The sequence below is a fragment of the Arthrobacter sp. D1-29 genome (assembly GCF_054130585.1).
The window spans coordinates 1998195-2113537 of record NZ_CP096383.1; the positions used below are offsets into that span (position 1 = coordinate 1998195).

The 115343-nt window shown below is 60.5% G+C and carries 84 protein-coding genes and 5 pseudogenes (1 of these 89 only partly in view); 58 read left to right on the plus strand and 31 right to left on the minus strand.

What is annotated here, in order from left to right; genetic code table 11:
• The 3 genes in view from pglX to brxL are tightly spaced (at most 15 nt apart) and all read left to right on the plus strand, a layout consistent with a single transcriptional unit that may run on beyond the window.
• On the plus strand, positions 1-3256 hold the 3' portion of the coding sequence (pglX, locus tag M1E17_RS09285; protein WP_457966858.1) for a BREX-1 system adenine-specific DNA-methyltransferase PglX. It extends 194 nt beyond the left edge of the window; only the last 3256 of its 3450 coding nucleotides appear in the window; the start codon falls outside the window, past its left edge; its stop codon occupies positions 3254-3256.
• On the plus strand, positions 3249-5744 hold the full coding sequence (gene pglZ, locus M1E17_RS09290) for a BREX-1 system phosphatase PglZ type A (RefSeq protein WP_457966859.1): 2496 nt from the start codon (positions 3249-3251) through the stop codon (positions 5742-5744). The genes pglX and pglZ overlap by 8 nt, the downstream gene beginning before the upstream one ends.
• 15 nt (positions 5745-5759) lie before the next feature.
• Positions 5760-7904 (plus strand): BREX system Lon protease-like protein BrxL, encoded by a 2145-nt coding sequence (gene brxL, locus M1E17_RS09295; protein ID WP_457966860.1) that lies wholly within the window; start codon positions 5760-5762, stop codon positions 7902-7904.
• Between the two features lie 31 nt (positions 7905-7935).
• On the opposite strand, the gene M1E17_RS09300 is transcribed toward brxL, so the two are convergent.
• Positions 7936-8718, minus strand: coding sequence for a DUF5677 domain-containing protein (locus M1E17_RS09300; protein ID WP_457966861.1), 783 nt, complete (start codon positions 8716-8718; stop codon positions 7936-7938).
• A gap of 269 nt (positions 8719-8987) precedes the next feature.
• Positions 8988-9176: a hypothetical protein gene (locus M1E17_RS09305; RefSeq protein WP_457966862.1), complete on the minus strand. Its 189-nt coding sequence runs from the start codon at positions 9174-9176 to the stop codon at positions 8988-8990.
• A gap of 395 nt (positions 9177-9571) precedes the next feature.
• Between M1E17_RS09305 and M1E17_RS09310 the strand changes: the two genes are divergently transcribed.
• From M1E17_RS09310 to M1E17_RS09345, 8 genes are all read left to right on the plus strand, one after another.
• Complete coding sequence (locus tag M1E17_RS09310) at positions 9572-9865, plus strand: hypothetical protein (protein WP_457966863.1); 294 nt, start codon at positions 9572-9574, stop codon at positions 9863-9865.
• A 175-nt stretch (positions 9866-10040) separates the two neighbouring features.
• The gene (locus M1E17_RS09315) at positions 10041-10238 is read left to right on the plus strand and encodes a hypothetical protein (RefSeq protein WP_457966864.1); all 198 of its coding nucleotides are present in this window, start codon (positions 10041-10043) and stop codon (positions 10236-10238) included.
• Entirely contained in the window at positions 10235-10855 is a 621-nt protein-coding gene (locus M1E17_RS09320; RefSeq protein ID WP_457966865.1) for a hypothetical protein, read from the plus strand. The genes M1E17_RS09315 and M1E17_RS09320 overlap by 4 nt, the downstream gene beginning before the upstream one ends.
• Before the next feature lie 450 nt (positions 10856-11305).
• Positions 11306-13138 carry a DUF262 domain-containing protein gene (locus tag M1E17_RS09325; RefSeq protein WP_457966866.1) on the plus strand — a complete coding sequence of 611 codons (1833 nt, stop codon included), beginning with the start codon at positions 11306-11308 and terminating at the stop codon, positions 13136-13138.
• A gap of 374 nt (positions 13139-13512) precedes the next feature.
• The gene (locus M1E17_RS09330; RefSeq protein ID WP_457966867.1) at positions 13513-13881 is read left to right on the plus strand and encodes a hypothetical protein; all 369 of its coding nucleotides are present in this window, start codon (positions 13513-13515) and stop codon (positions 13879-13881) included.
• A gap of 468 nt (positions 13882-14349) precedes the next feature.
• Positions 14350-14598 (plus strand): hypothetical protein, encoded by a 249-nt coding sequence (locus M1E17_RS09335; RefSeq protein WP_457966868.1) that lies wholly within the window; start codon positions 14350-14352, stop codon positions 14596-14598.
• A gap of 87 nt (positions 14599-14685) precedes the next feature.
• Positions 14686-14937, plus strand: a complete 252-nt coding sequence (locus tag M1E17_RS09340; RefSeq protein ID WP_457966869.1) for a helix-turn-helix domain-containing protein — start codon at positions 14686-14688, stop codon at positions 14935-14937.
• A gap of 273 nt (positions 14938-15210) precedes the next feature.
• Complete coding sequence (locus M1E17_RS09345) at positions 15211-15495, plus strand: hypothetical protein (RefSeq protein ID WP_457966870.1); 285 nt, start codon at positions 15211-15213, stop codon at positions 15493-15495.
• Positions 15496-15536: 41 nt separating this feature from the next.
• Here M1E17_RS09345 and M1E17_RS09350 read toward each other — a convergent pair whose 3' ends face one another.
• The 3 genes from M1E17_RS09350 to M1E17_RS09360 all read right to left on the minus strand — a co-directional run bounded on the left by M1E17_RS09350 (position 15537) and on the right by M1E17_RS09360 (position 18562).
• Positions 15537-16184 (minus strand): helicase associated domain-containing protein, encoded by a 648-nt coding sequence (locus tag M1E17_RS09350; RefSeq protein ID WP_457966871.1) that lies wholly within the window; start codon positions 16182-16184, stop codon positions 15537-15539.
• A 16-nt stretch (positions 16185-16200) separates the two neighbouring features.
• On the minus strand, positions 16201-16368 hold the full coding sequence (locus tag M1E17_RS09355; RefSeq protein ID WP_457966872.1) for a hypothetical protein: 168 nt from the start codon (positions 16366-16368) through the stop codon (positions 16201-16203).
• Between the two features lie 73 nt (positions 16369-16441).
• Complete coding sequence (locus tag M1E17_RS09360) at positions 16442-18562, minus strand: GmrSD restriction endonuclease domain-containing protein (protein WP_457966873.1); 2121 nt, start codon at positions 18560-18562, stop codon at positions 16442-16444.
• A 2035-nt stretch (positions 18563-20597) separates the two neighbouring features.
• On the opposite strand from M1E17_RS09360, the gene M1E17_RS09365 reads away from it, so the two are divergent.
• The 8 genes from M1E17_RS09365 to M1E17_RS09400 all read left to right on the plus strand — a co-directional run bounded on the left by M1E17_RS09365 (position 20598) and on the right by M1E17_RS09400 (position 29404).
• Positions 20598-20885: a hypothetical protein gene (locus M1E17_RS09365; RefSeq protein WP_457966874.1), complete on the plus strand. Its 288-nt coding sequence runs from the start codon at positions 20598-20600 to the stop codon at positions 20883-20885.
• A gap of 261 nt (positions 20886-21146) precedes the next feature.
• A complete protein-coding gene (locus M1E17_RS09370; RefSeq protein WP_457967668.1) occupies positions 21147-22316 on the plus strand; it encodes a type IV secretion system protein in 1170 nt (389 codons plus the stop codon).
• A gap of 58 nt (positions 22317-22374) precedes the next feature.
• Complete coding sequence (locus M1E17_RS09375) at positions 22375-23820, plus strand: SCO6880 family protein (RefSeq protein ID WP_457966875.1); 1446 nt, start codon at positions 22375-22377, stop codon at positions 23818-23820.
• Between the two features lie 239 nt (positions 23821-24059).
• Positions 24060-25274: an ATP-binding protein gene (locus M1E17_RS09380; RefSeq protein WP_457966876.1), complete on the plus strand. Its 1215-nt coding sequence runs from the start codon at positions 24060-24062 to the stop codon at positions 25272-25274.
• 39 nt (positions 25275-25313) lie between these two features.
• Positions 25314-27092, plus strand: a complete 1779-nt coding sequence (locus M1E17_RS09385; RefSeq protein WP_457967670.1) for a type IV secretory system conjugative DNA transfer family protein — start codon at positions 25314-25316, stop codon at positions 27090-27092.
• The gene (locus tag M1E17_RS09390; protein ID WP_457966877.1) at positions 27076-27588 is read left to right on the plus strand and encodes a hypothetical protein; all 513 of its coding nucleotides are present in this window, start codon (positions 27076-27078) and stop codon (positions 27586-27588) included. Before M1E17_RS09385 ends, M1E17_RS09390 begins: the two co-directional genes overlap by 17 nt.
• A 91-nt stretch (positions 27589-27679) precedes the next feature.
• Positions 27680-28837: an ArdC-like ssDNA-binding domain-containing protein gene (locus tag M1E17_RS09395; protein WP_457967672.1), complete on the plus strand. Its 1158-nt coding sequence runs from the start codon at positions 27680-27682 to the stop codon at positions 28835-28837.
• A gap of 54 nt (positions 28838-28891) precedes the next feature.
• Positions 28892-29404, plus strand: coding sequence for a single-stranded DNA-binding protein (locus tag M1E17_RS09400; protein WP_457966878.1), 513 nt, complete (start codon positions 28892-28894; stop codon positions 29402-29404).
• A 429-nt stretch (positions 29405-29833) separates the two neighbouring features.
• On the opposite strand, the gene M1E17_RS09405 is transcribed toward M1E17_RS09400, so the two are convergent.
• From M1E17_RS09405 to M1E17_RS09430, 6 genes are all read right to left on the minus strand, one after another.
• Complete coding sequence (locus M1E17_RS09405) at positions 29834-33496, minus strand: NACHT domain-containing protein (RefSeq protein WP_457966879.1); 3663 nt, start codon at positions 33494-33496, stop codon at positions 29834-29836.
• Positions 33497-33984: 488 nt separating this feature from the next.
• The gene (locus M1E17_RS09410) at positions 33985-34164 is read right to left on the minus strand and encodes a hypothetical protein (RefSeq protein ID WP_457966880.1); all 180 of its coding nucleotides are present in this window, start codon (positions 34162-34164) and stop codon (positions 33985-33987) included.
• 168 nt (positions 34165-34332) lie between these two features.
• Positions 34333-35370, minus strand: coding sequence for a hypothetical protein (locus tag M1E17_RS09415; RefSeq protein ID WP_457966881.1), 1038 nt, complete (start codon positions 35368-35370; stop codon positions 34333-34335).
• A gap of 2 nt (positions 35371-35372) precedes the next feature.
• Complete coding sequence (locus tag M1E17_RS09420; protein ID WP_457966882.1) at positions 35373-36488, minus strand: hypothetical protein; 1116 nt, start codon at positions 36486-36488, stop codon at positions 35373-35375.
• A gap of 859 nt (positions 36489-37347) precedes the next feature.
• Entirely contained in the window at positions 37348-40923 is a 3576-nt protein-coding gene (gene mobF, locus M1E17_RS09425) for a MobF family relaxase (RefSeq protein WP_457966883.1), read from the minus strand.
• 834 nt (positions 40924-41757) lie between these two features.
• Complete coding sequence (locus M1E17_RS09430; RefSeq protein ID WP_457966884.1) at positions 41758-42792, minus strand: DUF4192 domain-containing protein; 1035 nt, start codon at positions 42790-42792, stop codon at positions 41758-41760.
• A 1616-nt stretch (positions 42793-44408) separates the two neighbouring features.
• Between M1E17_RS09430 and M1E17_RS09435 the strand changes: the two genes are divergently transcribed.
• The 3 genes and pseudogenes from M1E17_RS09435 (at position 44409) to M1E17_RS09445 (ending at position 47963) form a co-directional block, all read left to right on the plus strand.
• The gene (locus tag M1E17_RS09435) at positions 44409-47081 is read left to right on the plus strand and encodes a trehalase-like domain-containing protein (RefSeq protein WP_457966885.1); all 2673 of its coding nucleotides are present in this window, start codon (positions 44409-44411) and stop codon (positions 47079-47081) included.
• A 283-nt stretch (positions 47082-47364) separates the two neighbouring features.
• Positions 47365-47526, plus strand: a pseudogene (locus M1E17_RS09440) (DUF488 family protein); the annotation flags it as partial.
• 266 nt (positions 47527-47792) lie between these two features.
• Positions 47793-47963, plus strand: a complete 171-nt coding sequence (locus M1E17_RS09445) for a hypothetical protein (protein ID WP_457967980.1) — start codon at positions 47793-47795, stop codon at positions 47961-47963.
• A 687-nt stretch (positions 47964-48650) separates the two neighbouring features.
• Here the strand turns inward: M1E17_RS09445 and M1E17_RS09450 are convergent.
• The 7 genes and pseudogenes from M1E17_RS09450 to M1E17_RS09480 form a co-directional block, all read right to left on the minus strand.
• Positions 48651-48874 (minus strand): annotated as a pseudogene (locus tag M1E17_RS09450) (recombinase family protein); the annotation flags it as partial.
• Between the two features lie 134 nt (positions 48875-49008).
• Positions 49009-50058 carry a LacI family DNA-binding transcriptional regulator gene (locus M1E17_RS09455; RefSeq protein WP_457966886.1) on the minus strand — a complete coding sequence of 350 codons (1050 nt, stop codon included), beginning with the start codon at positions 50056-50058 and terminating at the stop codon, positions 49009-49011.
• A gap of 637 nt (positions 50059-50695) precedes the next feature.
• Positions 50696-51211 (minus strand): gluconokinase, encoded by a 516-nt coding sequence (locus tag M1E17_RS09460; protein ID WP_457966887.1) that lies wholly within the window; start codon positions 51209-51211, stop codon positions 50696-50698.
• The gene (gene manD / locus M1E17_RS09465) at positions 51208-52437 is read right to left on the minus strand and encodes a D-mannonate dehydratase ManD (protein ID WP_457966888.1); all 1230 of its coding nucleotides are present in this window, start codon (positions 52435-52437) and stop codon (positions 51208-51210) included. The genes M1E17_RS09460 and manD overlap by 4 nt, the downstream gene beginning before the upstream one ends.
• A 62-nt stretch (positions 52438-52499) precedes the next feature.
• Positions 52500-53924 (minus strand): mannitol dehydrogenase family protein, encoded by a 1425-nt coding sequence (locus M1E17_RS09470; RefSeq protein ID WP_457966889.1) that lies wholly within the window; start codon positions 53922-53924, stop codon positions 52500-52502.
• Positions 53921-55336 carry a glucuronate isomerase gene (gene uxaC / locus M1E17_RS09475; RefSeq protein ID WP_457966890.1) on the minus strand — a complete coding sequence of 472 codons (1416 nt, stop codon included), beginning with the start codon at positions 55334-55336 and terminating at the stop codon, positions 53921-53923. The genes M1E17_RS09470 and uxaC overlap by 4 nt, the downstream gene beginning before the upstream one ends.
• A gap of 66 nt (positions 55337-55402) precedes the next feature.
• Positions 55403-56410, minus strand: a complete 1008-nt coding sequence (locus M1E17_RS09480; RefSeq protein ID WP_457966891.1) for a LacI family DNA-binding transcriptional regulator — start codon at positions 56408-56410, stop codon at positions 55403-55405.
• Between the two features lie 353 nt (positions 56411-56763).
• On the opposite strand from M1E17_RS09480, the gene M1E17_RS09485 reads away from it, so the two are divergent.
• From M1E17_RS09485 to M1E17_RS09505, 5 genes are all read left to right on the plus strand, one after another.
• Positions 56764-57786 carry a TRAP transporter substrate-binding protein gene (locus M1E17_RS09485; RefSeq protein WP_457966892.1) on the plus strand — a complete coding sequence of 341 codons (1023 nt, stop codon included), beginning with the start codon at positions 56764-56766 and terminating at the stop codon, positions 57784-57786.
• Between the two features lie 109 nt (positions 57787-57895).
• The gene (locus M1E17_RS09490; protein WP_457966893.1) at positions 57896-58543 is read left to right on the plus strand and encodes a TRAP transporter small permease; all 648 of its coding nucleotides are present in this window, start codon (positions 57896-57898) and stop codon (positions 58541-58543) included.
• A gap of 6 nt (positions 58544-58549) precedes the next feature.
• Positions 58550-59860 carry a TRAP transporter large permease gene (locus M1E17_RS09495; protein WP_457966894.1) on the plus strand — a complete coding sequence of 437 codons (1311 nt, stop codon included), beginning with the start codon at positions 58550-58552 and terminating at the stop codon, positions 59858-59860.
• Between the two features lie 524 nt (positions 59861-60384).
• Entirely contained in the window at positions 60385-62145 is a 1761-nt protein-coding gene (locus M1E17_RS09500; protein ID WP_457967674.1) for a peptidoglycan DD-metalloendopeptidase family protein, read from the plus strand.
• Between the two features lie 13 nt (positions 62146-62158).
• Entirely contained in the window at positions 62159-62305 is a 147-nt protein-coding gene (locus M1E17_RS09505) for a hypothetical protein (protein WP_457967676.1), read from the plus strand.
• 657 nt (positions 62306-62962) lie between these two features.
• On the opposite strand, the gene M1E17_RS09510 is transcribed toward M1E17_RS09505, so the two are convergent.
• The gene (locus M1E17_RS09510; RefSeq protein WP_457966895.1) at positions 62963-63295 is read right to left on the minus strand and encodes a hypothetical protein; all 333 of its coding nucleotides are present in this window, start codon (positions 63293-63295) and stop codon (positions 62963-62965) included.
• Positions 63296-63626: 331 nt separating this feature from the next.
• Here M1E17_RS09510 and M1E17_RS09515 point away from each other — a divergent pair, with 331 nt between their 5' ends.
• The 4 genes from M1E17_RS09515 (at position 63627) to M1E17_RS09530 (ending at position 69595) form a co-directional block, all read left to right on the plus strand.
• Positions 63627-66050, plus strand: a complete 2424-nt coding sequence (locus tag M1E17_RS09515; RefSeq protein ID WP_457966896.1) for a beta-glucosidase — start codon at positions 63627-63629, stop codon at positions 66048-66050.
• A gap of 629 nt (positions 66051-66679) precedes the next feature.
• Entirely contained in the window at positions 66680-68857 is a 2178-nt protein-coding gene (locus M1E17_RS09520; RefSeq protein ID WP_457966897.1) for an amylo-alpha-1,6-glucosidase, read from the plus strand.
• A 206-nt stretch (positions 68858-69063) separates the two neighbouring features.
• Positions 69064-69249 (plus strand): ribbon-helix-helix protein, CopG family, encoded by a 186-nt coding sequence (locus M1E17_RS09525; RefSeq protein WP_457966898.1) that lies wholly within the window; start codon positions 69064-69066, stop codon positions 69247-69249.
• A gap of 70 nt (positions 69250-69319) precedes the next feature.
• Positions 69320-69595, plus strand: a complete 276-nt coding sequence (locus tag M1E17_RS09530; protein WP_457966899.1) for a Fic family protein — start codon at positions 69320-69322, stop codon at positions 69593-69595.
• A 302-nt stretch (positions 69596-69897) separates the two neighbouring features.
• Here M1E17_RS09530 and M1E17_RS09535 read toward each other — a convergent pair whose 3' ends face one another.
• Complete coding sequence (locus tag M1E17_RS09535; protein ID WP_457966900.1) at positions 69898-70029, minus strand: hypothetical protein; 132 nt, start codon at positions 70027-70029, stop codon at positions 69898-69900.
• 130 nt (positions 70030-70159) lie between these two features.
• Here M1E17_RS09535 and M1E17_RS09540 point away from each other — a divergent pair, with 130 nt between their 5' ends.
• Together M1E17_RS09540 and M1E17_RS09545 are read left to right on the plus strand one after the other, a co-directional pair.
• Positions 70160-71155: an SDR family NAD(P)-dependent oxidoreductase gene (locus tag M1E17_RS09540; RefSeq protein WP_457966901.1), complete on the plus strand. Its 996-nt coding sequence runs from the start codon at positions 70160-70162 to the stop codon at positions 71153-71155.
• Positions 71156-71548: 393 nt separating this feature from the next.
• Entirely contained in the window at positions 71549-71788 is a 240-nt protein-coding gene (locus tag M1E17_RS09545; protein ID WP_457966903.1) for an aldehyde dehydrogenase family protein, read from the plus strand.
• Positions 71789-72061: 273 nt separating this feature from the next.
• Here the strand turns inward: M1E17_RS09545 and M1E17_RS09550 are convergent.
• Positions 72062-72206: pseudogene (locus tag M1E17_RS09550) on the minus strand (IS3-like element ISAar4 family transposase); the annotation flags it as partial.
• A 77-nt stretch (positions 72207-72283) separates the two neighbouring features.
• Between M1E17_RS09550 and M1E17_RS09555 the strand changes: the two are divergent.
• The 3 genes and pseudogenes from M1E17_RS09555 to istB all read left to right on the plus strand — a co-directional run bounded on the left by M1E17_RS09555 (position 72284) and on the right by istB (position 74692).
• Complete coding sequence (locus M1E17_RS09555) at positions 72284-72652, plus strand: helix-turn-helix domain-containing protein (RefSeq protein ID WP_457966905.1); 369 nt, start codon at positions 72284-72286, stop codon at positions 72650-72652.
• Between the two features lie 33 nt (positions 72653-72685).
• A pseudogene (gene istA, locus M1E17_RS09560) lies at positions 72686-73904 on the plus strand (IS21 family transposase).
• The gene (istB, locus tag M1E17_RS09565) at positions 73904-74692 is read left to right on the plus strand and encodes an IS21-like element helper ATPase IstB (RefSeq protein ID WP_457966907.1); all 789 of its coding nucleotides are present in this window, start codon (positions 73904-73906) and stop codon (positions 74690-74692) included. Before istA ends, istB begins: the two are co-directional and overlap by 1 nt.
• A 623-nt stretch (positions 74693-75315) precedes the next feature.
• Here the strand turns inward: istB and M1E17_RS09570 are convergent.
• From M1E17_RS09570 to M1E17_RS09605, 8 genes and pseudogenes are all read right to left on the minus strand, one after another.
• Positions 75316-75612: pseudogene (locus M1E17_RS09570) on the minus strand (IS3 family transposase); the annotation flags it as partial.
• Positions 75613-75844: 232 nt separating this feature from the next.
• Entirely contained in the window at positions 75845-76081 is a 237-nt protein-coding gene (locus M1E17_RS09575; protein ID WP_457966909.1) for a hypothetical protein, read from the minus strand.
• Between the two features lie 315 nt (positions 76082-76396).
• The gene (locus tag M1E17_RS09580) at positions 76397-77533 is read right to left on the minus strand and encodes a bifunctional 2-methylcitrate synthase/citrate synthase (protein ID WP_457966911.1); all 1137 of its coding nucleotides are present in this window, start codon (positions 77531-77533) and stop codon (positions 76397-76399) included.
• A gap of 27 nt (positions 77534-77560) precedes the next feature.
• Positions 77561-78466, minus strand: a complete 906-nt coding sequence (gene prpB / locus M1E17_RS09585) for a methylisocitrate lyase (protein WP_457966913.1) — start codon at positions 78464-78466, stop codon at positions 77561-77563.
• Positions 78467-79987 carry an MmgE/PrpD family protein gene (locus tag M1E17_RS09590; RefSeq protein ID WP_457966915.1) on the minus strand — a complete coding sequence of 507 codons (1521 nt, stop codon included), beginning with the start codon at positions 79985-79987 and terminating at the stop codon, positions 78467-78469.
• Positions 79988-79995: 8 nt separating this feature from the next.
• On the minus strand, positions 79996-80637 hold the full coding sequence (locus M1E17_RS09595) for a GntR family transcriptional regulator (protein ID WP_457967678.1): 642 nt from the start codon (positions 80635-80637) through the stop codon (positions 79996-79998).
• A gap of 499 nt (positions 80638-81136) precedes the next feature.
• The gene (locus M1E17_RS09600) at positions 81137-81847 is read right to left on the minus strand and encodes an IclR family transcriptional regulator (RefSeq protein ID WP_457966917.1); all 711 of its coding nucleotides are present in this window, start codon (positions 81845-81847) and stop codon (positions 81137-81139) included.
• 703 nt (positions 81848-82550) lie between these two features.
• On the minus strand, positions 82551-84167 hold the full coding sequence (locus tag M1E17_RS09605; protein ID WP_457966918.1) for a flavin-containing monooxygenase: 1617 nt from the start codon (positions 84165-84167) through the stop codon (positions 82551-82553).
• 728 nt (positions 84168-84895) lie between these two features.
• Between M1E17_RS09605 and M1E17_RS09610 the strand changes: the two genes are divergently transcribed.
• From M1E17_RS09610 to accC, 18 genes are all read left to right on the plus strand, one after another.
• Positions 84896-85111: a hypothetical protein gene (locus tag M1E17_RS09610; protein ID WP_457966920.1), complete on the plus strand. Its 216-nt coding sequence runs from the start codon at positions 84896-84898 to the stop codon at positions 85109-85111.
• 230 nt (positions 85112-85341) lie between these two features.
• Complete coding sequence (locus tag M1E17_RS09615; protein ID WP_457966922.1) at positions 85342-86775, plus strand: ABC transporter substrate-binding protein; 1434 nt, start codon at positions 85342-85344, stop codon at positions 86773-86775.
• A 139-nt stretch (positions 86776-86914) separates the two neighbouring features.
• A complete protein-coding gene (locus tag M1E17_RS09620; protein ID WP_457966924.1) occupies positions 86915-88117 on the plus strand; it encodes an ABC transporter substrate-binding protein in 1203 nt (400 codons plus the stop codon).
• 124 nt (positions 88118-88241) lie between these two features.
• Positions 88242-89891, plus strand: a complete 1650-nt coding sequence (locus M1E17_RS09625; RefSeq protein WP_457966926.1) for an FAD-dependent oxidoreductase — start codon at positions 88242-88244, stop codon at positions 89889-89891.
• Positions 89888-90745 (plus strand): branched-chain amino acid ABC transporter permease, encoded by an 858-nt coding sequence (locus M1E17_RS09630; protein WP_457966928.1) that lies wholly within the window; start codon positions 89888-89890, stop codon positions 90743-90745. Before M1E17_RS09625 ends, M1E17_RS09630 begins: the two co-directional genes overlap by 4 nt.
• Positions 90745-92607, plus strand: a complete 1863-nt coding sequence (locus M1E17_RS09635; RefSeq protein ID WP_457966930.1) for a branched-chain amino acid ABC transporter ATP-binding protein/permease — start codon at positions 90745-90747, stop codon at positions 92605-92607. The genes M1E17_RS09630 and M1E17_RS09635 overlap by 1 nt, the downstream gene beginning before the upstream one ends.
• Entirely contained in the window at positions 92604-93353 is a 750-nt protein-coding gene (locus M1E17_RS09640) for an ABC transporter ATP-binding protein (RefSeq protein WP_457966932.1), read from the plus strand. The genes M1E17_RS09635 and M1E17_RS09640 overlap by 4 nt, the downstream gene beginning before the upstream one ends.
• A gap of 164 nt (positions 93354-93517) precedes the next feature.
• Positions 93518-95278, plus strand: coding sequence for a flavin-containing monooxygenase (locus M1E17_RS09645; protein WP_457966934.1), 1761 nt, complete (start codon positions 93518-93520; stop codon positions 95276-95278).
• Positions 95279-95473: 195 nt separating this feature from the next.
• Positions 95474-97459 (plus strand): alpha/beta hydrolase fold domain-containing protein, encoded by a 1986-nt coding sequence (locus M1E17_RS09650; protein ID WP_457966936.1) that lies wholly within the window; start codon positions 95474-95476, stop codon positions 97457-97459.
• Positions 97460-98083: 624 nt separating this feature from the next.
• On the plus strand, positions 98084-99745 hold the full coding sequence (locus M1E17_RS09655; RefSeq protein ID WP_457966938.1) for a bifunctional 3-(3-hydroxy-phenyl)propionate/3-hydroxycinnamic acid hydroxylase: 1662 nt from the start codon (positions 98084-98086) through the stop codon (positions 99743-99745).
• The gene (locus M1E17_RS09660; protein WP_457966940.1) at positions 99746-100597 is read left to right on the plus strand and encodes an alpha/beta fold hydrolase; all 852 of its coding nucleotides are present in this window, start codon (positions 99746-99748) and stop codon (positions 100595-100597) included.
• Between the two features lie 131 nt (positions 100598-100728).
• The gene (locus tag M1E17_RS09665) at positions 100729-101397 is read left to right on the plus strand and encodes a 2-keto-4-pentenoate hydratase (protein ID WP_457966941.1); all 669 of its coding nucleotides are present in this window, start codon (positions 100729-100731) and stop codon (positions 101395-101397) included.
• Positions 101394-102332: an acetaldehyde dehydrogenase (acetylating) gene (locus tag M1E17_RS09670; RefSeq protein ID WP_457966943.1), complete on the plus strand. Its 939-nt coding sequence runs from the start codon at positions 101394-101396 to the stop codon at positions 102330-102332. The genes M1E17_RS09665 and M1E17_RS09670 overlap by 4 nt, the downstream gene beginning before the upstream one ends.
• The gene (gene dmpG, locus M1E17_RS09675) at positions 102332-103345 is read left to right on the plus strand and encodes a 4-hydroxy-2-oxovalerate aldolase (RefSeq protein WP_457967680.1); all 1014 of its coding nucleotides are present in this window, start codon (positions 102332-102334) and stop codon (positions 103343-103345) included. The genes M1E17_RS09670 and dmpG overlap by 1 nt, the downstream gene beginning before the upstream one ends.
• Positions 103346-103391: 46 nt before the next feature.
• Positions 103392-104396, plus strand: coding sequence for a VOC family protein (locus M1E17_RS09680; RefSeq protein WP_457966945.1), 1005 nt, complete (start codon positions 103392-103394; stop codon positions 104394-104396).
• A gap of 100 nt (positions 104397-104496) precedes the next feature.
• Positions 104497-106026 carry a pyruvate carboxylase subunit B gene (locus tag M1E17_RS09685; RefSeq protein WP_457966947.1) on the plus strand — a complete coding sequence of 510 codons (1530 nt, stop codon included), beginning with the start codon at positions 104497-104499 and terminating at the stop codon, positions 106024-106026.
• A gap of 1 nt (position 106027) precedes the next feature.
• Positions 106028-106546 carry an acetyl-CoA carboxylase biotin carboxyl carrier protein gene (accB, locus tag M1E17_RS09690; protein ID WP_457966949.1) on the plus strand — a complete coding sequence of 173 codons (519 nt, stop codon included), beginning with the start codon at positions 106028-106030 and terminating at the stop codon, positions 106544-106546.
• Positions 106539-107906, plus strand: coding sequence for an acetyl-CoA carboxylase biotin carboxylase subunit (gene accC / locus M1E17_RS09695; RefSeq protein WP_457966951.1), 1368 nt, complete (start codon positions 106539-106541; stop codon positions 107904-107906). The genes accB and accC overlap by 8 nt, the downstream gene beginning before the upstream one ends.
• A 196-nt stretch (positions 107907-108102) precedes the next feature.
• Here the strand turns inward: accC and M1E17_RS09700 are convergent, their stop codons facing one another.
• Together M1E17_RS09700 and M1E17_RS09705 are read right to left on the minus strand one after the other, a co-directional pair.
• Positions 108103-108390 (minus strand): hypothetical protein, encoded by a 288-nt coding sequence (locus M1E17_RS09700; RefSeq protein WP_457966953.1) that lies wholly within the window; start codon positions 108388-108390, stop codon positions 108103-108105.
• 652 nt (positions 108391-109042) lie between these two features.
• Positions 109043-110263, minus strand: coding sequence for an acetyl-CoA C-acyltransferase (locus M1E17_RS09705; RefSeq protein ID WP_457966955.1), 1221 nt, complete (start codon positions 110261-110263; stop codon positions 109043-109045).
• Between the two features lie 319 nt (positions 110264-110582).
• On the opposite strand from M1E17_RS09705, the gene M1E17_RS09710 reads away from it, so the two are divergent.
• From M1E17_RS09710 to mmsB, 4 genes are read left to right on the plus strand one after another with little or no spacing between them, the layout of a single operon-like run.
• The gene (locus M1E17_RS09710; RefSeq protein WP_457966956.1) at positions 110583-112082 is read left to right on the plus strand and encodes a CoA-acylating methylmalonate-semialdehyde dehydrogenase; all 1500 of its coding nucleotides are present in this window, start codon (positions 110583-110585) and stop codon (positions 112080-112082) included.
• Between the two features lie 4 nt (positions 112083-112086).
• A complete protein-coding gene (locus M1E17_RS09715; RefSeq protein ID WP_457966958.1) occupies positions 112087-113229 on the plus strand; it encodes an acyl-CoA dehydrogenase family protein in 1143 nt (380 codons plus the stop codon).
• Positions 113226-114320 carry an enoyl-CoA hydratase/isomerase family protein gene (locus M1E17_RS09720; protein WP_457966960.1) on the plus strand — a complete coding sequence of 365 codons (1095 nt, stop codon included), beginning with the start codon at positions 113226-113228 and terminating at the stop codon, positions 114318-114320. Before M1E17_RS09715 ends, M1E17_RS09720 begins: the two co-directional genes overlap by 4 nt.
• Before the next feature lie 18 nt (positions 114321-114338).
• Complete coding sequence (gene mmsB / locus M1E17_RS09725) at positions 114339-115262, plus strand: 3-hydroxyisobutyrate dehydrogenase (protein WP_457966962.1); 924 nt, start codon at positions 114339-114341, stop codon at positions 115260-115262.
• Positions 115263-115343: the final 81 nt, after the last annotated feature.

Here is a 115343-nt window from a genome sequence, read left to right on the forward strand (position 1 = left end):
GGTTGCCTACACATGGTTCAACCGCATCATAGCGCTGCGGTTCATGGACGCCAATGGCTACACAGGCATCGGTGTCGTCTCGCCCGAACGGGGCCGCGAAGGAGGGCAGCCCGAGGTTCTTGCCGAAGCCAAGCGCGGGAACATCGACAGCGCGGTGGTTACGAACAAGCGCACGGCGGAGACCGTCACTAGTTTGCTCAACGGCATGCGCCGCAGTGACGACCCGCAGGGCGAGGCGTATGCGCTGTTGCTCGCGGAGTACTGCCGCCATTGGAACCGCTCAATGCCGTTCATGTTCGAGCGGGAGGGTGATTACACCGAACTGCTCATCCCCGCGAACCTGCTTGCCGACGATTCGGTCATGGCACGCGCCGTCCACGTGCTCACCGAGGATGTCTGCCAGGATGTCGAAGTCATCGGCTGGCTATACCAGTTCTACATCTTGGAACGTAAAGAAGAGGTATTTGCCGGTTTCAAGAAGAGCACGAAGGCCGGCGCGGCTGAGATCCCTGCTGCCACCCAGCTCTTCACGCCGCACTGGATAGTCCGCTACCTCGTCGAGAACTCACTCGGAAACCTCTGGCTGCTCAACCGGCCCACCTCAGGCCTGGCCGACCAAATGGATTACTACATCGCCCCGGTCGAGGAGACGGATTACCTGAAGATCTCCAGCCCCGAAGAGCTGAAGATTATCGACCCCGCATGCGGCTCTGGCCATATGCTCACTTATGCGTTCGACCTGCTCTACGCCATTTACGAGGAGGAAGGCTACGCGCCATCCGACATTCCTGGTCTGATCCTTGCCAACAACCTCTACGGCACCGAGATCGATCCCCGCGCGGGAGCATTGGCCGCTTTTGCACTCACCATGAAGGCCCGCGCCTGCCAGCGGACGTTCTTTAGCAAGCAGGTCCAGCCGAATATCTGCGTGCTTCAAGCCCTCTCATTCACACCAAGTGAGCTGGAAACGCTCGCTATCCCCCGTGAAGGTGAGGAAGTGTTCTGGAACCAGTTCCAGTATGCCGACACATTTGGATCGCTAATCCGACCTCAAGAGGATCTACTCAATCAGATGTGCGCGCACATCGGCATAAAGGATCTTGGTGATCAAGACCTGTGGATGCGCGACCTTATGGAGCGCGCCCAGAGAGTCGTGCATCAGGCGCAATATCTGTCGAAGCGATACCACGTGGTTGTAGCGAATCCACCTTATATGGGATCGAAGAATATGAGCGCTGGATTATCTGACTGGATCAGAGCTGAGTACCCGGACGTTAAGTCAGACTTATTCTCGGCTTTTTTCTACCGGTGCTTAGACTTGGTCCTTGAGCAAGGACAGCTCGGCTTCATGAGCCCCTTTGTTTGGATGTTCATTTCCTCCTACGAGAAGCTTCGACGACGGTTTGTGCAGGACCAGACCATCACTTCGTTGATTCAGCTCGAGTATTCAGGGTTTGAAGGTGCGACGGTTCCTGTCTGTGCCTTCACCCTGGAGAAAGGGAATAAGGAATACCGTGCAGCATTCGTACGACTTAGCGATTTCGTTGGGTCAGCCCAGCAGGCACCTCGGGCACTCGAGATAATCAAAGCTGGCATAGCAAACGAACGGGGCGTGACGAGCGATACGAGCACCATGTCGCGGTACTTTTACCGGGCTACAGCTAAGGACTTCAACTCAAGCCCGGCTTGCTCAATAGTCTATTGGTTGTCGGATGATGCAAAAAAGCTCCTTCAAAGTGCTCGGACGGTCGGAGATGTCTTCGAGGTAAAAGCTGGAATTTCAACAGGGGAGAACGAAAAATCTTTCCGCCACTGGCATGAAGTATCACTTAGCAGGACCTCTCTGTCCGGAACGAAAACTTCGGAATGGTATCCGCACAACAAGGGTGGTGCCTTTCGCAAATGGTACGGGAACCTTCAATACGTTCTCCGATATTCACCTGCTGCAATTGCAGACATGCGAACACGGCCTGGTTTTCGCCATGACGGCCGTGAATATTACTTCCGGCCACATGTTGGTTGGTCACAGATAACTTCCATTGACTCCAGTTTTCGTATGTACCCGGCCGGGATGACGTTCGGCTCTGGTGGACTGGGAATTTTCCATGCGGACGAATCGGCTCTGTTGAAAGTTTTGGCATATCTCAACTCGCCAATAGCCCGGGAACTCATTGGTGCGCTAAACCCGACCCTTAACGTCTCGCCGGGGGCGCTGGCGTCGCTCCCCCTGCCGGAGCTCGGCGAGGTTGACCTCGAGTTAGTCAGTCAATTGGTGGACAGTCAGCGAGCTCTCTGGGACGCAAACGAGTCCTCCTGGAACTTCCAAACGTATGAACTCGTCCGCGCGCGCCGCTCTGATTCCCCGCTGAAAGATGTCGCTGTTGAGGCAGTGGAGGAACGATCCCGTCTACTCCTAAAGGTGTCGAAGCTCGAAAATGATCTGTTCGCATCTAGTGGGTTTGGTTTCGCCGAGCCCGTTGCTAATCCCGGTAGCGGCGTTCGGGAAAGCTCAGATACGACGGTTCTGCAGACCATGCGTGATCTTGTGTCATACGCCGTGGGTTGCATGTTTGGTCGCTACAGCATTGATGAGCCTGGCCTGATTCTCGTGAATCAGGGCGAAACGCTTCAGGACTACCTCGCCAGAGTCCCTGTCTCAACGTTCCTCCCAGATAAGGACAACGTGATCCCGGTCGTCGATGGGGACTGGTTTGAAGACGACATCGTGGAGAGGTTCCGGCACTTCCTGCGCCTTGGGTTCGGGGACGAGCATTTCGAGGACAACCTGCGGTTCGTTGAAGATACGTTGGGGAAGGACATCCGGAAGTACTTTGTGCAGGACTTCTATAAGGATCATGTGCAGCGGTATAAGAAGCGGCCTATTTATTGGATGTTCTCGTCTGCGAAGGGCAGCTTCAGCGCGCTCATCTACATGCACCGATACACGCCTTCGACCGTCTCAACCGTCCTGAACGAGTACTTGAGGGAGTTCAAAGCAAAGCTGGATGCCAGTCGCCAGCACCACGAGCGCCTCGCTGCAGGCACAGGTGCACCACGCCAGCAGGCCGCCGCCCAGAAAGAGGTCGACCGTCTGCGCAAGGTGATGCTCGAACTCGACGAGTACGAGCACGACGTGCTGTACCCGCTGGCGACTCAACAGGTGCAGATCGACCTCGATGACGGTGTGAAGGCGAACTATCCGAAGCTCGGTGCTGCCTTGAAGAAGATCCCCGGACTAGAGGCCAGCGATGAGTGAGACATCCGCCGTCAGGCCCCATCTGGAGCGTCGCTTTGAGGTGCAGCGTGTGGTGTTCTGGCACGACCCCGATGGTGAGTACGCCGCTGACCTCGACACGCTCGGCCTGGAGGACGTGCAGACTTTGCGCGTCAATAACGACGAGTATGCGGTAAAGAACCGGCTGCTCCACCAGGAGCCCAAGTCGAAGTTCCTTGTCTATCGTTCGGGTGCTGTGCCGACGGGGATCGGCAATTGGCTGTTGGACCTGGAGCTTGCGTACGGAGTGTTCACAGCAGACCGGACCTCGCTAGTGCAGCAGGAACTCGGGCTCCCCGCCGACGATATTGGCGAAGTCGTGCTGGCGCATGAGAGCTTCTTTCGCGCGGCCAAGCGCATTCAAGACCTGAAGAAGCTGCTGGACGCCGACGATGACGCCCGGCTGCTGCAAGCCAAGATGTCAGCAATTCTGCTCGGTCAAAGCGAGCACAGCCTACTGGAGATCACCCGCACTCTGCTGATCGAGAACGCCGGCGGTGCGGACGCCAAGTACGGTGCCCTTGCCGAGCACGGCCTCGACGAGTTCTACTGGCAAGGCGTGGAGTCGATCTATGGCTACATGTCACCAAGCCCGAGCATCGCCGATTTCGTTCTGTGGGTTTTCCGGCAGGCCAACGCCGGATTCAAGTCAGAACGACCCGGCGGCTTGCGCAACATCCAGCTCGACTTCGGGAGCTTTCGCTACGACAGGCGTAGCCAGGAGGCATTGACAACGCTCGCGAAACGCGCAGCGCGAGATCTGGACTATGCCAGCACCATCGAGGACGCAAGCTTCCGCGATCTGTTGGGCAACGACCTTTTCGAGGAGACTGACCGCAAGATCATCAGCGATCTGGCACGCGCGGTCGCTGAGCGAACGGTCACAGGCCGCGAGGTTACAGAGGTAATCCGCAGCCGTCAGAGCAGCATCTGGGTCGACGGGTACCGGAAGCTATACACAGCGATCGGCTGCGCCTCGGAACTCCTGACCGTGCTTGGCACGCTTAACCTGTCGATGCAGTCGCTCGATGAGGGATTGGAGCGATACCGGGGTGCCTGGTTCCGCATCGATCAGCTCTACCGACAGTTCACATATGCTGCCCGCACAGCAGAGTTCCCCGGCCCGCTGGAGACCCTGCGTACCCAAGTGGAGAAGTTCTACGCCAACAAGTTTCTCTACGAGCTCGGTAACACCTGGCAACAGCAGGTCGATGGCATCGACCAGTGGCGTTCCACATTGCTCCGGCCCCAAACCTCGTTCTTCACCGACCACGTTGCACCCATCACGCGAGACGGCCGGCGCAAGGCCGTCGTCATCATCTCGGACGCCCTGCGGTACGAGATCGCTGACGAACTTGGCTCACGCATCCGCCAGGAAGACCGCTACGATGCGGACCTGAAAGCCATGCTCGGCGTGCTGCCCAGCTACACCCAACTGGGCATGGCTGCACTGCTGCCACACAGCACGATCGGACACTCCAAGGACGGGGATCCTGTTCTGGCCGATGGTCAGCGCACAGACGGCACCGTGAACCGCAGCAAGCTCCTCGACGCCGTTGACGGGAAAGCGATTCAAGCTGAGAACGTCTTTTCCCTGACCCGGGACGAGCTGCGGGAGTTGTACCAGCAACATCAGGTGCTGTACGTCTATCACAACCGCATCGACGCGACGGGTGACAAGGCCGGCACGGAACGTCAGGTCTTTGAGGCCGCCGAGGACACGCTTCGCGAACTGGTCGATCTTGTTAAGCGATTGACCAACGCGAACGCGACGAACATCCTCATCACGGCGGACCACGGCTTCCTTTTCCAGGACACGGCACTCGATGACGCCTTCTATCTATCGACACTGCCGCAAGGCGACGATATCAAGGTGATCAACCGCCGTTACGTCCTCGGTCACGGCTTGAAGGAAGTCCCCGCGTTCAAGACTTTCACGTCAGGCCAACTCGGCCTCGATGGAGACCTGGATGTGCAGATACCAAAGTCGATTCATCGGCTGAGGCTTCCAGGCGCAGGGTCGCGATTCGTCCACGGCGGTGCGGCCTTGCAGGAGATCGTCGTCCCAGTACTGGCGATCAACAAGAAGCGCAAGAGCGACGTGCGAACGGTCAACGTCAAGATCATGCCCGAGTCGGACAAGATCACGACAGGCCAGCTGGTCATCAAGTTGTTTCAGGCTGAGCCGGTGAGCGAGAAGGTTCGCCCCCTTGTGTTGCGCGCAGGGCTGTATGTCGGCGAGATCCTCATATCGAATCATCTCTCGCTCACGTTCGACCAGGACTCGACAGACCAGCGTGACCGCTACCAGAACGCGCACATGCTGCTGAGCCAGGACGCAAACGACTACAACAACCGCCCGGTCGAGTTCCGGCTTGAAGAACTCATCCCGGGCACCAATCAATGGCGCGGCTACGCCAAGGCGTTCTACACGCTAAAGCGATCGTTCGCCTCGGACTTCGATTTCTAAGGAGAGAGGGCGACTATGAGCGAAGTGAGCGAGGTAGGTCCAGAGATAACCGCTGGGATCAACACATCAGCAGATGCCACCCCACTGCAGAGCGACCTGGACCGAAAGATCAACCAGCTCTTCCCCGGGGTTGTAGTCCGCAAGGACCTGGTGAAGGCGGTCAAGGGCAACGCCATTGTGCCCTCCTACGTGCTGGAGTACCTGCTCGGCCAATACGCGGCATCTGACGACGAAGCCACCATCCAGGCAGGCATCGACACGGTGCGCAAGATCCTCGCCGAACACTATGTGAACCGGAACGAGTCCGAGCTCGTGAAGTCCACGATTCGAGAGCGCGGGCGGCATCGCATCATCGATAAGGTTACGGTCGCGCTCAACGAGAAAGATGACGTCTACCAAGCCGAGTTCGCCAACCTCGGCATCAAGGGCGTACTCGTCGAACCTGCAACGATCAAGGCTCACCCGAAGCTGCTCGTCGGCGGTGTGTGGTGCATCTGCGACATCGAGTATTTCCACAGTGACGATGCCCGCATGGTGCCGTGGATATTGGGGTCGATCAAGCCCATCCAGTTGTCCAGGTTCGACTTTGAGTCCTATCTCGCGGCACGGGGCGAGTTCACAACCGGCGAGTGGATCGACCTGCTCGTGCAGTCAATAGGGTTCAATCCCGAACTTTTCGGGCACCGCGCCAAGCTCATCCAGCTCGTGCGGCTCATCCCGTTCGTCGAGCGCAACTACAACCTCGTTGAACTCGGCCCCAAAGGGACCGGCAAGTCACACATCTTCTCTGAGTTCTCACCCCACGGCATGCTCATCTCCGGTGGCGAGGTCACGGTCCCGAAGCTGTTCGTCAACAACTCCAACGGCCGCATCGGGCTGGTCGGCTACTGGGATGTAGTCGCGTTCGACGAGTTCGCGGGTAAGAAGAAGCGTACCGACAAGGCACTCGTCGACATCATGAAGAACTACATGGCGAACAAATCGTTTTCCCGCGGCGTCGAGACGCTCGGCGCGGAGGCGTCAATGGTGTTCGTCGGCAACACTTCGCACACCGTGCCCTACATGCTCAAACACTCCGACCTGTTCGACGAGCTTCCCGAAAGCTACCACGACTCGGCGTACCTTGACCGCCTGCACCACTACATCCCCGGGTGGGAGGTCGACACCATCCGCGGCGAGATGTTCTCCAACGGGTACGGGTTCGTTGTCGACTACATCGCCGAGGTGCTCAAGTCGATGCGTTCGGCAGACTACTCCGACCGCTACCAGTCGCACTTCACACTCTCATCGGACATTTCGACGCGAGACCGCGACGGCATCCACAAGACCTTCTCCGGCCTGATGAAAATCCTTTACCCGCATGGGGAAGCGACACGCGAAGAGATCGAAGAGATCCTGCAGTTCGCCATCGAGGGCCGCAAGCGGGTCAAAGACCAGATCCTCCGCATCGACTCAACGATGGCAAACGTAAAGTTCGGCTACCTCGACAAGGCCGGTACATGGCATTCAGTCTCTACGCTTGAAGAGGATGAGTACCCGGCGTACTACTACCGTGAGCGCCGCGTAAGCACAGACGCGGAGGAGGCAACGGGCGATCCAACTGGGCACGCCGCGGCTTCTGCGGAAGACGGTCAACCAATTGCGCCCTCGCCAGCCACCATAAAACCGCTGTTTGAGGGTCACCAGGAGTTCCAGGAGAACCAGCGTGGAATCTCCTTCGAGACTCTCTTGGTCCCGTACCTGCGCGGAGCCACGCAGATCACCATAACTGACCCTTACATCCGGCAGTTCCACCAGGCCCGTAATCTCATGGAACTGATCGAGTGCATCGCGGCCACCAAGGACGCGGCCGACGAAGTGAGTGTCCGGCTCGTTACTTCTGAGAACACCGAGGGACAAGACAAGCTCCGCAAGCAGTACGAACTACTGCTGAAGGTCAAGCAGGGAGCCTCTGTCGCCGGCATCAACGTCGACATCGTCTTCGACGGAGCTATCCATGATCGGTCCATCCTCACCGACACCGGATGGAGGATCCTGCTCGGCCGCGGGTTGGACATCTTTCAGTACATCACGGGCGATGCCTTCGAACTTGCCACTAAGCTTCAGGAATATCGGCAAGTCAAGGCCTTTGGCATAACTTACATCCGAGACGACGCGTGAGCTCAGCGCGTTACTAATGTGTCCGGCAGACTTACCCAGGCCCGGTGGCTGAGTTTTGCGCAGTTCCCAATTGCGTTACGCGATCCCGGATGTCAGCAAGCGGTTCCGTCAACTGGTCTGCCATGCCGGCCAGATGCACGAAGGCCTCGGTGCCTAGCAGCATCAAGCTTGGCAGCATCGCGCCGAAGCGATTGTGAGGGGTTGGTTCCATGTGAAGATGCATTCCGGGCTCATCAGGGTCGAACTCGACATAGGCTTCTGAACGGGTCAGCGTTGCGTGGGATTCTTGGGTGTCCGTAAGCCAGATTTGGAAAAGAATCTGGTAATCGGGGATGTCGTTCATCAAGGACTTGAGGTCTTTGAAGGAGACGCTGTCCGATCCGGGATCCGCTTCGGACTTTAGTAATTCGATGATATCCAGCGCGCCATCGGGTAGAGGGGTGCCGGCCTCTGCCGCAAGTGTGATGTTGCCCAAGCTATGTTTGCGCTTGTTCAATGCTGCTTCGACGAATCTGCGGGTGTCGACGGTGGTGGCCCAGTGGAGCCTGATGACGTGTTCAACGACGGAGCGTCGGAGCGGAGCGCACTCGACGCCGAATCCGCGCTGTTCTAAGAGCCTGATGGCCTCGGCAGTGCGTAGGGTTCGCATAAGCCACCCCCACGCGATGCCGACGGCACGGACCGCGGCCTCGTCATCTCGGTTCCAGTCATCAATCGGAGTCGGACGCAGCGGCGGTAACTTTTCGATCATTGTTCTGAAGTCCGCCAGGATTTTGTCTTCTTCGCCGTCACCCGGGCTCTTCGTGGTCGCCATGCTTCAAGACTGACGCCCGATTTGGCCAGCCGCAATTCACGACAGCGGGTGATCCCCACAAGGTCTTGTGCAAAGCGCGGCAGCCTCCAAAGCGCTGCCGGCACCACTGGGACGAGTTGCCGGTCGTCGTGGCATAGAGATGAAGCTGTGCACGCCGTGGTCCGGACACACGAAATTATGTGGATGCCAACCCGTCACCTCTGCTCGGCTCGGGCAGGCAGTCGCCGCCGCACATGTGTCCCATCCGGACACGACCAAGCGACAGGTCACTAAAGCTGTCGCGCCCGGCTCGTGACGTAAGGTGTTGCAGTGTCTGATTTTGCTCTCGACTTAGCTGCGGAGACAACAGTTTCCCTGGTGCCGGCTTCGCGTGCTTCCCTCTCGGCCATGAGCTGATCGGCATGGGCGCGGACCGTGACCCGGCGGTCCGGCTGGACGATGTTTTGCTGATCCGCCATGCCTTCTTACCCGGTGACCCCACCGCGCTGCGTGGCCCCGAAGACTTGACCGAGGAACGGGTCATCGCCTACACCAGGGAACAGGGGCTCTCACCCCGGCAATTTCCCGCCAACCCTCCTCGCCTGGACAGTCCGGAATCGCTATGCTGCCGAGCCAGACGGACAGGCTTGACGCCTGGTACGAGTACTCGCGTGGAGACCGGACACTTGCAGCCGAGAAGCCCCAACAGCCGATCCCAGCGGGCCTCGCGGGCCTACTTGACTCGCTCAACGAACACCGCCCCTACGGTTGGCTTTCAACCAGCATTGACCTTCTCGATCTCGACGGACCACTCCGGCGAGAAATTGGGGTTCTACTCCTCACGTTGCGTCGAGAGAGCCGTATGGACGGACAGATGCACAGCAAGTTTGTCGGATTCGGCATTGCGGGACCGGGCAAGCGCCGGGGCACGCTGTTCCTCAGCTTCGCTCGGGGCGTCACCCGGGACGCTGCCGTCCGGGAGGCCAGCTTGCGCATGCGATTGCGGAAACACGCCCTACGTCTCGACTACCTAGCGGCGATTGGCGTTTGGGATTCCATTGAGACCTTTAACATCTTCGTGTTCAACGACGAACCATGGCAGCCGAATCCCGGCCTCGATGAGCTCGCGAGGCGCGCAGGATACGAGATAGCCGAACCAGCTACATAGGACCTTCAACTCCGACCGAAACGTTCCCGCGGGCTGGGCCTGGACTCTTTATCCGGGGAAGTCTTTCGGGTCCGATCTGGTTTCTCCCGTCCAGCATTGTCCGTTCCAGTTAGTGGACATATGGTGATCGCGGTGGAGTGGACTTGTTTGTGCTGGATTCGCAGGCTCCCCGTTCATGAAGCACTGGATGGGCATCGAGGTGGGGCAGTACAAGTCCATCAAGTCCATCAACCCGGGTAAGCACTGGGATGAGGCTGAGCTGCAGCAGTACCGCAGCAAGCTGGCAGGATTGAAGGACGAGTTCGCTTCCAGACCTGAATGGCACGAGGCGATCATGGGCAATATCGACAGAGTATTGGAGCACATGAAGTGATCGAGTTCATTGAGGTTCAGTCCAAGGAGTCTCTTGGAACAGTAGAGCTCAAGGACGGGAAGCTGGTCGGACCGATCCATCTTCAGTCCATGATCCAGGCGTGGCTGCGCCAGGAGAAGAGCCCGGAAGAGTTCATGGAGTTTTACGGCGGGGATGGCTGGTCCAACGGCTACATCTACTCCCAGGTCGCCAGCGGTGAGGCCAAGGCTGCCGCCGAGGAAGTTCCGGTCGAGGAGATGCGTGCCCGTATCCGTACCTTCGCGCAGAACGACGAGGAGCTCTCACCGGTGACGGTGGTTGAGAAGCTGCGGGACATCGTGGCTGAGGACGTGAAGGCCCATCCGGAGGTGGGTGCCGCCGGAGCCGAAGTCATGCGGGAGATGGACAACTACGTCGAGCTGATCACTGAGGCGGAGACCGACGAGGACGTCAGGGACATCATCGAGGACATCCTCGAAGAGGTGCCTGTCGCGGATTACGATGGCGCTGAGGATATCGTGGATTTCCTGGAGGCTTTCCTCGAAGGCGGCGAGAAGCCCGTCAAGGAAGAGAAGCCTGCCAAGGAAGAGCCCGCCAAGACGCTCCGAGTTACGTTTCCGCGCCCTATCAAGAAGTAGGTGTTGTGCTCGTTTACGAGCACAACATCGATCCATCACAGGTCTATGTCCATAAGTATGCAGGTGGTGCGAGGTCAACGCTGGCGTGGAATCTGCGTGTCTGAGAGGGCCTTGAATGGCTTCCGGGGGAGTGGCTATCCGAGTCCATCCTCGATGTTTGGATGCTCACAGCTGAATATGCGCGCGAACTTGTTCAGCCGTGCTGCTGGACGTCACGCGCTCACCCGGACGGTCTGGGCGCTGGTTCCCCACGGCTCTGGTGTGCTCGCGCTTACCGGCCGGTGGCCAGCACCGGAATGCTCGCGCCGATCATTGTGCCGACCGAAGAGGCGAGCACCATTGGTTAACGTCAGTGCCAGGATCACATCTCGGCGCGCGACACTCTGCGCAGGGAGCGCGGGGCGAACGTTGCCGCAACGTAGAGTTTGGGGCGTGGGACACAAGGAGCCGATGTCGATCGCTACAGCGCTGCGACAGATCCAGGAGCGTAAGCTCATCCTTCCGGCGATCCAGCGAGAGTATGTCTGGAAACCTTCCCAGATCATCCGCGTGTTCGACTCCATCATGCGCGGCTACCCGGTTGGGAGCTTCCTCTCGTGGAGGGTGCGTCCGGAGACGGTCAGCAAGTTCAAGTTCTACGGATTCATGAAGGACTACAGCGCCTTCGATAACCGGCACAACCCGGTGATTGACATACCCACCGACCGTGAGGTCGTCGCCGTCCTTGACGGTCAGCAGAGATTGACCTCACTCAACATCGGACTTCGTGGTACCTACGCTTATAAGGTCCATGGCGGCTGGTCGAACAAGCCATGGTCCTACCCCGAGCGGCGTCTCTACCTGAACCTTCTGGGAGAAGCCCCCGAGAATGAGTTCGGCCTCAAGTACCACTTCCAATTCCTGACCAAGGACGACCTCGACGCAGCGGTGGCCGACGAGAGCAAGTCGTGGCTCCCGGTGTCCGAGATCTTCGGCGCAGCCGAACCAGCAGTCATGATGCGGATTCCTGCGAAGTACGGCGTCGGGAACAACGAGGCAGCAGTCGATCTCGCCGGGAAGCTCTGGCAGGAGATCCACCACAGCGCCAGCCTCCATTTCTATGAAGAAGACGTGCAGGACATCGAACGTGTCCTCGACATCTTCGTGCGAGTCAACTCCGGCGGCACCGTCCTGTCCTACAGCGACCTGCTCCTGTCCATCGCAACAGCGCAATGGGAGGGCGATGCTCGTGCCGCTGTCCACGGCCTGGTGGACTCCCTCAACCAGACAGGCAACGGCTTCAACTTCTCCCGGGACACGATCCTGAAGTCAGGGCTGGTGCTAGCGGACGTCGGCGACATCGGATTCAAGGTCAAGAACTTCACTACAGCCAATATGGCGAAGCTCGAGGCCGGCTGGGATGTCATGAGTACATCCCTTCACGTCGCGGTCGGGCTTCTCAGCGATTTCGGGCTGTCAGGCGGAGCACTCACCGCGGACAGCATCCTTATCCCGGTCGCCTGCTACGTGCACCGCCGGAGGCTCGGGCACGCATACCGCGAGTCGCCTACGTCCCGCGAGGATCGTGAAGCCCTTCGGTCATGGGTTCTGCGGTCCCTCATCGTGCGCGGTGTCTGGGGCTCTGGCCTGGACACTTTGCTCCGCGACCTGCGCGAGGTCATCAAGTCCCAGGGTAGCTCGGCGTTCCCGGTCGCGGCGATCGAACAGGCGATGGCACTTCGCGGCAAGTCGCTCGCGGTCACAGATGCCCTGGTCGACGACATCTTGAGCCTGGAGTACGGCAAAGCTCGAACCTTTGCAGTGCTTGCAGCCCTGTTCCCGCACGTCGACACGCGCAACATGTTCCACGTCGACCACGTGTTCCCAGCCGCACGGTTCGACAAGAAGGTACTGGCGAGCCACAGGAACGCCGACGGCACACCTCGATTCACCGCCGATTCTATCGACGAGCTCGTCTCGCTACGTGACCGCCTGCCGAACCTGCAACTGCTCCCAGGGCTCGAAAACATTGGCAAGTCTGACAAGGCACCGGACGACTGGCTTGCGGCGGAGTTTCCATCCCCAGATAACCGCAGCGCGTTCCTCGCACGGCATGCTCTGCCGTCGCCGCTACCGCACTCCGTGGACGAGTTCACCGCGTTCTTCGAGCAACGGCGCGCGAATCTCACGGCTCGTATGCTCGACATGTTCAAGATCCGTAGTCCGGAGCCAGTCGGGGCTTACACGGGCCCTCCGCCCGCTGACCTGGATGAGGAACTCGCTGAAGGCGACTACGAGGACTGACCCCAAGAGCTATGACCGGGCCGTGTCACGGCGGGCTGCGCGAGCGCGCTCGATCCAGTTCAGTCAACCTGTCAGCGCGACCGGTCGACCCGGCCGGCGACTATTCCTGCCCTCGGTGCAGCGCGTTCTTCCTCTTTTTTACCCATCTACATATAGCGGTTTTCCGGAATTACGAGCCACTCCGCTGTTGTGGATTCGCGTTCAGCTCGCTGTAGCATAGCGCTAGGACCCGCAACCGCTCTATTATTCACGGCCCATCAAGGTCCCAGCAGACAAAGTAGCTAAATAGGGGACGCCCTATCTGAAGTCTGAGTATTGACTTCAGGTCAAAGCCCCAGATCGGATACAACTTGGGATTACTGGAGAAATTGTTAGTGAGCGGTGGAGTTGCCTTAGCTGGCGTAGCAGCCAGAAGGATCTATCTTGATGCTCAAGAGACCAGGCGTCGAAGAAGCTCTCCGTTGCAATTCAACGATGCTCTAACACCGGTGGACTTCATTGAGATAGTTCAAGAAGCCGCACGACGCACACCGCGGGTCAGAGACTCAGTAGTCACTGGTATGACCATTGTTCTCCATGTGAAGTCCAATACTGGCCTCTCCATTTGGAACGCGGAAGTCGACTTCAATGACTATGGTCACCTAACGGGTACCTACTGGCTGAACACCGAAAATAGTAAATCTGCGGTCCCCAAGCATTTTGCCGATTTAGTTCAAGCAGAAATTAAGCAACGCATCCGTTAATCAATAGGGGGAAATAGCGCAACTACTCATACGTAGCTGAGGAGAGCATGCGGGGTGAAGCGGCATCCTTAGTCGGATTGGTTGCCGTTGCCCCCGCATTCATATTCACTAGGTTAGCGGGCGAAAGTTGGGGAATGGGTGTCGTAGCCCTGTTACGAGTGTCTGCCAGGAACCAGTACCAGTGGCCAAAAGAGCTGTACATTATGGTGGCCTTGTTGAATTCGCGAGGAAAGCTCGGCCTGACTCCTGCCACAAAAACTCATCGGCACCGATCGTTCCCACCACTGAACGGTAGATTCCTTCGAGGACAAAGTTGCTTCGCGCCGGCAGTCAACCCTTGGCTGAGCGTGGCCAACACGCGGCGCATGCGCAAACTTGCTTGGCACGAGGCTCCCCGTCGAAGATATTCGAACATATGTTCTATAATAAGTCGTGATCAAGCGAGGTACTCCTGAGGACTCTGAGCGTATGTTCGCCCGGATCCAAGCGGAAGAGAGCCGACCGATTGATGACCCGGCTCCCATCAGAGAGTTCCCGAAGTATGGCCGGCCCATGGTCTATGTGAGCGGCATCTATGGCAAAGCTGTGGGCTGGACCCGGAACTATGGCTTGATTGAATGGCTCGACTCATCCGGCAAATACCACGTGGGTTGGGCGCATTCGTCCAGCATCAAGCGGGTGAAGCCTGAAGAGTGGAAGGGCGGCGGCGGGCTGTAGCGAGCGTGAGCGTCCAGCGAGTCGATGCGTCTAGTTTCGCTATTTGTTCATACCCCCAGCCAAGTGGCCCGCACATAGGATGAACCGGTGACCGAAGAACCCAAGAAGCACCGATTCCTGACCATCGAGCAGGCAGCCGAGGAACTCAACGTGTCCCACAGCCAGATCCGGGCACTGCTGAAGATAGGTGAGCTTCGCGCCATTCAGGTCGGCGGCAGGGGCATGTGGCGTATCGGCGTCGAGGACATGGAGGACTACATCGCCGAGGCGTACCGGCGCACTGCCGAACGGATCGCCGCCGGCGAGATCGTTGACGACGGGGATCAGGACAGCGAATAGTCGGTTCAGCCCCTTCTCAACCGGTCAACCGTCCTCCTCCCACTGCCCTGTCCACCGGCGTATCAGCTGGAAGGGGCAGCACCGGGTGAATGCGCGAATACATACCCTTGCTGAAGTGAAATGACCTGCGAAGAGTACATCGGCACCGCAGCCTAAGTTGATGCAACAAGTTCCATAGTGGGCAAGGCTGCACTTCTAACGCAATCAGCGTGCTGAGAAGACACGCCAGGGCAGCTGCGTCATCCTGTCAGTGCTCGGGAGCACCATGGTTCTATGACGGCACCAACGGTGGAGGCGGCGATCCATGAGCTGATGGATTTCTGTTGGAATGTTGTCTACGACCTGCTGGAAGTGCGGGGCCTGCTCGGTGACGGCTTGTTCGTCGAGGAGTACACCGGAATCCACTCCTGGGTGGAGGAGTGCACCCGCTATACCGTGGTGCACTCCCGGACAGTTGCTGTCTTGTTTGTGGACACGCGGCCGGTGGACGCCATCGTGTTCCACCACGACCTCCTAGGCGCAGACGACCCAAAAAGCTACTTCAGCGTGCCTCAGTAAACGACGCTGAGGTGTCTGCTTTGTTTTGAGTGGCGACAAGATCACCTCTTTGCTGCCTTCTGCCTTCCCTGCCGCCATCCGGGGATCACAGCATCCAGCTGGGTCCTTTTCGCCGGATCAAGCTTGCCGGCGCGGTCGTTGATGCGTTGGACATGCAGCCATACGCCAAGCATTCGTTCTAACGGATCGTTGGTTTTGTTGTGCCGGGGCCAATCGTTGCCGGCTCCCCGGTACTCAGCGACCTCAGTAAGGCGCTGTTTCCAGCGCGCTTCGTCGTCAGCCTGTTTCGTCGATGGTTTCCGCCAGTCAGGGACCATGTCCAGGGCGTCAGCGTAGGCAGGGGAGAGGGTGCCCTGCGCTGCTTCCTTACGGCGTCGATGCAGCCAGACCGCCAGTGCCTTTTCGCGGGCCGAGCGGCTGAAGATCGGCAACCGGCCTTCGGTCTTGTAGAAGGCGATGATGTCCTCCAGATTCCGCCGGCCTGCTGCTGTCAGACGCGGGAGTGCGGCGGGAAGCGCCGCCTGATGCTCAGCCCTGATGCGGGTATCCAGCTTGGCGGCAATGGCCAGGTGGTACCTGACCGTGGTTTCAGCGACGCCGGCGACCGCTGCGATTTTCGGCGTGGGTATGCCTTGCCGGTACATCAGCACCCACTCAGGATCGGGCGCGGTGCGCTTGGTCTGGGTCATTCGCTTGCCAGGGTCATCACCGCAGGGGGTCGTCCTTGGTCCGTCCAGCCTGCTTCAGCTCAGCGATCCGCAGCCGAAGGAACACGATGACGAGGACCAGGGCGTATACCGCCAGTCCGGCCAGCACGACCGTAAAGATCGCGTACACAGCACCAATAACACCGAAGGCCGGACTTGCATTCACTGGATTCCCCCAAACGGCAGTTCGGCGGAATCGGCGCTGACACAGTTGGTGCAGACCATTTTCATCATCCGACTCAGTACTCTGCGTCGGCCGGTATTGAAGTTGACATGCTCTGGAATTGCGCCCGAACGTCCCGCAGCCGACGCCCGTCCGCGACAGCCCAGAAGTACCAGCCGTTCGTGGCCTTCTTGCGCAGGTGGTGGCCGGCCGATGACGGGGCGGTGAAACGCTTGCCATCAAGCTCGATCGATCCGTCGGATCTGACTAGCGCTTCGACGCCCTTGAAGTCGCGGTGCGTGGCGATGAGCTTGTCGCCCGGGGAAAGGAGACCAGCAGCAATCAGGTGCTTGAGCTGGACCCAATCTTCCGCCTTGGCCTGGGGGTCGACTACCTGACCTTTGTGTCCGTCGGGGACAGGCCACACCCTGAGAAGCGTTTCGACCAGGACCTCTGTCCGGTGGTCAATGAGCGATTCACGCCACACCTCTCCTTCGGTGTCCGCGACCACGCGTCCGGTCAGACTGATCGTGTTGTGCTTGAGCATCGCGTGGCGTTTGGCCGGCCACGGGCCATTGGAGACCTTCGAGTTGAGGGGAGAGGTCAGGAGTGTCAGGTTGCCGAGGCGGTGCACATGAGCTTGACGGTCCTGCTGTTCTTCAGGTGTGTCCAGTGGCCAGTTGTCCTGCCACTTCTGCGGAAGGATGTGCTCGATAGGAAGCCCGGATCGCACGACTTGTGCCTGCTTGGTTTCGGCGCGGAAGTGGTTCTCGATCGCCTCCAGGAACATGCGCAGGCGAGGGCGTGGGTAGCGGCGGTAGACGGGCTCATCCTTGAGCGCCACCCTGATCTCGTCGTCCCCAGGCCAATACGTGCTGGAGACATTGAGACGGGCGAGGTACCCGGTGACGCGCTCGACCAGTTCGCTGGCTTCGACATCGGAGTTGGCGTGGATAACATCGGCGACGATGCGGCCGAGATCGGAGCCCGTGAGGCGAAGCAGTTGCCGACGGATGACCCAGCTCTCTGCGACACGGATCACGGCGTCGAGAACGTGCTGTGGAAGATCCCTGCCGGGTTCGTACAGCCAGAGCATGAGTGGCTTAAGAAGCTCTATGCCAGCGGCATTCATGCGGTGGAAAGCCATCTCGACAGCGCCGAGATTGCCGTCAGGCCTGAGCGAGGCTTCAGTCCACGACTCATATAGCGCAGCTTGCTGCTTGATCACGGCGAGCAGGTCAACCATCTTGTGCCCGGCTGTGTGCTCGACGTACGACTTGAATCTGGTGAACGTTGACTGCGGGCTGATCTCCTCACCTGTACGAGAGATCAACCACTGGTTGAAGAAGAGCGAGCTTCGGCTCACGAGGTAGCGACCGACGCTGACCTCCTTCGTCCAGAACCTGGCCTCGAAGGGCCAGTCCTCGCGGTAGGCCTTCTTGGTGTCTCCGCCTTCAGCTTCAAGCCGCTGGAACACAAAGTTCCGGATCAGATCCGCCGCCGTCAGGGGAGTCCCGCGGGCGTTGAGCGTCTCGAAGATCTCCTGCGAGTTCTCGGACGCTTTGAGCTCGATGGTCACCAGCTGCAGGTCATCGAGCAGGACGCGAGCGAGTTCTTTGGCCTTCGCCGCAAACTCGTCTGTGCCATGGTTCCCGAGCCACTGGGTGACTGCTGTCGTGAAATACCGATGCGCATGGACGATCCGGGATTCATGGTGCTTGAGGTCAGAGTGGTCGATCGGTGGCTCCGCTGTCATGACTTCCAGGAAGGCGTCGTGATCATTGTTGAGGTGCAGAACCTTGAGCGGGCTTTCATCTTCCTCGATGAAGCTCTCGGAGTTATGCGTCAGGCCTTCCAACTGGCTGGCGTGCTTCGAAAGCCCTGCCTGGGCGAAGATGGCGCACGTCGCGTCGGCGAGCAGCTGAAGCGTCGTTAGTCGCTGCTGGCCGTCGATGACATTCCATGTGGTGAGCCGTGCGCTCTCGGCTTCCTGTGCCTGGAGAACGACGGCTCCCAGGAAGTGTTGTGGTGCCAGGTGGGGCTCGCTCATGCGCAGCTCTGCAACGCGCCGAATGTCTTTCCACAGTGGCTCCCACTGCTCATCCTCTTTCCAGACGTAGGGGCGCTGGAACAGCGGAATCACGAAGTGCTGTGGCAGGTTGAACAGCTGAAGCGGCGTCCGCTTAAAAGTCTCCACAAGGGTAATCCTGCCGTATGCGTCCGTTGATTGCGTCAGGCCTTCCAAATCAGAACGACCGTGTCAACATGGGCAGTTCGGCCGAAGCCGTCATCGCTTGAGAATGGACGCCCGATCATTGTGTTTTCGTGGCGGTGCAGGGAGGACCTCGTGCCAATTTCAAGTGAGATCGCTCTCGGCTGACTGCTACTTCTTCAGTGAGGGCACGGGGGGAGATCTGAGTCGAAGTCTCTCCTAGTCAAAAACCCCCAAACCCGGACAAGCGGCGACTCGGCAGGCAGTGCAACTCTGCCTAGGCAGTCCTTGAGGGTCCGCTTAACGAGCACCCGCCTCCCTTTCTAACGATATCGGCGAAAGTTTGGGGGATGGTGTCGCAGTCCTGCCGCGCCTCATGCCTAAGCAAAGCGGCTGTTCAGAGGGACATTCGCTACCCACCCCTGCGTTAATTGCTGGTGCGGACTGTGCCGGTCTTAAGGCCGTGCCTATGCCTCACGGGTGAGATGCGTTCACGGCTCCAATCCCACTCGGAGCTTCCGCGACCCCGCCTGCCAAGACCGTGAATCGGTGTTTGGACCTAGTTTAGGGGCCGTAATAGTGCCTCCCTTCCCTCTCCACCATTCCCAGAAGGTAAAGATCGGGCTCAACATAGCCTCGGTTGGCTCTTTCGGGGAAGTACATGGCCAAAAGATTGCATTACGGGCAAGGGCACACACCCCGGGCGGCACCGGGTCTCGGCGTCTTGTATGGATTGCCTGAGAGAACAGACTCAGCTTCGCGCTCAAGCTATCCCGCGTTTCACGATCAAAAGGCATTTTCGCGGAGTACTTCGCCAGGACGATAAAAAGCGTGTAGAAATCTGTCTTCTTGCTATGTGGCTGCGTATTTGGCTGACAAAGAAGCCGACGCGGATGACGGTTCGGATCAAGCTCGTGGATACTCGCGTGGAGTGCGAGCTTCCAGCGACCTCGGAAGCAGGCGAATTCGCGACCTCGCGCTCGAAAGCTACCTTTTTGATCTTCCATACGAACTTCCCGAGGAACTAGCAGCGGAAGTTGCTGAGGACGAGTAGCGGAAGACTCGTCATACGGCAGCTGCGTCCGGAACTCGCCCAGTCCGGCGGCATCTCTAGTCTTGCGCGCGACGAGACTGACTTGACGGGCACTCGTAACATTCAGCCGATGGAGCCTTAGGCAACAGGCGCAGCCTCCTGATGCGGATTCCAGTTAGCATGGCGCAGGAACACTCCAGTGCATGCGGTGGCCGGCGATCTTGCAAGGTGGGCTGCGGTGCCGGGGTGAGATGGCAGGCACGACAGGCAGCCGCGTGCTCATGGCACCGTGCCGAATGTCCGCGGCCGTTCAGTTTCTGGACGACACTGTCAATCATTCGACTTCGAGAGGCAGCACGCACGTCCGCAACGTTCATGTAGCGGATCCGTCTCGACACCTTGGCTGCACTCGACCATATGCGGGCTTTCGTGCCGCTGCTCAAAGCCGAGCGTCACAACATGCCGTTGGCGAATTCGTGGAGTTGAGGCTCGGCAAGCTGGGTAGACTCTGCCCAAGAAGGACCCATCTCCTAAGTGAACAATCAGTGGTGCCAACTGCAGCCCTGTTCTGAGCATCCCGAAAAATGGCGTTCTGCACGATGGTGAAACTTCCCGGCCCTAACAGACTCTTGGCGAGTTCGTTCCGGCGGTTGGCTGGCTGCCCGGTTTCCGTTGCCTGGAGTGCCTGTACGTCGTGTTTGGTCTCGAGGTATTCGTCGGCAATCGCTGCTCGACTCGCGGGCGTAGCGCTCCAGACAGCTAACCACTCGTGCCGGGACGACCACTATCGGCAGGCGTAGATGCCATGAATGTACGCACGGGCGGGCGCGATATATGAGCCATCACCAGACAGGCCTTCGTCGATCGTCCGCCTGTCTTTTTCGCCGTCATTTTGCGGCGAGGCGTCATGTCGCTACGCCCCGCCCGCTCCATGAAGTCGTGAGCTCAAACTGCTCATTCACTGGAAAACGACGGATGGAGCACCAGATGATTCTGGCAGCGGTGGATCCTGGGATCACCCCTAATGCGAACTTTCCCTTTCTTGAATCCCTTAAGCAGATCGGCGGAGGGATCCTCGTCGGCGCTTTCATTGTCATCGCCATCGTGGCGATCATCGGGGCCGCGATGCTCTTGGCCGGCAAGCTGAGTCAATCGTCGCGCCTCGCCTCAGGCGGTGGCTCCATCTTGCTGTGGACAGGCCCGGTGGCCGCGATCCTTGGCGGCATCAACGGCTACATTCTCTGGTCCCAGAGTGCGTTCCCGCTCGGGTTCTAGGTCCCATCGATCATGCCAGTTCAATGTGACCTCAATGGCTGGTGGCCGCCCGGATGCGGACTCGTCTCGCAGGCCAACGATGGTGTTCAGGGCGCTATCACCTCCCTCTTCGCGAACATTCTTCAGAACATTGCGTCATGGATGTGGGCCTTCATCACAGGTGCTTTCAGTGCGTCGGAGATCGACGATTCGCAGTGGACGTCTATCCGGGGCCTGACTAACTGGTGGGTCATTGTGATGATGACCCCTTTGGTCGTCGCGATGATCCTCCAACTACTTTCGGGTCTGATTAGCCAACAACCGCGGCGTATAGTCAGGGCGTTGGTTGGTGGTGCAGCTGCGATACCCATGGTGGCCAGCGCCGTTTACCTGGTTCGTCAGCTCACAAGGGTCAGTGACTCCGCGTCGACGGCGCTTCTCGACTCGATGGGAACGGATCCCTATGTCGTGTTCATGCGGCTCTTTGGATTCGAGCGAGCGCCTGCCGGCTCCGACAGAGAGTGGAATGTCATCTCATTCGCCCCTGGGACAGCTGGGGGCGCCGCAGGAGGGGTGATTGTCACTGCGATGGCCGTCATCGTCGTGTGGATATTGGCCTTCATTCTCATGTGCTCCATGATCTTCCGATCGTTCGCACTCATTGTGCTGGCCGCCGTCGCGCCAGTCGCCTTAATGCTCATGCCGTGGGAGAAAACGAAGACATGGGCAAGGCGGTGGTGTGAGATTGCCGTTGCCCTGTTGCTCGCGAAACCACTCGCCGCGACTGTGCTGGCAGTAGCAATCAAACTCTTTGCGAATTCGACGTCGTTCGCCGGACTCGCTGCCGGCACTGTCGGAATGGTGCTGGCTTGTGGCGCACCGCTGATGGCCCTGAGGCTCGTCAGCTTTGCAGGCGGCGAGTTAGCGGCAGCGGCGCAAACTGCCGGCGGCGGGCACGTCCTATCACGGAGCAGTAGTGTTGCCGCCCGGCAGATAAGCCGCCAGACAGGCGGCCGGCTTACCCTCGCCTCAATGATTGGGCGCTCGTCAATGACTCGGCCGATCCAATCGAGCCGGGCACAGTTCCCAACGCGAGCGCTGCCGGCCGGCATGTCGGTGCCAGTGTCTTCGAAGGTTCCGACGCCGTCGTTACGGTCTGGCGGACCCGCTCCCACTTTCGACGACGTGGGTCCAAGTTCCCGCACGCTCTCTGCCCAGTCCCGGGAGGCCCCTGGTTCCGGCCGTCAGTCCGCTGGTAGCCACGCCCGGTCCGCATCAAGATCACCCACAGCGGTGAGCCTAGGGAACGCGGCCCTTGATACCGAGCGGCCGCAGCCATCTCATGTTCCCGACCGCGGGAATCCGGTGCTGAACCTGCCGGCGACGCCACCGCCTCCAGTCCACCCCCAACCAAAAACCGTACCTCCATCAGGTGATAAATCCGATGTCTGAAAGATCACGGACTCTCGAAGCAGTCAAGTTTCCCCGGTATGAACGTCGCGGTCTGTTCATGGGATTGAAGTGGTACCAATTGCTGCTGCTCGCGGCCGGCGTTTTTACTGGGAGTGTGGCCTCTGCCACCGGTGGACTTAGCGCCCTGTTCACCTCAGGACCCATGTGGCTGTCGCTGATGCTGCTCGGTCTCCTGCAGTATTCGCGGATCCCTTATCCGGTCTGGGCCACGCAGATCATCGTGTTTTTCTACCGCTCTGCAATCAGGCAGACCCTCTTCCTGGCTCGGCCTGAAAGCGCAGTTCTCGCTGGGCGGCTCGTACTTCCTGGCGGCCTCGGGAATCTCGAGTTCCGTCGTGCGGCTAATGGCGAGTGCTTCATTGTGGATCCCAAGGGCAGGGAAGCGATAGCGGTGCTGCGCTGCACCACAAGGTCCTTCGCCCTCCTCGACGCCGATGACAAGGCCTGGGCCGTACAGGCCTGGTCGCGCGTGCAGGCTGGAATGGCCCAGCGGTCAAGCATCGCGAGAATCGCAGTGCAGGACTACACCGTTCCCTACCCTTCAACGGCCCTCCGTGACTTCTACGACCGTAGGATGCCAGGAAAGTCCCGCCCCGCGAGTGGGCGGACGTGGGGTGAACGGGCGTATGAGGACCTGATGGCCGCCGCCGGTTCCACCATGAGCCACGACCTTTTGGTCGCAGTTGTGCTGGACACGGCAAAGGCCCGACGGCGGATCAAGGAGTCGGGTGGCGGCCTGGCCGGTGTCGAGCGTGTGCTCCGACTGGAAGTCGAGGCCATGAGCACCGCCTTGGGAACGCACAGCGTGAAGGTGGAGGAGTGGCTGCCTGAAGACGGCATCCTCGACGTCGTTCACTGCGCATTCGATCCAGCTGCAGTGGCAGCGCCGCGCAGTGACGCGAGGACAGAACTCCCGGCCGCCCTCGCAGATCGCCAACCCGACGTCGATCCCCAACCGCGGGCTGTGGCGGCGGGCCCCATGGCGGTCGAGGAACACTGGACGTATGTTCGCACCGACTCTGGTTTTCATCAGACGTTCTGGATCGCGGAGTGGCCGAGGCAAAAGGTACTCCCCGGATTCCTCCATCCGCTGATTTATGTGGGCGAGTTCCGCCACACCGTTACCCAAGTGATCCGAACCGTTCCCACGGTGGAGGCTTTGAGGGACATCCGTTCCGCCCAGGAGGCCCATGAAACTCGACGACGGATCAACACTCGCTTTGACAGGCCGCTCACCCGCGAGCAAAAAGCCGAGGAAGAAGAGGTGGCCCAAAGAGAGGAGGAGATCGTCGCCGGACACGGTGATGTCCGCCCCGCTGCTTACGTGACCATTTCGGCCGCCACGCTAGACGATCTTGCCCGCCACAGGCAGGAACTGGAATCAGCGGCTGCAGGAGCTTTCGTTGAGCTGCGCCTGCTGGCTGGACAGCAGTGGGCGGCCTACGTAGCTGGTGCACTTCCCTTTGGAAGAGGATTGCGATGACTCGAGCCAAGGAAACCCTTCGATACACGCCGTCAGGGAATCGCCAGGAGCGGATGGAACGACGCCGGCAAGAGAGCCTCGCCAACCGTCTACCGCGGGCGTCGGCTCTGCACCGACTCATTGATCTTGCCGACGAACGGCTGGACACTCCTCGGCTAGGAAGCGACTGGGGGAGCCGAGAGCCCAATTCGTTGCGGGGTCCGCACCGTCTTCGGCCGGCACCACATCGCGCTTCAACCATGACGTTTGCGGCCGCTTACCCCTTCATCACTGAATCAGGGCTGGGCCACGAAGGCACGTATATCGGCACTGACGTCTTCGGCTCCGGCGCATTCTCTTATGATCCGTGGATTCTCTATGACAAGGGCGTGATCAGTGGCCCCTCGATTGTTGTCATTGGGACTGTGGGCACAGGTAAATCCATGTGCGGAAAGTCGCTCGTGGCCCGATCGATCACGCTAGGTCGTAAGGCTGCTGTCGCATCTGACCCCAAAGGCGAGTGGGTCGCCGTCGCCAAAGCCGTTGGCGGCAAAGTTATCTCGGTGGGACCAGGACGCTCCGCACGGGTCAACCCTCTTGATGCCGGACCCAGACCTAGCGCCCTGAATGAAAGTCAGTGGCAGGCTGTGGTGCGTCAACGGCGCCGGCATCTGCTGGTTGCCTTAGTTTCCCTGATGCGGCAGGGCACGCCGCTGCGACCAGTTGAGCACACCGCCCTGGACATGGCGCTGATGGAGACTGTCGCCCAGAATTCGAATCCCACGCTGCCCATGGTCCTGGACCACCTCTTGAACCCGTCTAAGGAGACGATAGGGCTTGTCGGCAAAGACGGCGGCCTGGCTGTCAGCCACTCATTACGGCGCACGGTGTCGGGCGACTTGGAGGGCATGTTTGACGCTCCCTCGACCGTAGCCTTCGATGCAGACGCCCCAATGATGGTGATGGATACGTCTGCCCTGATAGGTGCTTCCGAACAGGCGCTATCCCTCGCAGCGGCGTGCGGCGCTACTTGGCTGGAGGCGGCGATCACCAACCCCGACGGCGGCAAGCGGCTCGTGGTCTACGACGAAGGTTGGCGAATGCTGGCCGACCCTTACATGCTGGCCAAAATGAGCGAGCAATGGCGACTCGCACGCACTTACGGGATCGCGAACCTGCTCATTATGCACAAGGTGGCTGACCTCAACGAGATTGGCGACAGCACCAGCGGTCACCGGCAAAAGGCCCTTGGCCTGCTTACCGAGGCAGACACCCGGATCATCTACCGGCAAAAACATGACGCCATGCGCCTGACCAAAGAAGCGCTGGGACTAACCGAGGCTGAATGCGAGCACGTGGAGAACCTCCCTAAGGGCGTTGGACTTTGGAAGGTCGGTAACCGTTCCTTCATCGTCGCGAACAGGGTCACCACTGACGAGCTGGAGGTCTTCGGCACTGACGATCGGATGATTTGAATGGGAACCATGACACGCGGGGGGAGTAGCAGCCCATTGGTGACCGCCGGGCTCGTGACGATGGCTGGCTACTTTTGCCTGTGCTTTCTCGTTCAGGCGTCAGCCACCATCGTGGTGAGTTGGCGCTGCGGCGCCGGGAAGCCTTCGCCCTTCAGTCCGGCAGCCGCCGTCGGGCTTGTTATGGACCGGATTGATTGGGTGTTGCTGGAAGCACCCACCTGCAGTATCGCCAGCGGCGATGTGTGGTGGCTGGTCGGCCCAGTTCTCGTCCTCCTCGGTGCGCTCGCGGTCGGTTGCATTCTGGGCTGGCGAAGATGGAAGCAATCCGGCGCATGGCTTCGTCAGGACATCTTGAAGCGAGACGGAATCGCCGGACGTGCCGAGATCCTTCACGATTTCGGTGCCAGAGCCGTCAGAAGACGGGGTAAGTTCACCCGGCCAGGACTCAGCAAACCCAAAATTGAAGACGTGTCATGGACGCTTGGTCGATCACATGGAGTCACCGTCCACGTCTCGACTGAAGAATCCATGGTGATTCAAGGCGCTCCGCGTTCAGGTAAGGGTCTATATGTGGTCATCAACGCCATACTCGACGCTCCGGGTGCCGTAGTAACGACGTCCACTCGTGCTGACAACCTGGTGGTGACCATGACGGCGCGAGCCAGCGGAGGAAGACCCGTTACGGTGTTCGACCCGCAGGGAATGTCTGGGCTGCCTTCCACACTCCGGTGGTCGCCGGTGCGCGGATGCGAGGATCCCGACATTGCTACCCGCCGGGCACTGGTCATCACGGCGGACACCGAAATGAAGGGTGAGAACGCGGCGTGGCAAAAGCGCTCGCTGATCGTTCTGCAATGTCTGCTGCACGCTGCAGCCCTGTCTGGGGAGGGCGTACGTGCGTTCCGCCGGTGGTCCTCGAGCCCAGTGTTGGCTCGGGAAGCCTTGGAAGTGCTGAGTAGTCCTGGGGCAGCGGTGGGATGGCAGGCCGACCTAATGGGGATCCTCGAGGACGACCCCAGGAACACGTCCAATTCGTGGATCGGTGTATCGGCTGCCGTGGCGCCGCTCTCATCGCCGAAGGTGCTGGCTGCTTTGGATCCCCACGAAGCGTCCGAGGAGTTCGATCCCAAGGCGTTTATCCGTGAGCGCGGCACCCTCTATTTGATCGGCACCCGGGCTGGAGCCGCCGCGGCGGGTCCGTACCTTTCCGCACTAATCGACGACATCGACAATGCCGCCCGTGAGATGGCCTTCGTGTCGCCAGGCGGCCGGCTTGATCCACCCCTGTCGCTCGTCCTCGACGAGATCGCCAATCTGGCCCCCTGGCCTGGCTTGCCTGTCGCCCTTTCCGACGGAGGCGGTATAGGAATCTCCACGCTGGTTGTGCTGCAGTCGCTTTCGCAGGCGCGTACCGGCTGGTCGATTGAGGAGGCAGCCACCATTTGGGACTCGGCCATCATCAAGGTGATTTTCGGAGGAGGTTCCGACGAACGTGACCTTCGTTCCATGGCCGGCCTGCTGGGGGAGAGAAGCCTCATCTTGAATACCCGTTCCTGGTCTTCTCAAGGCCGGCAGGACGGCGAGCAGATCAGGGAGAGTCCTGTCATTCGGCTCGATGAGATCCGTCGGCTGCCTATCGGCACGGCACTGATGCTGGGCAGGCGTACACGGCCGATACTCCTGGACCTCAGGGGGTGGCACAAGCGCAAGGACGCAGCCGAGCTCGGACGCTCAAAGATGGAAGTCGAACGAACGTTGGCAGATGGCCACAGGCTGCGCCAGCAGGCAACTGAGGGGACTGATGATGAGCAGTTATGAGGATGCCGAACGCTTTGAGATCCCATCAGCTGGAGGGGACGACGACGAGCTGACCGCGCAACTGTTCCGCTCGGCTTTCCGTCCTCAGGGCGGAGGGTCTGGCGCGACATACCGATGGCGGGACATGGACGCCCAGCAGTCTGAAAGCGCCTGGCGTGCTTTGGCAGTGTGGGTGAGGTGGTTCGTCGCCACGTACCAGCTCACGACGTCGGTGGTTCCCGATTGCTGGTGGCGTCACCCTGAGATTGTGGCTGAGCTGTATGCCCTCCAGAGGGCTGAGCTCGCCTCTTACACAGCAGACGACTCCGGGTTCGGGCCGCTGGCCCTCCACGAGCGGCTGCCTCACGCCGTCGAGCGTCTCAGGACGCACTGCCGGGCGGCTGGTTGCGTTGGCCTTCAGGCGCACAAAGAGCCTTCTCGACGGATGCTCTCGACGAATGATGCTGGCTTTGTGGAGTGGCAGGCGGAACCGCATCAACTCGGGGCTGATTTCTGAAGTCATGCTGTTGGTGCACCTCTTCGACATGAAAAGGTATCCGCCGGTTTGGCGGAGCTTAGAAGCGTGGAAGGTGGCTGTCGTGGCTCCGATGTCTGAGGACGTGCTTGGCTCGTTTCTGCTCGGTTCTTCCCCTCGGCTGGAGGAACTTGGCAAGACGCGGATGACCCCCGAGGAGCGTATCGCTGCACTAACAGAAGGGCTTCACGCACACCTTGAGCAAGCTGTGGAGTCCCCGTCCCAGTGGCAGGTGCTCTTGGACGCTTCGGCAACTCTGTGGCGGTACTCGGGCGGGAACGTTGCCTTGCTCATGATGCAGATGGCCCAGCGTGGTACGGAGGAGCCCTCTCTGGTGGCCGGCTACAAGGAGTGGGAACGCCACGGCCGGAGGGTCTTGAAGGGGGAGCACGCCTTGTGGGTGATTGCGCCTCGCACAACTCGCGTCCAAGAGGTGGTCATGCCCGACGGCGCCCGGCAGCGTATTGCAGTAGGCGAGAGTTTGCCGCCGGGCGGTGTCGATGGTGGGAAGAAGACAATCATCACCGGGTGGCGTGGGCAGGCGGTTTTTGATGTCTCACAAACGCAGGGAAGGCCGCTCCTGGTGCCCCGCGGAGGAGCAGAGAGTGCAGCTGGTGCTCCGGAGTTGTGGGAGTCATTGGCTAACGTGGCTCGTCGACATGGTTTCGAGTTGCATCTCTCTGACGCCCAGCACGGTCTCGCGAGCGGATTCACGGACTTCGCGCAGCACCGCATCGAGGTGGGAACGTGGATGAACGCCGAAGACAGGGTCGCAGTACTGGCACACGAGCTAGGGCATGTGATGCTTCACGGCCCTGAGGACGAGACGGGCAAACTGTACGGCAGCAGCGCGAACCACCGTGGCCTTGCTGAGATCGAGGCCGAATCCGTGGCCTACACGATTCTGCGGGCCCACGGCATTGACCGCGGGGACCAATCGGCGCTCTACCTGTCGGGATGGGCAGAAACCGTGATTCAAGTTCAGCGCGCCGCATTCGAGCAGGACATGTACAGCATGCACCCTACGTCCCGGGTGGACGTAGCCAAGTCGGTCCTCGCCCGGGTTACCGCCGCGACCAAGGGGATCCTCGAACTGACGCATCCGCCGGGGTTCGGTGGGAAGATTGTCGGCCCTGATTTGAGGCCGCAGGTGGCTCCGGCGACGACTTATGTCGGTGCCTACCCTTCGGCCAAGCCCGATGGACCTGTGATGGCCGGCCCGCAGTCCTAACCGCAACACCGATGAGCGGGGAGCGACCCGTTCAACATAGAAAGGAAAACCAGAATGAACACCAAGATCCCAGTAAGCATCACGGGCAACCTCGTCGCCGATCCTGAGCTAACTATCGGAGAAAGCGGCGTCGCCCATGCCAAGCTGCGCGTCGCCGTAAACCAGCGCGTCCAGGGAGCAGACGGCACCTGGCAAGACGGCGAACCCGTCTTCCATAACGTTTCGGCGTTCCGCGCGCTCGCAGAGAACGTTGCCAACTCTTTGAAGAAGGGCGACCCTGTCAACGTGGCGGGCGAGCTTGAATTCCGCGCCTACGAAAAAGACGGAGAACGACGCGAAGCGCGCCGGATCATTGCGGATACCATCGGGCCGGACCTTCGCTTCGGCACCGCCGTTTACCAGCGTTCATCACGCACGGCCGATGCCCGACCGGATGCAGAAGTTCACGCTGGCCCCCAAGCGTCAGTTGCTGGCGTGTCTTCTGCCCCCGCCTACAGCGTTGCGACAAAGGGCCCGGTTGTGATGCCCCCTTTTGGCCCGGCAACGGGGAATGAGATGAGCTGGTGACCGCTGAGACCCTTTCGGACCGTTCGACCTAGCCTTCCAGTCATTTCACCGTGGAGGCGCCGAGAGCAGAATGAGGAGCAGACTTGGGCAGATTCCGCTGAAAATCGCTCCAGGCCAAGGCCTGTGAACGGCTGGCTACAGCGGATGGACAACCGGCTGACGGTTTCTGAAGCTGCAGGGAACCATGACTGCCATCGCTTTTATGGCCTCCTTGGGCGGACTAGCTCAAGCGCATAATGTTGGAGCTCCTGAGTGCTCGACGACGAGTTCGTCTTGCGGTCGTCCATCGACTCCCGGGGATACCAGACAACGAGAGCGGCTTCATGATGCCGACGGACAGACGGAGCGGTCTCAGGCCGGGTATTTAGCCCTCGCCCGCACTTACGCCGACGCATACGCCGACCGAACGACTTTTCCTTCTAGGCCTAATCAAACGGCCGGCGTTCGCGTAAGGGTATCGATCGCTGCTTGCAAGCTGATTATTGGACGCTCGGAAAGCCGACGTATCGCGTCAGCAAGGTCTCGGATTCGCTTCTCCCGGACGCCTCGATGCGCATCGCCCCAAGATTGGCTGAACCGTTGCACTTTGTCGATCCCGTTCTTAGGGTCTCGAGCCCCGCACCGAATAAGGAACAGCGCATCATCTATAGGCATTTGTCGTAGCACTGTCGCGGGCAATTCACTTGCTTCAATTATGCCCCTACTCGTGCCCCAGTTGTGGAGATTATGTTTTCTGGCCAGGGTCATAGCAAGGATTGGTGCAACAACATCCTCGTCATAGAGACTGATCAATGGAACATGGGTAACGAGTTGAGCCCAATTGCTATTTTCTGGCTCATTATGGTAACCACCTCTGGCGAGGGCTACAGCAAATCGCAGTGCAAAGCCAGGATTTTCCTTCAGGAATTCAGTTCGAATTCTTCGCGGAACTGCCAAGTCAATCAGCCGATAAGTGTTGAAGCCCATATCCGCATCGACTATGGCATCAATAACTTGGGCTAGCAGCCCTAGGTCTTCAGGCGGGTTGACAAACACGGCGTCGACGAGTTGCTCCAACGTGGAAAGCTGAAATTGGTCAATAAGTGGCGACGTGAGGATGACTCGAAGATGTCGGGTCAGCCATGCCGTGCAGGCTGGCTCGTTTATCAGGAACCTCAGCGCTGGATCCACCAAGTCTATAGGCACGATTTTGAGACTGGAATTCTGGAGCTGAGCCAACAGGTCATCGACGTCGAACACAAGATGAACCTTTTGGAATGCAAGGAAGTAAACTCTGAACTCTGCGGACACGACCCCCTTAAGCGCATAGGAGGTATCGCCTGACAGCAGTTGCCTCGATTGTTCCACGGTGGAGGTCTCCGTCAGTACCATCTGAAGAGTCTCTACTGAGGTATCCACACTCTCCGAGATGGGGGTCAGGTAGTAGATACTGCTGCTTGCAGGCGTCAGAAACTCCAAGCCGATTTCGACGTCTTGAGATGACCCCTGATTCTCAGGCAGTACATTGCTCGATCGTGCCCATAGAACTTGGCTAAGCTGTCCCCAAGCGGAGCTGTCCAACTGTGATTTCCAAAAGTGTACGAGGGAGTCCCATCTCTGGACCGACGGAACCAATGTCCGCGACCCAACCAATTCCGCGCTGTCATCCCCACGAATGCAGCACGCCAGAAGGATCAGATTGCAAGTGTATGTGGCGAGCATGGCTGAATGGGTCAAGTCCGTAGGTTTGTATGGCCGTTGAAGTGACATGTGGTTACTTCCAGCCTCGAGTCGTTCAATTGCCAGCGTGATCAACAAGTCAGACATGTCGCCAGGAGGCGGGCTCTCTGCTGAAAGTTCCGCGAAAAAGTCTAAGACCTGCAGTCTCTGACTAAAAGGTTGGAAGGCGAAGAGCGTGGATGCCCATTGATCAGCATTACGGGCACCGGCAAAGCGTGCGCGTGACAAACGGTTCACGTCATCGTGTACCTCTTTGAGCACTTCGTGCGCTAGATGAGCCACCAGATACTCGCCAAAGGTCGAATGCAGGAACTCATAGGCGTTTTGCAGGCCTTCCGACGAATTCGAATGCGCTTGGTGAACGAAGAAAAACCTGCCTAACAGTTTGTGAACACTCTCGATGCCTTCAGCATGAACAGAGTCCGCAGATAGTGCGGTCAGGTCTTCTGCCACCTGCCTCGTGTTTACCATTTGCACACCTCTGTTGAACATGCCGAGTGCTATGTATGACAGCTTGAGTAGCTCCGATTGAATCGCCTGGCGCGTTTCATTGTCGGCCATTTGCGGCCGATGCTTTAGTACTTCTCGACGTATGAAAGTTGTGAGTATTTGCTGGTACGTTGATGCTTTTGTCCTTGTACCGACATCGCTCTGCAAGGCGTTGCTGTCCGCGTCAAGTAGAGCGAGCAACAAGAGCAGTAGCGGCTGTCCGGCTAGCTGAACGACCTCTCGGGGCAGTTCTTTTGGAAGCGGCCGTAAGCGGGCTTCTTCGAAGTATTTACGGTTGAGATAATTCCAGGTGTCTATGAATGCTGATATTTCGGGAGAACTGAAGTCATCAATCTTCAGCACAATTGCATTTGGAGGAATTCTTGTCTGATCTGCTACGACGGTCCTACTGGTAACAATCACGTAAGCCCCACCATATGCAAGCTCGCGTTGCTGAAAAAGCTCAACCTGTTCGAGGTAGTCTGCTTGCCTTTCTTCGCTCGCCTGTATCAATTCATCAAGCCCGTCGAGAAAGATGACAGGGGTCAGGTCGGTAGCCTGCCTGAATTCACTCCATGTCGTCGTTCGGCCCAGAAGCGAAGATAGGCCCTCCTCGATCTGCACCTCGATCCCATGCGATGGCGTAACTCTCCTCAGCTCCACTCGGATTGGGACATACATTGTCTCGGGTAGCCGGGCAGCCAAAACTCGTGTCAAGGAAGACTTACCCGAGCCGGGATGACCAAGTACTAAAAGCGGACTGGTAAATGCGGCTGGCGAAGTCGTCAAGTATGCGCTGAAGAAGTCATCAATGTTGTGTCGAGGTTCGACGGTTCTCCACCATTCCTCTTTGCTTACGTTTGCCTGGCTCCGGCCAGTTATGACCTTGAAAGGTGGCTCTATATACAGCTCTGATAACGAAGGAATGGATGCACCTGACCCTTCCTTCAGCCGAGAAACGTCAGGAGGTATAAGTGAAAGTTGGGTTACTGAGTAAATTCTGCGGACAAGGTCAGAGGTCCTTGTTGAAGGGACAGGGAGGTCAGCGGCCACCCGACTAAGGAAGCTCTGAAGGTCATCAAACTGCTGTGAAGCCTGACGTTGTCCGGCTAGTAGCAGGTCAAGTTTCTCCGATGCGACCGCGCCCTGATCACGAATGGAACCGATAATTCCTTGCGCGGCAAGTTGATTTAGCCAAATCTCAAACTCGTGGACTTGGGATGCAAGTTTCCTTAGAGAGTCCTGGTAGCCGACTAAGGCCAGCCCAGGAACGTCCTCTTCGAAGTAACGCTCCACCGCCCGGCGCATGCGGTCGTCCAGGCTGTCCCAGAACCGGAGGCCCTTGCAGTAATTAGCGAGGCTGGCCGACAAGTTGTCGTAAAAATCCCCCAGATGGCCGTGAAGTTGACCCGGTGCCAGTTCGGGCTTCGGATATGGAATTTCAGAGGTCATCAGGAAATCGACCAAATTGTTCAACTTTGCCCCGGCCTTGTCCCGCAGAGCTACTTGAAGTTCTTCCTTGCCCGTAAGTTTCACATCTGCATCCGGGATGCGGACCTGTATCAGAGAAGCGGCGTCGAAGAAACTCGTGATAACCAATATGGAATGTGCCGCAACGAGAAGGCGGGTGCGATCGATTCCGCTGCTTCCAGAAACTTCATTTGGGATGCGTCCCTGAATCTGCTCGCAGGCCTTGACTAGCGCATTCTTTGGCCCAAGAAGACTAAAAGCACCCGATGCACCCGCAACTCCTGCGGTCAAGATCGCCGCCGTCGCCACGCGGTCACTCACATCGATTATCTGGGATGACTTCCCGTCCAGTAACTCAACAGCATCTTTGAACACGAAAGGTCTGAAATTCGCAGCGTGAGGGCGGTTCGTCATTGAGGTCCGTTCACTAATGAAATGGCTCGGGTAGGGCAACGCTGTTAGTCCTCGGATCGTACAACATAACCTATCCCGTCCTCCTGAACGAGATCCCAAAGGTGGCGACCTAGCTGACAGACCGGATCCGTGGCCAGCGTCCGAAACACCCAGCAGCATTGCCGAGGACCCCTTGGGGTGTCTGTCGCGTCGAGTCCGAAGTGAGATGACGTGCGTTAGATGGGCGCATGTTGAGGCGTCGGGGATGGATCGCCAGGTGTTGCTGTTCATTTTGGTGTTAGGCGGCCGGGTGAGGGTGACGGTGTAGCCGAGAGGTTCGTGCTGCCGGACGTGGATGAGTTCCGTTCTGGTTTTCCCTGCGGAGGAGTTGATGCGGGGGAAACTTCGGCCGAGGAACACAATTACCCCCGGGGTGGGGAGCTTAGACATGTCGACGCCGATTTCGGCCAGAGGGGTGGCGGCGGCGGTGGGGCCGAGGGCTTGGGATGTCATCCAGGCGTTCCACTGCCACGCGAAATGGCCGCGTACGCCTCCACTTGCTCGTCGAGCGCGGCGATGTCGGCGTCGATCCCATCGGACCGGGCCAGCATTCCGGCGAGCAGGAAGCGGTGGTCCTCGTCAAAGCGGCGGGTGAAGTCCTCCTCAAGTTCGGTGATCTTGTTCCGCATGCTCGACCAAGCCAGCTGCGCGAGGACTTCGGGTTCCGGTCGCCAGCCATAAGCGCTGCCATCATCTCACCGGCGGAGACCCCGAAAATATCCGAGGCAACAACGAAGGGTTTGATGTCTGCTCCTCGAGACGGGCGGCCTGGATCACTTCCTGGCGGTCACCGTGGCTTAGGGAAGACTGTTGGTATCGAAAAGGCTGAGCTGGGCCGGGATCTGCTGCTGTCGAGGCGATCGGCGGGACGGTTTGTTTGCGCGTTCTTGGGTTGATTCGACGAGCTCCAAGATCTTGGCGTGCACTTCCCGGTCACCTTTGCTGCCCAGCACTTTGCGTTTTACAAGCCAAGTTCCATTGGATTGTCTGGACGCCAAGCCGGCCTCGGCAAGGAGTTCAAGTGCAGTAACGACTTCTTTGTGTCTGCCGTACCTATAGGTTCGTTGCAGTTCTTGCGAAACGCTCTGGCTGGAGACGCGCTCTTCGGATGTGCCCGGACCGAAGATCAGGGGCCAAACACGGACGTACATGTATGTGGCTAGGTAGAGAGGTTCGGCGGGATCATTCATGAATCCCCGTGAAGTCTTGATGTGCACGAAGTATTCGGGCTTGATGTTCAGATTTCGGTCTAGGTAAGTCGCGATGCTGATGCTTGGCAGTCCGCTGTGGAGCACACCGTTATCCGGACGAGGTATCCGGGCGAAAGTATACTTGTGGGTGAGCCTTGCGTATTGCACGATGCAAGGCGCTTTTCGAGGTTTATAGGAATGATCAGGGTTCTGGAGCCGGTCATCCAAGACTCGTGTGCAAGCGTCGTTAGACAGCTCAACTGGCACGAGCCACATGACGTCTATCCTGCTCGGGGCCACCGCGGAACCATCAGCTAGCGACACTTCGGCTATGTTTTCGTAGGCCAGCAGCTGGCTGCAAAGCTTGTCGACGGAGTTCTCGTGTCTCGCTATCGAAGCAATTTCTCCGACTAGGACTGAATCGTCATGGAATACAACGACGAAATCCGGTGTGACGGTGCGCGGTGAAGCTCCTGCATTTGAAACCATGCACTTTGGATACCGCTCGAAGTGTTTTACGGTTTCGGGAAGGTCCTTCGCATCCCCCGCAAACATCCATTCGAAGCACGATACTACGTCGACGTATTCGTCATATCGGCGATAGCCCTCACGCAGAGATGCGAGGCTTTCGAGACTGCGAGGCATCCTTATGCGCCCACCAGGTTATCGAGAGAAACGCGCTCCCGCGGGGCTGCTTCTTCGATTCTTTCGGCGGAAAAGTGTTCTCCGATTCGCTGAACAAGGCGGGCCAGGGAGGACGCACTCGAGCGGAAACTGGGATAGATATCTACCGCATCGGGTGAAGTAACCACAACGTCGAAAGTGGATCCGTCAGCATGATCGGCGACCATCAGATGAAGGTAGGGATTGTCATGTAGGACGGCCACCGAGGTGTGCTGCCCATCTTCCATTAGGCGGCGTAGGCGCTCCGTGTCCCCGGCATCGGAGAAGACCTGCTCGGCCAAGTTGATGGTAAGCGGGAGTCCGAGGGGCCCGTTGACGGCACGTTGTCGATTCGACAGGAGCTCAAGCCGTTCAGCCGAGTACTCAGCGAAGGCGTCAAGAATATTGGCCGTAAACGCGCGGAATTGTCCCGAATAGAAAGTAGCCCCGCTCGTACGCCGAAGATGACAATGCAGTTCGTTCTCGATGGAGACTGTCAATGAACGAACGGATGCGCCTTCCATGCTCGCAAGGTCGAACACATCGTCAGGTGTGTATCTCAGAGATTCGGATTTGGCTGGCCATCCCCTGTTGAGCGATGAAGCATCTGACTGCCGCCAGGCGGCCATGCGAACTACTTCCGGGCGACCTATGGAATCCAGCTTTCTGGCAAGCTGACGGAACTTATCCTCGTTGAGGAAGCACCGCATAACTTCCGGTGCACGAGAAATGGCTCGATTGACGCGGCTCCAACGGCGATCGCTTGTGGGAACTGACCCGCTGATGTGGAAGACACCAATTTGTGCTGTCGCCCAACTGGCAACAACGAAGTCTCCATCATCGTCGAAGATCTTCATGAGACTGCTTGTCCCGTTGGTCACTTTTGGGAAACCGGAATCAGGCCCAAAGAGCATGTCGACTGGGTCGCCGTCACACATCACGGTCTCAAAAGCTAGCTGCTCGCCGCGCTCCAAACCCACGCCGTCATGAGCGCGAAGGAGGGATTCAGGCACACCCTTATTAAGTGCAAGGGCCCACAGTCTCCTGTCGAAGGAACTTGAAATATGATCGGCAGCGCCGCCGGACGACAGGTTCGCCATACGGTACCGCACCGCCTCTTTCGCATCTGAAGTTGATGGGGTAACTCTAGTACGCATCCGACCCGTAGGGGCGCCGAAGGACGGAACAAGAACAAGAAGATCTGCTGTCCTTCGCCGGCATATGCGGGTACTGGGCCAATCCCAGCTGTCGGACGACGATCGGGGACGCTGGCGGCTCAGCTACACGGTGGTCACCCACGACAGCATAGGGTGCGCTCAGCCATGTCGCTGACCGGTCGCTGGTGACACCCCGAACGACCGTATCGACGAATGGCTAAAGGTGAGCCCGATCTGGGAACTTCCGCGGTTTCCTGATCGGTTCTGCTTGCGGGGCCCAGGCAAATGTGTTCGGGCCGCTAATATAGTACGTTTGTGGCCATGGCAGACCCGGCCGGACTTGGGCGGGGTCTGGCGAAATCAACAGAACGGATCCTGGCCAGATGGGGTCTGGCAAAGCCTCGATCCATGCAGGTTGAACATGGTCGAAACGGTTCCAGTTGATAGTGATCCAGGATCCAGTCGGCTCCAGAGCGTCGACACTGAGAACCGTGATTTCGGTGGTCGTCCTATGATTCCGCCTTGCGTCCTCGAAGTGATGCCACCTTCGTTCGGCGGCCATCACCCAAGCTCGGCGGCGGCGAAAACGAGTCAGCCAAAGGACGCCCAAGGCGGCCACCGCCAAGAGTATTGCGAGGCCAACAATCATGAGAATCCCGCCAGAGGATACTCCGGCAGTCAAGGTTGTCAAGAAGAAACCAGCTGCAATCGACACCGTCGCCGTGGCCAAAATCAGCGCGGGTGTCGCAATCTTGGGCTTGAGGACTGGGTTCGAGGTCATGGGTTCCTTTCGCTGCCCAGTTTAGAGCTGCCATCCGACATTGATAAGACTTGCCTCGCGCTGACTCGGCGCCTTCATCCATGCCCCCAGCTGCTGAGATCCGGCTGAAGCGAGGGGAGCGGCTTGAGACATTTGACGCTCGATGCTCGCCCGCTGCGCTTGCTGTTCCGATTCGTAGTCCGGCGCCACTGGGCCGAGCGCAAGCGGAGAGTCTTCGACCCCCCACCTATCTCGGAAGATAGCGACTTCGCGAACAAGACGTCTAGCTTCTTCGGGCTCTGCCTCCCGTCCGAGGCGCTGCAATAGGTCTCGCTTCCACTCGGTCTCCTGCAGCAATGCGGCTTCCGCGACATCGTCTGTCCGACGCTGCATTCGTTCTGCCACTTGGCGAATCATGTCTCTCAGATCGGAGCGGCTCGGGTGAAGAACCTCAGGAATCGTTGTGAATCCATCTGAAGGCAAGCGAGAGAGAAGTCCCCGAAGTCGGGAGTGAAGGACAGACGCAAGATCTCTAGCCGACAAGCTTGTTTCCAACGTTTCGAGCACAACTCGCTGGGCGCTTGGGCGGCTGATTCCTGAGCAGCGGCGCCAGGCTGCAACAGTCGCACCCCACGAGGGAGATTGCTGGATCTCGTTGGTCCGCTCCGGCGCACGGGACTGAAGGAACTCAGCCAGATCCTCACCGGCTGCGATTTGGGCAAGGTAGTCGTACTCGGCGCTAAGCCGCTGCAAGCTATCGGCTTTGGAATGTTCGGCCTCGCGGACCTCATGGGCAGTGCGCTCAGCACCTTCTGCAGCGAGGACCTCCCCCAAGATCTCGCGCCACGACGGTTGCACCGACGGGTCCAAAGGATCGTGATCAAGCGGATCGTTTTGGCTGACGTATGCGTGATTACCGATGCGCCCCCGGGTCATGCTCACATACAGGAGTTCACGGGTGAGCCGCCCCTGCGTGACGACGGTGTGGCCGGTGTCCACCGTGAGGCCCTGGGAACGGTGTGCGGTTGTGGCGTACCCCAACTCAACCGCGGACTGAACGTAGTCGCGGCGCAAGGTAACAACGCCTCCTGTGTCCCTGCGAACTGCTACGAGGGAGCCGTCGCGCTTGGCGACGCGTCCGACATCGAACATGGTTCCGTTGCGAACGAAGTCTCCGTTACTGTCCCAGATGGTGCGGTCGTTGTGACGGACGATGATCGTGTCGCCGCGGCCGGCATGGAGCCCGTCGCTGAGCAGGACGGTCTGCTCCGCGTCCACGACCCCCTGGATCACCAGATCGGCCTGGGCACGTTCGTTGAGGATGCCGACTGTGTCATTGTCTGCCGCTATGAGGATGGACGAGTTTCCGGATTGGATATCGGATTGCCAGTTCACGTAGGCCTGGTCGACCATGTTGACATAGGAGCCGTGCCGGATACGCTCGTGCTGATCGTAGTCGTCGATGGCAGCGTAATCGCCTGAGCGGAGCTTTAGCGACGCCTCCCGTTCCCACGCCTGCTCGAACCGCCAAATCGTACTTAGCCTCGCCGTCTTTCCTTGCCGGTCCAGCCACCCGAGGACCCCGCCCGCGTCGATGGCATCCAGCTGGGCAGGGTCTCCTACCAAGAGGATCTTGGCCCCCGCATCTCGTGCCTGAGATACCAAGGCGGAGAGCTGAATCGTGGACACCATTGAGGCTTCATCGACGACGACAAGCTGGTTCGGATGAAAGCGCCACCTGTTCTGTTCGGCGGCCAACCGAGCTGTTTCTTGTGCCAGACGCGTTCGTCGGAAGCTAAGGGGATTCGCCTCGGCCTCGAGGCGGCGCTCCATCTCGAAAAATCGCGACGCTCGATAACTGGCTCCTTGACCCACGGACTCATAGAGCCACTTGGCGACGTTCTCCGTGTCCATAGTCAGCTCCCGTCCGAGAACCTCGGCGCTCGCCGCGGCCGGCGCCAGTCCCACAACGCTTCCAGGCCCAAACTCTGATTCCCACGCCGTCTTTACCGCACCAAGGGTGGTCGTCTTACCCGTGCCGGCCGGCCCCACGACGGCGTCGAGCCGGTTGCCACTTAGAAGAACCTGGGCAGCGGCACCGCGCTGGTCCGCGTATAGCTCAAAGCGGCCGTGATGCCTGTAGGTGGCGAGCGACTCCATGGTGACGGTAGCACGCACGGCAGGGCCGCCGTCGTCGTTCCTTGCTTCCATAACGACATCCTCAGCGGCGAGCGTTGTGGCGTCGGTGTAAAGTCGTGCGCCTTGGAAATCAAAGACGCTCTGCTTCCCGAGGCGCAGCTTAGGCGCCGCGTCGGGATCGACCCTGTATCGGCACTCATTGAGTGGGACGGACTGCCTCTCGGCGGCGGTAGCAATGGCACCGATCAAGCTGTTGCGGTCCCCGGGCGCTTGGCAGCGGACTGCGGCGCAGACCCGTTCTGCCTCGGCCAGCAGATTCCACCGGTTCCAGGTGGAGCGTTTGGCCGCCACACGGTCCTTGGCAATGGAAGCAACGGCTTCCACCCAGTTCACGGTGAAGTCGCAGCTGCGGAACGGGGAGCTTTGCGAGCGCCGGACCGTCTCGAGGAGAATGCGGCTAGGGTCGTAGCCCCTAGCGATTGCGCGTGCCTGCCACTGCCGAGAGAGCACGCGAAGCGGAGCGACTGACTCAGCTTTAGGCGCTCGCGTTGAGAGCGTGGCCTGCTGCCTGAGTTTCACTGTTGTAGTAGCGCTTGGACGTTTGCCATGTTCCTCAGTCCAGAGGGAGACGAGTCGGTCGGTTTCCAGGTCGATGAGCCGGGATCGGTTGGAGAACTCGCGAATCAGTTGGTCGTCGACGCCGATGAGCTGTTGGGTTGGGTTGTGTGTGTTGGTTGCCGGTTTCCGGATCTCGGCGTCCGTCGCGAGGTTCCGGTGCAGGGCATCGAAGAGGAGTCCGTTGTAGTGCTCGCTGGCAGCGACGGCCGCTTTGTAGAGGGTCCGGGAGTCCAAGGTGACCCAGGCGCCGTCGGTGATGCGCTGAACGCGGTTGGCTATGACTAAGTGGGTGTGTAACTGCGGGTCTCCGGCCCGGGACTCCCAGTGGTCGAAAGCAGCAGCGATGGCGCCATTCGTGCCGATGCGGGCGACGCCGTTGCGCCCCGCTCGTGTGTGGATGACGTTCTCCTCGAGCCAATGGAGGGTGGCTGTTACGGCTTCATGGTGCGTTTGGAGGATCTGGTCCTGCATGGTGCGGGGGCTAAGGGCCCAGAGGACCGAGACTGACTTCGGGACGCTGAACGTAAGGTCGAATCCGACGACGGCATGACGCTTGGTTGTGTGGCCTTGGCTGGTCTGAACGAGGGTGGGTTGGCCGTGTGGCCGACCTAACGGGGCTCCGGTGTCTGGATGGACGGCGTGGTCGAAAAGTGCCTTGGCATCGGTCTCCGTGACGATATCTCCGGCAGTGCGGTCAATGCCGCTAAGGCCTGAGCCAAGCCATCTGCCCTGAGGTGTTCCCGCTTTCATGTAATAGCTGGTGGCGTCCGGGGGAGTGACGGTGACGTCGTCCATCATCGTCGTTTTGAAGAGGTACTTCAGGCCCGACTGAACGGAGAGACGGGCGATGGACATGGTCATCGCCGTCCTACTTCCGTTCGGCGCTTGTTAGAGATCCAGCCTCGACGGCGGAGGATTTCTATCGTCTTGGTGTCCAGGGGCACCTGTTTTGCTTGGGTGATGGCTACAAGCCTTGCGGCGACGTGGGCTAGATCCTGGACATTTATTCGCTGTGCCCTCTTCAGGTGGGCGAGCTCTCCTTGGAGGACGCTTATGCGTGCTTGTTTCTCTGCGTTGTCAGCTTCGACGTGGTCCAAATCCAAGGATTGGGACCGCAGCTGTGTCTGAAGCGCATCGATAGTCTGCTGGAATTGCTTGATTGCCGCATTGTGTCGTCCACTGGTAGCACGAGGTTCAAGGGCTGGTCGGGAATGGCTTAAAGCTTCGGATGTGCTGAGGAACTGTGCCGGATAGGAGTCATTGGTCTGAACCCCACCGCTCTGGTTCCGTTTCCGCCGTCGTCGATCACGCTGTCTATCGGCACAGCGGGTGCAGCAGAACCGTTGCGTCTTGCGAGACGGCTCGAAGCCCATTCGGCACTCTTCGCATATCTTCCTCTTCACGTTCATTCATCAGCGTGGTGCCTGTGTGCAACATGACTTGGCGTGAGTCGACGACCACGGCGTCGGCCTTGGATGCCAGAGGTGTGAATGCGCTGTGGGCCTGTCGATGGGGGCGCTTGAGGGAGTGAAGGGTGGCTGCTGGGCACATGTCATCGTCGGTACTGGCGGTCGAGCATTTGGGGGGAGGGGCTTTGTGTGCGAAGGGCAAAGAAGTTAGTGCTTGCTGAAGGCAGAAAAGAACCGTCGACGGCGAGTCGGCGGTTCTTCGGAATGTGGCGAGTGAAGGCTGTGGTTAGGAAGCTTCGAGCCCCCTCGGTCCGTATGCCTTGTTCCTGTCTGTGCTCCAGGGCGCGAGCATTCCCTGTGCGACCATATGGTCACTGAGCCGGGCCAGGCGATAGGCGGGGTCTGCTTCGAGTGCGAGCTGCAGGAATTGGTGGGCCTTGCTGCCTCGGCCTTCCCACCAGTTGATGTACCCGACTGTGGTCAACAATGCTGCGGAGTGTTGGGTGCTGCTGTGCGTGTAGGCATGTAGGAGCAGTTGCTGCGCCCATTCAACCCTTGACCATTGTGGTTTCGCCTCGGTCTGCGCCAGGAGGACTTCGACCATGGGTTCGTCTATTCCCGGGATGTCTGCCATGAGCCGATCGCGGATACCGGCGAACTGGAAGCTCGCAATTAGACTTACGGTCTCCTCGTCCGTGGGATAGGTCTTCCCCTGCAGCATGGACCCCCAGAGTGCGCGGGCTTCGTCTAACGCTTCTTGAGCAGGAAGTCGTCGAATTTCCTCCATGCGGTCCAGGACTGCATCCGTCGTCAGGGTCTCCTTGGTTGAGGCAGGTAAACTGATCCCCTGTGGTTCGATTTGGCTCCCGCGGTACACGAACTCGGCATTGATTTCGCTGGACTGCGTTGCCGCCAGGGGGATTGAAGGGCCGTTCAAGCGATCGCTGTCGTAGGGCAGGCACGCCTCGTTTCCCACAAGCAGTCCGTCTCGAATGGAAATACCTTGCTGGGCGAGGGCGCCAGTCAGAGCCGCGACGGTGTGAGCATGGGGTTTCTCCTCACCAATCTCCCAAGGCTTCTCGGTGTAGACGGCGAAGAGGACAGTCGAGGCATTCGCGTCCTTCTGGATGTAGCCCGCGACTGTTTGGGCGTAGGAGAAGAGCCCGTCCTCGCTCTTGGGCAGATCCACCCGCAGCGTAGCCCCGACCATATTCTTTTGATTCAATGTGATGCAGACCAGACTCTCCTTGGGCCAGAAGCCGAGAGTATGTCCAACGAAACTGAGGACATCGGCTGGGGTTTTGATGCTGAGCGATTCCATGTTCCTGCTCCTTTGAACGCGGCGCGGGCCTGGTGCCCGGGCCGTTGATGTTCGGGCATCCTGAAAAGGAGATCGAAGGACAGGACATGCGGTAACGAATTCAGGTAATCGGGCATACGGCGCTAGCTCGCCCAGCGATTGGCTGAGGTTGTGCGCAGGACCGGTCCAGCGATGTTGGATTTTCAGAATGACAAAAGCAATATTGCTTCCCGTCATTCATGGAGATGCTTGAATCTCGCAGCATGATTACCTTCTTGAAGCGAAGAAAAAGGAGACTCGCCTCGATAGTTTTCTTTGGCGCCGCAGCGCTCCAAGATGCGTTCTGCCTGCTCACCGACGACGGAACGATTTGCCCAAGCAGCCGGCGTTGGTGTGGGTTGACATTTGGCCGTCGAGGAATCAAGCATGTGCCGATGAGGAACGCTTTACAGGCGCCGATGGACAGGCAATGAGTTGGTCATGGGATTCGAGTGGTCCTTATCGGTCATCCGGGACGCGAGATGGGGCGTTTCCTCCTCACCCCTGCCATGGCCATCGAGAATGAAGACCTGGCAAGAGGCCGCTAGCAGGCCCTCCAGGCGGGGACACGTCGTCTGGTTCAGGCTCGGAGACCTCTTCGTCCTAATCCCCGCGCACGGCCCCATGACAAAGTTACCCAGGAGGGCTCCAGGATTCTGCGCGCGCGAGCTCGTGATCATTGACGACATATGCCCCTGTCGGCGGCCCCAGACGCTACCGAGGGCCTATACCGTGTCCTGGACGCAGCTTACGAAAAACGTTGCGGGGCGATCAGATCCACTGCACCCGGCAGGCCTCGACGAACTCATGTCCAGAACCCTCGCCACCGCCACCGCTGACAGACTCTTTAGCCACGCCCACGTCTGTCAGACCAGTGGCGACTCCTTCTGCCTCACCCAGGCCCTCGCCGGAAGGGAATGACCCGCCTGAACTGACCAACTTATCGATGGCCCCGCCCCGCCGGACCATCAGAGCGAGTTCCAGCTCCCAAGGGAGAGACCTTCAGCCTCCAGTTGTCAGGTTGAATTCTGAGACCGACTCGTGATCTGTCAGGAAAGAAAAGGGTAGATTCTGTTGTGACAGTACCTGGTAGAGCCCCTGACGTCAGATTGGGGTGTGCCCCAACCGGACGAAAACGCTGGTGCGGAGGTTCTCCGGACACAACGAGTCCGGCTATACAAAGGGCCGTGTTCGCCCCAACTAAGCAGGCCCGGCCCTACAACGTTGTTCATAAGCCACCAATAGTTGCAACGAATATGCACAGGTGTAGCAGTGGCTTCTTGGGGAATCGTCTGCAGCCGCTGCGAACAAGCCTCCATGATCCTGACGTCCACCCCGTTCGCCTGAAGGGACAACGTCTTCGGAACCTGACATCGCCTCGCCGTGAACGACCGGATTCATCCACGACGCCGACGTCACCAGCCTCAAGGCAACAGCTACCAGCCCGAAACCCTTGACACCGATGCCCTGCGAGAATCACGCTGAGACGATGGTTTGCCGTGAAAAAATGATGTACGTGAGACCGGTTGGATGCTGCCGAGCCCCGCTTCTGACCGGAAGCAACTCCTCTCAATTCTGCTTCGTGACATCGAACTCCAATGAGCGCCTCGGGTAGCCGGCCAACCCCCGGCCGGCCGGGCAGCCTTTCCAGGTTTGCCGGCGCGCTGCCTCAGGACCTGCTTCGAGCCATGGTCCAGTCGGACGCCGCGGGTACGAAGCTGTCCTCGCAGCTGCTCTCGGAGCTGAAGGTCCTGGCGCGCACACCGAACCTGCTCGTGGCCTGCAGTTATGACGGGACGCTCTCTGCCGCTGTGGGGACCTCCAGGGTGGCCCTGCCGTTGGGCAGCGCCTCGTTTGCCCTGCGTGCCCTGACCTCCTTGCCGAACACCCACGCGGCGGTGATCTCGGGCCGTTCTTTGCGGGATTTGGCTGCGGTGTCCCGGTTACCGGCCGAAGTCCATCTGGTGGGTTCTTATGGCGCGGAATTTGACATGAATTTCCTGTACGAGCAGCCAGCAACCACTCCACCGATCCTTCAGGAAGTCACTGACGCCCTGACCCAAGTAGTGAGCGCCGAAAAGGATTTCAGGATCGAGAGAATCCAGCGCAAACCCGCCGCGGTCTCAGTCCACCTTGTCGGGAAGCCGGCGGACCTCGCCGCCAGGGTGAGGGCCAAAGCCGAGCAGATCGCACGGGACCGCGGGATGTTTTTCATTGCGGACGGCACCGTCCTGGACCTGTCCCTGGTGGAGCCCGGCAAGGGCAAGGCACTCGAACGGCTGCGGTCCCAGCTGGGCATCAGCGCCGCGCTCTATGCCGGGGACGGTCCCAGCGACGAGGATGCCCTCGCCACGCTGCGGGGTCCTGACCTGGGCCTGCGCGTGGGAGACGGACCCGGGGACGGGCACCGGCTGCCGGATCCGGATGCCTTCGCCGTGGTCCTGGCGGTACTCTTTGAACTCCGCCGTGCCTGGCTGTTCGGCGAGGATGCCGTGGGCTTGGAGCGTCATTCGCTGTTGGGGAACGGTTCCACCACCGCTCTGGTAACCCCGGATGCCAAAATCTGCTGGATGACACACCCTTTGCCGGACTCCGGGTCCGTGTTCGCCCACATCCTCGGCGGAGATGCCGCAGGGCATTTCAGCGTTGAACCGGTCAAGGAATCCCCGGTGCTCGGGCAACGCTACGTCGACAACACCATGATCGTCGAGACCCGCTGGGCGGACATCACCGTCACCGACTACCTCGAACCCTCACCGGACGGGCTCACCAGCCTTGTCAGGGTGCTCACCGGCACGGGCACAGCCAGGATCACCTTCGCACCACGACCGGACTATACCAACGCCCCCTTCAATATGGAGGTCCGGAACCATGACCTCCACGTTCTCGGCACCGCTGACCGCATAATCCTGCACGCCCCCGGGGTCAGCTTCACGGTCACCACCGACAACCGTCACGCCACCGCCACAGCCGAGGCGGACCTGCGCCACGGCCCGGTCGTCCTGAACCTCCGCTGCGGAGAGACCGAAGCTTTTGTGCTCGACACCGCCGGAGAGCCCGTGCGGCGGGCCGAGGTCGCAGCAGCATCCCTGGCGTGGGTGCGCAAACTGAATCTCCCAACCATCAAACCCTCCCTCGTCAAACGCTCCGCACTGGCACTCCGGGCCATGGTGCACGAACCCACGGGCGGAGTCTTGGCAGCGCCCACCACCTCCCTGCCCGAAGGAATCGGCGGGATCCGCAATTGGGACTACCGCTACTGCTGGCTGCGGGACGGTTCCATGACCGTCAAAGCACTGGTCGATCTTGGATCCACCGCCGAAGCCGAGGGTTTCCTGCGCTGGCTCGGCCGGATTCTGGACCAGGCTCCAGGGCCTGAGTGGCTGCACCCGCTCTACTCAGTGACCGGGAACCCCATGGCCAGCGAAGCCACCATCGAAAGCCTGCCAGGATACGCAGGGTCACGCCCGGTGCGAATCGGCAACGCCGCAGACCACCAAGTGCAGCTGGACGTCTTCGGCCCCATCGCCGAGCTCGTCCACGCCCTGAGTAAACACCACGGCATCCTGACCGAATTCCAGTGGCAACTGCTCGAACAGATGGCCGCAGCCGTCCTGGCCCGCTGGCACGAACCTGACCACGGAATCTGGGAAGCCCGGCGCCCGCCCCGCCACCACGTCTACACAAAAGTGATGTGCTGGCTCACGCTGGACCGCGCCCTACGTACAGCCGAACGCCATGGTCGGGTCGCTGATCCGCTCTGGCGCCCCACGGCCGCGGCCATCCGCACCGAAGTCCTGCAGCAGGGCTGGGACGAGGAAACAGCGTCGTACACTGTGGCCTACGACAGCCCCGACGCGGACGCGGCAGTCCTGCACATCGGCCTCTCCGGCCTGCTCGACGTAACCGACCCCAGGTTCCTGGCCACCGTAAACGCTGTCGAGCGCGTTCTGCGCGTTGGACCCACAGTCTTCCGGTACCGCTACGACGACGGGCTGCCCGGACTCGAAGGAGGTTTCCACATCTGCACCACCTGGCTGATCGAGGCCTACCTCGCGATCGGCCGCACCGATGACGCCGAGGAACTCTTCGGGCAACTGGTCAACCTGGTCGGACCAACCGGGCTACTGTCCGAAGAATACGACCCCACAACCGAAACACACCTCGGTAACCACCCCCAGGCATACTCCCACCTAGGCCTGATCCGCTGCGCACAACTGCTGGACCGACAAAAGCCAAGAGAGCTGAACCGGCGCCCTGCACCCGCATAGACAAGCGCCGCGGATGAAACAGTGGCTGCCTCAGCATCAGGTTGGCCACTGGGGAGCCCTCTCCAGTGAGGACCAGACTCTCTTTGACTATCGCACGCCCTGAACTAGAGAACCCAGGTCCTCGAAGCTGCCAGCCGGTCTTCCCATGCTGTGCAGGAGGAAACTCCTCGATGACAAAAGGGCCATCGAGCTTCGCAAACTCAGGGACGTATGCTTCCTCGTCCCCCGCCTTGCCGGAATGTTCCGCATCTCCGAACCCTCCGGCTACCGCTAACCTGAGCCGATGAGCGCGATCATATGGACCGTCGGCCACGGCACCGCTTCCCTGGACAGTTTGAAGGAGATCCTGGACAAAGCCCGCATCTCCGTCCTCGTAGACGCCAGGGCGAGCCCGTACAGCCGCTGGAAGCCGCAGCACAATCGCGCGGAGCTGGAAGTCGTTTTGCCGATGTGGGGCATCCAGTACGAATGGAAGGGCCGGAACCTGGGAGGCCTGGGAGAGAACGAGGACTTCGGAAAAACAATCATGGAAGTCGCCCGGCTCGTTGGCCCTGATGTGCTCCGAGGAGTCCCCCGAGCACTGCCACAGGAAAACGCTTCTGGCGCCTGCTTTCCCGGCGGCAGGCTTCGGCATTATTCACCTGCTCCACGACGGCACTCGAACCACCGAGCCGCAGAACACCCAACCCCTGTTCGGAGAGGATCAGACGCATGGAAATCACCCGCGCCGCCGACATTTGCGAGCAGTTCAAGACCACCCGCAGACAGCTTGAGCAGCTCGCAGCGGAAGGCCGCATCGTGATGTCAACGGACGATCTCAACAGGTGGCGCAGCGCGAATGAGGCCATCACCGGACGGGGGACGCTGGCTCAGCAGTTCTGATCTCCGGAGTTCGGGGAGAAAAACCAACGAACTCTGGGCAGGAAACGTGCCCCTTTTGCCGGCACTCCCTCACCCGTTTTCGTACGCCGATAACGGATATTCCGTCAACCTGCCTCGGCCGGGCAAACCGTGCTTGCCGACCACGCGGCCGGAACTGGTGGGGACTCTGATCCGTCCATGGCTGGGGTCAATTCAGGTTATCCACGGCTGGAATTGGGAGCCGTTGGGGTAGCTCCCTGGCAGCAGTAGCGGTGGATAACCTACGAGAATTGTCCCCGGCTGTGGGCGGGCGGACCGGACTTCCCGATCAAACGTAGATGAATTCCGGTGTTCCTAGGACCAGGCAAGGAGCCGTATGTCAGCTTTGGGTGTGGCCCAACCTGACGAAGCCGCCCTACGTGAGCCGAGGGACCAGAGCGAGTTGGGGGAGGGAGACGGCAAGAAGTTGCTGTTCTTATATCGGGCGCTGGTTTTCCTCGTTAGGGGCTACGGCGCTTAGACGGCGGGGGGCCATGGCAGGGCTCTGGCAGACTTGGGTGGAACGTGTGCCACCGTTACGCTTCCGTACGCGGCGAGGCCTCCAGGTACTTCATCCACCGGATGGCCGTGGACCTCAAAGACGTAGGTCATTGAGGTCCTGCCCAGTTTGGATACGCCCACTGTCGCGGTAATTTTCTGACCGAACCATTTTTCCGCCCTGTGGGCGCCGCGTTGCTTGGCCAGGGCGATGCCTTCTCTTTGGCGTTTCCTGATGAGGCAGCGTTCGAATTCAGCGAACGCCGCCATAACGGAGAGCATGAGGTTGGCCATGGGGGAGTCCTCCCCGTGAAGACCAGGCTCTCCTTGATGGACTCCACGCGCACGCCCTTTCGGGTCAGGCCCTGGACGAGGGCACGGAGGTCAAGGAGGTTTGGGTTGGCGGCAATTCGGCTGTGACCTACGTCAATCGTCCGGATTGTGCGGGTAATTTGTCAACCGGTTGACATTAAGCACTAAGCTGTTGCAAGAGTGGCCGAGTGCGGGTGCCCAATGCGAAAACCTGGACCTAAGTCAGAAGTCTTCCGCTGGAGCCGCGCAGTACAAGTTCTGTGTCGACATGGAGTATTAGGGTGCTGGGCACTTCCCCGTTGAGCAGGTTGAGCACAAGCCTTGCTGCTTCGTTGCCGCAGGTCAGCATTGGAGACCGAACGGTTGTAAGAGGTGGAGTTGTGAAGTCCGCCCCGAAAATGTCGTCGAAGCCCACGATGCTGATCTCGTCGGGAACAACTACAGACGCTGCCTGCAGCTCCTGCATCAGTCCGATGGCCAGCATGTCGTTGTAGGTCAGCACCGCGGTGGCGCCGCTGGAAACCACTTCTCGGGCTACCTGCCGGCCGCCGTCCACTGTAGGTCTGACAGATTCCAGCCGAACAGCCTCCAGTTTCGACCAGTCACACGCGGTTTGAACTCCGTGCCAGTGACGCTTGGAGATCCAGGACTGTGGAGGTCCTGCCAGATAAGCGATTTTGCGGTGACCGTTGACAACGAGACTCCGGATGGCCTCACCGATGCCTTTGTTAACCTCAGGGACCACGCACGTAACATCATTGACCTCGCGGTTGATCACAACCAAAGGTTTTTCCCCGGCGAGTTCCTGAATTCGACTGTCGTCCATACATGGACTGGCCAGGATGAGACCGTCGACAGAGGGCATCATGCGCCGGGCCGCGCTGAACTCGGTCTCCGGGGTTTCGGCAGACTCAGCGAGCATCAGTGTATAGTCCTGGCCGATGGCTGTTGATTCGGTACCCCGGATGATGTCCAAGTAAATGGGGTTGGTGATATCAGCGACAATCAACCCAAGCGTGCTGGTTCGCCCGGTTGGCAGCGCCCGCGCGAAGGGGTTCACCTGGTAGTGAAGTTGGGCTGCCGCATCCTCAACAAGCTTCCGAGTCTTGACACTTACACGGCCCGGCTTACTGAGCGCCCGCGACACCGTTGAGGCATTGACCCCGGCTACCTTGGCGATGTCGTAAATCGTTGGGCTGGGCTTCCCGCTGCGGGCGGGTTTGTTAACCCTGTTGGTGGCTACGGAAGCATTTTCGACTTCACTCACTTCCTCATCATAACGACAATGTTCCAACCGGTTGCACACGGACGCGCATATGTTCGCGCGCGTGTGCTTTCTAGAGCAACGATTGTGGTCTTCGTGAGGTCGGCGCATCAGGATGCCTGCGGCGGTATCCGGTAGCGGTACCGTCCAGTATGACTCGGGGAAGCGTCGAGGATTGGGAGCTATCGCAGCTGCTGCTACTCCCGTGCCTAACGCCGATAATGGACTTTCCGTCGGCCTGCCCAGGCTCGGATCCTTCCCTTGCTTCCTCAATGAAGCCGGATCCAGAGCGACTTTGAGCCGTCCTTGGCGGGGGAAAATTCGTGTTATCCAAAGCAAGGAATTAGGAGCTGTCGGGGCAGCTCCCCGGCAGAAGCAGCGGTCGATAACATACGAGAATTGTCGCCAGTTCTGGGCAGGGCAGCCTCCTTCTCAGCGCTGGACACCAGTAATTGAACGACCTGACCGACCCCAGATGTGGGTCCCCCGGGTCTCTTGCCCGGGGTGGGCAAGAGACCCGGATGTGCGAGGCACTGAGAAGCGGCAACTTTTCAACCGGCCTTAGAAGACACTGTCCCAAAGCGGTCGAGGGTTGCGAGCTAAGCGAATCAGCTACTCGGGTCTGCTGGGCTCGAAGATTTCAGCGGACGCCGCGTTCTGTGAACTCGAGCCATGCCGCGGCTTCAGACGCCAGATGAGCAGGGGATTCGCCGATGTTGAGAACAATCCCTGACTCACCCTCGCCGAGTGGCTCCAGTGTCTCCAGTTGTGATGCCAGGAGCGACGGCGGCATGAAGTGCCCAGGGCGCGCTGCCATTCGGGCGGCAAGAAGACTTGCGGTGCCGTGCAGGTGTACGAACCGCGCGTCCGCAGCGCCGGAACGGATCAAGTCCCGGTAGGAACGCTTCAGGGCGCTGCAGGCAATGACGAGTGAATTGTCGCCTTCAGCTGCGAGGCGCCGTCCTACTTCCTGGAGCCAAGGCCGGCGGTCGTTATCGTCCAGCGGGATCCCGGCCGCCATCTTCTGGATGTTGGCGCCGGGGTGCAATGAGTCCCCATCGAGGAATCCGGCACCGAGTTCCTGCGCCAGGAGCGCTCCGACGGTGCTCTTGCCGCAGCCGGAGACGCCCATGACGACTACGCGGTGTGTGCTCACCAGTCGTGGACCGTTCCGTCGATGAGGCGGTTGTAGGGCAGGTAGGCCTGCTGGTAGGGGTACGCTGCTGCGGCTTCTTCGTTGAATTCGACGCCGATGCCGGGCTTGTCCCCTGGGTGGAGGTAACCGTCGACGAAGGTCATGGACTGCTCGAAGACCTCGTTGGTCTTGTCCGAGTGCGGCATGTATTCCTGGATGCCGTAGTTGTGGATGGCCAGGCCCACATGCAGCTGCGCGGCAAAGCCCACCGGGGAGATGTCGGTTGGGCCGTGGAAGCCGGATTTGATCTGGTACTGCGCGGCGAAGTCCATCACCTTCTTCAGCGGCGAGATCCCGCCGAAGTGGGTGGAAGCCGCGCGGACGTAGTCGATCAGCTGTTCCTTGATCAGGGTCTGGAAGTCGAACACGGTGTTGAAGATTTCCCCGATGGCCAGCGGGGTGGTGGTGTGCTGGCGGACCAGGCGGAGTCCTTCCTGGTTCTCGGCCGGGGTGCAGTCCTCGAGCCAGAACAGGTCGTACTGTTCCAGCGCCTTGCCCAGCTTGGCGGCCTGGATGGGCGTCATGCGGTGGTGACCGTCATGCAGCAGCGGCAGTTCCGGACCGAACTCGTTCCGGACCGCCTCGAACACGGTTGGCAGGTGGCGCAGGTAGGCGCGGGTGTCCCAGTCCTCCTCCACCGGGAACGCACCGCGGCCGGCGGGTTCGTAGTCGTAGCGCTCACCCGACGCCTGCGCCTGCGCCGCGACACCGTAGACGGCTTTGATGCCTGGGACGGCGGTCTGGATCCGAATGGATTTGTAGCCGAGTTCCAGGTGCTCCCGGACCGAATCGAACAGAGCCGGAAGGTCCGCCCCGGAGGCGTGCCCGTACGCGCGCAACCCGTTCCGGGACGCCCCGCCCAAAAGCTGGTACACCGGCATGCCCGCGATTTTGCCCTTGATGTCCCACAGCGCCATGTCGACGGCGGCGATCGCCGCCATAGTCACCGGGCCGCGGCGCCAGTACGAGGAGCGGTACAGGAACTGCCAGGTGTCCTCGATCCGGTGCGGGTCCTTGCCGATCAGCAGCTGCGCGACGTGTTCCTTGAGGTAGGCGGCGACGGCGAGCTCACGCCCGTTCAGGGTGGCGTCACCAATACCGGTCACACCGTCCTCGGTGGTAATCCGTAGGGTCACGAAGTTCCGGGAGGGACTTGTCACGAAGACGTCGGCGGCAATGATTTTCATGTTGAACCTTTCAGCAGAAGGGGTGCGCCGAAGCGCGAGGAGAGCGGGCGTAGAGGGAGCTGTTACCAGCTGCCCCGGAGGCGGTGGACGAGGTCGACGACGGCGGTATCAGCTCCGAGGTCGGTGTTGAGTGTTGTGACGAGGGCCTGGATGAGGTCCTTGCCGGAGAGTTTCAGGATGCCGAGGAGATTGTCGGCTTCAGCGTCAACTGGCTTCGTGCCGTGGTCGTGCTGTTGGACCAGGAAATCAGCCCAGGCAGCGATGACGCGGGCAGCGCCAGCTCCGGTCCGGCCTGCCGAGCGCTCGGCGAGGAGGACCGGAACAGCCCGCATGCGGAGTTTTGTAGTGCCGTCGGCACCGATCTGTTCGAGCAGGTGCTCGATCCGCGGGTTGCGGAAGCGGCTAAGCAGGGCGGCGCGGTAGGCGGGAATGTCGAGCTGGGGCTGGTCCAGGTGGGCGGCGGCTTCATTCCAGAAGACTTCGAGTTCGGCTGCGCAGGAGGGATCGGCCACCGCATCCGCGACTGTGCGCAGGCCGCGGAGCTGGCCGGCGTAGGCGAGGAGCGAATGAGCGCCGTTGAGCAGCCAGAGTTTGCGCTGTTCAAAGGGAGCAATATCGTCCACGAAAACCGCTCCGGCGTTCTCCCACGCCGGGCGCCCAGCCGGGAATTCACCGCAGAGGACCCAGTTGGAGAAGGGTTCGGTGATGACCGGTGCGGCGTCGTCGAACCCGGTGGCCTCCCGAACAGCAGCGATGTCGGTGCCGGTGGTACGAGGAGTGATACGGTCCACCGAGGTGTTGACGAAGGACACGTTCCCGGCAATCCAGTTGGCCAGCTCCGCAGAGACCAGCGCGGCGAGGCCATGGATCGCCTGTGCGGCCGCCGCACCATTGGACGTGAGGTTGTCGCAGGGGACGACGGTGATCGGGCCGGCACCTGCCCGGCGCCTGGCATCCAGGCCCGGCAGGACGCGCGCGCCCATTGTGGCCAGCTGCGGATGGTCACGGTGTATCTTGAGGCTTCCGTCCTGTACCCACATCTTTTTCAGGGCTGCTGCATCGGCTGTGACGGCGGGGGAAGAGGTGTTGAGGAGCCCGTCAGCGCCAAGATGGTAGGCCGGTTCAGTGACGGTGATCGTCAGCAGTGCGGTCCCAGGTGCTGACAGTACCGTCGTGAGCCGGGGGAGGTCCGCGCCGTCGTATGCTGCACTGATGCTGGCTACGATGCTGAACGTATCGCCCTCGTTGCCGCGTTCGACGAGGGTGTAGAGCCCGTCCTGGGCGGCGAGGATCTCTGCCGCTTCCGGGCTGCGGCCGGTGAAGGCCGCGATGCCCCACTGGCGTTCTGGGTCAACCTGTTCGGTAAACCAGGCTTGGTGTGAGCGGTGGAAGGCGCCCAGGCCGATGTGCACAATCTGCACGGGAGCGGCGGGGCCGGCTTCAGCGTTGGTGCGGTTCAACGCCTGGACGCCGTTCCGGACGGTCATAGCTTGAAGACCCGTCGCGGTGCCCGGTCAACGACATCGACAATCAGCTCCTCGGCCCGGGCGGGCGTGATGCGGTGCTCGGACACGAGCCGTGCGAGGAAGGATGCTTCGATCCGGCGTGAGGCGTTATGGCGGGCGGGGATCGAGCAGAATGCGCGGGTGTCATCGATGAAGCCGGAGGATCGCGAGAATCCAGCGGTTTCTGTGATGGCCGAGCGGAAGCGGAGCATGGCGTCGGGGGCATCGAGGAACCACCAGGGCGCCCCGATGTAAACGGAAGGGTAGAACCCGGCCAGCGGGGCCAGCTCACGGGAGAAGACGGTCTCGTCGAGGGTGAACAGCACGAGGTGGAAGCCGGGTGCCGTGCCGAAGTCCTGCAGCAGCGGGCGGATGGCTTCGGTGTAGCTGATCGGGAACGGGATGTCGTGGCCGGTGTCGCCGCCGAACTTCTCGAAGCTGGGCAGGTGGTGGTTACGGTAGGAGCCAGGGTGGATTGTCATGACCAGGCCGTCCTGGACCGACATGCGCGCCATCTCGTACATCATGTGGGCTTCGAAGACGTCGCGGTCCTCCGCTGTCCATTCACCGCATCGTGCTCGGGTGAAGAGCTTCTCGGCGTCGGACCGGTCAAGCTTGAGGGTCAGCGGTGTGCGCACGCCGTGGTCCGCGGATACGGCCCCGTGTTCCACGAAGTAGAGCCGGCGGTTCTCCATCGCGCGGATGTACCCGGTGTAGCCGGCCGCGCCGTCACCGGCAACGCCGATCAGGCGGCCAACGTTCTCCACCCAGTCGGGGTGGCCGATGTTGATGTACGCGTCCGGGCGGAACGTGGGAATTACGCGGCCGCGGAAGGTATGGTCTGCTGCGATGGCAGCGTGGTGCTGCAGCTCGTCCAGCGGATCATCGGTGGTGGCGAGCACCTCAATGTTGAAATCGTGGAAGAGCTGGCGCGGGCGGAAGGCGGGTTCCCTCAGGCGGGACTGAAGCGTGTCGAACGTGCTGTCAGCCGTAGCCTCGGAGATCTCCTCGTGCAGCTTGAAGACGTGCTGGAGCTCAGAGCGGATCCAGTAGCCCGACGCGGTGCCGTCGAACAGCGGCCAGGCCTTGCAGAACTCGCGCCATACGATGCGGGGGTCGGTGTTGGCGATCGGGCCTTGGTTGAGACGGTCGAGCGGGACTCCGCTGGCGTGGATGAGACGGACGACGTAGTGGTCCGGGGTGACCAGCAACGTTGCCGGATCCGGAAAGGCTGTGTCTTGGGCCAGCACGGCGGCGTCGACGTGGCCGTGTGGGGAGATGATGGGCAATGAGTCAACGAGGCCCAGCAGGTCCCGGGCGATTGCACGCACTCCGGGTTCAGCTGGCAGGAGCCGGTCCGGCTCCGCTGCGAGGGAAGAAGGTGAAGGGGGCATGGGCCTAATCGTTGCCAACAGGAACGAGTCTGGTCAACGAGTTGCCATTTGTTGGCAATTAAGAGGTCAGCTGTTTGTCGGCCCGGTGGAGTCGCGGACGACCAGTCGGGTGGGGAGGACCACCGGCTGGTTGGATCGGGAACGGGCGCCGGCGGCGAAGGCCAGCAGGTTGTTCACTGCCGTAGCACCGAGGGAGTATAGGGGGGCCTCGATCGTGGTCAGCGAGGGGGTAATGAGGGCGGCCCCATAGCTGTTGTCATGGCCGACGACGCTGACGTCGCCGGGAACGGATAACCCTTTTTGCTGCAGGGCGCGGATGAAGCCGATGGCCATTTGGTCGTTGTAGGCGATGACACCGGGGGTGCGGTGGTGCAGCCATTCGGCGGCGACTTCCTCACCGCCCTGAATGGTCGGCAGATGCGATCCCGTCCGGCGAACCGAGAGCTCCAGCTCCATGGCTGCTTCGCGCAGTGAGCGCCACCGAATGCCGTCGGCCCAGGACGCTTCGGGTCCTGCGAGGTAGGTGATGGTGCGGTGTCCGAGTTCGCCGAGGTGTTCGGCGGCGCGGCGGATGCCGCGTGGGTTATCGGTCACCACACTTGCCACGTCCTTGACTGCGCGGTTCATGACGATAAGGGGTTTCTGCTTGGCAATCATGCGGATTGCTGAATCGGACATGCGCGAACTTGACAGGACAATACCGTCCACGGAGGGCAGAGCGCGCTCAAGCGCCTCGCGTTCCTTCCGCTCCGACTCCTGTGTGTGGGCGAGCAGCATGGTGTAACCCGCTTCTGCCGCCGCGGCTTCAGCCCCACGCACCATCTCCGCGTACACAGGGTTCCGGATGTCCGCGATGACCAGGGCGATCATTGAGGAGCGCTGCCCGCCAGGATGCTGGATGCCGGCCACATGGGCTGAGCGGTAGCCCACCTCGATGGCCGCAGCGAAGATTTTCTGTGCCGTATGGTGGCTGACCCGCCCCGGGCGAGCGAAGGCACGGGAAACGGTGGATGCCGACACCCCGGCGACACGAGCGACGTCGTAGATCGAGGGTAAGCCTTGTGAATCAGCCATGATTACCTCCGATGCCACCATAGACCGGCAAAGGCATTTTTTGGCAACTGCTTGTAAGTGAAGTACTTTGTTGGCTCTATGGAGGAAGCCTCCACTTCACAACGTGCAGTTGGAACGCCCAATGAGGTAGCACTCCCTGGACTCTCATAGCGAAGTGCTCCTACACGACGGCCAGCTGTCAGTGCGGATGGCGGCTCAAGCACCGGAACCACTTGAGTCGTCCAGCGGGGTCTAGAAGACTTGCAACAAATGGCAACTCCTTGTTTTTGCCTATTGCCATGAGTCCCAATTGGTACCACAGCGTCGCTTGGCGACGCACCCAGAAGCTCATCGACGAGCAGAGAAGGAACATCATGTTGCGCACAAAGATTTATTCCCTGATGGCTGTTGCCACTGCCACCGCGCTAGCCCTGACCGCCTGCGGCGGCGGTGAGGCGGGGGGAGGGAGCCCCGGTGGGGAAAGCGGCACCTTGCGGGTGGCGCTGAACCAGACCGAGGAGCACCCCTCGTTCATTGCCCTGGACAACTTCGGCAAGCGCCTTGAGGCCGCCACTGAGGGCCGCTGGAAGATGGACGTCTATCCGAACGAGACCCTCGGCGCCCAGCAGGAGGCCCTGCAGTTGGTCTCCCACGGCTCGGTGGACATGGCGATCGTCTCGGGCACTCAGCTGGAGAACCTTAACAAGGACTTTCGGGTCTTCAACCTCCCCAAGGTCTTCGATGACGTCGAGCACCAGATGAAGGTCATCCACGACCCGAAGGTCACCGGAGAGCTGTACGGCTCCCTCGAGGAGTCAAACAAGCTCACCGTCTTGGGTGGGTTCACCCAGGGGGCCCGCAGCATCTACACCACCGACGCCCCGGTGAAGACGCCGGCGGACCTGGCCGGCAAGAAGCTGCGCGTGCAGGAGTCGGACGTGATGATAGCGCTGGCCGAGGCGTTGGGTGCCTCCGCGACCCCGATGGCCTTCGGTGAGCTCTATACCGCCCTGCAGTCCGGGGTGGTAGACGCGGCTGAGAACAATGAGGTCTCCTACTTCACGCAGAAGCATTTCGAGGTCGCTCCGCACTTTTCCCAAACCAATCACCTGGTCGGTTTGGACTATCTGATCGTCAACTCCGATCTGCTCGCGAAGATGTCCGAGACTGACCGCGCCGCGTTCCAAAAGGAATGGACGGCCACGCACGAGGAGCACACCAAGCTCTGGACCACGGCCACGGAGGAGAATATCGCCAGCGCCAAGGCCGGTGGTGCGACCTTCAGTGAGGTCGATGAGGCCGCTTTCAACAAGGTGCTCGAACCGATCGCCGAAAAATTCATCGAGAACGACTCTCAGCAGGCCCTCTACGACGCCGCTCGCGCCGCCGTGAAGTGACCAAAGTGGGGGCGCACCTTGTGCGCCCCCACCACCCCCGGGCCCATGAATCGGGCACACAGATGACAACAGGGAGCAGCGCCCGCGCTGCGCACCAGCGGAGGAAATAATGACCAGCAAGAAGCCAACAGGGGCCAGCGGTGACGTCCCGGCCGTCCCCGGGCGGGACGGTGGTGCTTCAGCCGTGCCGGCACCGCCGGCAGTCGCCGGACAGCAGCGCCCCACCGGCGGTCCAGCCGTGGCCGCTTTGGAGGCAGTGCGACACATCATCGACCGGGTCCTGGCCCTGCTGTGCATGGTGATCTTTGCCGCACTGGTAGTCGTGGTCGCCTGGCAGGTGATCTCCCGGCAGGTGCTCGGCGCACCGGCATCCTGGACCGAGGAATCAGCCCGGTATGTCTTCGTCGTCCTGGCCCTGCTCGGCGCGGCGCTGGTGTTCTCCGAGCGTGGCCACATCGCAGTCGAGCTCCTTATGAAGAAGTTTCCCGAGCCGGTGCAGAGGGTCGTCGCCCTCGTTGTGGAAGTGACGATCGTATTCTTCGCCGTGTTCGTGATGATCTTCGGCGGATACGAAGTGGCGATGAACGCGTGGAACCAAAACATCTCCACCATGCCGGTGAGTGTGGGCCAGATCTACCTGGTCCTGCCAGTCGCCGGCGCGTTGATCACCTTCTTCGCGCTGTGTCACATAGTGGGCATGTTCGCTGGCACCGAGGAGCTCGTGCCTGAGATCGACGAGAACAACCAAGGAATCTGAGGCATTATGGAACCCGTCACACTCGCCGCGCTCATACTGCTCGGCGGCATGATCATCGGCATTGCCCTGGGGGTCCCTGTTGCCGTCGCAATGGGCGTGCCCTCGGCCCTTGCCATCGTCGTCCTCCTCGGCTGGGACGGTGCGGCACTCACTTCGGCCCAACGCCTGTTCACCGCCAGCAACTCCTTCGCCTTGCTTGCGATCCCCTTCTTCATCCTTGCGGGCGGACTGATGAATACCGGAGGCATTGCCCAACGTCTCATCGACTTAGCGCAGGTCCTCGCAGGGCGCTTGCCTGCCTCCCTGGCCCAGACCACCGTAGTGGCCAACGCCATGTTCGGCGCGGTCTCAGGCGCCTCCGTCGCCTCCGCCGCCGCAGTCGGCTCGGTGCTCTCCCCGCCGATGCGTAAAGCTGGCTACGACCCGGCCTTCGCCGCCGCTGTCAACGCAGCGGCCTCGCCCGCAGGAATGCTGATCCCCCCGAGCAACACTTTCATCGTCTACTCTCTCGTCTCGAGCACCTCTGTCGCAGCGCTGTTCATGGCCGGCGTCGGCCCGGGCCTGCTGTGGGCGCTGGTCTGCGTCATCATGGTCGCGATCTACGCCCGCAAACACCCCGAGCTCGCCAGCGGGCAGCGCCCCACCGCCCGCGAGGCCGGGATCGTGTTCCTGCGCGCCGTCCCATCCCTGCTGATGATAGTCATCGTCATCGGCGGCATCCTCGCAGGGTACTTCACCGCCACAGAATCTGCCGTCATCGCCGTGCTCTACTCCCTCGCCCTCGGCCTGATCCAGAAGACGCTGCCGCTGCGCGCACTGCCCTCAATCACCATAGAAGCGGCCAAAACAACCGCGATCGTCATGCTGCTCATCGGCGTCTCGGGCATTCTCGCCTGGGTGATGTCCTTCGCCAAGGTGCCCGCGCTCGTCGGTGACGCCCTCCTGGGCCTGACCGACAACACCGTCGTGATACTCGTCCTTATCATGATCATCATGCTCCTGGCCGGCACCGTAATGGACCCCACGCCGGCCATCCTGATCTTCACGCCGATCTTCCTGCCGATCGTCACGCAGCTCGGTGTCGATCCGATCCACTTCGGCACGATGATGGTCTTCAACATGTGTCTGGGGAATATCTCCCCGCCCATAGGAAATAACCTCTTCGTAGCCGCGCGAGTAGCCAAGGTGAGCATCGAACCTATGATCAAGCGGATCATGCCCATCTTCTGGGCCCTGACCGTCGCCCTTTTCCTCGTCGCCTTCGTCCCACAGCTATCCATGTGGCTACCCACCGTCATGGGCCTGGTAAAGCCGTAAGCAATTGCGTTGACATCGGGCTGGCGACACTTTTTCCCTTGCCGCCAGCCCGACTCAACAGGACCGCGGTCTGTCGAACAACTCTGTTCGGCAGACCGCACCCTTGTCTACGCATGCTTGGACAATACGTCTTGGGTTCCTAATATCACTGTCCATTTTTCGAGTCAGGCAACGGGTACATAGGAAACCGGCGGCCGGAACCCTTGGCTGTCGAACCAGTGTGAGCCGGACTCAAGCCAGCGAACAGGACCGGCGCTTCCAACTCTGACTTAGGAGCTGAAGCCGCGGCACCCATAGATGGAATGAAGGTCAAGCCAGCTGAATCGAACGGCCCCACTTCCCGGTTCGAACACGCACGGCCATGGCCTGGCCACAAAGCCTGAGGCATAAGACTGCAGATGATTTCTCATGGCAGGGCGCACGAAGCGGAGCCGGAAGGAAAGGTAAAACCCTTGGTAATCTCGAGGTTTGGTTATGCGAGCAGCCCACGTATACGGCGTATCACTTGGGCGGCTGTCTTGTCAGTGACCCTTCTTGCCGCCCTTAATCTACAGAGGGCTGCGACACCCACAGCGCTGCTCTATCAGGTCGCCCCGAAAGTCCACGACGCCAGCGCCTTGGGCAGTGCCGCTGTGCCCTATGACGAGGAACTTGTGGCGGCCAACCAACTGGGATCGAAGATGCTGCCTTCGGGCAGCCCCTTTGCGTCAATGCCGTCGCTTGGGGATTCCCCGCAGGAATATCTGGGAGCGCTCTGCTGGAGTTATCAGCCCCGGACCTCATCGTTTCCAAGCGGCAGGCATATGTCCGACGCCCAATTCAATAATGCTTCCAGCATTGTCGACGCCGCTGTGAGGCTTGCGCTGCCCGCCGAGGCTCAAGTGCTCGGCGTGCAAGCCGCGCTCGGCGAGTCTTCACTTGAGAACCTCGATCATGGGGATGCTGCCGGACCCGACTCCAGGGGACTCTTCCAGCAACGGGACAACGGGGCGTGGGGATCATTGAACGACCGCGTGGACCCATTTGTCAGTGCAACCCACTTCTTTCTGGCACTCAGAAATGTCGACGGTTGGGAACAACTCCCGCCCAGTGCTGCCATCCATCAGGTACAGCGGAACCAGGACCCGGAGCACTATACAAAATTCCGCCCGCAGGCACTGGAAGTTGTCCGCGCCCTGAGGGCTAAGAACGCTGCGGGGCTAAATGTGCACGACCGTGCCTGCAGCCCGGGCGGGACACAACAAAGCCAGGTTTCGCTGGCACCACTCTTGCAGCGCCCGGCAGCAGGGACGCTGATGTCTCCGCTGGCGAATCTCCGGCAGACGTCCCCGTTCGGACACCGATCCAGCCCAATCACGGGAACGGCCGGGGAATTCCATACGGGGCAGGATTACGCGAGCAGCTGCGGCACCCCTGTCCACTCCGCAGACGAGGGTTCAGTCAGGGAGGTCGGCTGGCACCCGTGGGGAGGAGGAAACCGGGTGGAAATTGACCACGGCAACGGCCTGGTCACCACGTACAACCATCTGCAAGGGATCGCTGTCCGCAAGGGGCAAAAAGTCGGCGCCGCAGAAGTCATCGCAACAGTCGGCACAACTGGTTCCTCTACCGGCTGCCACCTTCACTTTGAAACCATACTTAACGGTCATCATGCGGATCCAAACATGTGGCGGCTGATGCCGCTGCCGGCAGGATCCTCCCTTGGCGCGCTCATGCTGACAAGCTACGCGCCAGGATCAGCAGCAGGGCAGTCCACCGCAACACCTTTGTGGTCACTGCCGACTGTGCGAACCGCCGAGCCGGTGTCTCCGACCAGGGCCGCGCCATGGCCGAGGACCGCCGCCGTGCCGGGTCCCACTCCCGAGCCAACGCCGGCACCTTTGGTTCTTCCTGAGCCCACGCTCACAGCCGAGCCGGCGCCGACGCCCACCGTCGAGCCAACGCCGACAGCTGCTCCCAGCCCTGAACCAACACCAGTGCCGGAGCCGGAGCCAACACGGATGCCTACCCCGGAGCCGGCACTGACCGCCGAACCGGAGCCGGAGCCGACACGGATGCCTACCCCGGAGCCGGCACTGACCGCCGAACCGGAGCCAACACTGACCGCCGAACCGGAGCCGGAGCCGACACGGATGCCTACCCCGGAGCCGTCACTGACCGCCGAGCCGGAGCCAATACTGACCGGCGAACCGGAGCCGACGCCGATGACACCCGCCGACTCAACAGCGACGGCCGAGCCGGAACGTACTGTGTCTGGGGCATATCTCCCCGCCCGTAGGAAATAACCTCTTCGTGGCCGTGCGAGTAGCCAGGGTGAGCATCGAACCAATGATCAAGCGGATCATGCCCATCTTCTGGGCCCTGACCGTCGCCCTTTTCCTCGTCGCCTTCCTCCCTCAGCTATCCATGTGGCTACCCACCGTCATGGGCCTAGCGAAGCCGTAACACGTTCAGGCCTCTCGCATCGACGTCCCTGAAGCCAGACGTTGAGTAGCGGCTGCCGCTTGCTCCAGGACGGCGACCCGGTATCCCGGCTGGTACTTCAGGACCAGCCCAAGACCATCTAGGGCGACGTGATCAGCAGGTACGGACGGATTGAGGGCTAACCGCCGGGGCAGGCCGGAGCTTTTCAGTACTTCCAAGTACATGGTCATCCTGCTTGAGCACGCGGCGTAACTGAAAGGCGCAATCTTGCACCCCGGTTGTGTCCGTGTCGACGGCGAGGCTGACCGGGAAGCTTTCGGCAACTGCATACTCAAGAACCCATACTGACCACTGGCTTATCGCGATCCTGCTTCCGAGGCTGAAACTTCAAGGAATACTGCGATTGATCCCCGTCTGACGCGCTGCCTTGACGAGTCGGGATCGCGGACGACGCAAATGAGCTGTTATTGCCGCCGCTTCCTGGCCCGCTCGCCTCTTTCCGTCGTGGGGAGGAGTCTCAGAGCGGAGTCGATAAGGTCCTTTCGAGGTTCTGTATCGGCTGGCCTTGCCGTAGCCATCAGCGCGGCAGCGAGTGTGCGGAGAGGGCTTCCTCAATCCGGCTGTTGGACCGGTGCAGTGCAGGTGTGGCATGAGCGGAGTAATGGATACTTACAACTGTCATCTAACGGCCAGTTCGTTGTGAACCGGGCTGCTGACGACACGTGCTGCGCGTCGTGCCCGTCGGGCGGCGACTCCGTCGTAAGCGATAGCGATAGCGATAGCGATAAGAATGATGCTTTCGACGACTACCCGCCGCCAGAACGTGTCGACATTCAGGCCGTTGATGCCGTTGCGGACAGCTGCCATCAAGGCGGCGCCAATGAGCGTGCCCACAACAGACACGTGCCCACCGATGAGGCGAGTGCCACCAATGACAACCGCTGCGATCACGTCCAGCTCATAGTTGGTCGCGGCGTCAAGCGGGGATGCAGGCGAGACCGCAGTGAACAACCGGCAAGGTGCCCCCGCGATCCAACCGGCTCGCCGTCCTGCTCACACGGCTGCGACCGCTAGACCCAAGCTGTGGCAGGGGCCCAGCCGTAGTGCAATAAACGGCAACTGATGGAGCATGTGATGTGCTTCGTGTGAACCTGTTTACAGAACACATCATGATGCCCCGTTCCAGGCATCGCAGGTCAGCCCTACAGGCGGGCCCATATCTATCTACCCGAGGTCCATGTCGAAGGAGACACACATGATTGGCCGTTCAAGCCGAAAACACAGATTCCTTGCACTTGCTGTTGCCTTACCGCTCGCCCTATCCGGCATTGGCCTAGGATCTATGGGGGCCGCAACCGCAGAAAGCACGCAAGCCGTCGTTAATGACCTGCCGTGGATGAATACCGCGCTCACACCAGAAGAGCGCTCGAGCCTGCTGCTCAAGGCACTGAATCTTGACCAGAAGATACAGCAACTGAGCGGGGCACGTCCGGAGATCCTGCCCGACCTTCCCGAATGCTACGGAGGGCGCCATGTAACGGGTATTGCGGAACTGGGTATCCCGACGCTTCGCATCACCAACGGCCCCGTCGGCGTGGGACAGAACGACTGCGTCGACCCCGCACTGTTTGGAGACCCCAACGCACCGTCTGGCACGCCATACGTTCACCCTTCCTCGGCTAAGGCAACGGCGCTGCCGTCAGGCACGACGGTGGCTGCCTCCTTTGACCCTGAGGTCGCAGCCACTTTCGGCGGTGTCATTGCTGACGAGATGAACAACCTCGCGCTGCACGTGTTTGAGGCGCCGGGCCTGAACATGGCTCGGTTGCCGGTGCTGGGCCGGAACTTCGAGTATTTTGGTGAGGACCCCTTCCTTACGGGCACGATGGGTGTCGCGGAAATCCAGGCCGTGCAGGACAAGGGCCTGATCGCTATGGCGAAGCACTATGCCGCCAATGAGCAGGAAACCAACCGCAAGACTGTTCAGGAGACGGTCGACGAGCGAACCCTGCACGAAATGTATCTGTTGCCGTTCGAGATGGCTGTCAAGGACGGCGATGTTGCCTCGATTATGTGCGCATACAACTACGTCAACGCGGTTTCCTCCTGCGAGAACGAGTACCTTCTCACCGATGTGCTTCGCGAACAGTGGGGCTTCGAAGGCTACGTGCAGTCTGACTTTTTCGCTACAAAGAGCACGGTAGATACCCTGCGCAACGGTTTGGACAACATGATGCCGACCCCTCAGCAGTGGGAACCTCACCTGTTGAAGGCAGCGTTGGAATCCGGTGACATCGAAATCTCCCACATCGATACAGCACTCGATCGCCGCTATGTCCAAATGTTCAAATACGGCATCTTTGACCGGCCGCTGGTTCAGACCCCGATTGACTACGCCGCTGGCGGTGAGCGCGCCCGCGAGATCGGTGTCCAGGGCGGTGTGCTCCTGCAAAATAACGGTTCCCTGCCCATCAAGTCGACCGTCGAGGACGTCGTCGTGATCGGAAAGGCTTCCCAGGTCTACGCCCAACAAGCCGTTTCCGGCGGAGCCATACCAGGTAAAGCCGCCGGTTCGGACGGACGTGGCAGTTCGGTCGTTGTTCCGGCTTACGAAGTCGCCCCAGTCGAGGGCATCAAGAACGTTCTTTCCAACTTGGGCAACACCAACGCGAATGTGCGCCTTGTTCTGGTCGACGACGCGAACGAAACCGCGACCGTCGACGGTAAAGAGATCCCATTCGCAGAAGTGTTGGAGCAGGCCAAAGGCGCTGACGCAGTCGTCATGATGGCTGGCACCATTTCCACAGAGGGCGCTGACCGCGCTACTTTCACAGACTCTTCAGGAAAGACGCTGGTCGATGTTGGCAACAACCTTGACTGGTACGTTGACAACCTCGCTGCCGTGGCGACAGTAAATGGGCCTAATCAGGCAAAGAACAGTAACACTGTCGCGATGATCAAAGCAGTCATGGACGCTGCCCCTGAAATGGAGGACAAGACCACCCTGGTCCTCAAGGATAACGCCGGTGTCGAAATGGATCCTGCGCTCGTGGGTGAGCAAGGCCCGGCAATCCTGGAGGCGTGGTTCCCTGGCCAGGAGGACGGACATATCGTTGCCGACCTGCTCCTTGGTGCGGAGAACCCGTCGGGCAAATCGCCGGTGACCTTTCCCTACGCGGATAAAGGTTTTCTCGACCACGCTACAACTCGGCAGTTCCCCGGCGACATGGTCAACAACCAGCAGACTGTTGAGTACACGGAGAAACTGAACGTCGGCTACCGCTGGTATGACGCCAACGCAAGCGGGGAATGCGAGCAGGCCTCAGACGGATCCAATCCATGTGTCGCGTTCCCGTTCGGACACGGCCTGTCCTACACCGACTTCGAAATTTCGAAGATCAATGTTACCCCCAAGGTGTCGGACGGCACGAAGCCCTTCAAGGTGCAGTTCTTCGTCGAAAACACCGGCGATGTGGCTGGCGCTGAGGTGCCGCAGGTCTACATCAGCATGCCAGAGTCGGCGGGTGAGCCACCGAAGCGCTTGGTGGGATTCGATAAGGTGCAGCTCAATCCGGGCGAGAAGAAGAAGGTTGAGATCACCATCGACCCCTCTGCCACCAACCACCCGCTGTCCGTCTGGGATGCCGAAGCCGATAAGTGGACCACACCGGCAGGGGAATTTGACATACGGATCGGCAACTCCTCCGGTAGCACGTCGCTTTCGGACACGGTGACAGTCAAGGTGCCTGCCGGGCACACTCGCTAACCGTACACAGCAAGACCGCAAGACCGCCGGACCACGCAGGGTCCGGCGGTCTTTCTGGGTTACGAAACCGCGCGGATCCACGATGATGCATGAAAAGATGTTTGCCACGTGGTCGTGCTGCGCGAATATCCGGGCTGCACTCGATGGGAGATCGACCCGGGAGCGAGGAATACCAAGCAGTACTTCCGATATGTACCACCGAGTGCATGACGAGGCCAATGCGGTGGTGAGTGACTACGTGTGGGACTTTCTTTCTTTTCCGCAGCGCGACAACGGACACCGTGTCGACAGCAAGGCTAGGCAGCTCTGACGTATGGATTCTGGGGAGAAAAACGCCACGAAATGGAGGCAAGAAACAGCCCTTTGTAAGGCACTCCCCCGCCTATTTCTTAACGCCGATAATTTACCTTTCGTGAAGCTGCTTGAGCACCAGCCGGAGGCATACTTATGAGCCAACGTTTCCCCTTCGTGGAGATTTTTATGAGTGAGCCAATGCGGGCTCTGGTGCGGGCGGAAAGACCGGCGTAGCGTCGGTTGAACGATGAAGACGGCGGCCGGCGTTTGGTCCACGCTCTGATGGTCCAACCTGTGGTCATGGCGTCTCGGTAGGTCCGTTGAAGGAGCCGGGGATGGCTGGTTGGAATGCTGACACGGCGGCCGGGCCGTTAGGGGCCGGGACTGTCGTTTTGGTGGAGGGGACATCTTTCTGTATCTCGTTGTCGAACGGGGATATCCATCCGGGGTATCCGCACGGGGTTTTCTTCCAGGACACCCGTATCCTGTCCGGCTGGAATCTGACCATTAATGGCCAGCCGCTAGAGCCGCTGGCAGCGGAGACGAAGGAGCCGTACCGGGCGCTGTTCGCCTGTCGTGTTGCCCGATTGGATGGATATGCGGACAGCCCGCTGCTCGTGGAGCGTTTACGTGAAGTGGGAGCCGGGATCCAGGAGCAAATAACGGTACGCAACTATGGCCTGGATCCTGCCGAGTGCGTCGTTTCGCTGAGCGTGGAATCCGATTTCGCGGATCTGTTCGAAGTGAAGGAGGCCCGGATCCGCCGGCTCTGGGACGAGACCCGCCAGCCGGAGGATGGTTCGTTGGCCATACGTGCCGTCTGGAAGGATGTACGGAAGGGCGTCCTCGTCAAGGCCGACGGTGCCGAGATCACCGCTGAGGCCCTGACCTACCGGATGGTTGTTGCTCCCCAGGGCCAATGGACCACCGTGCTCAGCCTGGTGCCCCTCATTGAGGGCACCATCCTTAGAACGCCGTTTGTTCATCCAGGCGCCGGAGACTTGTCCGCGAGTGACCGGCGCCGGGAGGAATGGGTGGCGAAGATTCCGGTGCTGCAGATGGGAAACCGGTCCATCGAACGGACTTTACGGCGCAGCTACGACGACCTGGGTGCCCTGCGCATCGAGGACCCGAACCATCCTGACCGGGTCGTGGTGGCCGCGGGCGCGCCCTGGTTCATGACGCTGTTCGGCCGGGACTCACTGTTGGCCTCTGGCATGGCGTTGCCCGTGGATCCGTCCCTGGCCCTCGGGACACTGCAGACGCTGGCGGACCGCCAGGGCCGCGTGGTGGATCCGGTGAGCGAGGAGGAGCCGGGCAAGATCCTGCACGAGGTCAGGCTCGACGTCTCCAGCGGGTTGTCCCTGGGCGGCAAGTCCTCCTACTACGGGAGTGTGGATGCGACCCCGCTGTTTGTGGGCGTGCTCGGGGCGGTCAGCCGGTGGGGGTTCGCCGCGGATACCATCGCTGCGCTGCTGCCGCACGCGGACCGGGCGCTGGAGTGGATTAGTGACTATGGGGACAAGGACGGCGACGGGTTTGTCGAGTACGAGCGGCTCAACGACCAGGGGCTGATCAACCAGGGCTGGAAGGATTCCTGGGACGGCATCAACTTTGCCGATGGGCGCCTGGCGGAGCCGCCGATCGCACTCTGCGAGGTGCAGGCCTACGTCTACACCGCCTACATGGCCCGCGCCTGGATGGCTTACGACGCCGGTGACGTGCCTCTGGCGGCGGAGCTAACCGATCGGGCCGGCCGGCTGAAGAGACAGTTCAATGAGCAGTTCTGGATGCCCGACCGCGGATATTACGCCGTCGCCCTCGATGGCAAGAAACGGCAGGTCGACGCCTGCGCGTCCAACATGGGCCACTGCTTAACGAATGGCATTGTGGATGACGACAAGGCCGGGCAGGTGGCCGAGCGGCTGATGTCCCCGGAAATGTTCAGCGGCTGGGGCGTACGGACACTGGCAAGCGACATGCGCGCGTACAACCCCGCCAGCTACCACAACGGCTCAGTCTGGCCACATGACAATGCCATCATCGCGACAGGTTTGCTCCGCTACGGCTTCGTGGCTGAGGCACAGCGGATCTCGATCGCACTGCTGGAGGCGGCCGAGTACTCCGAGGGCCGGCTGCCCGAACTGTTCTGCGGCTTCAGCCGGGACCAGTTCGCCGCACCCGTTCCTTATCCAACGGCCTGCTCGCCGCAGGCCTGGGCGTCGACCACGCCGATTAATCTGGTGACGAGCCTGATGCGGTACGACGTGCATGTTTCCCGTGGCAGCCTTTGGATGGATCCCGTACTCCCTGATTCCTTTGGCGACGTGCATATTACCAATGCACCAGTGGCCGGTGGCCGGATCACCATCGACATCACCAATTCAGTACCGTCCGTCCAGGGCCTGCCCAGGGGCATGGCGTTCCACCACGGCCACCGGCCACCGCTGGCCAAACTCGTGCAGCAAGCCGGTCGGAAGCAGATGCCAAAGGGCGATTCCGCTGATACGTGAATGTCTGCTCGCACGATGGCTAAGAGGTGGTTAAGGCGCCCGGAGATTTGCGCATGTATGGTCGGCGCAGTCCGGTTCTGCACCCCGGGGTCTTGGGCAAAAACGCCACGAATGATGGCAGGAAACAGCCCCGGTCGCGGGCACTTCCCAACCATTTTCATAAGCCGCTAATGGACGTTTCGTCCAATTCTATAAAACAGATTTAGATGTCACGCAGCTTTGGCGCAAAGCCATTGCTGAATCTGCGTGTCCCCCAAGACCTGGATCGTCGTTTGGACCAGCTTGCTGCCGAGGAACATACCTCGACGTCGGCGTTGTTGCTCCAGGGGCAGAGCTGGTCCTGCAGCGTCACCGTCGGAGCCGTGAGATTGGAGAGGGTCTGCATTTCGTGATGAGCTATGATGCGGAGCTCCTGACGCGCCCTCAGGATGGGCGACCGAGTACCTTGAGATGGAGGACGCTTTGCAGATCTTGACCGGTTTGGGTTCCATGTCCGTAATATCGGGCTTCTGGCCTCGGGCTTGGCGAGGCCGGGCGACCACTGCGACGGGAGTGGAAGCCTATCTGCAGTTAGCGATGAAGGCAGCGGCTCTCATGGAGTTGGTCGCGCGGTTTCACCCGCTGATCGGCGGCAATAGACGCACGGCGTGGACGCTGATGGTTCTGATGCTCTGGATCAATGGTTACCGGTATGACTTCAACACCGATTCGGCGTTCGATCTGGTCGTGGGCTTATAGGGGAGCCTGTTCCGAAGCGTCCCAGTACTGTGTTGTCTGCCCACCCAGCCGAGGCGTGCCCTTTTCTCTCGCATCAACGCAAGGCAGGGCAGTTTTCATCATGGCAAAAGGAACAGCTGAAAGTCATCGCCGGGAACCTTCGAGGGGGAGGGGACGGAGAGGATCGAACCGAGCCGCAGCCGAGTTCGACTGGTGACTGGCGTGTCCGAGACGATGCTCGCAAAAAAGGCGCCGGAACGTCAGCGCTGGCTGTACTACTTCAGAATCCTCCGCTGAGATGCCTGAACGTTCCAGGACGGTGTTCACCATCGGTCTTGCCGGGGTTCATCGAGAAGGTGCCCCACGCATGGCAGGAGCGTCTGGAGGGCCGCCTGCTCGTCACCGCCGTGCACGTAGCGGCCCGTGATTTTGGGAGCTTCTCTCGAATCAGCCATGCACCCCGTTTGGCGAACACTATTGGTGAGTCTCGTCGGAATGTTGCCGTTTCCTACGAGTGCCAGTAGCATTCCGCTGAAGCAATGGCCGACGAATCTCGGAGACGCAATGGCAGTGATGGACGCACGTGTGGGCATTGTCACCGGTGCCGCGGGAAGGCTGGGCCGCCATATTGCGATCCTCTTCGCCGCTGAGGGCGGCACTGTTGTCATTAACGACGTGAACCGTGAGGGATCCGAAGCACTGGCGGAGGAGATCCGCGCCGCAGGCGGCACCGTCTCGCTCGCCGTGGGCGACGCGACTACCCTCGCGAGCGCGAGCGAGCTGGTGGAGAAGACGGTGGACGAGTTCGGGCGCATTGACTCGATCATCCTTGCGGGCGCGAATATGGCGGGTCAGCGCATTCAGACGATCGAGGAGATGTCCGAGGACCACTTCAGAGAGATCACCCTTTCACACGTGGGCGGGCATTTTGCCATGTTCAAGGCCGTCATCCCTCACATGAAGCGGCAGCGGTACGGACGCATCGTCGCGTTCGCATCTGCGCATGGCATGGTGGGCGACTGGGGTCGCAGCCACTACGCGGCAGGCAAAGGAGCCATCACGTCGCTCATGCGCACGGCGGCGATCGAGCTCGATGCCTGGGGCATCAACGTCAACGCCCTCAGCCCCGCAGGAATCTCGAGCGACGGCGGGACTCGCATGCTGCGGGAACGGGCGGGAGACCCCGCGGGAGTCGCGCCTCTCGCGGTCTACCTCGCCTCTGAGGACGCTGGCTACATGAACGGGCACGTCTTCGAAGGCTCCGGCTCGGGTCGCATTGGCTTGTATGGTCCCTTCGTGCCCCAGCATTACATGCATAATCCGAGCGGGTGGACCCTCGACGAGCTGCGAGAGATCGTGCCAGGGCTCTTTGAGGCGAGTTACACCAATGAGCCGCGGCAGCGGCCGGCGATGCTGCCCCGTGACCCGCTGCTCGAGACGCAGCCGGGGGAGATGGTCGACCACTTGCCGACCGGTCTCTCCCCGATCGTCAGCGACGGGCTCGGACTGCAACTGCTCAATCAGCTCGGACTGCCCAGCTACAACGAACCCGGCCCGAAGGTCACTCCCGACGAAAGGTAGAGGTTAGAGCGGGGCGGAAAGTCAGCAGGCAACTGGAGCACCGCTGCGCACCTACGACTCCTTCGCTCCGGAGCACATTAAGAAAGCCCTCAACGCCCTCTACGGCAGTCAGCCCGCAGGGGCCCAGCGCGCCTTCGCTGAACCCGCCGCCCCCTGTGCAGGCTCGCGACCAGGGCCGGCTCCAGCAGGAGGGTTCCGCGTCTCTCATAGTGCAAGAGATGGGTACGCCAAATGGGGGAGGCCCTGGCGCCGAAGTTAAAAAGTACGCCTGGGTATGCCAGCCCTACGCCGAAGAGGGCCCTCTGCCCTGGTGGACGGGAAGGTAGAGCGGCTCCTTCTCGACGCAGCATTCCCCGACGATGTGTTCCGCGCCCGGTCACAGCCGAACTCGAGGTGCCCGCCGCCATCGAGCGGCTTCTCTCCGACCCGCGGGTATCAGGCGTCAGTATCACTGGAAGTGTGCGGGCCTGTGCCAGCGTGGTGGCCCTGGCCGATCGGAAAATCAAGAATAGTTTGCTCGAGCTGGGCAGTCCTGTCCCGTTCGTCGTGCTCGATGACGTCGACCTGCAGGTTGCGGGCGCATGCGTTGAGAACACGCTTTATCAATACCGGACAAAGCTGCTTGCGGCCTAGCGGTGCATTGTCCACCACGCTGCCGCGGGCCGGCGTCTTCGGTTTCGTAGCCCGGTTCGTCTGTACCACCTTCAACGGTGGCTGCCAGTATCTACCCGCCCGATCAACCGCCACGAGTGCCTTAAGCTATATCACTTTGGATTCTTGGCCCTACCCGGGCTGAGTGAGCCGTTCCCGGTCTGATGCCGCTTCCTTTTTTGTGCAGGATAGCGGCTGTGCCGAAACGATACCTGAGCTGCGGGGGACTTCAGACAGCGGAGTTAGTGGATTCTTCTACGCAGCCAAGGCTGGCTGTGGATAACCATGGTGGACATCGTCAGGCCGCCGGTAACCGTGCGCGGAGTGACGGCGCCGGCTGTTTGTAAAACCCCTCGATATAGCGGATGGCGTCGCTCCGGGCCTCTGATTTAGTCGCGTAAGCGGGCTCTTCGTGGTCCGTGCGGAATTGATTCCGTGTCGTAGATGACAGAAGGGCCCGTGGCCCTGCTGGGATGAGTGTCTCTACCATTCAACCAGGAACAGGACCACGAGCTAACTGACCCTACCGGGGCGGCGTCCGACGCTGTCACCAGCTGCGAAGAACGCGACTGCCCTCGTCTATCGTCCTTCGAGTCCACCGCCCAGGTCCCGCGTCGTGCTCGCTCCACCATGCGGCTCCGGGACCATGTCGTGGACGCCGTCATCCGCTTGGGACAGGCAGTGTCCGAGACCGCCGCGGCGTTCAGGGTGTCATGGTGGCTGGTGCGTGCTGCGGTGAACGAAGCCTGCCTCCTGAGCCTGCCCGGTGTGGATGAACTCAGTCTTCGGATGCTGGGCATCGACGATGTCGGTGACGGTCGAAAAGTGAGCCATTGTGACGGTTGAAAACTGAGCCACCTGTTCCAAACGATTGGGTGGGTGATCACAGTGGAGGATTGGGCGCTTATTCGGCGGTTGCATCTTGCCGAGGGTGAGTCGATGAGGTCGATAGCGGCGCGGCTGGGTGTTTCCAGGAACACGGTCGCGAAGGCTGTCAGCGCCGATGGTCCGCCAACCTATGTGCGTTCTCCGCAGGACTCCGGGATCAAGGCGTTGGAACCGGCGATTCGTGCGCTGCTGAGGGAGAATCCGCGGATGCCGGCGACGGTGTTGGCCGAGCGCGTGGGCTGGTCCGGGTCCCCTGCGTGGTTCCGGGAGAACGTGGCCAGGATCCGGCCGGAGTACGCTCCAGCGGATCCTGCGGACCGGATCAGTTACGAACCCGGCGATCAGGCGCAGTGCGACCTGTGGTTCCCGGAGGCGCGGATACCTGTCGGGTCCGGGAAGCCAAGGGTTCTGCCGGTGCTGGTGATGGTGTCCTCGCATTCGCGGTTCATCATGGCCCGGATGCTTCCGTCACGGATGACCGGGGACCTGTTGGCCGGGATGTGGGAGCTGATCGGGTCCCTGGGAGCGGTGCCGCGGCGGCTGATCTGGGACAACGAAACCGGCATCGGCCGCCGGAACAGTTACGCCGCCGGAGTAGCTGCGTTCGCTGGGGTCCTCGCGACCAGGATCGTGCAGGTCAAACCCTACGATCCGGAGAGCAAGGGCGTGGTGGAGCGGGCTAACCAGTTCCTGGAAACCTCGTTCCTGCCCGGCCGGACCTTCACCTCACCGGCGGATTTCAACACACAACTCGGCCAGTGGCTGCCGAAGGCGAACAACCGGATGGTCCGGCGGACCGGGGCCCGGCCTGCGGAGCTGATCAAGCGGGACAAGGCGGCGATGCTGGGGCTGCCGCCGGTTTCGCCCGTGACCGGGTTCGCGGCGAGGGTCCGGCTGCCGCGGGACTACTACGTGCGGATGGGCTCCAATGACTACTCAGGTGCACCCGCAGGCCATCGGTAGGTTCGTCGACGTCACCGCAGACCTGGAAACGGTGAGGATCACCCTGGAGGGCCGCTGCGTCGGAAACCATGCAAGGTCCTGGGGCGCTGGCCTGACCATCACAGACCCGGACCATGTCGAGGCTGCCCGGACGATGCGGACAGCCTTCCAAAACCCCGCACCTCCAGCAGATGCATCCGGGTTGCGGGACCTGGCTGACTACGACCGGGCGTTCGGTGTCGTCCTTGATGATGGGCAGGTCGCCTGATGACCGAAGCGAAGGAAACAACCGGTCAGATCGAGTACTACTCCCGGGCCATGAAGGCACCCCGGATCCGAGAAGGTGCAGCACGGCTCGCGGACCATGCGCGCGAGGCCGGCTGGACCCATGAGGAATACCTCGCCGCGGTCCTGTCCCGGGAAGTCGCCGCCAGAGAAGCCTCCGGAGCCGAAACCCGTGCCAGAGCAGCCGGGTTTCCGGCCCGCAAATCGCTCGAGGACTTCAGCTTCGACCACCAGCCCGGCCTCAAACGCGACACCATCGCGCACCTGGCCACCGGAGCGTTCCTCACCGAAGCGTCCAATATCGTCCTGCTCGGCCCGCCCGGAACCGGGAAAACCCATCTCGCGACCGGGCTGGGGCTGCGGGCCACCCAGCTGGGCCACCGCGTCCTGTTCGCAACAGCCATCGACTGGGTTGCCCGTCTCCAGGCAGCCCACCAGAGCGGGCGGCTGCCTCAGGAACTGATCAGACTGCGCCGCTACGGGCTGATCATCGTCGATGAGGTCGGCTACATTCCGTTCGAACAGGATGCCGCGAACCTGTTCTTCCAGCTCGTGTCCTCACGCTACGAACATGCCTCGTTGATCCTGACCTCGAACCTGCCATTCGCCCGCTGGGGAGACGTGTTCGGTGACCAGGTCGTCGCCTCAGCCATGATCGACCGCATCGTCCACCACGCCGAAGTTGTCACACTCAAAGGCTCAAGCTACCGGCTCAAATATGCCCAGGCGGACTCCCTGCCCTCGACAAGACCGGAAAATACGGCAGAATAACCAACGTCAACGTGGCTCAGTTTTCAACCCACGAAATGGCTCACTTTTCGACCAGCGCTGACAGATGAACACCGGTTCCGGTCCGTGCAGTTCTTCCGGGGCCCGGAACCAGATCGTGGTCCGGCACGAACCGTGGATGACGACCATCGTCGATCTGGACGCCGGACAGGTTCGATGGGCAGGCCACAAGGGTGTGTGGACTGGATGCGGATGCTGCTCTTGCGAGCCGGAGACACCCTCACGGAGCATGCGGCACACCAGCGGCAGAGGTTTTCGCGGCCGACGGCGTGACCGGCAGGCTCGAAGCGGTGTGGAAGGTCAAAGAACAGCTGCGGGCCCTGCTGTACACGAGCTCCCCCCGATGCGGCAGCCGCGAAGGAAGAACTCAAAATCCTTGTCGAAGCCGCGGGCCGACTAGAAACCCACAAGCTCTACAGGACAGTGTGCCGGTGGTGGAAGGAGATCGAAGTCCTGATCGTCACTGGCGCCCACCAACGGCAACGTAGGGCCAACAATACCGGGATCAAACACATCAAACGCACCGGTCGCGGCTACTGCAACCCATGCAATTGCAAATCCGTTATTCTCATGAGAAGTGCCGTCCGGATGGCGGCATGACGCTCATCCGGAACAAGTTTCCCGACCAACCGGGCCGTGAAGTCCCGTCTGAGAAGGTCGGGCATGCGCTCCGCTGCTTCAGCGCCAGCCTTGGTGATGATGCGGAACTGCCGTGGTTGACAGGCCACCAGGCCGTGGCAGCGCATGATCTGTCGCATCCACTCGAGAGAGCACTGGGGCCGTTCCGCGGATAGATCGGCACGGATGCGCCGGTACCCGTAGGTGCCGTCAGACTCCTAGAAGTAGTGCTGGATCCTGGCGGTCAACGTCTGGCGAAGCGTTCGACTACATCGCCGATCCCGAGGCAACAACTGGTCATCACAGGCGCAACTCCTTTCGAAGGCGGATTGCACATCTGAGGGCTTCAGGATTCGCTGTCCTGATTCACGTGGACTACGCAGGGCTCGTGGGCTTCGAGGTCCTCGCTGGTCATCTCGACCTGATCAGAATGAAGATGTTTTACAGATGCACCTTGTGAGTGGGTGAATTGTGGATTTGAACGTTGGGAATTTGGCGAGGAGGACTTTCCATCACTCATGTTGATAGTCGGTCTTTGAGCCTGCTTAAGCAGCGCGCGTCAATCCACACCTCGTAGCCTTCGACTTTAGCTATGAGAGTCCTCTTTTCTATCCCATCTGCCGCCAGCCAGAGGGCGGACGAATCAGGCATGGCGCGGTCGACGAATCCTGACCTGAGTATTTGCTGATCGTGGCGAACTTCCACGAAGAAGCCGACCAATTGGCTCCAGTCGTCACGGCGGTACTGGTACATCAGAGCTTCCCTTCGCATGAGCAGAGGTCTTCCTTGAATGGGGGCGCAAAGAGGAACCCGGCCTGACTATTTCTCATTGCACCAGCGTCTTTGGAGTACTCAAACAGACTCACTGACGGCTCCTCCAGCCCTGGGGCATCGCGGTCTCTGCGGTCAATGCACACCTATTACCGAGCTGGCTGTCTGCTGAAAGCCTGATGACAGACCATCGGGACAGCAATAGTTGCGGTGGAGCACCATTAGCGTTGCGATAATTGATGGTCCGGGTGACCATCTCATGCTCCACCGCAAGTTTGGGAGGTCATCTAGCTCGTGCTAGAAGGCACGTTCCTGCACGCCGTTGTAGGTGCTAAGGGGGCGGATCAGCGAGTTGTCGGAGGCCTGTTCCATGATGTGGGCGGTCCATCCTGTGATGCGGCTGGCGACGAACAGGGGAGTGAACGTCTGCGTATCGAAGCCCATGAGGTGGTACGTGGGGCCGGCGGGGTAGTCGAGGTTGGGCTTGATGGCCTTGGCCTCGTCCATGGCGCTTTCCAGTCCGTTGTAGAGTCCCAGCAGTTCGGGTCGGCCGTAGTGGGCGATCATCTTGTCCAGGGAGGCCTTCATAGTGGGCACGCGGGAGTCGCCGTGCTTGTAGACGCGGTGCCCGAAGCCCATGACCTTCTTTTTGTGTGCCAGGGCGTCCTCCATCCATGCTTTCGCACGGGCGGCTGCTTCGTCCAGGGACTCTTCTTGACGTATCCCGATTTCATCGAACGTGTGCATCACGGCCTCGTTGGCTCCGCCGTGCAGCGGACCCTTCAATGCACCGATGGCTCCGGTGACGGCTGAATGCAGGTCCGAGAGGGTGGACGTGATGACGCGGGCCGTGAAGGTGGAGGCGTTGAAGGAGTGCTCGGCGTAGAGGATCATCGAGACGTTGAATGCCTCAACCACTTCGGGGACCTGTTCTTCGCCGAAGGCCATCCAGAGGAAGTTGGCCGAGTACCCCAGGTCGTCACGCGGTTCCATGGCCTCCTGCCCGTGACGGCGGCGCTGGTCGTAGGCCACCACAGCCGGCATCGCAGCAAAGAGGTCCATCGCCTTGGCCATGTTCGCCTCATGCGAGGAGTCCTCCGTGAGGGCGTGCCGGGCACCCATGACCGATGCGGCCGTCCGGCAGACATCCATGGGATGCGAGGTGGTGGGCAGCGCGTCGATGACCTGTTTGACCACCGGGTCCAGGGCGCGTCCTGCCCGTTCGCGTGCCGTGAACTCCGCCAGCTGCTCCGCCGTGGGCAGCTCTCCGTTCCATAGCAGGAGCGCGACCTCCTCAAAACTGCACTTAGCGGCAAGCTCCTGCACCGGGTAGCCCCGGTACAGCAGCGAGTTGGTTTCTGCATTGACCTTGGAGACGGCGGTGTAATCCACCACGACACCTGCGAGGCCCTTCTTGATCTCTGTGTCAGCCATGTTGAACTCCTTCGTTGCAATCTTTTGCTAGTGAATGTCGGGGATCTGGAAGTTGAAGATGCCGCGATCGAATTTGTTGTAAGCCTCGTAGTCCACCAGGTCGTAGAGGCGGGCTCTGGTGAGCATTTCAGGCACGCGTTCCTGCTGGCTTCCCAGGCTCTTGAGCGTGTCTAAAACACGCTCGGCGGCGCCCATGGCACTACGGAGGAGGGTCACCGGATATATCACCATGTTCACGCCGGTTTCCTGGAGCTGCTCCACCGTGAAAAGTTCGCTTTTCCCGAACTCGGTCATGTTGGCGAGGATCGGCACGTCTACGGCGTCGCGGATGGCCCGGAACTCGCTCAGGTCCCGCATAGCCTCTGGGAAGATGGCGTCCGCCCCGGCGTCGACGAGCGCCTTGGCCCGGTCCTGGGCAGCTTCCAGACCGTCGACGGCGCGGATGTCCGTCCTCGCCATGATGAGGAAGTTCGGGTCGCGCCGGGCATCCACTGCAGCCCTGATCCGTTTCGTGGCGGTGTCTAGATCCACTACGTTCTTGCCGTCCAGGTGGCCGCAGCGTTTCGGATTGAACTGGTCCTCGATGTGCAGGCCTGCCAGCCCGGCATTTTCGAGTTCCTGGACCGTGCGGGCCACATTCATGGGCTCGCCGAACCCGGTGTCGGCGTCCACGATGCACGGCAGTCCGGTCATCCTCGCGATCTGCCCTGCACGAGTGGCCACCTCTGTGAGGGTGGTCAGGCCGATGTCCGGCAGCCCGAGGTCGTTGGCCAGGACAGCGCCGGAGATGTAGACACCGGCGAAGCCCTTTTCTTCGATCAGCCGGGCAGAGAGCGGGTTGAAGGCCCCCGGGAACTGCTGGATGCTTCCGGAGGCAAGGAGTTCGCGGAGGAGGACCCGCTTCTCTTCGGGCGTTGTGTTGGAATAGAGCATTTAGAACAGCCCCTGGGGTGCGTTGCTGAGGTCGATGACACCCGGGGCGGCTGTGATGTTCAGCTGGTCCAGTTCGCCCGGACCGAGGTTGGCTAGGTCCTCGGCGGCAGCCAGGAAACGCTCAATTTCCTTATCCTCGACCAGGCCGGCCGCGAGCGTGCGGAACTTGGTCAAGTACTGGTGCCGGGCGAACGGCCGGGCACCGAGCGGATGGGCGTCAGCCACGGCGATCTGGTCGGTGACGACCGTGCCGTCGTTGAGAGCGATCTCCACAGACCCGCCGTAGGCCTTCTCCATGATGTCTAGGGAGTGGTAGCGGCGGGTCCATTCCGGGTCCTCATCGGTGGTGACCTTGTGCCAAAGTTCCACGGTATCCGGCCGGCCGGCGCGTTCGGGGGTGTAGGAATCCACATGATGCCAGGCACCGTCCTGCAGCGCGACCGTGAAGATGTACGGGATCGAGTGGTCCAGGGTCTCCCGGCTCGCGGTGGGGCTGTACTTCTGCGGGTCGTTCGCGCCGGAGCCAATGACGTAGTGGGTGTGATGGCTGGTTTTGATCAGCACAGACTTCACGTTGGCCGGGTCCGTGGTTTCCGGGTGTTCCCTGTGGAGCTTCCGGGCCAGGTCGATCCAGGCCTGTGCCTGGTATTCGGCAGAATGTTCCTTGGTGTAGGTGTCCATGATGGCGCGTTTGGCCTCGCCGGCCTCGGGCAGGGGGACCTCGTAGGAGGCGTCGGGGCCGTCCAGGAGCCAGGCGATGACACCGTCTTCACCTTCGTAGATCGGCACAGGTGAGGTCTGGCCGCGGATGGAGCGGTCCACGGCTTCTACGGCCATCTTGCCCGCGAACGCCGGCGCGTGTGCCTTCCAGGTGGAGATTTCGCCCTTGCGGGACTGGCGGGTGGCGGTGGTGGTATGCAGCGCCTGGCAGACGGACTGGAAGATGGTCTCGACGTCGAGGCCCAGCAACGTCCCGATGCCGGCCGCGGCGGACGGGCCGAGGTGCGCCACGTGGTCGATTTTGTGCTTGTGCAGGCAGATCGCCTTGACCAGATTGACCTGGATCTCATAGCCGGTGACAATGCCCCGGATCAGGTCCTTGCCGCTGGCACCGACGTGCTGGGCAACGGCAAGGACGGGCGGGATGTTGTCCCCGGGGTGGGAGTACTCCGCTGCCAGGAACGTGTCGTGGTAGTCCAACTCACGCACCGCCACACCGTTGGCCCAGGCACCCCATTCGGGGGACACACGGTCCGTGATGCCGAAGACGCTTGCGCCCTTGCCGTTGGTCGTCGGCGCATGGGTCATAGCCTGCGCGCGGGCAGCCACGATCGGGCCGCGGTTCAGCGATGCGATTGCGACGGACGCGTTGTCGATGACCCGGTTGATGACCATTTCGGTGACCTCGGGGGTCACCTCCACGGGATCAGCGGCAACTACGGCGATCTTGTGGGCCAACTGGTCCTCGCGGGTGAGGTTCTCTTCACTTTTGTAGACACGGACGTGGTTGAGCTTAACCATAGTGCTCCTTATTGCGCTGTATGCGTCGCTTTGACGTGGGTAAGACTGCGGTGCAGATGAAGGATGGTGGCCGCTTCGGCGAGCCTGGCGTTGCCAGCAGCGATGGCTTCGGCGATCGCTGCATGCTCCAGGGCTGCAGCATGCAGGCGCCGCTCGTCATCGGCCGCGAGGCGGCGCACGCGGACAAGATGGACGCGCAGGCCGCGCATCGCCTGGGCCAAGTAGGAGTTGGAGATGGCGCCGTCGATCGCATCATCGAGCCGGGTCACTAGGGCGTAGTATTCGTGCCGGGCTGGATCAGAGCCGCGGATAAGGGTCCCCGCTTCGAGAAACTCTTTCAGGAGTTGGTGGAAGACTCCTGCGTCTCCCCGCTCAGCCGCTAACGCGGCAGCCCTGCCCTCGAGTGTTTCGCGGAGCTCGAACAGTTCGTCGATGTCCTCTGTAGAGATGTCTGTTACGACGACACCCCGCCCGTCCGCCGCTGTCGTAAGTCCCTCCGCCGTCAGACGGCTTAACGCTTCGCGGAGAGGCGTCCGCGAGACCCCGAGTCGTTCAGACTGCTCGACTTCCGCAAGAACTGTGCCGGGGAGGAGGCGCCATTCGATGATGTCATCACGCAGCGCGGAGTAGGCCCTATCGCTGGCCCGCACGGCTCCTCCATTGGTCCTCATTATCCCAGTGTATACACTAACGGTCGGATCGCAACCAAGATCCCCACAAAGTGTGCGAGTCTCGAGCCCTGTTACTCGGAAATCCCTGTCTTCTGTATACAATATTCTGCCAAGAGGACCAACCCAAGTGGCGAACCGGAAACCAGACTATTCGTCGCGGTTCTATGGCCAAGCGGCCGCGGGGGACTTCGACTTGGCCGGGCGTTGTAGTGGTGGATGATGAGCTTCTTCAGCGGGCCCGTGGCTGTGGTTTCCTTGGAATCGCCGCGGGTTTGCACCGCGTCGCCCGGTGCTCGCGGTCATTCACGAGTACCTGGAATGCGGTCTCGAGTTCGGCGAAGGTGCCGTATTTGCGGGCGGAGGTTGGTCTCAGTGAGGGACGAGTTCGGGCTGGGCCAGTTTCACAGTCCTTTGACGCCAACCTTTGATCAGGGTGCGAGGGTGGGCAGGTCATCACCGCTGTCTCCGAACCTTGGAGTCATCCCGATTGCTGTAGGAGATGCCCGACCTCGTCGGCCACGCGCCGCATCTCAGGGCCGGCTTGATCTGCTATATCTTCTCGATGGGTAATGAGGTTCAGGCAGGCTCGCACACCAGCTCCGCCCATGGGAATCCACGCTGCAACACCGAACGCACCGGCCTCAACCTCTGAGTGGCTACGCGCGTAGCCCTTTTCGCGTGCGACCGCGACGTTGGCGGGCTCGTCCGCACTGGGAGCGCCGCCCGCGAGAATCGCGTAGCCCGCCGCGCCGAGCGTTAGTGGTGTGCGCATGCCGGGCTGGAACGAAATATGGTGTACGGGTGTTGTTGGCTCCACCATGGAGACTGCCACGACTTCTTCTCCCTCTTCAACGAACAGCGCAATTGTTGATTGGAGTCGGTCGGCGAGAGCGAGCATGGCCGGGCTGGCGACGTCCCGAAGGTTCGGGAGGTACGTCCCGGCGAGCGTCGCCAGGCGAGCACCCGGAATATAAAGTCCCGCCCTACTACGAGTCACCATCCGGTAGTCAGCGAGGGTCTGCAGAAGGCGGTAGGCAATCGACCGGTGGACGCCCAGCATCTCACTGACCTGTTGAACTGAGAGACCATCCTTGGAATCGGCCACTTCCAGGAGAACACGAAGGCCGCGCCTCAGCGTCTGGTTGCCGTCGCGGGGGTTGATCTGCAGACCCTTGTCCTTTGCTTCCATACGAATCAGCTTAGTGTGCAGCTAATGCACCGCGACCCCCGCCTTGATCAGGAGAAGGCGTCGGTGATCCTTCCGGTGATAGGCCTTGTTATCACCACCAGGCCAGGGCCCAGGCCTGAGACTCCGAGAAGAGAGCGAGGCCCAAAAGTTCGGATTACGTGGCGCTCGAGGATATCGGTGGGAAGTTGTCCGCCTAGTGAATCGATATGTCAGGGTTGACGGGGCAATGCTGGAGTGGCCTTGAGCACATGCTGCTCGATGTTGCACTGGTTCTGTGCGGAGACCTCACTTCTGGGAAAAGTGGACCACAGGCCACAAGAGCAGCGGTCTTCAGGGCTCGAGGTAAGAAGGCCGGGTGTTCGACGGCGACGTTGTTCGCAGACCGCCCCCTATGCTCGCGCATTTGCTGTCGCACCGCGCCCCTAGGCCTTTTCGATCTCCCCTGCCCTGGGCCTAAGTTGGGGATTGATGCGCCCAGTTAGAACTGACGATTCCCCGGCAGCAACCACGATGAGTTCGGGCTTCGGTGAGCTCTCCTTGTCGCTGAATACAACATTGTTGCCCTGGCAGCTGTACGGTCCAGGATCTTCCGATGAACAGGTCAAACCTGCGATGCTGCTTGTCTTCACCTTAGCTTCCGGTCCGCAGCCGGCGGTGTCCCAGGCTACCCGCCCGCCCAGTGACGACCAGGGCGAGCCATCAGTCAGGCGAATTCGAATCCGGGCCAGCCGGTATCGATCTCGTCCTTGACTTTTGCGTAATACGCCTTGAAACCGCCGGCATAAGGTATAAACACGCGGGTACCGTCGTCGGTTACCTTCACCATGTATTGGTTAATCTCGCGGCGGATGAGCTTCTCGGCGACCTCGGCCGAGTGCGCGACCCAGGCGTCCTGATCCCTCTGCTGCGGCTGGACGACGGAGAAGCCGTGCTCGTTCATATGCGTAAAGAGTTCCGCCAGCACGTCCACGTGATGCTGGTTCGCGACGAACATGTTCGCCAGCACGGAGGGACTCCCAGCGCCGGTAAGGAAGAACAGATTGGGGAATCCTCGGGTTTGAAGTCCAAGGTAAGTCTGTGGGCCGCGGTCCCATGCCTGGGAGGGCGTAACCCCGTCTGCGTTGCGAATGTTTGCGTCGTCCAAGGCGCCGGTAAAGGCTTCGAAGCCCATGGCGAAGACGATGACATCGAACTCATACTCACGCCCCGTGGTTTGGATGCCGTGGGGGGTCAGCCGGACAATTGGCTCGCTACGCATGTCTACAAGATTGACGTTGTCTTGGTTCAATGCTTCGTAATAACCGGTGTCGAGAATGAGCCGCTTGGTTCCGATGGGGTACTCGTCTGGCACTACGGCGGCCCGGATGGCGGGGTCCTCTACCTTGTCGCGGACCTTTGAACGGACGAACTCGGCCACGAGTGTGTTCGTGTCCCAGTCAACTGCCTGATCAGAGAAGACCCCCACCATGGACTGACTGCCGAAATCCCACCGCTGCTGCAACAGCAACTGCTGATCCTCGGTGGAGAATGCCGAGGCGGGTCCTGCAGGCGGGGGAGCGAACCCCCCGAAATGCGTCTGCGATAGCTCGTTCCACAGTTCCGGAAATCGCCCGCGAAGCCGTTGCCGACGAGACTCGTCAGGCCGCCGGTTCTGAGCAGGAATGGAGTAGTGGGGAGTGCGCTGGAAGACGGTCAAGTGGTCTGCGACCTCGGCGATCGCGGTCGCGGCTTGAACGCCTGAGGACCCGGTGCCGATGACGGCGATACGCTTTCCAGCGAGTTCCACTTCGTCGTGAGGCCATCGCGAGGTCTGGTACCACTCGCCCTCGAAATCGTGGAGACCTTCGAACTGGGGGTCGCGAGGTCGGGAGAGCTGTCCCGTGGCCATGACCAGGTATCGGGGGCTCAGCGTGGCGCCGTCGTCGGTCTCAACGAGCCACCGCTTCTCCTTAGGCTGCCACGTGGTGCCGATGACCCGGGTGTTGAAGCGGATGCTTCGCCGGACATCATACTTGTCCGCAACGTGCTTCAGATAGGCAAGCACTTGCGGCTGGGTGGCATAGCGGTCTTCCCAGTCCCACGTTTTGTACAACTCTTCGTCGAAGAAGTAGTTAAACATGTCACTGTCGAGGTCGACCCGTGCGCCTGGGTACCCATTGTGATACCAGACTCCGCCAACCTCGGGAGCGGCCTCGATGCCGAGCACTGACATGCCCGTCTCTCGAAGGCGCTTGATGCCGTAAATGCCAGCGATGCCGGCTCCGACGATGACCACGTCTGGAGAATGATCCCCTGCCGTTTGTACATTGTCCGGTCCCATATGCTCATCCTCGCTCTGTAAGATCTGTCATTGTTCCCAAGGCAAGCTAGCGCTTGTTTTGATTTACCGCATAAAGCTGATTCCTCTGGGTTAAACGAGCGTCCTGGCCAGAGGGCAGAAAACTAGGGTGCAGACCATCCGCTTTCGTCGGAGAACTGCGTCAAGGACGTCTAGTTTGGGCTGACACCTTGCCGCCAAAGCGGATGCTGGGGAAGGTATTCGGGTCGCTCTACTCTCGCCGATGTTGTGGAGTCATCTGGGTCATTGCCCACAGCGAGATGGCACTGACCCGAAATGCCACGAAGCCGCTCTCGATTGCCCAGTTCATAGTCATCGCATTGACCGCTTTTGGTAGCACCGTAAGCGCTCATTCCAAGGATGCCATGTTGCGCGCCGGAGACGATGCTTACGGCCTGCCGCTGCGGCAAGCGGGCACTCTCCCTGTGATCTCGGCCCGCATCGGTTACGACGAAGGCCTTGTCGCTGAGGACGATATTGGACGTCAACGCTCACTCCCCCTCGAGTGTCCCTATCGAAGGGCATACTGCGAACAAATCAATGCGATATTTGAACTAGATGAACCATAGTGCCATGTCTGGTGGACGTCAAGCGTCCGCAGGAAGTCCCAAGTACTGCCCGTCCTGGTACCGCTGCTGCGCAGGAACAATGGATTGCGGTCAGCGAGAGCCAAGCCGATCTAGCTTCGGGAATTCTGTTTCACCCTGACAGTGACCGACTTTTCCACCGGGTGGAGTGTGAGCCGGTCGGTGGCGAACCGCGGGGCTAAATGGGTCTTCGACGCCCTCGAACACGTCATCCCGGTTTTCCCCTTCCCCATCATTTCCCCGCTGGCGAAGGTGAAGCTGTCCTTCTACAACCTGGGAGAATCTCGAATCCCGGCCAAGTTGGGGATTGACTCCTTTGCCCACTCACATGATACTTAGTCCAGTATTCATACGTGCTGTTTGATGAGTGGTCGTACCGCCCGGGTCCTCGTAGGCCGAAGTCACGAGCGCGTGAGACCCACCGCTTCCCGGTGGCGCGTTGCGCATTGCACGATGACAGAGAGGCTCAAACGATGACCCCGAAACACAAGCTCCCAGCGGTAGCGATTGCTGCCGCACTTGCCCTGTCCGGATGTGCACAGGGTGGTGAAACGGACCCTGCAGAAGGAATGGCGGCGGGCGACGCCGTCCTGCAGTTCGGCACGAGCACGACCCCGAACAATCTCGACCCCCACAGGACCTCGTTCCCCAGCGACTGCACTTACCTTTGTCCGGCCTACGACCGGCTGGTGCATGTCGATCCGGATGGCAGCCTGATCCCCGGACTCGCGGAGTCATGGGAGTTCAGTCAAGACGGCCTGAAGTTGACCTTTCACATTCGTAAGGGCGTGGCGTTCAAAGACGGCACCGTCCTGGACGGCGAGGCCGTGAAGGCGAGCCTGCTCCGGGCACGCGACCTCCCGGAATCTGCCGTGAAGAGTGACTTCGCCACGGTGGCCGACGTGACCGTGGACGATCCGCAGACGGTCACGCTAAGCCTGAGCGCTCCGAACGCGGCCATGCCCGCCATTCTCTCGGGTCTTGCTGGCGCCGTCATCAACCCGACCGCGCTGGCGATGGGCGTAAACCTCAGCGAAACATTGGACGGAGCCGGTGCATTCCGGTTCGTCTCGTACACAACCGGCAGCGAGCTCAAGTTGGAACGGAACCCCGATTACTGGGGCGAGGCGCCTGGGCTGGCCGGCATCGACTTCAAGATAGTCACGGATCCAGCTGCGCTCGCCAACGCACTGCTGGCGGGCCAAGTCGACACTGCTCTGGTGCTCTCGCAAAATATAGGTCCTTTCAAGGATAACGGGGACTTCACTGTCAAGGCGGAGACCGTGCTTTTCCAAACCGCTATGCTGGCGAACTTCAAAATTGCCGGGCTCACCGATGAGCGCGTGCGCCAGGCGCTCCTGCACGGTATCGACCGCGAGAGCATCTGCGAGACCCTCTATGCCGGGTTCTGCAAGGTGTCCGACCAGCCGTTCCCGCCCGGATATTTCGCATACGACGAGAGCCTCCCCGATGTCCTTTACCCCTATGACCCGGAGAAGGCCAAGGCCCTCCTAACCGAGGCAGGCGAGGCGGACCTGTCGATCACCGCGATTGTGCCCGGAGCGAATTACACCCAGCTCGCGCAGGTTATAAAGGAGCAGCTGAAGGAGATCGGGGTCAATATGGAGATTTTGCCCCTCGACAACTCGGCAATGGCGCAGAAGTTTATCGTCGACAAAACCGGTGAGATGGTCATCACCGGCGTCGTTGGTCGGTCGGACCCATCGCAGCTGTTCGCCTCACGCTTCTCTGAAAAAGGGGTCTTCAATCCGGGCGGATTCGTGACGCCCGAGCTGGATGAGCTGCTGGCCGACTCGCTCGCAGTGACCGATCCCGATGAGCGCAGGGCCGTCCTTCAGGCGGCGTCCCGGGAGGCCGCCGAATCAGCACTGTCCCTGATGCTGAACTTCCCGGCACGCATCTACGTGATGAAGAAGGGTGTTGACTTCGACGTCTATCTGAGCGGCCTGCAGGAGATCAGCGGAGCCACGAAGGTGGACTGATGACGCAACGCGACGGATCCTTTCGTCGGTCAGCCCACGGCATCGACCTTGCGCCAATAGCGTTGACCGTGCAATATGAGAACGCCTATGCTCCATATATGCGACATTGAACATTTTTCAGTCAAAGGAGACTGCAACAGTGAAACGTTTTCTCATGAACATTGTGGCGACCGGCACCACCGCTCTGCTGCTCGCTGGATGTGCCTCTGCGGGCAGCGGACCTAGTGATGCGGACGCCGCAGATGAATCTGACGGCCCGATTAAGATCGCTATCGTGTATGGTCTCACCGGCGCATTCGCTGGAACGGGCAGCATCTTCATGACCGGCTTTGACGCTGCCGTCAAACACCTCAACGACGAAGGCGGCATCAAAGGGCGCCAGATTGAGGTAAAACTCCTCGACAGCAAGAGCGACCCGACGCACGCTGTCAGCGTGCTCACCGAACTCCTGGACTCCGGATACGACCCCGATGTCATCATCCCCGGTGGAGTTAGCAGTGAGGTCCTTGCCATGCTTCCGCTTGCAACGGACGCGAAGCTCTTCAGTGTCGCGCCCGGGACGAACTCGGCGATCAACGATCATGGTGCCTATCCCCACCACATCGGCAGTTTGACCCCGGCCAGCGCGAGTCTCTCAAGCGTGGCTAGGAGTTTCACCGACGACGGGATCAAGACGCTCGGAGTGGTTCTGCCTGGTGACGCGTTTGGCGATTCCCTGCTCAGCGGTATCACTGCGATCGCGAGCGATGCAGGCGTCAAGATCGTCCAGGTCGAGCGCCCGGATCCAGCCGCGCTCAACTTCGATGTTGAAGTGCAACGCGTGAAGTCTGCAGCGCCCGATGCGATGTTTTTCGACTTCGCGGGGCACGATTCCCTGGCACGGCTATTGAGCTCGCGCGTCGCAGTCGGAGCGACAGACATCCCGTTCTATGGAGGAACCGGAGCAGCAGCCGCGGTCCTGTCCAATCTCGCGGAACCCTCGGCACTGGAGAACTGCTCGCTCCCAGTCTACTCATTCACCGTCACACCAGACTCACCCGCTGACCACCTCAAGCCCTTGTATGCTGCCTTCGCCGATAGCGACGTCGGAATCCTGGCGGGGGCACTCGGTTGGGACGTCGTTCACCTCGCCGCGCTTGCCATCGAACGCACGGACGGTGACACGAGTGGAGATGCCCTTATCGCTGCAATACGGAACGAGCCTGTTCCCGGAGACTACCTGGCACTCTATCCCGGTGGCGTGACCTACAGCGAAGACGACGTTTTCCCGACTCCTGCGAAGGGTGCCTTCGGTCTTGTGGAGTGTGGCGCGAGCGTCAAAGACGGGCTTTGGGTGGAATAACCAGGCAGCAGGTCGCGCCTCACTTGAGATTCGACCTGCCACTTGATTTAGCCCTCCTGGCCAGAAATCAACCGACTTGAGTAGGCGGTCACCCAGCCCGCCCTCGCGACAAAGAGGAAATGTAATGAAACAGTTCTACGACGTCGTCGTTCTGGGATCGGGAGCGGCGGGATTGACAGCAGCATTGGCCTCGGCCGTCGACGGCGCGACGGTAGCCGTCTACGAGAAGGCTGCGCTGCTCGGCGGAACGACCGCGTTGTCGGGCGCTGGGATTTGGATCCCCGACAATGGGCCCGCGCGGGAACTTGGAATCGAGGATTCGCACGAGAGCGGTCTTGAATATCTGCTGAGTCTTTCGAAGGGGATGATCCTCGAGGAACTGGCCGAAGCTCTCATTCAGGGTGGGCCTCGATTCGTCGAGTTCCTCGAAGAGCACACTGAGCTGCGAATGCAGGTTGTCGAAGGATACCCCGATTATCACCCCGAACAGCCAGGGGGACTTCCCGGCGGTGGACGAACACTGGAACCCGGCCTTGTCTCTACAAAAGGATTTGAGGATTGGGCGGTCCGTATCAGTGGCGACGTGAAGCGGATCGTCCTCGCGGAGATGCCACTAGGAGGGAGCTCTGGTGTGATTCCAGCGTCGGCAAATGCAGAACGGGAGGAAGGCAGTCTTGAGGGGCTCGGCCGCGCCCTGATCATTGGTCTTCTGCGTTCGTGCCTTGATCTGGGCGTCGACGTCGTCACCGAGGCCAGAGGTTTGCGCCTCTTGACTGAGCGAAGCGCCGTGACTGGAGTCGAGATAGAAACACCGGACGGTGTGGCGTCGGTACAGGCTGGCGCTGTCGTCCTGGCCACTGGCGGCTTCGAATGTGATCCTGCGCTGGTGCGCGACTTCCTTCGCGGCCCGATCTCGCGCACTGTAGGCGCCCCTTCGAATACGGGCGATGGCTTACGGATGGCGATGCGGGTGGGTGCCCAACTTGGCAATATGCGCGAGGCCTGGTGGGCCCCAGTCATCTCTCTACCAGGAGTTCGCCGCGACGGCGGCCGGAATGGTCTGCTCACAGCACGGGAGCGCGCGCTCCCCGGATCGCTGATGATCAACCGCCAGGGACGTCGGTTCGCTAACGAGGCCGCCAACTACAATGCCTTTGGCGGTGCGTACCATGAACTTGACGCCTCGAGGTTCGACTATCTGAACCTTCCAAGCTACCTCATCTTCGATCAGTCGGTGGTCGACCGATTCGGAGTATTCGGTGGCGGTCCAGGTGGCGGTGTGCCCGATTGGGTGACTCGTGCAGGCTCTCTCAACGATCTCGCCGAGGCGCTTGGTGTGCCGGCTGACAGCCTGCGGGAAACCGTGGCGCGGTTCAACGACCATGCGAGAACCGGCGTGGACCCAGACTTTGGTCGGGGCGAGAGCGCTTATGACCGGTTTCCTGGCGGTCGACTCCTGAACCCGGATTCCGTTTTCTCCACCTTGGGGCCGGTGGAGATAGGGCCGTTCTACGGCGTCGAAGTTGAGTCTTCGGCGCTGGGCACAAAAGGCGGTCCGCGAACCGATTCCGTCGGCCATGTGCTCGATGTCGATGGCGACATTATTCGGGGGCTGTACGCCGCAGGCAACGTCATGGCGAACCCGACAGGGATGGTCTACGGCGGGGCGGGGGCGACGCTCGCAGTCGCGGGTGTGTGGGGTATGAATGCAGGCCGCGCGGCAGCCGCTGACACCATGCTTGAGACAACTGGCGAAAGGAACGGCCCACGATGACGATCGCTATCCTCGCTGGATTGTCGACGGGCGCGATCTATGCGCTGATTGCCATCGGGTACAACATCACCCTCACATCATCGGGGGTACTCAATTTTGCCTTTGCGAATATTCTTGTCTTCGGGGGATTCGTTGCCATAACGACGGTCGGGCTGGGTCTGTCCCTGCCGGTCACGCTGGTTATTTGTGCGGTGGTCTGCGCTCTAATGGCAGCTATCGTCCAGCTCATCGCTGTGCGATATCTGCCGGCTGGTAGCCATGCGGAACTCATCACCACCTTGGGGGCCGCGACCATCCTCACTGCAATCACGGCCATCATCTGGGGAACCGATCCGCAACGGCTCGTCCTCTTCGCGCAGGAGCCCATCGAACTCCTCGGAGGCAGGGTGCTCCCGAACACACTGATCCTGATCGCGCTTCCCATCGTCTTTGGGTTGACCATGCATCTGCTCATGCACGGTACGAGGTTCGGCCAGTCGAGTCGCGCCCAAGCCTTCGACCGGGAGGCAACGATGCTTCGCGGCGTCAATGTGCTCTGGCTGTCGGTCGGTTCCTTCGCCATCGCCGGCGTATTCGCAGGACTCGTCGGACCCTTCGTGCTCGTCTCAACGTCAGCGAGTCCTTACCTGGCGCTTAGCCTTGCGCTGAAAGGCTTTGTCGTACTGGCGCTCGGCGGGCTGGGCAGCCAACTAGGGGCAGTGATAGCCGGGTTCGCAATCGGCCTCATTGAGGCGCTGGTGGCACTGTTCGTCGGTCCGTTTTTCGGCGACTACGCGGTGTTTGTTGTCTTCGTGCTCGTGCTCCTGTTCCGCTCGGGCGGGCTGTTCGGCAATCGGAATCTGAGGCTCGTCTAATGGCAACATATCCCATCACCGCGGCAAGCCCGATTCGTCCCTTCCTGCTTCCCATTCTTTGGATCGGGATCACTGTACTTGTTGCCATCGCACCCCTCCTCGGGCTTCCAAACTTTTGGTCCCGACAGGTCCTTCTGATCTCCACGATGGCCCTTCTTGTCATCGGCCTGAACCTTAACCTTGGCTGGGCGGGCGAGCTGAACATGGGGCTTCCCGCTATGTACGCGGTGGGGGCCTACCTGACCGCCTATTTGGCCACCCGAGTCATCAATGACATTGCGCTCCTGCTGGCTCTTTCGGCGGGCGTCGCAGTCGTCGTCGGGCTTATAGCCGGCGCGCCGGGTATCCGGCTCGGCGGATGGATGCTAGCCGTGTGCTCGTTCCTTCTCGTCTTGCTCATCCCCAATACGCTCCAGGTGATCCCATACGAAATCCTCGGCGGACAATCCGGCTTTACCGGCATTCCGAGACCGATGCTCTTCGGAAACAAACTCGACGGAAGTGCGTTCTTCGTAGTTGTCGTCGTTGTCACCTCCACGTGGTTCGCGGTCTACCGCAGCGCTGTGAAGTCGCAGTTCGGCAACTGCCTCATGATCCTGCAGCAAGGTTCCGTGTTGGCTCCGTCACTGGGGATGTCGCGCTACCGGCTCAAACTGATGACGTATGCTTTTGCGTCCCTTCCAGTCGGGATGGCCGGCGCATTCTTCGCCTATACAGATCGCTTCATTGCCCCAGAAAGCGTTGGCCTGCACCTCATCATCAATGTGCTGGTTGCATCGATCGTCGCTGGCAGGCGCAGCATCTATGCAATCTTCATTGGAGTGGCGTTCGTGCAGATTATCAGCACTCAATCGACACGCTTCGGCGAGTTCGGTGAAGTGGCATTCGGCGCGTTTCTCGTCATAGGAGGGTTGGCATTTGGCTCAGGCATGTCCGGGCTGGGCAAGAAAATCGCCCGTCGCTTCACGCGTAACAAGTCGCCTGCATCCGTGGTCTCCCCTGGCGCAGGCCGATCACTCGACCTCCCCGCCCTGCCCGGCAAGGATCTCAGGCTCGAGTCCGTATCCAAGTCTTTCGGCGGGGTGGAAGCGGTGAGTGAGGCCACCTTTATCGCCGGCGCCGGTCAGATCACTGCATTGATTGGACCGAACGGCTCGGGGAAGACAACGACTCTCAACATCATCAACGGTTTCGAAAGGCCGACCAGTGGGAAAGTCTTTCTCGGAGATGAGGACGTCACAACCCTGTCCGCCATGGAAGTGGCACGTCGCGGTGTTCGGCGCACCTTTCAGACGCCAGCGATCCCCGGCGACCTTTCGGTGCTGGACGTCGTCGCGTCGGGTCGCATCCATACGCACGATGCGTCGCTCTTCGCGACTATTTTCCGGCTGCCTTCATACCGACGGAGTATCAGGGAGAATCGCGCGGCAGCCTCGCGCTGGCTCGACATCCTCGGACTAGGCAATGTAGCCCACGAGTCGGCGGCTGAGATGTCGCTCGGGACCCGCCGCATGATTGAACTCGCTCGCGCCCTGTGCGCCAGCCCGTCTGTCGTGCTATTGGACGAGGTCGCGTCCGGCCTCGATCGGGACGAAGTCCAGGAACTCACAGCAGTACTGCGGAGAGTGAGGGATGCGGGAGCGACTGTCATTCTCGTTGAACACAACTTCAGTCTTGTTCAATCCCTTGCGGACTACGTCGTGGTCCTTGCGGAAGGGAGGGTACTGACGGATGGCGATCCGCGCACGGTTGCCGAGCATCCTGAAGTGCTGGAGCGGTTCCTCGGGGTGGGTGCTGGGGTTACCGGAACGACTGTTGTTGTCGACGGCATAGAGGTTCCAGCGGAAGCAGTTCGACCATGAGCACCATTCTGAACGTGTCCAGCCTGGCCACGGGCTATGGGGACCTGCGCGTAGTCTGGGATGTTAGCTTTTCCGTCCAGCAAGGGGAAGTGCTCGCCCTCCTCGGGCGCAACGGGGCAGGAAAGTCAACCATCCTTCGCACGGTGATGGGGCTTAATCCGGTGCAGTCGGGTCGGATCGAATATGAGGGCAAGGATCTGGGCCGGTCACCTGTCTACGATCGAGTGAAACAGGGTATCGGCTTTGTGCAAGAGGGGAAGCGCCTCATCGGAGACATGACCGTCGAGGAGAATCTGAAACTCGGAGCCCACTCCCGCCGCTGGACCCGCGCCGATCTTGCCCCGCGGCTTGAGTGGGCCTACGAGATGTTCCCCATTCTTCGCGATCGGCGAACGTCTCTTGCTGCGATGCTTTCGGGCGGTCAGCAGCAGATGCTTGCCATCGCCCAGGCGCTCATGCCCGAACCACGTCTTCTCCTCGTGGACGAGCCATCCGCGGGGCTGGCTCCCGCCGTTGTGGGAGATGTCCTGGCGGGCCTGGCCCGCCTGAGCGACAGCGGAATGTCGATCGTGCTGGTGGAGCAGTCCGTTGACTTCGCGCTCCAGTTGGCCACGCACGTGGTCGCCGTTGACCTTGGGCATGTGGTCTATTTCAGCCCCGCAGGTGATCCCGGCGTGAGGGAGGCCCTACGCGAGGCTTACCTAGGGCAGACCGAAGTCTCGCAGCACCCCTCCATACGACCATGACGTTCTCAGAACGTTTTACCGTGAATCTTCCTACTCAGCCAAAGGGACCGAAAACAATGACAAATACTATGCAGGCGCCACTCACAGGACTGACAGATCGGGAAACCGCTGACATCGTTGCGGAATGGGTAGCTGACTTCGCGTCCGCCCTTGAGCGAGGTTCTGTGGCCGAACTGGAAGTGCTCTTCACCGAGGACGCAACATGGCGTGACTTCATGGCGTTTCCCTGGGATTTTATGAACCGCATCGATCGCGACGTGCTTGTTCCTGAACTGATCCGACTCGCTCATGACTGGAACGCTCGGAACTTCGAGGCCAGCGCCGATCAGGCCCCTGTGGTTAGCGGAAATGTGATCAACGCATTTTTTGACTTTACAACAAAAGACCGGATCGACCGTGGCTACGTTTGCCTGGTGCAGGGCGAAGAAGGGCTCGTCGCAACAACCATGCAGACACAGGTGGTGGGCTTGCAGGACCACCCGGAAAGGATAGGTTCTAATCGTCCTGAGGGCAAGGTGTACGGTGTTGTGCCGGATCGCACGCGGTGGAGTAGCGAGCGTAAGAAGGCCGAAGCCTTCGAGGACAACGACCCCGCAGTGCTCGTGCTCGGCGCGGGACATAACGGACTGTCGGTCGCGGCTCGCCTCGGTGCCCTGGACGTGCCGACGCTGATCATTGATCGAGAGGCGCGTGTGGGCGATCAATGGCGCAAGCGTTACGCAGCACTCGCGCTGCACAGCAGTGTCTTCGGTGACCACCTTCCCTACATGCCGATGCCGTCGACCTGGACCGCCCACACCCCAAAGGACAAGTGGGCCGACTGGTTGGAGTCATATGCGAAGTTGCTTGATCTCAACGTATGGACGGGGACTGAGTATCTCAGCGGGGAATATGACGAGGAGGCCGGGCACTGGAATATTCGTGTCCGACGCGAAGACGGCTCGATTCGTGAATTGCGCCCGCGGCACTTCTTTGTTGCCGGCGGCATGTTTGCTGCACCGAAGATACCGCAGGTAAAAGGGCTTGACAGTTTCGCGGGAGAGGTGCTGCATTCCGACTCATTCCAGGACGGAGCGAATTTCGCTGGGCGGAAGGCGCTGGTCGTCGGCGCAGGAGTCAGCGGACATGAATTGGCGCACGACCTGTGGGAGCACCGCGCGGATGTCACCATTCTCCAGCGCAGTGCGACCTATGTTATCTCCTATGAGGCCTACCACAAGTTCTGGAACTCCCTCTTTTCCGAGGACATGCCTTACTCAGCGGAGTTCGCGGACCAGATCGCCTACGCGGTGCCGAATGCACGCACAGACCCGATCAATAAGAAGCTGGTGAAGGATGCCGCGGAGTTTGACAATGCGCTTCATACCCGACTGGAGGCGGCGGGGTTCAAACTTGAGTGGGGACCGGACGGCACCGGAATCCTCGGTGCGCACCAGTCCGGCCGCGACAGCTACCAGATTGACATCGGGGCGTCCCAACTCGTCGCAGACGGAAAAGTTCACCTCAAGCAAGGCGTTGAGCTGGCAGAGGTAAGAGGAAACACCGCTGTCTTCAGCGACGGATCTGAGCTTGACGTCGATCTCATCGTTTTCGCCACGGGCTATCACCAGTTCTGGGGGCACATTAAGCCTACGCTCGGCTCCGCTGCGTCGAAGATCGATAAGGCATATGGCCGCGCAGCCGACGGCGAATACGCAAATACCTGGCGGAGGTCTGCGCAGCCCGGCCTCTGGTTCGGCAGCGGGTTCATCCGGATGGCCCGGTTCTATTCGACGTTCAGTGCCCTCCTGATCAAAGCAATCGAAGAAGGAATCGAGCCCACGGATCCGACCAAGGCCGAAACCGGTAGCAAGCACGTTGGGCCTGGCGGCGGTGGCCTCGTAAGCGTCGCTGACGACAACCTTGCTGCCATCATCCATGACTAAGACTTCCGCGGCGTTACCTTGGCGGCGAAATAGCTTCCGTGAGTGAGCCGGCGTGGAGGCCGAAGGAAACCGGCTCGATGCCGAGAAAGCCCTTTGACTGCGGTCACACCCCTTCTTAGCGCGAGAGCATATATCGCGCGAATATGAGCAAATAATGAAATACACCAACATCTCAGTTCGCTGAATGGAGTAATAGTGGCCAATAACACCACACGCGGACCGCTTCAGGCGGACGCGGCTCGTTTCTTGAAACAGTTCGGAGCAGCCTTCACCGTGCCTCCCGAAGTGTTCGACGATGTGGTCGCCACTGCGCGCTACTTGGAGGGGGAGCGTGATCGGCTGGGAGCAGTCGCCGGAGCCAGCCTTCTCGGCGAACCGGAGCGAGCCGTCATTACAGCGGATCACACACTCCGCGACGGCGTCGCGGTCCGCAGCTATCTTCCGCGAGGGGACTCAGAGGTCCCGCGCCCGGTCGCCCTTTTCATCCATGGCGGTGGCTGGGTTACCGGGAGCATCGACCAGCACGATACAACCTGTCGCATTCTTGCGGTCGCGGCTGACATGGTTGTCGTCAACGTGGGATACCGGCTTGCGCCTGAACACCCATACCCCGGACCTCTGGACGACTGTGACCGAGCCCTCCAGTGGACGCGATCCGTTGCAGGTTCCCTGTTCGGGGCCGACCCATCGCGGATCGCTGTAGTGGGCGCCAGTTCCGGTGGCAATTTGGCGGCTGCACTCGCGATGCGAGCTAGGGACCGGCGTCTGAATGAGATCGACCTGCAGGTTCTTCTCTACCCTGCCCTGGATTCACAGATGTCCAGTGAATCATACGAGCCGGAGGTGAATGGTCGCGACTACTTCATTAACGCTAACCACATGCGTTGGTATTGGGATCTCTATCGAGCCGGCGGTGCGGACGACGATGACCCGTACTTCTCCCCCCTGGCCTCGACGGACTTGTCAGGCCTCCCTGCAGCAGTGATAGTCAGCGCAGAATTCGATCTGTTGCGCGATGACGCCATCAAATACGACAGCCGACTTCGGGCTGCGGGAGTCGCTTCTGAAAGACGGCATCACCAATCGATCCACGGATTTCTCGCGCTCTTTGACTTCGTCGCCGAGGCATATCCGGAAGTGGGCGAGCTAGGACGGGTGATGCGCGCGCGGCTCGACAAGATTGAGCGCGAGCGGCCCGTGAACACAATTACGTTGCCGCCGGCGATCGACGTTGCCGCGCGCGTGGAATCGGGAACGCTGGAGTCCCTGGACTTGCTTGCCCGATGGAATTCGACGAACGTCGAGACCATCCGCGCGAGTTATGAGAAGATTCCGCGACGAGCGGTTCCAGCCTCCGGGGACGTGTCGCGTGAAGACGGCATCGTCGTAGCCGGGGGCGGTCGGACGATTCCGGTCCGCTGGTACCGACCTCGGGACGTGAGTGGCCCGCTGCCGGTCATTGTCTATATACACGGCGGCGCGTACATCATGGGTACCTTGGACGAGAACGACGAACGACTGGAGGAGTTCGTGCGTCGGTTAGGGTGCGCAGTGGTCTCCGTCGACTACAGGCTCGCGCCGGAGAATCCCTACCCGGCGGGCCTCGATGACGTCGAGGCCGTATGGAGGGCACTTTCGTCAGCTCACGATCAGTACGACGTCGATCCCAATCGTATGGTAGTCGCCGGCTCAAGCGCTGGTGCTGGGCTCGCCGCATCTCTTTGCATTCGCCTGAAGGAATGTAACGAGCCACAGCCCCTGCTGCAGGTACTGGTCTACCCGATGTTGGACGATCGCGAATGGCCCAGCATCGCTATGCTCGAGGGCGGGCCCGGACACTGGGGGCTTTGGCAGATCCGGCAGGAGAGGCTTTCTTGGGAGGCGTACCTCGGTGACGCGGGAGTTCACCGTGAGCGGCTCGCGGCGTCGGCCATTCCCGGTCGGGCCGATCCCAAGATGCTCGTCGGTCTCGCGCCCGCGTTCATCGGCATTGGCGATGTCGACGCGCTTATCGATTCGAACCTACGGTTCGCGGCTAATTTGATTGCAGCGGGTGTTTCGACTGAGTTGCACACATATCCCGGCGTGATTCACGGTGGATTCCTGCCGCACCCTCGTACTCAGATGACCCGGAAATTCCTGGCCGACGTGTACGAGGCGCTCGCGCGAGCGCTCCGCTAATGGCGGACGCAGCAGATACGGCTCCCCGTCTGTAGGCGCCGGGCTAATTTCTGGTAGTAGCGGGCGTCTTCCGGCGGTGGTGGAGAACCTCCCGGCGGAGGCGATGACGGGCCCCGCGTGTGAGGGCCTCCCCGGCGAAAGCCCGGACGATTCATCCAGGTCCCTGGGTAGGAAATAGAGCAGTTCGACCCTTGGTCAGAGTTGACCATGGCTGAACCGTGTTCGCCGGAACCCATCGCAGTTGCCGGGCACTGCATACTGTGCAGAAATGGCCAGCATCGCCCACAAACGTCCGGACAAATAGGACGGGGGAGACCGGAATCGGCGTCTGCAGGCACGATTCTCCTACAGACCGTGCGATGACTCCGAAGGCCTCCCTCATCGCCCCGCGTCACTTATCCGCGGCGCTGACGAAACGCACCGCGCAGTCGGGAACTGGCTCCCGGCATTCCTTGGGCTCACAGTGCCATTGCTGGTGCCGATGCGACCTTCAGTGTGTCGGGTCAGGAGTCCGGCCTTGCTGAATGTAAGTCCCCATCCCCACCACTTGACTTAGCCAGCAGGATTCGGTACGTTTTGAGCAGTTAGTGAACTGCCCATTTCAAAGAATGCACAAGGATAAAGGTGTCCGAAAACTTCGACTTAGATGATGCGATTGACGTCGCCGTGGTGGGAGCGGGTCCGACGGGTCTGATGCTCGCCAATTTGCTCGGCTCACACGGTCTCAAAGTCGCAGTATTCGAGGCTGGCGCTGAGCTCATCGATTTCCCCCGCGGGGTCGGTATCGATGACGAGAGCCTGCGAACATTCCAGTCGGCTGGTCTGGTGAGCAAGGTGCTCCCGCACACGATTGCAAATCAGTTGTTGGTCTTCATCGACGCCAAGGGCCGAGACCTCGCCCGGATCGCGCCCCCGTCGGCCGAGTTTGGATGGCCTCGCCGCAACGGTTTTGTGCAGCCTCTCGCCGACCGCGTTCTCCTGGACGGACTCGAACGCTACGACGCCGTGGACATCAACTGGTCCGCAGAGGTGACCGGATTCATCCAAGATGCGGATGGCGTCGACTTGACGGTCTCGTCACCCGGTGGGGAACGCAGTGTGCGGGCCCGCTACGTCGTCGGTGCAGACGGCGGCAGAAGTCAGACCCGCAAGACTCTTGGATTCGACTTTGTCGGCAGTTCATCCACAGCTGATTGGTTCGTTGTCGATATCCGCAACGACCCCTTGGGTCAGCCTGGCGCCTACGTGTGTGCAGACCCGCGCCGGCCCTATGCATCGATAAGCATCCCTCACGGCATTCGGCGCTTCGAGTTCATGTTGAAGCCCGGAGAGACCGAAGAGATTGCGATGACCGACGAGTTCCTCGCGCGCCTGCTCGAGCCTCTCGTGCCGTCGACAGCCAAGGTGGAGATTATTCGTCGCCGCGTCTACACGCACCACTCCAGGATCGCCACTCATTTCCGATCTGGCCGCGTCTTCCTTATCGGCGATGCGGCCCACGTGATGCCGGTGTGGCAAGGGCAAGGGTACAACAGCGGTATCCGTGACTCCCTGAACCTGTCCTGGAAGCTCGTGATGGTGCTCCGCGGCCTGGCCGGGGACAAGCTGCTTGACAGTTACGAGGCGGAGCGTCGGGAACACGTCCAGGCCATGACAAACCTCTCCACCCAGGTCGGTCGTGTTGTGTCCATGACGAATCGGCTCGGTGCCGCGCTGCGGGACGCGTTCTTCCGGGGAATCTCGATGCTGCCGAGTGCCAAGAATTACATCGTGCAGATGCGGTTCAAGCCCATGCCGACCATGTCACAGGGGGCGCTGACTACGATCGGCTCGCAGGGCGACCCGGCAGCCGTCGGGCGGCTCTTCATCCAGCCCACCGTGTGTACGCTCGATTCGGTATCAATCAAACTTGACGACGCCGTCGGACCATGGTTCGCGCTCATTGCCTGGAACAATGACCCGTGCGCCATCCTCGACGAGGACGCTCGGCAACGACTCGAGCGGGCAGGGGTTCGCCTGGTCGCGGCCCGCCCGGCTTCTCAGCTGCACTGGGTAGGTCCTGCGCCGGATGACTCGGTTCTCGTCATGGGCGATGTGGATGGGTCGCTGAAACGCTGGTTCGATTCACGGCCGGAATCGGTCATTCTCCTCCGTCCTGACCGAATTGTCGCGGGAGCGAGTGCCGCTCACGCCGCATCGGAGATGGTCCGGGGATTCGATCATGCCATTGGTGCTCCGGCAGTAGTTGCCGTGGCAACATCAGCACACCCATTACAAGGAGTTTGAATGACCCTCTGGACCGAACTCACCGGGCTCGACTACTCGATCCGCCACGTTACTGTCGGGCCGTGGTCGACCCGCGTTCTTGAAAGCGGAGCGGGCACGCCGTTCATTCTCATGCATGGAACCGGTGGGCACCTCGAAGCTTTCACGAAGAACATCCGCGCCTTGGCAGCGAACTACCGGGTCATCGCTTATGACTACCCCGGACATGGATGGACCACCACCACGCAGAGCGACTTGGAGATTGACGACTACATCGAGCACCTTGTCGGCCTCATGGATGCGCTCGATATAGAAAGCGCCCACCTCAGTGGAGAATCGCTCGGTGGCTGGGTGGCTGTAAAGTTTGCCGCTCGGTATCCCGACCGCGTAAAGAAGCTTGTGCTCAATACGCCGGGAGGAACAATGGCTTCCCCTGATGTCATGGAGCGCGTTCGATCGCTCAGTCAGGCAGCGGCCGATGACCCAAGTAAGGACAAAATACGAACCCGGCTCGAATGGCTGATGGCCGACCCGGACTCGGTGACTGAGGAGCTTATTGCCGTCCGACGGGCGGTATACAGCCGGCCGGGATTCCCGGATTCGATGAGGCATATTCTCTGCCTTCAAGACCCGGAAATCCGGCAACGGAACTTGGTCTCCGATGAGGAACTCGCCGCAGTTGTCTCAGCCGCTCTCGTAATTTGGACGAGCGATGACCCCTCAGGCCCTGCAGGAGCCGGCATGGACATGGCAAACCGGATGCCAGCCGGCGAGTTCCAACTGATCGAGCAAGCCGGACACTGGCCGCAGTGGGAGCAGCAGGCGCTTTTTGACGCCACTGTACTTGAGTTTCTGGGACGTGCAGAGCAGTGATTGCGACTGAGGCGATTGAGGCTGCGGCTGACAGAATCGAGGCCGCTGCAATTAGCGGGATCGCGTGCGAGCCTGTTTCGGATCTCCTGGGGCATCATGATATCGACGCTGCGTACCGAACCCAGCGTCGATTGACTGAACGCCGCCTTGCCCGCGGTACCCGCCTAGTTGGACGGAAGATCGGCCTGACGTCTGAGGCGGTTCAGAGGCAGATCGGAGTCGCGAGACCTGACTTCGGGGTGCTCTTCGACGACATGAGATACGGTGACGGCGACGAGATCCCGATGGCGCGGCTCCTGCAGCCGAAAGCAGAGGCAGAGATCGCCTTTCTGCTCGAAGAGGACATTCTTGATGCCAGCGACGCCGTCGCCGTACGTGCCGCTGTAGCACTGGCCTTTCCCGCACTCGAAATCGTCGACAGCCGCATTGCCGACTGGCGCATCGGCATCACAGACACCATCGCTGACAACGCTTCATCCGGCGTCTTCGTGATCGGCGCGAACGGTTTTCCGCTCGACGCCTTTGAGCCCGCTGGCGTCGTGATGAGAATGCGCCGCGGCGACACGGTTGTCTCGGAGGGCACCGGCCGTGACTGTCTAGGGGATCCGCTCAACGCCCTGACATGGCTGGCGGCAACGGCCATCGAGGTCGGTTCCCCGCTCCGTGCCGGTGATTTCGTGCTTTCCGGTGCGCTGGGACCCATGGTCACTGTCTCCCCGGGGGACGAATTCAGCGCCTCGATAGAACCGCTCGGAAGTGTGAGCATCCGATTCTCAGAGAAGGAAGAAGAACACGTATGACGAACACAATGGGAGTCGCGATCATCGGCTCTGGAAACATCGGCACCGACTTGATGTTCAAGGTGATGCGCGGATCTGAGACCCTTCGGGTCGTTGCGATGGTGGGCATCGACCCAGACTCCGATGGACTCGCGAGAGCAGCCAGCCTAGGGGTCGCAACGACGTCGGACGGCGTCAGTGGCCTGATCGCGCTCCCCGACTTCGCCGACGTCGAGATCGTATTCGATGCGACAAGCGCTGGTGCGCACATTGCGAACGCACGCCTTCTTGAGCCATATGGTTGTCGCTTGATCGACCTGACGCCGGCGGCCATCGGCCCGTTCGTCATCCCGCCGGTGAATCTTGAGGAGCACCTGGACGCGCCGAACATCAACATGGTCACCTGTGGCGGCCAGGCCACGATTCCCATCGTGGCTGCAGTGTCGCGTGTCACAGAGGTTCCTTACGCGGAGATTGTCGCGTCAGTCTCTTCCAAATCTGCCGGGCCAGGTACCCGGGCCAACATCGACGAGTTCACCGAAACGACCTCCCATGCCATCGAGATCGTCGGCGGGGCCCGCCGAGGCAAAGCCATCATCATCCTGAACCCAGCGGAGCCGCCGCTTATCATGCGCGACACAGTCTACTGCCTGATTGGCAACGCAGACCATGATGCGGTCCGGAGAGCAGTCAAGGAAATGGTCGATAAAGTAGCCACATATGTGCCCGGGTACCGCCTTGTCCAGGACGTCCAGTTCACGGCCGTGGATCCCGCCGAAGTCTCGACACTCCTACCCGATGGAGCCGGGCCGGTCGACACGAAGGTCTCAGTCTTTCTTGAGGTCGAGGGCGCGGCCCACTATCTGCCGGCTTACGCGGGCAATCTGGACATCATGACATCAGCGGCCATGGCCGTCGCCGAACGAATCGCCATCCGCGGAACGGTGGCTGCGTGATGGGCACCAAGATCTATGTTCAAGACGTCACTCTCCGGGACGGCATGCACGCCATCCGGCACCGGATAACACCAGAAAAAGTCGGCCAAATCGTCGGCGCCCTCGATCGGGCGGGCGTCTCAGCAATTGAGATCAGTCACGGCGACGGGCTCGCAGGATCGAGCCTAAACTACGGTCCGGGCAGCCACACTGACTGGGAATGGATCGAAGCTGCAGTCGCGAATGCGCAGAACGCCATCATCACCACGCTTCTTCTTCCTGGGCTGGGCACGATCGCAGAACTTCGACAAGCATTCGAACTCGGTGTCCGATCTGTACGAGTGGCCACCCACTGCACAGAAGCGGACGTCGCTGCACAACACATTGCCGAGGCTCGGTCACTGGGCATGGATGTATCCGGCTTTCTGATGATGAGCCACATGGTCCCTCCCGCGGAACTCGCTAAGCAGGCCCAACTCATGGAATCCTATGGCGCCCACTGCGTCTACATCACCGACTCAAGCGGTCGATTGACGACCGATGATGTTCGCGAGCGGGTGCGCGCCTACCGGGACGTACTCGACGACTCGACGCAGGTGGGAATCCATGCACACGAGAACCTGTCGCTCGCCGTCGCGAACTCGGTGGCAGCAGTCGAAGAAGGCGCGTACCGTGTCGACGCCTCTCTCGCGGGCCAGGGCGCTGCCGCCGGCAACGCCCAGCTTGAGGCGTTCATCGCCGTCGCGAATCTGCGTGGCTGGGAAACCGGATGCGACCTTTTCCCGCTGGAGGACGCTGCTGACGATTTGGTACGGCCGCTGCAGGACCGACCTGTCCGTGTGGACCGCGAGACACTCACGATCGGCTACGCCGGCGTCTATGGCAGTTTCCTCCGTCACGCAGAGATTGCGGCGTCGAACTACGGCGTGGACGCACGCGACATTCTTATCGAGGCCGGCCGCCGCAAGCTCGTCGGCGGTCAGGAAGACATGCTTACCGACATCGCGCTGAACCTCCAGGCACAGTCCAAGTGAGCGAAGCGCTGAACACGCCGTTACTACGACTATTCGAAGGAGAATAATGTCCCCCCGCGACCAGTATGATCCAGGGCCCCAGATTGCCCAGGCAGGAAGCATCAACCTTGGTACGCCCGATCTTGACCGCTCGCTAGGATTCTTCCAGGACCTCCTGGGCATGGAGATCGTGGAACGGACCGATGATGGTGTGGCCTATCTGCGCGGCTATCAGGAGCTTATTCATCACTCTCTCGTTCTTACTGAGCAGGACGAGGCCCGCGTAAACGCCTACAGCTTCCGAGTGAAGCGCGCTCAGGACGTAGAACTCTTTCGTGACGAACTCGTGAAGCAGGACATCGAGGTGCTCGAAGTTCCGTCCGGAAGTGAATCTGGCCGCGGTACCGCGATTCGCTTCCTGGTGCCGTGGAGTGAGCATCCGTTCGAGTTTTACTATGACATCGAAAAGCCACTCGCGCCGGAGGAGCTCCGCTCGCGCCTTCCCAGCAGCAGCTCTCGTCGTCGCGGGCTCGGGGTGCGCCGTATCGATCACTTCAATGTTCAGACCAGCCCCGGCACCATCAACCAGGCAGAGCTATGGTTGCGCGAGAACATGGGTCTCAAACGCCGCGAGTTCATCATGATGCCTGACCATCCATCGACCGTCATGGCATCGTGGATGTCCGTGACCTCTCAGATGCATGACGTTGCTCTCGGCGTTAACCGCGACGAAAAAATGGGTCAGCTGCACCACGTCGCCTTCAACCTCGAGAACTACCACGACGTGCTGACCGCTGCGGATCAAATCCGTGACCTCGATATCGAATACGGAGTGGGGCCGGGAAAGCACGGCGTCGGTCAGGCCATGTATCTGTACGTGCACGACCCGGGTTCGGACCACCGGGTTGAAATCTACTCTGGCGGGTACCAGGTTTTCGATCCCGACTGGGAGCCGATTGAGTGGAAGGTTCCAGACGTCCCGCACGGCATGACATGGTACGGCGATGCCATCGATATTCAACAGGGGAGCCGCGGCCGGGAGACCACCTCGTCGGCTGGCCTCTGGCTGTAGCAGATAACCGGATCCGGCACGAATGCTGAGCTTGGTTCGCCGGTTCTGAGGTGCGGAAGTCTTTTACAATCGGCCAGTCAAATAAGTAGGAGTCAGATCAGTGTCGTCGAATCAGCCAGAAACAATCACCTCAGTCATGAGTCTTGGAGGGCGTCCGGCAAACAGCCGCCGTGAAATCAAAATCATCGATACGACCTTGCGCGATGCTCATCAGAGCCTTTGGGCGACACGGATGCGCACTGATCACATCGTTTCCATGGCTGCAGAATTTGACAAGGTTGGATTCGAGCAGGTGGATCTTATGGCTCCGATCCAGTTTGACGTGGCGGTCCGCTACCTAAAGGAAGATCCTTGGGAGCGGGTCCGACTCGCACACGAGCATGCACCCAACACCAGGTTCCGGGCACTGATCCGCTCCAAGAACATCGCTTCGTTCGACTTCCTGGCGGACGATGTGATTGAGGCCTGGGTGGAGAACCTGTACGCAAACGGCTTTCGGGTCATCGGCTCGTTCGACGGGCTCAACGACGTCGACAACATCGCGCCAGGCCTGATCCGCGCGAAGGAGTTGGGGGCCTCCACTTTTGGTGCGGTCTCGTTCTGTGAAAGCCCGGTCCACACCGACGAGCTCTTCGTCGCCAAGGCGCGCGAGCTGATCGAGAAGGCCGATGTGGATGCGATCATGCTCAAGGACGCCGGCGGCCTCTTAACACCGGACCGCATTCGCACGCTGGTGCCCGCCCTCAAAGAGGTCATGGGGGACCGGACTCTCGAACTGCACAGCCACTGCCTAACGGGGCTGGCGCCGCTGGTCTACCTTGAGGCCGTGGAGCTGGGGTGCGATGCGCTGCACACCTCAATCGCGCCAATGGCCAACGGTGCTGCGCAGCCGGCGACGCAGGGCATCGTGCGGGATCTGAGGGCGCTCGGATATACAGTCAATGTCGACGACGTGCTGATCGATACGATCAGTGAGAAGCTCTCTGCGATCGCTGAGGCGGAGGACAAGCCGGTGGGCCATCCGGTCGCGTACAACGGCTTGCATTTCATGCATCAGCTTCCTGGCGGGATGCTGTCGAACTTCCATTCTCAGCTGGCGACGGCAGGCCTTTCGGACCGTTTCGATGAGCTGCTCCACGAAGTTGCCCGGGTGCGGTCGGAGCTGGCGTTTCCGATCATGATCACCCCCTTCGCTCAGTTTGTGGGCACTCAAGCGGTGATGAATGTGATCTCTGGTGAGCGGTACTCGATCGTGCCGAACGAAATCAAAAAGTACGTCCTCGGTTACTACGGCACTCTCCTGGCACCCATTGACGCGGAATTGCATGCTCGGATCGTGACCAACGGCGCTTCGGACATTGCTCTCGAGCCTGCCGCCATCGCTCCAATGCTCCCCGACCTGCGGGAGCGCCATCCCGACGAGAGCATCGACATGCTGCTCCTGCGGGCGATGTTCGCCGGTACGCAGGTCGACGAGATGAAGAAGACCGTGGCGGGTGGTAAAAATGCCAATGAATTCCGCCAGCCGCTTCTGGACCTCATCAAAACATTGCATCAGAAGAGCCAGGCCGGCAGGCAATCGCTGACAGCCGGAAATCTGCAAATCAGCCTCACAAAAGGAGAAAAATAAGATGTCGCTTACCCCGCCCGATATCAGGGAACTCAAGGCCATCCTCGATTGGGCGAATCTGACCGAGGACGTGCGCGAACTCTCGATCAAATTCGGCGATGTTGAGTTGTTCATCTCCCGCGACCGGCAGCCGTCCATAGGCCATCCCGTTGCCGCACAGGGGTCGGCAACAGCGACAGCCATTTCGCCTCCGGTCGCCCCAGTGCCGCTGCACCCGCCAGCCGCCGCACCTGTAGCCCTGAGCCAACTGCAGGCCTCCGACGCGCTGGCGTCCGACGAGGTGCTGATTAAAGCACCGATGGTCGGACTGTTCTATTCATCGCCGAAGCCCGGAGACCCCGCTTTCGTAGCTGTCGGTGACAAGGTTGGCGTCGAGACGGTGCTTTGCATCGTGGAGGTCATGAAGCTGATGAGCAACGTCGAGGCGCGGGTCGAGGGCACAGTCACGAAGATTCTGGTCGAGAACGAGCAAGCGGTCGAGTACGGCCAGCCCCTGATGGTGATTAAACGCGATGCCTGAACCCCTGAAGAGCGTGCTGATCGCCAACCGTGGCGAAATAGCGCTGCGCGTGGTCAGAGCGTGCAAGGAACTGGGTATCCGGAGCGTCCTGGCGTATTCGGAGGCCGACGCCGATTCCTTGCCGGTGAAGCTTGCCGACCAGGCCGTTTGCATCGGTCCCGCGCAAGCGAAGTCAAGCTATCGCGATCCCCGAGCAGTTATCAGTGCGGCGCTGGCATACAAGGTCGACGCCATCCACCCCGGCTATGGCTTTCTTTCCGAGAACGCGGACTTCGCCAAAATGTGCGAAGACGAGAATGTCGTCTTCATCGGCCCGGCCTCGGACGTCATCCGTTGCATGGGCGACAAGATCGAGGCGAAGAATATCGCACGCAGGGCCGGAGTGCCCACAGTGCCTGGTTCGCTGGGCGCAATAGCCGAGTACAACGAAGCCTTCGATGTGGCCGGCGAGGTCGGCTACCCCCTGCTGATCAAGGCTGCGGCCGGGGGTGGCGGACGTGGCATGCGTGTCGTGGAGTCGGCCGCAACGCTCGAGAAGGACCTAGCGGAGATCATGTCGGAAGCCGAAGTCGCGTTCGGTGACCCAGCCGTCTATATCGAGCGCTACCTCACCGACATCCGGCACATCGAGATACAGGTAATATCCGATGGCCAGACCGTATTGCACCTCGGAGAGCGGGACTGCACGGTACAGCGACGTAACCAAAAGCTGATCGAGGAGTCGCCGTCGCCAGTCCTTGACGCAGAACTCAGGCACGGCTTGGCACAGGCTGCGGTGGCGCTGTGCAGAGAAGTCGGATACACGAATGCCGGGACTGTCGAGTTCGTTTTCGACAACATCGATCGCAGGTACTACTTCATCGAGATGAACACCCGGATCCAGGTGGAGCACCCCGTCTCAGAGATGGTCACCGGCATCGACCTCATCAAGCTGCAGTTGCAGATCGCTGGCGGTTTGCCGCTAAGCCTGACCCAGCAGGATATCCATATCAGCGGCCACGCTATCGAATGTCGCATCAATGCTGAAGACCCGGACAATGGGTTTGCACCCAGCCCGGGCAGGGTCGCCGATTTCCGTGCGCCGGGCGGCTTCGGAGTAAGGATGGATACACATATCGAGTCGGGCTATTCCATCCCTCCCTACTACGACTCCATGATCGGCAAGCTCATCTGCTGGGGCAAAGATCGCGACGAGGCCATCGCCCGAGCCCTCCGCGCTCTCGACGAGCTCGTCGTGGAGGGAATTATCACCACAGCCCCCTTCCACAAGAGAATCCTTCAATGCTCGAAGTTCGAAACAGGTGATTTCAACACTGGGTTCGTTGCTGAGCTCTTGGCGGGTGAAACAATCATGGGGTGAGCCCCGGCGCGCACCGCTACCTTGGCCGTCACTGGCAAAGGCGCACAGCCGTGGTGGCTGTGTCGATTGCGCCGGAGCCGGTAAGGGGCGTAAGCCGTTGGGTGCTGCGTCGGTCCGGGTTGGATCTGCCACGTGATCTCAGCTTTTGCTCTGCAAGGGATCCGCGAGATCGTTCCAGGGGACGATCTCGCAGGCGTCATGGGGGATGCAGCATGAGTTCTGCTGGATGGACATTTTGGCTGCCACGAGCAGGATAGTGCGCAAGGATGAAAGGCTGTTTGTTCTTGCGGAAAATCGCAAGCAAGCTATCACAGCAGAGCAGTGTTATTGCCACCGCCGGATCCGGATCTATCTGCCGCCCGCTTGCGCCAAGTACTTGGCTGATTCCCTCGGCAGAACGTGCCGGGAAGGCCAGACGGATGCAGCCATTGGGCGCAACGGGGTTGTTCTCCTTGAGGGTCTTCGGTGAAGACATGATGCGCAAGGACGGCGCCTGGACTTGACGGCCCCGGCTGTGGGTGGCGCAATTGCCTCCTCGGCAGACCCTCGTAAAGCGAAAAAGCGAAAGGCTGCCCGTGGCCATAGTCCGAGGATTGCGAAATCTTCGTAACACGCACTTCTTTCGGCTTGGACGAGGCCCGTGGCGAGTAGTTGTCCCCGTCAAAGGGCTTGCTGGTTCCAATCCCATCTGAGCCCATCCAAGGAGCCGGCGGCGGCGATGGCAATTTACGCCGTCAGCACCGCGCTGGGTGATGGATCTGTACTGGTCGTGACCAGCGAGGAGGCCTCGTCTCCTCGACCCTGATTTCGCCTCTGACTCTCGGGCACCCCGCAATTGGCGTTGGCTATGAAGAAATCATCAGGTCTGCCCATATGGTATGGCCATCCAAAGGAAGTCCAGAGAATAGCCCAGGTTGTCCCGGGTTCCATGGCCTCCTGCCCGTGACGGCGGCCCAGGTCGAGGATTCGTACAGCAGCAATTTCTCCTGCCGCCCCGATTCAGGCTCAGCATGAAGCGGTCAATGTTGACTCTCGTCGTGTTTGCATTCGTGAACTGCCACGCCAGCCCAACGCATCTGGGCTTCGGAGTCTGGATTATGCATTGGCGACCGTTGTGTACCTCGCGGCTCGGCACGCTAAGGACGTACTCGGATAATCAGAGCGTCGCCTTGTCCGCCGCCTCCGCAAAGTGCCGCCGCACCTAGCCCGCCACCCCGAAGGCGGAGTTCAAGTGCAAGACTCAGAACGAGTCGCGCACCACTCATTCCAACGGGGTGGCCGAGAGCGATGGCGCCGCCGTTAGGGTTGACACGTTCGAGTTCGATGCGAAGTTCGCGAGCTGAGGCGATCGGCACGCCCGCAAAGGCTTCATTCATCTCGAAAACGTCAAGATCTTCGAGAGTCACTTCGTTCTGCCGACGGAGCGCATCCCGGATTGCTCCGGCAGGCTGAAGGAGCAGCGAGGGGTCGGGGCCGGAGAAAGTGCCATAGCTGACTATCTCGGCAATCCAATCGAGCCCGCACCGATCAGCTTCGGAGCGGCTCATTACAACAAGGGCCGCAGCGCCATCCGATAGTTGGGATGCCGATCCCGCCGTTATTGTGCCATCGGGATCGAAAGCCGGGCGGAGCCTTGCGAGTGTCTCTGCAGTGGTGCCCGGACGTACACCCTCATCCGTGTCGAAGACCATCTCGCCGGTGCGCCCGGCAGCCTTGACCGGAACAATCTCGGCAGTGAAGCGGCCTGATTGAATGGCAGCTGAGGCCTTCGAGTGCGAGCGGGCAGCGAATTCGTCCTGCTCTTCACGTGTGATGCTTAGCGGTCGTTGGTAGCGGTCGGTTGCTGCGCCCATTGTCGTGTTTTCAATGGAGCAGATCAAGGCATCACGTTCAAGGGAATCTTCAAGGGGGGCACTCCCGTACTTAAAGCCGGCGCGCGTGCGCCGTAACACGTGCGGGGCATTGCTCATGGACTCCATCCCGCCTGCCAGCGCCCGCGTCCAGAAACCCGCTCGAATAGCGTTGTCGGTGAGGCCAATAGCCGCCAGGCCAGAGAGGCAAAGTTTGTTCACAGTCGTCGCGGGAACCGACAGTGGGACGCCGCCGGCTATTGCGGCTTGCCGGGCCGGGCCTGCACCCACCCCAGCCTGAACAACATTGCCGAGCGTGACGGCGTCGAGAGAGCCAGGGTCGATGCCAGCGCGCTCTATGGCCGCCGCAGTAGCGATACCTCCAAGCTCGGTCGCGGTAAAGCCTGAGAGCCCACCGAGTAATTTGCCTATAGGCGTTCGTGCGCCAGCGACGATGACGGATGTCTCCATGGTGCCTTCCCAAAAAAGTACTGAATCTTCAAGCACCTATCGTTGTTATTTTAGTATTGTATCCTTGTAACTACCTGTACGTCCAACTATTTTTTGGCGCATTGCGTCGGGTCTTAGGACCGTCACTCAGGGCCCTTCAGTGCTCCGAAGGGACGCAGGTAGTATCACCCCGCCATCCGGCCATCTGTACAACCCGTCTTCAAGATTGAGACCAGCTGGCTGACTTCGTTCGGCGCCCCCGCAGAAGCTCAAGCGGATGAAAAAAATACATGCATGACCTAGTAAATAGTTGTGGTACCTACTATATTGGAGTCAAGCGTTCACCAGGGCGGTGACGGGTGAGGGAAGATATTTCATGGTTCGCGAACTAATGCACTTTGTCGGCGGCAAGGCTGTTGCCGGAACTTCGGGCCGCTTCAGCGATGTCTATAATCCCAGCACGGGAGAAATTCAGGCCCGAGTGCCTCTGGCCACCACTGAAGAGGTCGAGGCCGCGATTAGCAACGCCGAAGAGGCACAGATTATATGGAGTTCATGGAATCCGCAGCGCCGTGCCCGGGTGCTGGCTAAGTTTCTTACCCTGGTCGAGCGTGACCTCGACAAGCTTGCCCGACTTCTTAGCTCCGAGCACGGCAAGACCGTAGCCGATGCCAAGGGTGATATTCAGCGCGGCGTCGAGGTCATTGAATTCGCTGTTGGCGGACCTCATTTGCTCAAGGGGGAGTACACGAGCGGCGCAGGTACGGGAATCGATGTCTATTCCATGCGCCAGCCCCTCGGGGTCGTAGCTGGCATAACGCCCTTTAATTTTCCCGCAATGATCCCTCTTTGGAAGTGCGGGCCTGCACTTGCCGCTGGCAACTCGTTCATCCTTAAGCCAAGCGAACGCGATCCGTCCGTTCCACTCGCCCTCGCCGAACTTTTCCTTGAGGCAGGCATGCCTCCGGGTGTGTTCAACGTCGTCAACGGCGACAAGGTAAGCGTGGATGCGTTACTGAATGATGAGCGCGTGAAAGCGATCGGCTTCGTTGGTTCAACCCCCATTGCGCAATATATCTATCAAACAGCGGCCGCCAACGGGAAGCGCGCACAGTGTTTTGGGGGAGCGAAAAACCACATGATCGTCATGCCCGACGCCGATCTCGACCAGGTCGCTGACGCTCTGATGGGCGCCGGCTACGGCTCAGCGGGGGAACGCTGCATGGCGATTTCGGTGGCCGTTCCCGTAGGTCAGGCAACAGCCGACGCCCTTGCGGCCAAACTGACTGAGCGCGTGAAGGAACTGAGAATCGGACCCGCCCTCGATGAGGCAAGCGACTACGGTCCCCTAGTGACCCAGGCCGCAGTAGACACAGTGTCAAAATACATCGGAATCGGCGTCGAGGAAGGTGCGACGCTTCTAGCTGACGGGCGTGGGCACATAGTCGAAGGATTCGAGCAGGGGTTCTACCTGGGCCCAACGTTGTTCGACCACGTCACCTCCGACATGACCATCTACCGTGAAGAAATCTTTGGCCCTGTCCTAATAATTACGCGGGCCAAGGACTACGAGGAGGCGCTGCGCCTGCCCTCTGAACACATCTACGGCAATGGAGTCTCGATCTTCACCCGTGATGGCGATACCGCCCGCGATTTCACCGCCCGGGTGAATGTCGGCATGGTCGGCGTCAACGTTCCGATTCCGGTACCAATCGCCTACCACACCTTTGGCGGGTGGAAAAAGTCGGGCTTCGGCGACCTGAATCAGCACGGACCCGACTCCTTCCGGTTCTACACGAAGACGAAGACGGTGACATCACGGTGGCCATCAGGGTTAAAAGAAGGCGCCAACTTCTCAATACCGACGATGGACTGAATCGGTGTACCCCGTAACAGAAGACCAGCGGGCCCTCATCGAGGCCGTGCGAGACTTTTCACAGTCCGCGCTGGCGCCGAACGCCATCGAGTGGGACCAGACGAAGTTCTTTCCCGTCGACGTTCTCGAGCAGGCTGGTGAACTCGGCCTCGGAGGTATCTACACCAGCGAAGACGTAGGTGGCGCCGGGCTAACCCGCAGCGATGCCGTTCTGATATTCGAGGAGCTCGCAAAAGGCGACACCGCCATCGCAGCGTACATTTCGATCCACAACATGGTCGTGTGGATGATCGATACGTTCGGCGACGATGATCAACGCAAACGGTGGGTGCCCGAACTCGCCTCAATGCAGCAGCTGGGCAGCTACTGCCTCACGGAGCCGGGAGCAGGGTCCGACGCCGCATCGCTGCAGACGTCGGCCAGGCGCGATGGCGACGAATACGTACTGAATGGAACCAAGCAGTTCATCTCGGGTGCAGGTTCTTCGAGCATCTACATCGTCCTGGCTCGAACCGGTGGGGAGGGACCGCGGGGAATCAGCGCTATCGTGGTTCCCGCGGAAACACCAGGACTCTCATTCGGCTCGAACGAGAAGAAGATGGGCTGGAACGCCCAGCCTACTCGCCAAGTTGTCCTCGACGATGTGCGAGTTCCGGTGGCCAACCGTCTTGGCGACGAAGGCGCGGGCTTCCACATAGCTATGAAGGGCCTCAACGGCGGCCGGGTAAATATGGGAGCCTGTTCACTTGGTGGCGCGCAGTGGGCACTGGAACAAACCATCAAGCACCTGAACGAACGGGTTGCTTTTGGGAAGCCGCTGGCTGCACAGCAGTCACTTGTATTCACGCTTGCGGACATGGAAACCGAACTGCAGGCGGCTCGGGGGATGTTGCGGCAGGCTGCCCTCGCCATGGACACAGACGACCCCAATGTTGCAACAATTTGTGCCATGGCAAAACGCTTCGCAACTGATGCTGCGTTCACAGCAGCTAACTCCGCCCTGCAACTGCACGGCGGCTACGGGTACCTCGCTGACTATGGAATCGAGAAGGTTGTTCGGGACCTCCGTGTGCACCAAATCCTGGAGGGAACCAACGAAATCATGCGTCTGATTGTCGGACGCGCTCTGCTGGAGAAAGCGTCATGAACCAGCAGCTCCCTCCCAATGCACAGGTGACGCCGGAACAGGAGGTCCTTTTCGAGGTACGAGGGCACCTTGGTCACATCACGCTCAACCGACCGCGAGCCATCAACGCGCTCAACCATGCGATGGTGAAGATGGTCCTCGCCCAGCTCGAGGCCTGGTCCATGGACCGACGGGTAAGCACCGTACTCGTCACCGGCAGTGGTGAACGTGGACTGTGCGCGGGAGGTGACATCGTGTCGCTTTACCGGGACGCACGCGAGGGCGACGGGCGGGCATCAGCCGACTTCTGGCGGGATGAATACCGGCTCAATGTTGAAATCGCTAACTACCCCAAGCCATATGTCGCTGTCCAGGACGGACTCGTCCTGGGCGGTGGCATTGGCATCTCGGCGCACGGCTCGCATCGAATCGTCACGGAAAGATCCAAGCTCGGGATGCCAGAGACCGGCATCGGCTTCATTCCCGATGTAGGAGGAACCCGTCTGCTTTCACGTGCTCCCGGCGAGCTCGGAACCTACCTTGCTCTGACAGCAGGTTCGGTCGGAGGCGCAGACGCCATCGCCCTAGGGCTATCCGACAGTTGGGTTCCATCAGCTCGCATCCCTGAGCTCATCGCCGCGCTCGAGAACCTGGCCGCGGACGACGCAGTGGCAGCAGTCGTCGGACAAGCCCCAGTGGCAGGCCTACTCGCGCACCGAGCCTGGATTGACCCAGCGTTCTCTGCCGACAGCGTCGCTGAGATCGTCGAGCGATTGCGCCATTCTGGCACAAAGGAGGCTCGTGAGGCCGCCACGGCCGTCACATCGAAGTCTCCGACTGCCCTGGCTGTAACGCTCGAGTCCCTGCGTCGCGCTCGCCACCTCGATTCGCTCGAAGACACCATGCAGCAAGAGTTTCGAGTTTCTCTTCGTGCACTGAGGGCCCACGACTTTGCAGAGGGCGTCAGGGCGCAGGTCGTCGATAAAGATCGCCTACCGAACTGGGATCCAGCAGGTCTTCACGACGTTACGACCGAGTTGATCAATGCCTACTTTGCCTCGCTCGGCGACGACGAACTGGAACTGAGGAGTTCCGGGCTCCAGACGCGCTAAATTCACCATGACAGAAGGATGCATATGACTACCTCAATAGCCTTCATCGGCCTCGGCCACATGGGCGGACCCATGGCCATCAATCTCGCGAAGGCAGGCTACAAGGTCGCCGGCTTCGATCTCTCCCAAGCTGCCGTGGACGCTGTCAACGGCCACGATATCACTACGGCCGCCAGTGCTGCTGAAGCCGTGGCCACAGCCGATGTTGTCATCACCATGTTGCCCGCGGGTCGTCACGTGATCGCCGCTTACAAGGGCGGCGGCGACGACAAGGGCCTGCTGTCTTATGCCAAACCGGGAACCCTCTTCATCGACTCATCAACCATCGCAGTCGACGACGCCCGGTCCGCTCACGACCTGGCGGTTGCCGCCGGACACCGCGCAATGGATGCCCCCGTGTCGGGCGGAACCGGAGGAGCGGAGGCCGGCACTCTGGCGTTCATGGTTGGAGGATCAGAGGAAGACTTCGCAGTAGCCGCGCCAATCTTGAAAGCCATGGGCCATCGAATTGTCCATTGCGGCGGTTCAGGACTCGGGCAAGCGGCCAAGGTCTGCAACAACCTGATACTTGGAATTTCAATGATTGCAGTAAGCGAAGCATTCGTTCTGGGGGAGAAACTTGGCCTCGAACATCAAGCGCTCTTTGATGTCGCATCCAACGCCTCGGGCCAGTGCTGGGCGCTTACCACTAACTGTCCAGTCCCGGGACCGGTACCTACGAGCCCGGCAAATCGTGGCTATCAGCCGGGTTTCTCGTCGGCTCTGATGGCAAAGGACCTCGGCCTCGCCGCCCAAGCCTTCGAGATGACCGGGATGCAGGCCGAGGTTGGCACGCTTGCGAACGAAATTTACCAGCGGTTCGCAGCCGGGGATGGTGACGGTGCCGACTTCTCGGGCATCATCAACCACATTCGTAAGGGCAGTGAGTCAAAGGGAGGCTAGTGAGCCAGTAGGCCAGCGTCGTCGGCGCTGATTGTGAGACCCAGCGTCAAGAGGAATAGATGCTCGGCCCCGAGCTTCGGT

Excerpts from the sequence above, each read along its gene's own strand:
- M1E17_RS09325 (WP_457966866.1), top strand. The coding sequence starts at position 11,306 with ATGTCGATCGCTACAGCGCTGCGACAGATCCAGGAGCGTAAGCTCATC.
- M1E17_RS09520 (WP_457966897.1), top strand. The coding sequence starts at position 66,680 with ATGGCTGGTTGGAATGCTGACACGGCGGCCGGGCCGTTAGGGGCCGGG.
- manD (WP_457966888.1), bottom strand. The coding sequence starts at position 52,437 with ATGAAAATCATTGCCGCCGACGTCTTCGTGACAAGTCCCTCCCGGAAC.
- M1E17_RS09345 (WP_457966870.1), top strand. The coding sequence starts at position 15,211 with ATGACGGCACCAACGGTGGAGGCGGCGATCCATGAGCTGATGGATTTC.
- M1E17_RS09640 (WP_457966932.1), top strand. The coding sequence starts at position 92,604 with ATGAGCACCATTCTGAACGTGTCCAGCCTGGCCACGGGCTATGGGGAC.
- M1E17_RS09605 (WP_457966918.1), bottom strand. The coding sequence starts at position 84,167 with ATGGGACCGGACAATGTACAAACGGCAGGGGATCATTCTCCAGACGTG.
- dmpG (WP_457967680.1), top strand. The coding sequence starts at position 102,332 with ATGGGCACCAAGATCTATGTTCAAGACGTCACTCTCCGGGACGGCATG.
- mobF (WP_457966883.1), bottom strand. The coding sequence starts at position 40,923 with ATGACCATGTCCATCGCCCGTCTCTCCGTTCAGTCGGGCCTGAAGTAC.
- M1E17_RS09390 (WP_457966877.1), top strand. The coding sequence starts at position 27,076 with ATGATGAGCAGTTATGAGGATGCCGAACGCTTTGAGATCCCATCAGCT.
- prpB (WP_457966913.1), bottom strand. The coding sequence starts at position 78,466 with ATGCTCTATTCCAACACAACGCCCGAAGAGAAGCGGGTCCTCCTCCGC.
- M1E17_RS09515 (WP_457966896.1), top strand. The coding sequence starts at position 63,627 with ATGGGGGCCGCAACCGCAGAAAGCACGCAAGCCGTCGTTAATGACCTG.
- M1E17_RS09445 (WP_457967980.1), top strand. The coding sequence starts at position 47,793 with ATGGAAATCACCCGCGCCGCCGACATTTGCGAGCAGTTCAAGACCACC.
- uxaC (WP_457966890.1), bottom strand. The coding sequence starts at position 55,336 with ATGCCCCCTTCACCTTCTTCCCTCGCAGCGGAGCCGGACCGGCTCCTG.
- M1E17_RS09430 (WP_457966884.1), bottom strand. The coding sequence starts at position 42,792 with ATGGAATCGCTCAGCATCAAAACCCCAGCCGATGTCCTCAGTTTCGTT.
- M1E17_RS09590 (WP_457966915.1), bottom strand. The coding sequence starts at position 79,987 with ATGGTTAAGCTCAACCACGTCCGTGTCTACAAAAGTGAAGAGAACCTC.
- M1E17_RS09635 (WP_457966930.1), top strand. The coding sequence starts at position 90,745 with ATGGCAACATATCCCATCACCGCGGCAAGCCCGATTCGTCCCTTCCTG.
- istB (WP_457966907.1), top strand. The coding sequence starts at position 73,904 with ATGACCGAAGCGAAGGAAACAACCGGTCAGATCGAGTACTACTCCCGG.
- M1E17_RS09335 (WP_457966868.1), top strand. The coding sequence starts at position 14,350 with ATGTTCGCCCGGATCCAAGCGGAAGAGAGCCGACCGATTGATGACCCG.
- M1E17_RS09375 (WP_457966875.1), top strand. The coding sequence starts at position 22,375 with ATGGGATTGAAGTGGTACCAATTGCTGCTGCTCGCGGCCGGCGTTTTT.
- M1E17_RS09495 (WP_457966894.1), top strand. The coding sequence starts at position 58,550 with ATGGAACCCGTCACACTCGCCGCGCTCATACTGCTCGGCGGCATGATC.
- M1E17_RS09380 (WP_457966876.1), top strand. The coding sequence starts at position 24,060 with ATGACGTTTGCGGCCGCTTACCCCTTCATCACTGAATCAGGGCTGGGC.
- M1E17_RS09370 (WP_457967668.1), top strand. The coding sequence starts at position 21,147 with ATGATCCTCCAACTACTTTCGGGTCTGATTAGCCAACAACCGCGGCGT.
- M1E17_RS09310 (WP_457966863.1), top strand. The coding sequence starts at position 9,572 with ATGCACAGCAAGTTTGTCGGATTCGGCATTGCGGGACCGGGCAAGCGC.
- M1E17_RS09485 (WP_457966892.1), top strand. The coding sequence starts at position 56,764 with ATGTTGCGCACAAAGATTTATTCCCTGATGGCTGTTGCCACTGCCACC.
- M1E17_RS09405 (WP_457966879.1), bottom strand. The coding sequence starts at position 33,496 with ATGACGAACCGCCCTCACGCTGCGAATTTCAGACCTTTCGTGTTCAAA.
- M1E17_RS09395 (WP_457967672.1), top strand. The coding sequence starts at position 27,680 with ATGTCTGAGGACGTGCTTGGCTCGTTTCTGCTCGGTTCTTCCCCTCGG.
- M1E17_RS09305 (WP_457966862.1), bottom strand. The coding sequence starts at position 9,176 with ATGGCGGATCAGCAAAACATCGTCCAGCCGGACCGCCGGGTCACGGTC.
- mmsB (WP_457966962.1), top strand. The coding sequence starts at position 114,339 with ATGCATATGACTACCTCAATAGCCTTCATCGGCCTCGGCCACATGGGC.
- M1E17_RS09525 (WP_457966898.1), top strand. The coding sequence starts at position 69,064 with ATGTCACGCAGCTTTGGCGCAAAGCCATTGCTGAATCTGCGTGTCCCC.
- M1E17_RS09480 (WP_457966891.1), bottom strand. The coding sequence starts at position 56,410 with ATGGCTGATTCACAAGGCTTACCCTCGATCTACGACGTCGCTCGTGTC.
- M1E17_RS09350 (WP_457966871.1), bottom strand. The coding sequence starts at position 16,184 with ATGACCCAGACCAAGCGCACCGCGCCCGATCCTGAGTGGGTGCTGATG.
- M1E17_RS09365 (WP_457966874.1), top strand. The coding sequence starts at position 20,598 with ATGATTCTGGCAGCGGTGGATCCTGGGATCACCCCTAATGCGAACTTT.
- M1E17_RS09420 (WP_457966882.1), bottom strand. The coding sequence starts at position 36,488 with ATGGCGAACCTGTCGTCCGGCGGCGCTGCCGATCATATTTCAAGTTCC.
- M1E17_RS09435 (WP_457966885.1), top strand. The coding sequence starts at position 44,409 with ATGAGCGCCTCGGGTAGCCGGCCAACCCCCGGCCGGCCGGGCAGCCTT.
- M1E17_RS09535 (WP_457966900.1), bottom strand. The coding sequence starts at position 70,029 with ATGGCTGATTCGAGAGAAGCTCCCAAAATCACGGGCCGCTACGTGCAC.
- M1E17_RS09625 (WP_457966926.1), top strand. The coding sequence starts at position 88,242 with ATGAAACAGTTCTACGACGTCGTCGTTCTGGGATCGGGAGCGGCGGGA.
- M1E17_RS09300 (WP_457966861.1), bottom strand. The coding sequence starts at position 8,718 with ATGGCGACCACGAAGAGCCCGGGTGACGGCGAAGAAGACAAAATCCTG.
- M1E17_RS09630 (WP_457966928.1), top strand. The coding sequence starts at position 89,888 with ATGACGATCGCTATCCTCGCTGGATTGTCGACGGGCGCGATCTATGCG.
- M1E17_RS09470 (WP_457966889.1), bottom strand. The coding sequence starts at position 53,924 with ATGACCGTCCGGAACGGCGTCCAGGCGTTGAACCGCACCAACGCTGAA.
- M1E17_RS09710 (WP_457966956.1), top strand. The coding sequence starts at position 110,583 with ATGGTTCGCGAACTAATGCACTTTGTCGGCGGCAAGGCTGTTGCCGGA.
- M1E17_RS09410 (WP_457966880.1), bottom strand. The coding sequence starts at position 34,164 with ATGCGGAACAAGATCACCGAACTTGAGGAGGACTTCACCCGCCGCTTT.
- accB (WP_457966949.1), top strand. The coding sequence starts at position 106,028 with ATGTCGCTTACCCCGCCCGATATCAGGGAACTCAAGGCCATCCTCGAT.
- brxL (WP_457966860.1), top strand. The coding sequence starts at position 5,760 with ATGAGCGAAGTGAGCGAGGTAGGTCCAGAGATAACCGCTGGGATCAAC.
- accC (WP_457966951.1), top strand. The coding sequence starts at position 106,539 with ATGCCTGAACCCCTGAAGAGCGTGCTGATCGCCAACCGTGGCGAAATA.
- M1E17_RS09670 (WP_457966943.1), top strand. The coding sequence starts at position 101,394 with ATGACGAACACAATGGGAGTCGCGATCATCGGCTCTGGAAACATCGGC.
- pglZ (WP_457966859.1), top strand. The coding sequence starts at position 3,249 with ATGAGTGAGACATCCGCCGTCAGGCCCCATCTGGAGCGTCGCTTTGAG.
- M1E17_RS09720 (WP_457966960.1), top strand. The coding sequence starts at position 113,226 with ATGAACCAGCAGCTCCCTCCCAATGCACAGGTGACGCCGGAACAGGAG.
- M1E17_RS09680 (WP_457966945.1), top strand. The coding sequence starts at position 103,392 with ATGTCCCCCCGCGACCAGTATGATCCAGGGCCCCAGATTGCCCAGGCA.
- M1E17_RS09315 (WP_457966864.1), top strand. The coding sequence starts at position 10,041 with ATGAAGCACTGGATGGGCATCGAGGTGGGGCAGTACAAGTCCATCAAG.
- M1E17_RS09600 (WP_457966917.1), bottom strand. The coding sequence starts at position 81,847 with ATGGAAGCAAAGGACAAGGGTCTGCAGATCAACCCCCGCGACGGCAAC.
- M1E17_RS09575 (WP_457966909.1), bottom strand. The coding sequence starts at position 76,081 with ATGTACCAGTACCGCCGTGACGACTGGAGCCAATTGGTCGGCTTCTTC.
- M1E17_RS09415 (WP_457966881.1), bottom strand. The coding sequence starts at position 35,370 with ATGCCTCGCAGTCTCGAAAGCCTCGCATCTCTGCGTGAGGGCTATCGC.
- M1E17_RS09615 (WP_457966922.1), top strand. The coding sequence starts at position 85,342 with ATGGCGGCGGGCGACGCCGTCCTGCAGTTCGGCACGAGCACGACCCCG.
- M1E17_RS09580 (WP_457966911.1), bottom strand. The coding sequence starts at position 77,533 with ATGGCTGACACAGAGATCAAGAAGGGCCTCGCAGGTGTCGTGGTGGAT.
- M1E17_RS09660 (WP_457966940.1), top strand. The coding sequence starts at position 99,746 with ATGACCCTCTGGACCGAACTCACCGGGCTCGACTACTCGATCCGCCAC.
- M1E17_RS09400 (WP_457966878.1), top strand. The coding sequence starts at position 28,892 with ATGAACACCAAGATCCCAGTAAGCATCACGGGCAACCTCGTCGCCGAT.
- M1E17_RS09490 (WP_457966893.1), top strand. The coding sequence starts at position 57,896 with ATGACCAGCAAGAAGCCAACAGGGGCCAGCGGTGACGTCCCGGCCGTC.